Annotated in this window: 86 protein-coding genes, 1 tRNA gene and 5 pseudogenes (1 of these 92 running past the window's edge); 39 read left to right on the forward strand and 53 right to left on the reverse strand. The window is 58.8% G+C overall.

The window, feature by feature from the left end:
- A pseudogene (locus CKW15_RS28945) lies at nt 1–765 on the forward strand (RHS repeat-associated core domain-containing protein); the annotation flags it as partial.
- 3 nt (nt 766–768) lie between these two features.
- A complete protein-coding gene (locus CKW15_RS14800; RefSeq protein ID WP_095152338.1) occupies nt 769–1,167 on the forward strand; it encodes a hypothetical protein in 399 nt (132 codons plus the stop codon).
- Between the two features lie 139 nt (nt 1,168–1,306).
- Here the strand turns inward: CKW15_RS14800 and CKW15_RS14805 are convergent, their stop codons facing one another.
- The 3 genes from CKW15_RS14805 to CKW15_RS14815 all read right to left on the reverse strand — a co-directional run bounded on the left by CKW15_RS14805 (nt 1,307) and on the right by CKW15_RS14815 (nt 2,666).
- The gene (locus CKW15_RS14805; RefSeq protein ID WP_095152339.1) at nt 1,307–1,519 is read right to left on the reverse strand and encodes a hypothetical protein; all 213 of its coding nucleotides are present in this window, start codon (nt 1,517–1,519) and stop codon (nt 1,307–1,309) included.
- Between the two features lie 199 nt (nt 1,520–1,718).
- Nucleotides 1,719–2,186, reverse strand: a complete 468-nt coding sequence (locus CKW15_RS14810; protein WP_095152340.1) for a glycine zipper domain-containing protein — start codon at nt 2,184–2,186, stop codon at nt 1,719–1,721.
- Between the two features lie 111 nt (nt 2,187–2,297).
- Nucleotides 2,298–2,666, reverse strand: a complete 369-nt coding sequence (locus CKW15_RS14815) for a bacteriocin (RefSeq protein ID WP_095059132.1) — start codon at nt 2,664–2,666, stop codon at nt 2,298–2,300.
- 490 nt (nt 2,667–3,156) lie between these two features.
- On the opposite strand from CKW15_RS14815, the pseudogene CKW15_RS14820 reads away from it, so the two are divergent.
- Nucleotides 3,157–3,375: pseudogene (locus tag CKW15_RS14820) on the forward strand (IS4 family transposase); the annotation flags it as partial.
- Nucleotides 3,376–3,415: 40 nt separating this feature from the next.
- On the opposite strand, the gene CKW15_RS28765 reads toward CKW15_RS14820, so the two are convergent.
- The 6 genes and pseudogenes from CKW15_RS28765 to CKW15_RS14845 form a co-directional block, all read right to left on the reverse strand.
- On the reverse strand, nt 3,416–3,604 hold the full coding sequence (locus CKW15_RS28765) for a hypothetical protein (RefSeq protein WP_095152341.1): 189 nt from the start codon (nt 3,602–3,604) through the stop codon (nt 3,416–3,418).
- A 147-nt stretch (nt 3,605–3,751) separates the two neighbouring features.
- Nucleotides 3,752–4,072, reverse strand: a complete 321-nt coding sequence (locus CKW15_RS14830) for a YbjQ family protein (RefSeq protein WP_095059129.1) — start codon at nt 4,070–4,072, stop codon at nt 3,752–3,754.
- Between the two features lie 106 nt (nt 4,073–4,178).
- Complete coding sequence (locus tag CKW15_RS14835) at nt 4,179–4,361, reverse strand: hypothetical protein (RefSeq protein ID WP_095152358.1); 183 nt, start codon at nt 4,359–4,361, stop codon at nt 4,179–4,181.
- Between the two features lie 269 nt (nt 4,362–4,630).
- Entirely contained in the window at nt 4,631–18,547 is a 13,917-nt protein-coding gene (locus tag CKW15_RS14840) for an autotransporter-associated beta strand repeat-containing protein (protein ID WP_095152342.1), read from the reverse strand.
- A 156-nt stretch (nt 18,548–18,703) separates the two neighbouring features.
- Nucleotides 18,704–18,799 (reverse strand): annotated as a pseudogene (locus tag CKW15_RS29075) (universal stress protein); the annotation flags it as partial.
- Nucleotides 18,800–18,828: 29 nt separating this feature from the next.
- Complete coding sequence (locus tag CKW15_RS14845; RefSeq protein ID WP_095059127.1) at nt 18,829–21,513, reverse strand: EAL domain-containing protein; 2,685 nt, start codon at nt 21,511–21,513, stop codon at nt 18,829–18,831.
- Between the two features lie 294 nt (nt 21,514–21,807).
- Here CKW15_RS14845 and CKW15_RS28365 point away from each other — a divergent pair, with 294 nt between their 5' ends.
- From CKW15_RS28365 to CKW15_RS14865, 5 genes are all read left to right on the forward strand, one after another.
- The gene (locus CKW15_RS28365) at nt 21,808–21,945 is read left to right on the forward strand and encodes a hypothetical protein (RefSeq protein WP_159953401.1); all 138 of its coding nucleotides are present in this window, start codon (nt 21,808–21,810) and stop codon (nt 21,943–21,945) included.
- A 334-nt stretch (nt 21,946–22,279) separates the two neighbouring features.
- A complete protein-coding gene (locus CKW15_RS14850; protein WP_095152343.1) occupies nt 22,280–23,740 on the forward strand; it encodes a site-specific integrase in 1,461 nt (486 codons plus the stop codon).
- A 454-nt stretch (nt 23,741–24,194) separates the two neighbouring features.
- Nucleotides 24,195–24,824 carry a replication/maintenance protein RepL gene (locus CKW15_RS14855; protein WP_256583212.1) on the forward strand — a complete coding sequence of 210 codons (630 nt, stop codon included), beginning with the start codon at nt 24,195–24,197 and terminating at the stop codon, nt 24,822–24,824.
- 667 nt (nt 24,825–25,491) lie between these two features.
- A complete protein-coding gene (locus tag CKW15_RS14860) occupies nt 25,492–26,154 on the forward strand; it encodes a hypothetical protein (RefSeq protein WP_095152344.1) in 663 nt (220 codons plus the stop codon).
- 237 nt (nt 26,155–26,391) lie between these two features.
- Nucleotides 26,392–27,384 (forward strand): hypothetical protein, encoded by a 993-nt coding sequence (locus CKW15_RS14865; RefSeq protein ID WP_095152345.1) that lies wholly within the window; start codon nt 26,392–26,394, stop codon nt 27,382–27,384.
- A gap of 138 nt (nt 27,385–27,522) precedes the next feature.
- On the opposite strand, the gene CKW15_RS28095 is transcribed toward CKW15_RS14865, so the two are convergent.
- The gene (locus CKW15_RS28095; protein WP_143498443.1) at nt 27,523–27,942 is read right to left on the reverse strand and encodes a hypothetical protein; all 420 of its coding nucleotides are present in this window, start codon (nt 27,940–27,942) and stop codon (nt 27,523–27,525) included.
- Between the two features lie 237 nt (nt 27,943–28,179).
- Here CKW15_RS28095 and CKW15_RS14870 point away from each other — a divergent pair, with 237 nt between their 5' ends.
- From CKW15_RS14870 to CKW15_RS14890, 6 genes are all read left to right on the forward strand, one after another.
- Entirely contained in the window at nt 28,180–28,446 is a 267-nt protein-coding gene (locus tag CKW15_RS14870) for a helix-turn-helix domain-containing protein (RefSeq protein WP_095152346.1), read from the forward strand.
- A gap of 91 nt (nt 28,447–28,537) precedes the next feature.
- Entirely contained in the window at nt 28,538–29,359 is an 822-nt protein-coding gene (locus tag CKW15_RS14875) for a DUF4393 domain-containing protein (RefSeq protein ID WP_095152347.1), read from the forward strand.
- Between the two features lie 82 nt (nt 29,360–29,441).
- Nucleotides 29,442–29,657 (forward strand): hypothetical protein, encoded by a 216-nt coding sequence (locus tag CKW15_RS14880; RefSeq protein WP_095152348.1) that lies wholly within the window; start codon nt 29,442–29,444, stop codon nt 29,655–29,657.
- A 228-nt stretch (nt 29,658–29,885) separates the two neighbouring features.
- Nucleotides 29,886–31,025, forward strand: coding sequence for an AAA family ATPase (locus tag CKW15_RS14885; protein ID WP_095152349.1), 1,140 nt, complete (start codon nt 29,886–29,888; stop codon nt 31,023–31,025).
- Between the two features lie 3 nt (nt 31,026–31,028).
- On the forward strand, nt 31,029–31,778 hold the full coding sequence (locus CKW15_RS28100) for a hypothetical protein (RefSeq protein ID WP_143498445.1): 750 nt from the start codon (nt 31,029–31,031) through the stop codon (nt 31,776–31,778).
- A 464-nt stretch (nt 31,779–32,242) separates the two neighbouring features.
- Nucleotides 32,243–32,950: a recombinase family protein gene (locus tag CKW15_RS14890; protein WP_095152350.1), complete on the forward strand. Its 708-nt coding sequence runs from the start codon at nt 32,243–32,245 to the stop codon at nt 32,948–32,950.
- A gap of 316 nt (nt 32,951–33,266) precedes the next feature.
- On the opposite strand, the gene CKW15_RS14895 is transcribed toward CKW15_RS14890, so the two are convergent.
- The gene (locus CKW15_RS14895; RefSeq protein ID WP_095152351.1) at nt 33,267–34,061 is read right to left on the reverse strand and encodes a short-chain dehydrogenase; all 795 of its coding nucleotides are present in this window, start codon (nt 34,059–34,061) and stop codon (nt 33,267–33,269) included.
- A 309-nt stretch (nt 34,062–34,370) separates the two neighbouring features.
- Nucleotides 34,371–34,460, reverse strand: a tRNA-Ser gene (locus CKW15_RS14900).
- Between the two features lie 308 nt (nt 34,461–34,768).
- Between CKW15_RS14900 and CKW15_RS14905 the strand changes: the two genes are divergently transcribed.
- The 3 genes from CKW15_RS14905 to CKW15_RS14915 all read left to right on the forward strand — a co-directional run bounded on the left by CKW15_RS14905 (nt 34,769) and on the right by CKW15_RS14915 (nt 37,522).
- Nucleotides 34,769–35,458, forward strand: coding sequence for a crotonase/enoyl-CoA hydratase family protein (locus CKW15_RS14905; protein ID WP_095059126.1), 690 nt, complete (start codon nt 34,769–34,771; stop codon nt 35,456–35,458).
- 214 nt (nt 35,459–35,672) lie between these two features.
- Complete coding sequence (locus CKW15_RS14910; protein WP_095059125.1) at nt 35,673–36,395, forward strand: 1-acyl-sn-glycerol-3-phosphate acyltransferase; 723 nt, start codon at nt 35,673–35,675, stop codon at nt 36,393–36,395.
- Between the two features lie 155 nt (nt 36,396–36,550).
- Nucleotides 36,551–37,522 carry a magnesium and cobalt transport protein CorA gene (locus tag CKW15_RS14915; RefSeq protein ID WP_095059124.1) on the forward strand — a complete coding sequence of 324 codons (972 nt, stop codon included), beginning with the start codon at nt 36,551–36,553 and terminating at the stop codon, nt 37,520–37,522.
- A gap of 53 nt (nt 37,523–37,575) precedes the next feature.
- On the opposite strand, the gene CKW15_RS14920 is transcribed toward CKW15_RS14915, so the two are convergent.
- From CKW15_RS14920 to CKW15_RS14930, 3 genes are all read right to left on the reverse strand, one after another.
- Nucleotides 37,576–38,304: an amidotransferase gene (locus CKW15_RS14920; RefSeq protein WP_095059123.1), complete on the reverse strand. Its 729-nt coding sequence runs from the start codon at nt 38,302–38,304 to the stop codon at nt 37,576–37,578.
- A 96-nt stretch (nt 38,305–38,400) separates the two neighbouring features.
- Nucleotides 38,401–40,545 (reverse strand): 3-hydroxyacyl-CoA dehydrogenase NAD-binding domain-containing protein, encoded by a 2,145-nt coding sequence (locus tag CKW15_RS14925; RefSeq protein ID WP_095059122.1) that lies wholly within the window; start codon nt 40,543–40,545, stop codon nt 38,401–38,403.
- Nucleotides 40,546–40,570: 25 nt separating this feature from the next.
- The gene (locus tag CKW15_RS14930; RefSeq protein WP_095059121.1) at nt 40,571–41,776 is read right to left on the reverse strand and encodes an acetyl-CoA C-acetyltransferase; all 1,206 of its coding nucleotides are present in this window, start codon (nt 41,774–41,776) and stop codon (nt 40,571–40,573) included.
- Between the two features lie 617 nt (nt 41,777–42,393).
- On the opposite strand from CKW15_RS14930, the gene CKW15_RS14935 reads away from it, so the two are divergent.
- Nucleotides 42,394–43,200 (forward strand): cytochrome c, encoded by an 807-nt coding sequence (locus tag CKW15_RS14935; protein WP_256580350.1) that lies wholly within the window; start codon nt 42,394–42,396, stop codon nt 43,198–43,200.
- Nucleotides 43,201–43,288: 88 nt separating this feature from the next.
- Here the strand turns inward: CKW15_RS14935 and CKW15_RS14940 are convergent, their stop codons facing one another.
- The 10 genes from CKW15_RS14940 to CKW15_RS14985 all read right to left on the reverse strand — a co-directional run bounded on the left by CKW15_RS14940 (nt 43,289) and on the right by CKW15_RS14985 (nt 52,384).
- Complete coding sequence (locus CKW15_RS14940) at nt 43,289–44,098, reverse strand: transglutaminase family protein (RefSeq protein WP_095059119.1); 810 nt, start codon at nt 44,096–44,098, stop codon at nt 43,289–43,291.
- Nucleotides 44,095–45,045, reverse strand: a complete 951-nt coding sequence (locus tag CKW15_RS14945; RefSeq protein ID WP_095059118.1) for an alpha-E domain-containing protein — start codon at nt 45,043–45,045, stop codon at nt 44,095–44,097. The genes CKW15_RS14940 and CKW15_RS14945 overlap by 4 nt, the downstream gene beginning before the upstream one ends.
- A 12-nt stretch (nt 45,046–45,057) precedes the next feature.
- Entirely contained in the window at nt 45,058–46,467 is a 1,410-nt protein-coding gene (locus CKW15_RS14950) for a circularly permuted type 2 ATP-grasp protein (protein WP_095059117.1), read from the reverse strand.
- Between the two features lie 370 nt (nt 46,468–46,837).
- Entirely contained in the window at nt 46,838–47,182 is a 345-nt protein-coding gene (locus tag CKW15_RS14955; protein ID WP_053157306.1) for a ribonuclease E inhibitor RraB, read from the reverse strand.
- A gap of 210 nt (nt 47,183–47,392) precedes the next feature.
- Nucleotides 47,393–47,626, reverse strand: coding sequence for a hypothetical protein (locus CKW15_RS14960; RefSeq protein ID WP_095059116.1), 234 nt, complete (start codon nt 47,624–47,626; stop codon nt 47,393–47,395).
- Between the two features lie 215 nt (nt 47,627–47,841).
- Nucleotides 47,842–48,717, reverse strand: a complete 876-nt coding sequence (gene speE, locus CKW15_RS14965; protein ID WP_095059115.1) for a polyamine aminopropyltransferase — start codon at nt 48,715–48,717, stop codon at nt 47,842–47,844.
- 253 nt (nt 48,718–48,970) lie between these two features.
- Nucleotides 48,971–49,162: a PLDc N-terminal domain-containing protein gene (locus tag CKW15_RS14970; RefSeq protein ID WP_095059114.1), complete on the reverse strand. Its 192-nt coding sequence runs from the start codon at nt 49,160–49,162 to the stop codon at nt 48,971–48,973.
- An 82-nt stretch (nt 49,163–49,244) separates the two neighbouring features.
- Nucleotides 49,245–49,775, reverse strand: coding sequence for a hypothetical protein (locus tag CKW15_RS14975; RefSeq protein ID WP_095059113.1), 531 nt, complete (start codon nt 49,773–49,775; stop codon nt 49,245–49,247).
- Between the two features lie 154 nt (nt 49,776–49,929).
- On the reverse strand, nt 49,930–50,448 hold the full coding sequence (locus tag CKW15_RS14980; RefSeq protein ID WP_095059112.1) for an ankyrin repeat domain-containing protein: 519 nt from the start codon (nt 50,446–50,448) through the stop codon (nt 49,930–49,932).
- Nucleotides 50,449–50,545: 97 nt separating this feature from the next.
- Nucleotides 50,546–52,384 carry a long-chain-acyl-CoA synthetase gene (locus CKW15_RS14985; RefSeq protein ID WP_095059111.1) on the reverse strand — a complete coding sequence of 613 codons (1,839 nt, stop codon included), beginning with the start codon at nt 52,382–52,384 and terminating at the stop codon, nt 50,546–50,548.
- A gap of 378 nt (nt 52,385–52,762) precedes the next feature.
- Here CKW15_RS14985 and CKW15_RS14990 point away from each other — a divergent pair, with 378 nt between their 5' ends.
- On the forward strand, nt 52,763–53,038 hold the full coding sequence (locus CKW15_RS14990; RefSeq protein WP_095059110.1) for a DUF3509 domain-containing protein: 276 nt from the start codon (nt 52,763–52,765) through the stop codon (nt 53,036–53,038).
- Nucleotides 53,039–53,146: 108 nt separating this feature from the next.
- On the opposite strand, the gene mtnC is transcribed toward CKW15_RS14990, so the two are convergent.
- From mtnC to aroC, 5 genes are read right to left on the reverse strand one after another with little or no spacing between them, the layout of a single operon-like run.
- On the reverse strand, nt 53,147–53,830 hold the full coding sequence (gene mtnC / locus CKW15_RS14995; protein ID WP_095152352.1) for an acireductone synthase: 684 nt from the start codon (nt 53,828–53,830) through the stop codon (nt 53,147–53,149).
- A gap of 4 nt (nt 53,831–53,834) precedes the next feature.
- On the reverse strand, nt 53,835–54,380 hold the full coding sequence (locus tag CKW15_RS15000; RefSeq protein WP_095152353.1) for an acireductone dioxygenase: 546 nt from the start codon (nt 54,378–54,380) through the stop codon (nt 53,835–53,837).
- 20 nt (nt 54,381–54,400) lie between these two features.
- The gene (locus CKW15_RS15005) at nt 54,401–55,021 is read right to left on the reverse strand and encodes a methylthioribulose 1-phosphate dehydratase (RefSeq protein WP_095059107.1); all 621 of its coding nucleotides are present in this window, start codon (nt 55,019–55,021) and stop codon (nt 54,401–54,403) included.
- Nucleotides 55,018–56,169 carry an MFS transporter gene (locus tag CKW15_RS15010; protein WP_095059106.1) on the reverse strand — a complete coding sequence of 384 codons (1,152 nt, stop codon included), beginning with the start codon at nt 56,167–56,169 and terminating at the stop codon, nt 55,018–55,020. Before CKW15_RS15010 ends, CKW15_RS15005 begins: the two co-directional genes overlap by 4 nt.
- Before the next feature lie 28 nt (nt 56,170–56,197).
- Nucleotides 56,198–57,289 carry a chorismate synthase gene (gene aroC / locus CKW15_RS15015; protein ID WP_095059105.1) on the reverse strand — a complete coding sequence of 364 codons (1,092 nt, stop codon included), beginning with the start codon at nt 57,287–57,289 and terminating at the stop codon, nt 56,198–56,200.
- A gap of 83 nt (nt 57,290–57,372) precedes the next feature.
- Between aroC and CKW15_RS15020 the strand changes: the two genes are divergently transcribed.
- On the forward strand, nt 57,373–58,371 hold the full coding sequence (locus CKW15_RS15020) for an alpha/beta hydrolase (protein ID WP_095059104.1): 999 nt from the start codon (nt 57,373–57,375) through the stop codon (nt 58,369–58,371).
- A 98-nt stretch (nt 58,372–58,469) separates the two neighbouring features.
- On the forward strand, nt 58,470–59,261 hold the full coding sequence (locus CKW15_RS15025; RefSeq protein WP_095059103.1) for a hypothetical protein: 792 nt from the start codon (nt 58,470–58,472) through the stop codon (nt 59,259–59,261).
- Between the two features lie 20 nt (nt 59,262–59,281).
- Here CKW15_RS15025 and CKW15_RS15030 read toward each other — a convergent pair whose 3' ends face one another.
- Genes CKW15_RS15030 through CKW15_RS15040 form a run of 3 tightly spaced genes read right to left on the reverse strand, consistent with a single transcriptional unit; the run spans nt 59,282 to nt 62,751 of the window.
- Nucleotides 59,282–60,133, reverse strand: coding sequence for a helix-turn-helix transcriptional regulator (locus CKW15_RS15030; protein WP_095059102.1), 852 nt, complete (start codon nt 60,131–60,133; stop codon nt 59,282–59,284).
- A 53-nt stretch (nt 60,134–60,186) separates the two neighbouring features.
- Nucleotides 60,187–61,605 carry an aminotransferase gene (locus CKW15_RS15035; protein ID WP_095059101.1) on the reverse strand — a complete coding sequence of 473 codons (1,419 nt, stop codon included), beginning with the start codon at nt 61,603–61,605 and terminating at the stop codon, nt 60,187–60,189.
- 39 nt (nt 61,606–61,644) lie between these two features.
- Nucleotides 61,645–62,751: a polyamine ABC transporter substrate-binding protein gene (locus CKW15_RS15040; protein WP_095059100.1), complete on the reverse strand. Its 1,107-nt coding sequence runs from the start codon at nt 62,749–62,751 to the stop codon at nt 61,645–61,647.
- Nucleotides 62,752–62,968: 217 nt separating this feature from the next.
- On the opposite strand from CKW15_RS15040, the gene CKW15_RS15045 reads away from it, so the two are divergent.
- From CKW15_RS15045 to CKW15_RS15060, 4 genes are all read left to right on the forward strand, one after another.
- The gene (locus tag CKW15_RS15045; RefSeq protein WP_095059099.1) at nt 62,969–63,751 is read left to right on the forward strand and encodes an enoyl-CoA hydratase-related protein; all 783 of its coding nucleotides are present in this window, start codon (nt 62,969–62,971) and stop codon (nt 63,749–63,751) included.
- Nucleotides 63,748–64,929 (forward strand): acetyl-CoA C-acyltransferase family protein, encoded by a 1,182-nt coding sequence (locus CKW15_RS15050; RefSeq protein WP_095059098.1) that lies wholly within the window; start codon nt 63,748–63,750, stop codon nt 64,927–64,929. The genes CKW15_RS15045 and CKW15_RS15050 overlap by 4 nt, the downstream gene beginning before the upstream one ends.
- A 199-nt stretch (nt 64,930–65,128) precedes the next feature.
- Nucleotides 65,129–66,250 (forward strand): HlyD family secretion protein, encoded by a 1,122-nt coding sequence (locus CKW15_RS15055; RefSeq protein WP_095059097.1) that lies wholly within the window; start codon nt 65,129–65,131, stop codon nt 66,248–66,250.
- Nucleotides 66,247–67,839: a DHA2 family efflux MFS transporter permease subunit gene (locus tag CKW15_RS15060; protein ID WP_095059096.1), complete on the forward strand. Its 1,593-nt coding sequence runs from the start codon at nt 66,247–66,249 to the stop codon at nt 67,837–67,839. The genes CKW15_RS15055 and CKW15_RS15060 overlap by 4 nt, the downstream gene beginning before the upstream one ends.
- A gap of 21 nt (nt 67,840–67,860) precedes the next feature.
- Here CKW15_RS15060 and CKW15_RS15065 read toward each other — a convergent pair whose 3' ends face one another.
- From CKW15_RS15065 to CKW15_RS15085, 5 genes are all read right to left on the reverse strand, one after another.
- Entirely contained in the window at nt 67,861–68,301 is a 441-nt protein-coding gene (locus tag CKW15_RS15065) for a carboxymuconolactone decarboxylase family protein (protein WP_095059095.1), read from the reverse strand.
- Between the two features lie 179 nt (nt 68,302–68,480).
- Entirely contained in the window at nt 68,481–69,923 is a 1,443-nt protein-coding gene (locus CKW15_RS15070) for a mechanosensitive ion channel family protein (protein ID WP_095059094.1), read from the reverse strand.
- A 212-nt stretch (nt 69,924–70,135) separates the two neighbouring features.
- Nucleotides 70,136–70,762, reverse strand: coding sequence for an isochorismate family cysteine hydrolase YcaC (gene ycaC, locus CKW15_RS15075; protein WP_095059093.1), 627 nt, complete (start codon nt 70,760–70,762; stop codon nt 70,136–70,138).
- Between the two features lie 51 nt (nt 70,763–70,813).
- Entirely contained in the window at nt 70,814–71,497 is a 684-nt protein-coding gene (locus CKW15_RS15080) for an isochorismatase family protein (RefSeq protein ID WP_095059092.1), read from the reverse strand.
- A gap of 94 nt (nt 71,498–71,591) precedes the next feature.
- The gene (locus tag CKW15_RS15085; RefSeq protein WP_095059091.1) at nt 71,592–72,458 is read right to left on the reverse strand and encodes a pirin family protein; all 867 of its coding nucleotides are present in this window, start codon (nt 72,456–72,458) and stop codon (nt 71,592–71,594) included.
- Between the two features lie 104 nt (nt 72,459–72,562).
- Between CKW15_RS15085 and CKW15_RS15090 the strand changes: the two genes are divergently transcribed.
- Nucleotides 72,563–73,471, forward strand: coding sequence for a LysR substrate-binding domain-containing protein (locus CKW15_RS15090; protein ID WP_095059090.1), 909 nt, complete (start codon nt 72,563–72,565; stop codon nt 73,469–73,471).
- Nucleotides 73,472–73,688: 217 nt separating this feature from the next.
- Here CKW15_RS15090 and CKW15_RS15095 read toward each other — a convergent pair whose 3' ends face one another.
- The 7 genes and pseudogenes from CKW15_RS15095 to CKW15_RS15125 all read right to left on the reverse strand — a co-directional run bounded on the left by CKW15_RS15095 (nt 73,689) and on the right by CKW15_RS15125 (nt 83,839).
- Entirely contained in the window at nt 73,689–76,913 is a 3,225-nt protein-coding gene (locus CKW15_RS15095) for a transporter substrate-binding domain-containing protein (protein ID WP_095059089.1), read from the reverse strand.
- Nucleotides 76,914–77,540, reverse strand: coding sequence for a response regulator transcription factor (locus CKW15_RS15100; protein WP_095059088.1), 627 nt, complete (start codon nt 77,538–77,540; stop codon nt 76,914–76,916). It abuts the gene before it with no gap.
- Between the two features lie 99 nt (nt 77,541–77,639).
- On the reverse strand, nt 77,640–78,053 hold the full coding sequence (locus CKW15_RS28565; protein WP_095059087.1) for a response regulator: 414 nt from the start codon (nt 78,051–78,053) through the stop codon (nt 77,640–77,642).
- Nucleotides 78,054–78,147: 94 nt separating this feature from the next.
- A pseudogene (locus CKW15_RS15110) lies at nt 78,148–78,414 on the reverse strand (MgtC/SapB family protein); the annotation flags it as partial.
- Nucleotides 78,415–78,600: 186 nt separating this feature from the next.
- Nucleotides 78,601–81,303: a magnesium-translocating P-type ATPase gene (mgtA, locus tag CKW15_RS15115; RefSeq protein WP_095059086.1), complete on the reverse strand. Its 2,703-nt coding sequence runs from the start codon at nt 81,301–81,303 to the stop codon at nt 78,601–78,603.
- Between the two features lie 571 nt (nt 81,304–81,874).
- Nucleotides 81,875–83,212 carry a lysine N(6)-hydroxylase/L-ornithine N(5)-oxygenase family protein gene (locus CKW15_RS15120; RefSeq protein WP_095059085.1) on the reverse strand — a complete coding sequence of 446 codons (1,338 nt, stop codon included), beginning with the start codon at nt 83,210–83,212 and terminating at the stop codon, nt 81,875–81,877.
- 144 nt (nt 83,213–83,356) lie between these two features.
- The gene (locus tag CKW15_RS15125) at nt 83,357–83,839 is read right to left on the reverse strand and encodes a sigma-70 family RNA polymerase sigma factor (protein WP_095059084.1); all 483 of its coding nucleotides are present in this window, start codon (nt 83,837–83,839) and stop codon (nt 83,357–83,359) included.
- A gap of 297 nt (nt 83,840–84,136) precedes the next feature.
- Here CKW15_RS15125 and CKW15_RS15130 point away from each other — a divergent pair, with 297 nt between their 5' ends.
- From CKW15_RS15130 to CKW15_RS15140, 3 genes are read left to right on the forward strand one after another with little or no spacing between them, the layout of a single operon-like run.
- A complete protein-coding gene (locus CKW15_RS15130) occupies nt 84,137–85,309 on the forward strand; it encodes an efflux RND transporter periplasmic adaptor subunit (protein WP_095152354.1) in 1,173 nt (390 codons plus the stop codon).
- A complete protein-coding gene (locus tag CKW15_RS15135) occupies nt 85,310–87,283 on the forward strand; it encodes a MacB family efflux pump subunit (protein ID WP_095059082.1) in 1,974 nt (657 codons plus the stop codon).
- 22 nt (nt 87,284–87,305) lie between these two features.
- Nucleotides 87,306–88,700, forward strand: a complete 1,395-nt coding sequence (locus CKW15_RS15140) for an efflux transporter outer membrane subunit (RefSeq protein WP_095059136.1) — start codon at nt 87,306–87,308, stop codon at nt 88,698–88,700.
- Nucleotides 88,701–88,829: 129 nt separating this feature from the next.
- Here the strand turns inward: CKW15_RS15140 and CKW15_RS15145 are convergent, their stop codons facing one another.
- The gene (locus CKW15_RS15145; protein WP_095059081.1) at nt 88,830–90,449 is read right to left on the reverse strand and encodes a PvdJ/PvdD/PvdP-like protein; all 1,620 of its coding nucleotides are present in this window, start codon (nt 90,447–90,449) and stop codon (nt 88,830–88,832) included.
- 206 nt (nt 90,450–90,655) lie between these two features.
- Between CKW15_RS15145 and pvdM the strand changes: the two genes are divergently transcribed.
- The 6 genes from pvdM (at nt 90,656) to CKW15_RS15175 (ending at nt 100,832) form a co-directional block, all read left to right on the forward strand.
- Nucleotides 90,656–92,005: a pyoverdine-tailoring dipeptidase-like protein PvdM gene (gene pvdM / locus CKW15_RS15150; protein WP_095059080.1), complete on the forward strand. Its 1,350-nt coding sequence runs from the start codon at nt 90,656–90,658 to the stop codon at nt 92,003–92,005.
- A 30-nt stretch (nt 92,006–92,035) separates the two neighbouring features.
- A complete protein-coding gene (locus tag CKW15_RS15155; protein ID WP_095059079.1) occupies nt 92,036–93,316 on the forward strand; it encodes an aminotransferase class V-fold PLP-dependent enzyme in 1,281 nt (426 codons plus the stop codon).
- 16 nt (nt 93,317–93,332) lie between these two features.
- Nucleotides 93,333–94,205: a formylglycine-generating enzyme family protein gene (locus CKW15_RS15160; RefSeq protein ID WP_095059078.1), complete on the forward strand. Its 873-nt coding sequence runs from the start codon at nt 93,333–93,335 to the stop codon at nt 94,203–94,205.
- A 305-nt stretch (nt 94,206–94,510) separates the two neighbouring features.
- Nucleotides 94,511–96,160, forward strand: a complete 1,650-nt coding sequence (locus CKW15_RS15165) for a cyclic peptide export ABC transporter (RefSeq protein ID WP_095059077.1) — start codon at nt 94,511–94,513, stop codon at nt 96,158–96,160.
- Between the two features lie 127 nt (nt 96,161–96,287).
- Nucleotides 96,288–98,705, forward strand: coding sequence for a TonB-dependent siderophore receptor (locus CKW15_RS15170; protein ID WP_095059076.1), 2,418 nt, complete (start codon nt 96,288–96,290; stop codon nt 98,703–98,705).
- Nucleotides 98,706–98,912: 207 nt separating this feature from the next.
- Nucleotides 98,913–100,832 (forward strand): tyrosine-protein phosphatase, encoded by a 1,920-nt coding sequence (locus CKW15_RS15175; protein WP_095059075.1) that lies wholly within the window; start codon nt 98,913–98,915, stop codon nt 100,830–100,832.
- 51 nt (nt 100,833–100,883) lie between these two features.
- Here CKW15_RS15175 and CKW15_RS15180 read toward each other — a convergent pair whose 3' ends face one another.
- Entirely contained in the window at nt 100,884–101,825 is a 942-nt protein-coding gene (locus tag CKW15_RS15180; protein WP_371856298.1) for a helix-turn-helix domain-containing protein, read from the reverse strand.
- Nucleotides 101,826–101,984: 159 nt separating this feature from the next.
- Between CKW15_RS15180 and CKW15_RS15185 the strand changes: the two genes are divergently transcribed.
- Entirely contained in the window at nt 101,985–102,380 is a 396-nt protein-coding gene (locus CKW15_RS15185) for a GFA family protein (protein WP_095059073.1), read from the forward strand.
- On the opposite strand, the pseudogene CKW15_RS15190 reads toward CKW15_RS15185, so the two are convergent.
- A pseudogene (locus CKW15_RS15190) lies at nt 102,377–102,490 on the reverse strand (VOC family protein); the annotation flags it as partial. The gene CKW15_RS15185 and the pseudogene CKW15_RS15190 overlap by 4 nt on opposite strands.
- Before the next feature lie 122 nt (nt 102,491–102,612).
- Nucleotides 102,613–103,065 (reverse strand): hypothetical protein, encoded by a 453-nt coding sequence (locus tag CKW15_RS15195; RefSeq protein ID WP_095059072.1) that lies wholly within the window; start codon nt 103,063–103,065, stop codon nt 102,613–102,615.
- Between the two features lie 203 nt (nt 103,066–103,268).
- Here CKW15_RS15195 and CKW15_RS15200 point away from each other — a divergent pair, with 203 nt between their 5' ends.
- Nucleotides 103,269–105,467, forward strand: a complete 2,199-nt coding sequence (locus tag CKW15_RS15200) for an OsmC domain/YcaO domain-containing protein (RefSeq protein WP_095152355.1) — start codon at nt 103,269–103,271, stop codon at nt 105,465–105,467.
- A gap of 117 nt (nt 105,468–105,584) precedes the next feature.
- Here CKW15_RS15200 and CKW15_RS15205 read toward each other — a convergent pair whose 3' ends face one another.
- The gene (locus CKW15_RS15205) at nt 105,585–109,436 is read right to left on the reverse strand and encodes an autotransporter outer membrane beta-barrel domain-containing protein (RefSeq protein ID WP_095059070.1); all 3,852 of its coding nucleotides are present in this window, start codon (nt 109,434–109,436) and stop codon (nt 105,585–105,587) included.
- Between the two features lie 339 nt (nt 109,437–109,775).
- Between CKW15_RS15205 and CKW15_RS15210 the strand changes: the two genes are divergently transcribed.
- Nucleotides 109,776–110,519, forward strand: a complete 744-nt coding sequence (locus CKW15_RS15210; protein ID WP_095059069.1) for a tRNA (adenine(22)-N(1))-methyltransferase TrmK — start codon at nt 109,776–109,778, stop codon at nt 110,517–110,519.
- Nucleotides 110,520–110,637: 118 nt separating this feature from the next.
- Nucleotides 110,638–110,937: a hypothetical protein gene (locus CKW15_RS15215; RefSeq protein ID WP_095059068.1), complete on the forward strand. Its 300-nt coding sequence runs from the start codon at nt 110,638–110,640 to the stop codon at nt 110,935–110,937.
- A gap of 67 nt (nt 110,938–111,004) precedes the next feature.
- Here CKW15_RS15215 and CKW15_RS15220 read toward each other — a convergent pair whose 3' ends face one another.
- The 3 genes from CKW15_RS15220 to CKW15_RS15230 form a co-directional block, all read right to left on the reverse strand.
- Entirely contained in the window at nt 111,005–111,223 is a 219-nt protein-coding gene (locus CKW15_RS15220; RefSeq protein ID WP_095059067.1) for a DUF4287 domain-containing protein, read from the reverse strand.
- Between the two features lie 240 nt (nt 111,224–111,463).
- Complete coding sequence (locus CKW15_RS15225) at nt 111,464–112,426, reverse strand: alpha/beta hydrolase (RefSeq protein WP_095059066.1); 963 nt, start codon at nt 112,424–112,426, stop codon at nt 111,464–111,466.
- Nucleotides 112,427–112,688: 262 nt separating this feature from the next.
- Nucleotides 112,689–115,343: the final stretch of an amino acid adenylation domain-containing protein gene (locus CKW15_RS15230; protein WP_095059065.1), read on the reverse strand. The gene runs 9,150 nt beyond the window's last position; the window shows 2,655 of its 11,805 coding nt (coding positions 9,151–11,805); its start codon lies off the right edge, out of view — the gene reads right to left on this strand; the stop codon is at nt 112,689–112,691.

Consider the following 115,343-nt stretch of genomic DNA (forward strand, 5'->3'; position numbering starts at 1 on the left):
AAATCGTCTGGTCGGCGCAGTACAGCGCCTACGGCAAAGTCAGCCAACTGACTCATGGCGGCGGCGAGCAACTGGAACAACCGCTGCGTTTTCAGGGGCAGTACTTCGACGCGGAAAGCGGCCTGCACTACAACCGGCATCGGTATTACCACCCGGACATCGGACGCTATCTGACGCCGGATCCGCTGAAGCTGGCGGGTGGGTTGAATTCGTATCAGTACACGCGGAACCCGACGGGGTGGGTGGATCCGTTGGGGTTGGCTGAATGTCCGGGGGGGGATGGGTGCAAAAAGCCGTCGATTGGGGAGCATGATCCGGCGAAGGGGGTGGGGGTTGATGATGGAGAGGCTACGCTTCCTTCATCAAAGAAAGAGAACGAATATTTATACCGCGGTGATCTTCGTCGCCCGGATGAGGTCTTCGAGGCTGGATTTGTGAGCAAGGGAAAAAGTAAAGATCTATTCCTCCACCTATGGGATAACAAAAACCCTCCAAGCAATTTTGTAAGCGCATCAACTGATATTGAAATAGCAATTGACTTTGGAACAGAGTATCGAACAAAAAAAAGGCTTCGTATATACACTGAAAAAAATATGGGGCCATGATATTAATAAAGAGTTCCACCCCAATGACATCCCATACAGCTATGAAGACGAAATAGCTATTCCCGATCGAGTAAAAAGTGAAGACATCATGGGCGCCACCCCCCTGAAAAAAGATGGGAGTTATATTGGATACTCCATACCAAATCCTCGAAGGAAGTGATAAATGACTGTTAGGAAAATTCCCATAATAGTAGATGGTAAATTAGAGACAGCGCGCCTGGATTGCGATGAGAAAAAAATTTCAATTCAGATAACGCTGGAGAGCGGCTGGACAAAAAAATTTGGTGGACTCGACTTCTATGAATGCCTTGGAAACATGATAAAGGAGCTCTCACATATAAAATTTTTATGTAAGGGCGCAAAGGTAAACGTCCGGCCATCCAGCATGTCTTCACAGATGAGCGCGGGGATCATGGCTTATGAGCACAAACTATGTACCCGTGCTACGAGAAAAGACCTTGTCAATATTTTCGATTACGACGACCAAGATATTGTCAGCGACCCACAATTGCAGGAGGAGTATTTTTTCAAATGGCTAAAGTCACTCAAAACCAATAAATAAAATTTATTTATAATCAATACAACAATGCGCCACATAAGCTTTTAGATTCTTTACAGACATTAAAAATCCCAGCAACCTTGGTTTGAAAATAAAAAATCAACCCCCTGCATCATCCTTAGCATTATCCGTTTCCTTTGAATCACCTACCCAAGCCGTCCTCATCGGCAATATCTGGATCATCAGGATTCGCCTCAACATCACCATCACCACGCTTTACACCCTCGTTCGGCACTTGCTCGACACCTGCCTCGTCATCAGGCGGACGCTGATCGCGGCTTAAGGAATCAGTAGGGGACGGCAGTGGATACTCCGGTGTTTCGTCGATATCGGAGTCTTTCGGATCAGTGTTCATCTGGCACCTCTCATGGGGCCTGAAATACAGGCTCTGATGTTTTGAGGGCCAGGGCGATGACCGCGTTCGATCCAGAAGACAACCGGTCATTCGACTGCAAGACTCAATCAATCGGCCTACAGGTCACTGCTACGAAGTCCGAGCGACAGAAACAAGAAACCCGGCACCGGGCCGGGTTTCTGCTGTTGAGCCCTGTGGCTCAATGATTTTTATTCTTGTATTTGTTCTTATGTTTATGACCCCCACCGGAATGGGAGTGGTCATTATCGGTGCCCAGGTTGTTGCCGACGGCACCACCCACTGCGCCACCCACGCCAGCGCCGATGGCCGACCCGGTCGAGCCACCGAGGCTGTTACCGATCACCGAACCACCCGCCGAGCCCAAACCGCCGCCAACCGCCGCTTCTGTGCGACTGCCCTTGGGCGCCGCGACCGCGCTGCCCGCCGCCCCGCCCACGCCAGCGCCAATGGCTGCACCGGTGCTGCCGCCCATTTGCCCACCGACGACGTTACCCAACACCCCGCCAAGACCGCCGCCTACCGCCGCATCACCATCACCTGCAACCAGCGCAACCGGGGCAATCAACAAGCCAAAAACAAACGCAGGCAACGACAAACGTCGAACATTCAGACTCGTAGAATTATTGCCTTGGGCTTTCGGGTTCATGGCACGCCTCACGATCTTCCAGGGTATGGAGTATTTGAGGCGTTAAAGCGCGAAACGTTCATAAACGAAAAAGCCCGGCATCAAGCCGGGCTTCTCGAGAGTCGATCAGGATCAGTGACCCTTTTTACCGTGGGCCAGGTTGCTGCCCACGCCGCCGCCCAACGCACCGCCCAGACCTGCACCGATGGTCGAACCGGTTTTGCCGCCCAGGCTATTGCCGATCACCGAACCACCCGCGGCGCCAACACCACCACCGATCGCTGCGCTGGTGCGATGACCTTTTTTGGCGGCCGCTGCACTGCCTGCCGCGCCAGCCACGCCAGCACCAATCGCAGCACCGGTGCTGCCGCCCATGCTCTGACCCACGACGTTACCCAGTGCGCCGCCCAAACCACCGCCGATTGCGGCGGTGCCGTCGCCAGCCATTGCACCTTGAGTAACCAAAAGCCCCAGAATCACAGCAGGCAGTGTTAAACGCATCACGAAAACCTCAAAAATAGAGCTAAATAAAGAAGGGGCGAGATTGAATGCTTTCGTGCAGACGATGTCCAGCACGCCGGTTCAACATCGCGTTTTGCGAGCGTTGGACAGCGTTTTGGGGAAAGGTTTTATTGCGGACAAAAAAAAGCCCGCTGGGGAAACGGGCCAGGTGTTGCTTTCTAACGGATGAGCTGAGACTACGAGGGTGTCTGTGAAAACTTTGTGAAAAATCTCTGGCAGATGATTGCTGGTTACAAATCTTTCCGGCAAGAAAAACCCCGCTCATTGGCGTAATGCTGTTCACTTAAGCATTTGAGCTCACGCGGGGCTTCCTAGAAAATCCGAGACCAGACTTCTGGTATCGGATTTTTTATGTCTGTTCAACAAGACCTGCTCGACCTCGGCGACCTTTTCAACTTCTCTGATCTAAGTACCTTCACTCAAACATTCCTGTTGAATGGGTAGCCTCAGCGCTGGATCTTTCTATGCAGGCATCCGTTTCAAGTCAGCCTGCCAATACATCGCCGTTCAACTGATCGTGATGGCTGCGGCAAATCCGATTTCAGCAACGGGAAGGCGGTTGGCAGAGCTAAGGGCGGGTGTAGGAGGGATGTTTCTGGATCACCGTCCGAGGCCTTTGAGGCCAAGGACGGTGAAGATCTCAAAGACCCGGTTTCCGGTGGACCGTAAGGCTGCTCCGCTTAAGTGAACAGCATTACGCTCATTGGCGGGGTCTGCTTTCGGGTCAATTACTTCCTGACAGGGGCAGGAACCTTGGGTAGGAATTTGCCCTTCTGGACTCGGCAAGCTCGGGTTTTGATTCTGTCGACCTCCGTCTGGTCTTCACCAAAGCTGGCTACATACTCGGTCTGCCCACACTGTACATAGTTGTTGATCGGAAACTCTGCACCGTCGTCCTCGATATACGGATCAGCCATCTCTTCACCCCTCTCCAAACGGAATCGATACCGGCAAGTCCGGATTTGCCTGAAAAATACCGACCACCAAGGGTTTCAGACTAGCCGGTCACAACCAGACCTGTCATCCAGCTCATTGCGTGCCCGACGAATGACTTACTCCCTGTTTCATCCAAGCTTGACCGCCGTCCCGGTCACAAACACCACCACCATTCCACCCTTGCCGGCTGGCATGCTGATCTCAAAATCCAGCCCCACCACCGCATCCGCATGAAGGGCGCGCGCCCGCTCCTTGATTTCGTCGGTGGCCTGCATCCGCGCTTCCTGCAACGCGCGCTCCAACGTCTGGGAACGCCCGCCAAAGATATCCCGCATCCCGGCGAAGACGTCGCGGACAACGTTGATCCCCTGCACAGACTCGGCGCTGACAATGTCCAGGTAAGCCGTGATTTGTCGGCCTTCAATGGTTTGGGTCGTGGTGGTGATCATGGAGCTTCCTTTGGTCGATTTCTGGGGTTTCACGCAAGGCGTTTAACAGGACACGCCACTGCAGAAGCCATTGATAACGCTTTCTTACAGGCTTCGGTAAATGGAGTTACAGAAGTTTGATCAACACTGTAGTGACAGTCGCTACAGTCCCAATCAGGCCTGTGGCAACGGCCACCGGATACCAAAAAGTCTCGCGGGTCATCTTTCCAGCCTCAGCGTTCAACTTGCGCTGCTCGGCCATGAGCTTGACGATCTCCACATGAATCTTTTCCAGCTCCGCCTGTTCCATGGTGAGGTCCTGCATGACGAGTGTGTATCCACCCCGGTAGAGGCACGTGCCCGTCACGTCGCCGTTTGATCCATTTTGTACCAGAAAGCGAAAAAACGACCACCCCTACCGAATTGGCGTCCTGCAAAAATATTACGGCCCCAAACGCACAAAACCCCTGGCTTCTTTCGAAACCAGGGGTTTTGTTTACATCGAATTTGGCGGTGAACAAGTCCGCCAAATCAATATCCAGCTACAGCCACGACAATCCTATAAGCCATCAGCCCCCCTTACCAAGTCCAGCGTACTCCGAGGCTAACCTGCTGCTGACTCACATCGCTGCCACCCAGGTTCGCGCCTATCACCGAAGCCGTGCCAAATACCCTCAGATCCTGAGTGACCTGGGCCTCCAGCCCCACATCCAGGGTTGCGTTCAATCCCAAGTCATGTCCGGAGAAGTCCTGCCGTGTCCCGCCCGGCAGTGTCACTTCCAGGTTTGTTGAGTTTTCCCCCAGGGTGTCCTGCAACCCTACGGTCAGCCAAGGCTTCAGGGTCGCGCCGCCATCCGTCACGACGGTCTTTTCGAGGCGCACCGCAGTCCTCACTAACCCCAGTACATCGTCCTTTATATTCAGTTGCTTGCCGCTTGAGTCGGTCTTGTCATCCCAGCGCATGTGGATGGCACTCGCCTGGAACTGCGGCTCTACTACCCACCCGTTGCTCAGGGGAAACCTGTGCCCTACTTGTCCACTGAGACTCAAGATGTCGCCGTGCACCTGCTCGCTGAAGCCATCGGACGAACGGACCTGCGCATCGGGCAGCAGAGCCGTCAGGCTCAGGTCGGCATAGGTGCCGCTCTGCCAATCCAGGCTTCCATAGGCGCCAAACGCCAGTGCGTCCATGTCCACGTCGGATCTGCCCACACTCACCGGACCGGTCGAACTCTCGCCTGTGGTCGAGTAATTGCCCCGCTGCTGGCCGATGAACAGACCGCCACGCATGCGGGAAGCCTGTTCGTCCACGAACAGGTGGTCGTAGCCGGCATAGAGCCCCGTGCTGTTGCCATCGAACTCGAACCCCGGATTCGATTCCATCGACAAGTGACTGCCGATGGCGGCCAGCCATAACCCTTCGCAGGTGCCGAACCACTCCAGACCAATGCGCGTGCGCTCTTCCTCGCTGCGGTTGCAGTAGGGGTTATCCCCACGGCCGCCGGCCATGCGGTCAAACAGCAGTCGGTTGTTATCCAGAGTCATGCTATAGCCGATATCCGGCACCACCGTATAGCCGGGAATCTCCGGCAACAGCAATTTGTCGGCCGAACTCAAATACCAGTCCGAGTCATTCTCGCCCTGAGCGAAATTCCAGGCCAGGACACTACCGTTCAAACGCACGGTCTTGTCCGACACAAAGCCTCCGGCGGTCGACGGATTGTCATTGGGGCTGCTGATGACTCGGATCGTTGTCCCCGGCTTGGCCTCAGTGCCATCGTTGGCGAAATTGACACGCGTCGAACCGACCACATCACCGCCTATGTCCAACCCACCAGACGTACCGGCGGAGGCCGCGACCTGCACGTCGAGGGTGCCGTTACCGCCGTAGTCGCCGCTGATCGCCAGACGGTGCGATCCGACATCAATCAGGCCGTCGTTATGAACGCTTCCTCCAATGCTTGCACCGGAGCGGGCGAGCAGTCGCGAAGTGCTGTCGAGGGTCAGTAGACCAGCGTTCAGGTCGAGTGGACTGGCCAGCGCGAAAACGCTGCCGTCGAGTAATTCGACCCGCTCCCAATTGTTCAGCGCCGGAGCACCGGTACCGAGGTCCAGACCGCTGAAACTGAGGTGATCATCGCCTTCCCCCCCACCCAGACTGCGCAGACCGCTCAAATCACCGCCGATGAAGCTGACCGAGTCATTACCGGTACCGAAGTCCAGCATGCCGCGCACGGTGCCTCTCGAGGTGAAGCTGTCATCTGCGGCGGTACCCGCATAGCTGCCCTGCACGTCGAGCGTGGCACCGGCGGCGACCGTCGTGTTTTGCGCCTTGACGCTGCCGTTGGCGCCCACGTTCAAGGTGCCGGCGAGCACATTGACCGTGGTGAATTCCGACCCCAACGGGCCGTTGATGTTGAGCACGCCGACATTGGTCTTGCTCAGGGTCTCGAAGCCCTGCACGGCGCCCAGGTCGGCGCTCGCCGCGATGTCGGCATTGAAGACGTCGTTGCCTGCTCCTGCTGCCACCGTGCCCAGGATTTTAGTGCCATCGTGGATGGTCAGCGTGTCGTCGCCATCACCCAGTGCAAAGATCCCGCCCCCGGTGTCGAGTGTGCCGGCGACATCCAGCACGTCGTTGCCCGCACCCAGGTCGCCACTGGCCAGCAGCGTGCCGCCCGCACCGATCGACACCGTATTGGTGCCGGCGTTGCCGGTGATCGTCGCCGCCGTACCGCCGACCGCCTGCAACCTGCCGTCGACATTCAGCGTGGTGTTGTCACCCAGCGCGACGGTCGGCGTATTCAACGTGCCATCCACGTCCAGGGTGCCGGCATTGAGCGCGGTACCACCGGAGAAGGTACTGGTGCCGACCAGGGTCGCGACGCCTATGTTGTCCTTGGTGAGGAATTCGAAGTTGGTCGTGTGGAGGCCGTCGAGTGTCATCGCCGCGACATTGTTCAACACGACGGTGTCGCCTGCGCCGTTCGCGCCACCGTCGATGACGTTGTTCAGCACCGCGCCATCGTTGAGGGTCAACGTATCGTCGCCGCCACACAGATCGATGGCGCCGCTACCACTGACGGTGCCCGACACGCTCATCGTGTCGTTGCCGGCGCCGCAGCCGTAGCTGCCGTCCACATTCAACGTCGCACCGCTGCTCACCACAGTGGCGAGCGTGCTGCCAGCGGTCGCCACCACGCTGGCGTTGGGGCCGACATTCAGGGTACCGCCCAGCACGTTGACTTCCTGAAGATCGGTCGCGCCCGGCCCGTTGATGTTGAGCACGCCGGCCCCGGTCTTGGTCACACCCTCGAAGTTCAGCAATTCGCCCAGGTTGGTGGTCAGGTTGATGTCGTAGACGCGGGTATCCTGCCCGGCGCCGCCGTCGATCGTGCCCAGCACCACAGTGGCGTCGTGCACCACAAAGTTGTCGTCGCCATCACCCAGTGCAAAGATCCCGCCCCCGGTGTCGAGTGTGCCGGCGACATCCAGCACGTCGTTGCCCGCGCCCAGGTCGCCAATGGCCAGCAGCGTGCCGCCCACGCCGATCGACACCGTATTGGTGCCGGCGTTGCCGGTGATCGTCGCCGCCGTGCCGCCGACCGCCTGCAACCTGCCGTCGACATTCAGCGTGGTGTTATCACCCAGCGCGACGCTCGGCGTATTCAACGTGCCATCCACGTCCAGGGTGCCGGCATTGAGCGCGGTACCACCGGAGAAGGTACTGGTGCCGGCCAGGGTCGCGACGCCAACGTTGTCCTTGGTGAGGAATTCGAAGTTGGTCGTATTGCTGCTATCGAACGTCATCGCCGCTGCATTGTTCAATACGACGGTGTCGCCTGCGCCGTTTGCGCCGCCGTCGATGACGTTGTTCAGCACCGCGCCATCATTGAGGGTCAGCGTATCGTCGCCGGCAGCCAGGTCGATGGTGCCACTGCCGCTGACCGTACCGGACAGGTTGAAGCTGTCGTTGCCCGCGCTGCCCGTGTAGACGCCATCGACATTCAACGTCGTGCCGCTCGCCACCGTCGTGGTGACCACGCCGTTGATCGCACCGCCGGCACCGATGTCCAGCGTGCCACCCGCCACATTGACGGCAGTGAAGCTCGAGCTCGCCGGCCCATCGACGTGGAGTGTGCCGATGTTGCTCTTGGTCAGGGTCTCGAAATTGATCGCGCCGCCCAGCGTGGCGTTGCCTGCAATGTCCGCCAGGAAGGTATCGGTACCCACCCCACCGTCTACGGCATTCGCCAGGCCCGAAAGATCGGCGCCGTCCTGGACAGTGAAGGTGTCGTCGCCGTCGAGCAGATCAACGGGGCCCGTGCCTGTCAGCCTGCCGGCTACGGTCATTGTGTCGTTACCGCTCGTGCCGGTGAAGCTGCCGTCCACGTTCAACGTCGCGCCGTTGGCGACCGTGGTGTCCTGTGCCGATACCGTGGCGCTTGGCCCGATGTTCAGCGTGCCGCCGAGTACATCGACTTGCAGCAGGTTGGTCGCGGCGGGGCCGTTGATGTTGAGGGTGCCGACACCGGTCTTGGTCACACCTTCGAAGTTGACCAGCGTGCCCAGGTCGGCGGTCAGGTTGATGTCGTAGATGCGGGTGTCCAGGCCGGCGCCACCGTCGATGGTGCCGATGATATTGGTGCCGTCGTGCACGGTGAAGGTATCGTCGCCATCGCCCAGAGTGAAGATTGCGCCCTGCGTGTCAACCGTGCCGAGTACATCGAGCACATCGTTGCCGGCGCCCAGGTCGCCGCTGGCGAGCAACGTTCCGCCCGCCCCCACAGTGACGGTGTTAATGCCCGCACTGCCGGTGATCGTCGCGGCCGTGCCGCCCGTGTCTTGCAGCGAACCATCGACATTGAGCGTCGTGTTGTCGGCAAGCGCCACTGTCGGCGTACTCAGCACACCGTCCACATCCAGCGTGCCGCTATTGATGGTGGTGCCGCCAATGAAGCTCTGTGTGCCGGTCAGTGTCGCCGTGCCGGTGTTGTCCTTCTGAAGGAGTTCGAAGTTGATCGTGTTGCCGGCGTTGAAGCTCAGCGCGTTGGCGTTGTTCAGCACGACAGTGTCGCCTGCGCCATGTGCGCCGCCGTCGATGACGTTGTTCAGCGCCGCACCGTCGTTGAGGGTCAGCGTGTCGTCGCCGGCAGCCAGGTCGATGGTGCCACTGCCGCTGACCGTGCCGGACACGTCGACGCTGTCGTTACCCGCGCTGCCTGTGTAGACGCCATCGACATTCAAGGTCGCGCCGCTTGCCACCGTCGTGGTGACCACGCCGTTGATCGCGCCGGCGGCACCGACATCCAGTGTGCCGCCGAGGACATTGACCGTGGTGAACGACGAAGACGCCGGGCCATCGACATTGAGCGTGCCGATGTTGGTCTTGGTCAGCGTCTCGAAGTTGACTACACCACCCAGGATCGCACTGCCGGCGATGTCGGCCAACACCGTATCCGTTCCGTTTCCGCCACTCAGCGCATTGACCAGACCCGACAGATTCGCGCCGTCGTTCAGGATCAGCGTGTCGTCGCCGTCACACAGGTCGATGGTGCCGCTGCCCGTCACCGTGCCGCCCACGGTCATCGTGTCGTTGCCGGTGCCGCAGCCATAGCTGCCGTCCACATTGAGGGTGGCGCCACTCGTAACGAGCGTATTGAGCGGACTCCCGTCGGCGGGCCCCTCCACGATGCCATCCGGCCCGATGTTCAACGTGCCCTCCAGCACGTTGATGTTCTGGATGGTGGACGGGAACAACACGTCAACGGTATCGCCATTGATGTTCAGGATGCCGGTGCCGGTCTTGGTCAGGACCTCAAACTGAACCAGTGCGCCGAGATCGGCAGTCAGGTTGATATCGGCGATGGCGGTGTCGGTGCCATCGCTGCCGTAGACGACGCCATCCACCACCGCCCCGTCGTGCAGGGTGAACAGATCGTCGCCGGCGCCCAGCGAAAGCACGCCGCTGAAGCCGCTGCCATTCGTGTCGAGTTCACCGAACACGTCCAGCACGTCGTTGCCGCCCGCCAAGTCGCCTGCCGCAAACAGTAAGCCGCCGGCCCCGACCGTTACCGTGTTGACGTCATCATCACCGCCGAGAAACACTTCGGCGCCATTGAAGCCTCGCACCACGCCGTCAACGTTGAGTGCCGTGCCGCCAAACAGAACCAAAGTCGACGTCTCCAGCGTGCCGTCCACATCCAGCGTGCCTGCCATCACATCGACGCTGTTGAAACCCTGGGTTCCGATCAGGGTCGCAATTCCCGTGTTTTCCTTCTGCAGGAACTCGAAGTTGGTCGTGTTGCCAGCGTCGAACGTAAAGGCGTTGGCGTTGTTCAGCACGACGGTATCGCTGGCGTTGCCGCCGCTGACGACGTTGCTCAGTACTGCGCCATCGTTGAGGGTCAGCGTGTCATCGCCGTCACACAGGTCGATGGTGCCGGAACCCGACACCGTGCCGGACACCGTCATGGCATCGTTGCCGTCGCCGCAACCGTAGCTGCCGTCGACGTTCAAGGTCGCACCACTGCCCACTACCGTGGTGAGCGTGCTGCCCAGGGTCGCCACCACGCTGCCGGCGGATCCGATGTTCAACGTACCGCCCAGCACGCTGACTTCCTGCAGATCGGTCGCGCCGGGGCCGTTGAGGTTGAGAGTGCCGGTACCGGTCTTGGTCACACCTTCGAAGTTGACCAGTTGGCCCAGGTCGGCGGTTAGATTGATGTCGTAGACGCGAGTATCCACGCCGGCACCCCCGTCGATAGTGCCGATGACATTGGTGCCGTCGTGCACGGTAAAGGTGTCGTCGCCATCGCCCAGCGCGAAGCTCCCGCCCTGCGTGTCGAGCGTACCGACCACGTCGAGCACATCGTCGCTGGCCCCAAGGTCGCCGGTCGCGACCAGCGTGCCATCGACCGTCACCGTATTGATGCCGGCGCTGCCAGTGATCGTCGTGGCCGTACCACCCGCGCCCTGCAATGAACCATTGACATTAAGCGTCGTGTTGTCGGCAAGCGTCATGGTCAGCGTAGTCAGCGCTCCGTCCACATCCAGCGTGCCGCCATTGATCGCCGTGCCGCCGCTGAAGCTCTGTGTCCCGGTCAGCGTCGCCGTGCCGGTGTTGTCCTTCTGCAGGAATTCGAAGTTGACGATGTTGCCGCCGTTGAGGGCAAATGCGCCGGCGTTGTTCAACACCACCGTGTCGCCTGCGCCATGCGCGTCACCGTCGAGTGGATTGGCCAGCCCGCTCAGGTCAGCGCCGTCGTTCAAGGTCAGTATGTCGTCGCCGTCGAGCAGGTTGATCGTGCCCGTGCCATTGACCGTGCCCGACACCGTGAAGGTGTCGTTGCCCGTGGTGCCTTGGTACGTCCCGTCCACGGTCATTGTCGCGCCCGAGGACACCACGGTGGTCTGCGGATCGACGACGGTACCCGCAGCGATGTACAGCGTCCCGCCCTGCACCAGCACCGTATCGAACTGCGAAGTCACCGGCCCGTTGATGTTGAGCGTGCCGACATTGGATTTGATCAGGGTTTCGAAATTGACCGCGCCCCCCAGGGCCGCGGTGGTGGCGATGTCGGCCGTCAGCGTATCGATGCCGAGGCCACCGTCGATCGAGGTCGTCAGACCGCTTAGATCCGCGCCATCCTGTAGCGTTAACTGATCGTCGCCATCGAGCAAGTCGACGGTGCCTGTCCCCGCAACATCGCCTGCAACGGTGAAGCTGTCAGAACCTGTGGTGAAACCCAGGCTGCCGTTCACGTTCAGCGCCGCGCCGCTGGCGACCGTCGCCTCGGATACCCCGGTAAAGCTGGCCGCGGCATTGATGTTCAAGATGCCGGCCAGCACGTTGACGGTCGTGAAGTCCGAACCCGTCGGGCCATTGAAGTTGAGTGCGCCGACGCCGGTCTTGGTCAGGGTTTCAAACCCTTGCACGGCGCCCACGTCTGCACTGGTATTGATATCAGTGGCGAAAGTATCGGTGCCCGCACCCGCCGTCACGGCGCCGATGATGTGAGTGCCGTCGTGGATGCTCAGCGTGTCATCGCCGTCGCCGAGTGCGAAAGTACCGCCATCGGTATCGAGCGTGCCGGCCACGTCCAGGACATCGTCGCCGCCACCCAGATCGCCACTGGCGACCAGGTTGCCGCCAGCCCCCACCGTCAAGGTATTCGCGCCGGCACTGCCGGTGATCGTGGCCGCTGCTCCGCCAACACTCTGCAGTGAGCCATTGACATTGAGCGTCGTGTCGTCCGCCAGTGCCACGGTGGGCGTTTCCAGCGCACCCACCACATCCAGTGCGCCGCCGTTGATCGTGGTTCCGGCACTGAAGCTCTGACTGCCGGTCATGGTGGTGACGCCGCTGTTCTGCTTGAGCAGGCTTTCGAAGCCCGCAGTCGCACCGCCGTTGAAGGTCAGTGCCAGGGCATTGTCGAGCACCAACTGGTCATTGCCGGCTCCGGCATCGATACCCACGCCGCTGATCACGGCGCCGTCATGCAGGGTCAAGGTTTCGTCCCCCGCTCCCAGGTCGAGGGCGGCGCCATCGGTGTTGAGCGTACCTGCGAGGGTGACGTTGTCGGTACCGTCGCCCAGGCTGCCGTTTGCTTGCAGCGTCGCCCCGACGTTGATGTTGAGGGTGTTGGCGCCGGCGCTGCCGGTGAGGGTTGTAATCGTCCCGCCCATGCCCTGCACTGTGCCATCCACGTTCAAGGTGGTGGCGTCCGCCATCGAGACGGTCGAGGTATCGAACGTACCGCTCACATCCAGCGTACCGCCGTTGATCGCGGTACCGGCGCTGTAGCTCTGGTTGCCGGTCAGCGTCAGCGTGCCCGTGTTCTGCTTGGTCAGTTGCTCGAAGCCACTGAAACCACCGAAGGTCTTCGCCAGGGCGTTGTTGATCACCAGGCTGTCGGCGGTGCCGGCACCCGCGTCGACGCCGGCGCCGTTGATCACTCCGTCATTGATGGTCAGGGTGTCGTTGCCTGCTCCCAGGTTCAACACCGCAGCACCCGTGTCCAGCGTGCCGGTCACCGTGAGGGCATCACTGCCATCGCCCAAGTCGCCGTTGGTGTGCAGGGTCGCACCGGTGTTGACGTTGATCGTGTTAGCGCCTGCGTCGCCGGTGATCGCGGCAGTCGTTGCGCCCGCCACCTGCACGGTGCCGTCCACGTTCAGGGTGGAGGTACCGCTCATGGCGATGGAACCGGTGTTCAGCACGCCATTCACGTCCAGCGTGCCCGCGCTCACCGTGGTGGCGCCGATACTGTTGCCCGCGGTCAGCGTGGTGGTGCCGGTACCGACCTGCGCAAAGGTGCCCGGACCGCTCATGGTGGCGTTGAAGATGACCGTATCACTGCGATTCATCGACAACGTCGAGGTCGCCGAATCGACGATCACGTTGCCGGTGCCGAGATTGCCCGACGTGTTGCCGTCGCCGATCGTCAGGTTGCCGTCGTTGATGACGGTGTTGCCGGTGTACGTGTTGTTGCCAGTCAGGACCCAAGTGCCGCTGCCGTTTTTGGCCAGCGTGGTAATGCCGGTGCCGCTGTTGCCGATCACGCCGGCCACGGTGTTGTTACCGGTGTTGGTGCCGCCCAGGGCGACGGTGCGCGCCACGTTCGGATTCGATAGCCCGATCGTGCCGGGATTGGTGAGGTTGATCGCGCCCGTACCGGACGATTCGAGGAACGAAACGCCGCCCGCCAGCGTGAACAGTCGATCACTGCTGTCGCCCGCGCCGGTGTAGCGCAAGGTCGAGCCGTTGCCAATCACCAGGTTGGCGGCCGCACTGGACGCCGCGCCGATACCGCTGGCCGTGCCGCCATTGCTGAGTTTGCTGACCCCGAGCACGCCGCCGTTGATGGTGGTGACACCGGTGTAGTTGCTGGTGTTGTTGGTCAGGATCCAGGTGCCGGTGCCGGTCTTGGTCAGCGAGCTGACGCCCGCACCGTTGTTGTCGAGCTGCGCCGACAGCGTGTTGTTGCCGGTGTTGGTACCGTTGAGCGTCAACGTGCGCGCGACGCCGGTGCCGGTCAACGCAATAGCGCCGACGTTGGTCAGGTTCAATGCTCCTGTGCCCGAGGAATCCAGCGAGCCACCGCCCGTGCCGAGCGTGAACAGGCGATCGCTGCTTTGGCCCGCGCCGCTGTACGACAGGGTGGCGCCATTGTTGATGAGCAGGTTGCTTGCGGCCGCACTGCTGGCGCCGGTGCCACTGTTGCTGCCGCCGTCGGCCAGGCAGTCGACGGCCAGGGTGCCGCCATTGATGGTAGTGGTGCCGGTGTAGCTGTTGTTGCATCCGGTCATTCGCTGGACCTGCGCGCCACTCTTGACCAGGTTACCGGCGCCAATGATGTTGCCTGCATAGGCAACGCCAGCCGTATTGTTACCCTGACTGATTGTCAGTGTCTGTCCGCCCAGGTTGATGTTGCCGCCCGTGGTGCCCCCCCCTTGCAACCACGTGAACGACTGATTGAAACCGTTGGCATCCAGCGTGGCGCCGGCCACGTTGCCCATGCTCAGGTAGCCATTGCCAAAGGCCGTGGCTGAGCCGGCCCGCAGGATGCCGGTCTGATCGACCACTGTGCCGCCGGTGTACGTATTGTTACCGGACAGCACCAGCGTGCCGGGCCCTCTCTTGTACAGGGTGCCGGCGCCGCCCACCGCTCCGCTGATGCCCAGGGTGGTCGCCGCATTGGTGACATTAAGCACGCCAAACCCGCTCTGCATCGTCAGCCCGCGATCGATGCTGACGTTGCCACCGGTGTAATTGAGAGTACCGCTGTTGAACAGAACGTTGGAAGCAGCGCTGGTCGATGCGCCGATACCGCTTGCCTGCCCGCCATTGGCCAGACAATCAACGCTAATCCCACCGTTGTTCATGGCGGTGGCGCCGGTGTACGTATTGTTGCAACCGGACATGGTCTGGGTGCCGCCGCCCTGCGTAAAGCCGCCACTACCGCTGATGACCCCGCCGAAGGTCCCGCTGAGAAGCGACGTTAGCGTGGCGGAGCCCAGGTTCACATTGCCGAGGCCCTGTAGCGCCCCGACCGAGATATTGAAACCGTTGAGATCCGCCGTGGCTCCGCTCGCCACGCTCAGGCCGTTGTTTGAAGTGCCAAAAGCCTGGGTGGACCCAGCGCGCAGCGTGCCGGCAGCGACCGTGGTACCGCCCGAGTAGGTATTGGTGCCGGAGAGCACCAGAGTGCCCGGCCCGTCCTTGCGAAAACCGTCATCACCCACTGCCGTACCACTGATGGTCAGGGTCGTGGCAGCGTTGCTCACGCCAATGGCACCCACGCTGCCGCCAGCACCGGGCGTGCCGAGGGTGAAACCACGGTCAGTGCTGGTCGTACCACCGAGGTAACCGAGCGTGCCGCCATTAAGGACGAGACTGCCAGAAGCATTGCCGGACGCACCGATGCCGCTGACCAGACCGCCATTGGCCAGGGTGTTGACCGCCAGTGTGCCGCCGGAGACAGTGGTGATGCCGGTGTAGTCGTTGCCCGCGTTGCCCAGCGTCAGCGTGCCGGCGCCGGTCTTGGTGAACGTGGCGCCATCGGCGCTGGTGACCGGACCGTTGAACGTCAGGTTGCTGGTGGCACTGGTGACATCGACGATACTGCCCAGGATCGAGCCGGATTTGGCAAGGGTGAAACCGCGGTCGCTGGTCGTCGTGGCACCGGTGTAGCGCAGCGTGCTGCCTTCCAGCAACAGATTGGACGATGCCGAGGACGAGGCGCCGATGCCGCTCGCGGTGCCGCCGTTGGTAATGTTGCCGACCGAGAGGATCCCCTGCGACACGGTGGTGGCGCCGGTGTAGGTGTTGTTGGCGTTGGTCAGTGTGACCAGCCCGGTACCGGCCTTGGTGAAGCCGATCCCGGTGCCGTTGTCGACGATCTGGGACCCTATGCTGAAGTTGCCGGTGCCGTTCTGCTGGATGCCCAACACACCACCGCCGGAGGTACCGGTGAGCGAACCGCCCGTGATCGTCTGATTGCTGGCCCCGACCGACGGCGCAACGATGATGGTGCCATCCACACCCAGGGTATTACCGGCGCCCACGGTCACGGTGGAGTTGGCTGCCGCGGTGTACTGCAAGCCGCCGATTTGCTTGCTGCCGCTCACCGTGCCGAAAAAGGGCGAGTTCGCAGTGCCACCGGCATCGCTGAGGATCTCGTTGTTCAGCCAGGCGGAAGCATCGTCCTTGTTGACATAGTCCGTCGTGGTGAAGGCAAGGATGTTGCCACCGACCACCTTGGCATAATTGGTGCCGTTGACCGTGGCCCAACCGCCCAGGGTGGTATTGGTGGTGGTGATGTTGCCACTGCCCGGCAAGTTGAAGTTAACCAGTCCGTCGGTGCGGGTGATCGCTCCCAGGTTAAGCGTCATGCTGCCACCGGTGCCGGATGTCGCGCCAATCGTGTTGTTGCCTGCGGTGACGAGGAGACCGTTGAACGTCTGTGTATTGGCCTCGCCAGCGGCACCGATCACATTGAGCACCCCGCCGCCCATGTTCAGGGTCGAGGCGCTGGAAATGATGTTGCTGGTGGGCGCGGTGGCTGCACCGTAGTCCAACCGCAGCGTGCCGCCGTTGATCGTGGTCGCACCCGTATAGGTGTTGGTCCCGGTGAGGGTTTGCGTGCTGGCCCCGGTCTTGACGAGGCCACCGCTGCCGGTGATGTTGCCGGCGTAGGCGGTACTGATACCCGCAGCATCGCTCAGGTTCAGCGTCCCCGATCCCAGGTCGACGGTGCCGCCCGTACCAGTCAACGAGCGCACCGTGATGTCCAGATCGTTGAGATCCAGCGTACCGCCGCTGTTCACGGCAACCCCACTGGTTGCTCCAAAGGCCGTGGTGCTGCCGGCGCGAAGCGTGCCGCTATTGACCGTGGTGCTACCGGTGTAGGTATTGGCGCCACTGACCAGCCACGTGGAGGCGCCGCTCTTGGCCAGGCCGCCCGTACCCGAGATGACGCCCGAGAGGAGGTTGTCGGCCCCCGTGTAGCTTCCGCCGAGCGTGCCGGTGTTGGTGAGTGCCAGGGTGCCGCTGAGCGCAAGCGCGCCGGTGCCGTCATTGTTGATCGCGCCGCCGTTGAGCCCCCATGTCCGATTGCTGTTATCGCCAGCGCCAGTGTAAGACAAGGCGCCATTGGTGATACCGATGCCACCACCCGTGCCGGTGCCAAAGGAACTGGCGGTGCCAGTGTCCTTGAGCGAGCCGGCCCGTACGGTTACGCCGCTGATGCCGGTGGCGGTCGTATACGTATTGACGTTGCCAAGCGTGATGGTTCTTCCGGCGCCACCGGTATAGGAGACCGACCCATTGCCTGAAATGATGCCCAGCAATGACATGTCGGCGTTATTGGCACTGAAGCTGGTGCCAAAGTTACTGCCACCGGACACGACCATGTTGCCGGTCAGTGTCAACGTGCCTGTCCCTATGTTGCGGAAGGTGAGCGGCGCTACGGTGCCCGCGGCGCTGAGTTGCCAGTTGCGGTTGGAACTGCTGCCGGCACCGAAATAGCTCAGAGTTGCACCAACACCACCGCCGGACCCAAGTGTGATGGTGCCATTGGCCACCGTCGTTGGCGCCCCCAGGGAACTGGCCACGCCCAGATCGGCGATGGAGTTGAACGAAAAGCTGCCGCCATTCCCGTTACCGAAAATGGTCGCCCCGGTATAGTTGCTGGCGGCGTTGGTGAGGCTGACACCGCCATTGAGTCTGAGCCCGCCGGCGCCGGTGAAGCGGGCCGAGCCGACTCCTGCGCCGCTCAGCAAGAGAGTCCCGCTGGTGAGGGTGATGTTCCGGCTCGCTGCGAGGGCACCGGTGCTGCTCAAGCTTGTGCCGCCGGCCATAGTGACACCGTTGCCCGCCGCACCCAGCGCAGAATCGCCGTTGAGGGCCAGGCCGCCGGTATTGACCACGACACCACCGCTAAAGGTGTTGGCGCCGTTGAGGGTGAGGGTACCGGCCCCCGCCTTGGTCAGACCCGCGCTGCCCGCCAGGATCGAGTTGATGGTGGCGCCGCCAGTAACGTTGATGGTGGGCGTGATTCCCCCCAGGGTCAGGGTGCTGCCGCTGAGCGTGTAACCGGTGGTTTGAAAGGTGAGGTTGTGCACGGTGATCGGTGTGCCCAAGGTCACGGTGCCGGCGGTACCACCGAAGAAGGCGTCGTCCAGTGCGACGTTGTTCCAGACGCTGTAGGGGCCGCTGACGCCGTCGTTGTTGGGGCTCCAAAAAGCGCTGGAGAGATTCCAGGTGCCGGTCCCCCCCGAGCCCAGTGTCGTGCCGCTGGTATCCCAATACCGATCGGCCGCCTGCAGTATGGGGCTGAACGCCATGCCCGCCGACAACAACAAGGCCAGCGTCCGGAGCCTGCGAACCCGCCGCCCACCGCGGCGACCTTTACCATGGGACTTCGCATGCTCGCTGACGGCTACGAAAGTACCTGAACGTGCACTCCAGACAAGGCGAAATACATGATTCATGATCTTTCCCTTTTTTTCTTATTGGGTTGTGCCCTGTCGAGTTGCCCGCTCAACACGTACGTGCTGACAACCACACGCACCCAGTGCACGCCGATACGTCAAATCCAGGCAGATATATCACTAAGAAAATTCTGAAAATGTGCGAATAGCCCGTACACCCACCCATTTTCCCAGCCCCTTGCGATGCGCATTTCTCATCACGATTACATCGGTTCGGTGATGCCCGGCAAAGTCGGCCAGCGCTTTGTCGGGTCAAAACCCGCTACAGGACTATGGGGGCCTCACTTACGCTGATACCCCGAGCGATCTGTAAGGACGAGGTCCATTCCGCTTTCGATGTAATCCTCTAATGCATCTACTGCCATGGGGTGACCAAATAAATACCCCTGATAGTTACGGCAACCCAAATCCGCCAACATGTCGCGCTGAGCTTGCGTTTCCACCCCCTCAGCAATGACCGACAAGCTCATACTGCGTGCTAATGCGACCACCGTCTTGGCGATTGCAGCGTCGTTTGGGTCCACCAGGATATCGCGGACAAATTCCTGGTCGATCTTGAGCTGGTCCAGCGGCAGGCGCTTGAGATACGCCAGGGAGGAATAACCGGTGCCAAAGTCGTCCAGCGAAAATCCAACGCCGATGGACTTCAACGCATTCATCTTGGCAATCACATCCTCGACGTTGGAGACCAGCATACTTTCAGTAATCTCCAGCTTGAGACGATGAGGATTGGCACCGCAGCGCTTGAGCACAGACCGTATTTGTTCGACAAAGTCATCCTGATTAAACTGCCGAGTACTGACGTTGACGGCGATGCTCAGGTGCGAGAATTCGGTTCTATCTGCCCATACCGCCAACTGCTGACAGGCCATCTTCAACACCTGCTGGCCTAGCGGAATAATCAAGCCGCTCGCCTCTGCCAGTGGAATGAAATCTGCCGGAAAAATCATACCGCCGCGCGGGTCTTCCCAGCGCACCAACGCTTCCACCCCTGTAATGCGACCTTGGTCCGTGATCTGCGGTTGATAGTGCAGCAGGATTTGGTGTTGTTTGATCGCCTCGCGCAAGCCATCCTCAAGTGCGATTCGAGCGCTGACGATCGCCTGCATCTGTGGGTCAAAAAAGCGCAAGACGTTGCGTCCGCAGGCTTTGGCCTGGTACATAGCCAACTCGGCGCGCTTCAAGGGCTCGCTTGCATCCTCATGCTGTTCGCCGAACAGAGTGATACCTATGCTGCCCGTTCGGTGCAGGATGGATGTGCACAGTTCATAAGGATGCTCGATCTTCCGCAAAGCTATTTCGCCAATGCTTTCAGCATGGCTCGCCGCCTCCTGAGTATTGGCGCTCTGGCTTTCCAGAATAAGAGCGAATTTGTCGCCTCCAAGGCGGGCGACGGTATCGCCCTCCCGCACACAACGCCTCAATCGGTGGGCGATTTCAATTAGAAACAAGTCACCCTGGCCATGCCCCATGGTTTCATTGATTGACTTGAAATCATCGAGATCGACGAACATCAATGCACCGATCCATTGATGGCGAGCACTCGAAATCAATGCTTGCTCCAGTCGATCCATAAAGAGTCGGCGATTGGGCAATCCCGTGAGCTGGTCAGAGAACGATAGCCGTTGGATCTGCTGCTCGGCAGCCTTTCGATCGCTAATGTCCCGGACGATCGCCTGAATGCACAAAGTGTCATCCAGGGTCATCACGTGCGCCGAAACCAGACCGGGCCACGTTCGGCCATCCTTGCTGACAAATTCAGCTTCACGATCAATGAAATATCCGTTTTGCTGCAAGAGACGAACCGACGTGTGACGCTCTTCCGGGTAGCGCCAGATATCGATATCAAAAACCGTTTTGCCAATAGTATCTTCCCGTGTCCAGCCAAATACGGGTGTAAATCCGTCATTGACCTCAAGTAGTCGCCCATCCTCAAGGCGGGTGATGACTTGACTATCCGGGCTGGTGCGGAACACGGTACGAAAGACCTCCATTTTTTTCGCCTTACGCGATTCAGTTTCACGTCGATAGCTGGTACGCGTGAAAACAAGAATGGCCAGGGTGAAAACTGCCACCAGCAAAAGTGTGATAACCACTTCCTTTCGCCAGGGAGCAAGAAAGTCGTCGGTGCTTTTTGCGACAAAAACATACAGAGGGTAATTAGCAATTTTTCGATAGCTGTAGAGTCGCTCGATGCCATCTACTGGAGCCACGGCGGTGTAACTCCCGGCCTCCGGGGACGATCGAGTCGCTTCTGTAGCCTCGGCTGAAACCAGCCTGGCGCCAACTTGCCCGCTATCATTGGCTACTTTCGGAAACCGGACGATGAGCGCCATCTCCTCATCACGAATAGCGATGACCCCTTGTTTCCCAACATCAATAGTGGAAAACATGTCGGTGAAATACTCCATCATTCGCAACGAGCCCAGCGCCACACCTGCAAAGGAGCCATCAGCGTGGTTGATGCGTCTGGACAGGAGGACCGACCAGGCTTTTGTGGTGCGTCCTATCACAGGCTTGGATACGACCATTCCCAGATGCGAATTCTCACGCAGGCGTTGGAAATACTCTCGGTCGGTTATATTCGTTATCTTGCCGGCGGTCATTAACGTACCCCAAGGGACATTACCTTTCTCGTCCGCCACCCACAGCCCTTCGCAATCCCGAATATGCGCCTGCTGCTGTGTCAGATACCCGTTGAGCAACGGCCCATCAATGCCTCCGGCAGCCATTTGCCGCTCGATTTCGCTGGTGACCGCGAACAGGGCGACATCAACTTTATCAAGGATGCCAGAGACGTTGATTGACAAGGACCGCGCCAGGTTCTCTGTTGTGATGATCGCTTGAAGTTCATGCTGTTGTTTGCTCTGGTAAAGCGCCAGGCCAGCCAGCGCGTAGACGAACAAAATGATGGAAACAATACCTGCCGTAAGACGGACCGCTAAGGAATGTGAACGCCACTGCATGAGAAAGCCTCGACAAATCCAATTGGGGGCATTGCAGGTCTGTTCTTAGATTAGTCGGTCAGAAAATACTTGGCGTCAAAAAAATGAAGTACTCAACAGTTTTTTGCGTAGCGACGCGCAAATTGATCTTTTCCATGATTCGCACGGGTAGACAGACTCGTCGCAAAAGTGGTCAAAGCGCAGTCTCAATCGGAGCAAGGACAGCGGAGAAAACACCGATGTCTGGGTGCGTGCGACCGTCTGCTTCCGCAAGATCGGCGTCACGTGGAGCTGCTAGTGATGTGGGAATCGTCGATGGAAATCAATCACACCCCTTTCAATGGCGACGAGGCTGATGCACGTCGAGAGATCGAAAAGCGGATGACGGGGGTGCAGAGGTCGCTCAACTTCATTGCGTTTGAGCATGACGTTGTCAGCGAAAGGTTGATTTGAGCGCAAACAGAGACGCGTGCGGAAAAACTACCTGCCAATTGAGCCACGGAAGAAAATCCCACACGCCGCAATAATGGGTGACGCCTCCGGCGGAAAGCAGGACAGAGTTCACAGAGCGAAAATCAACGAAATCCAGATGGGGAACAAAATACAGCGAGCACAAAAAAGCCCCGTAAAACGGGGCCTTTAGGTTTAAATTTGGCGGTGAAGGAGAGATTCTAATTTAACGACCCTTTCGACCAACAACCGCCGTACTACGGGGCTTTCAGCGTGCATAGTAGTACAATTGAGTAGTACAATCCGCTGTACCACTCCCCCACCTTACGGCCCTCCAATGCCAGACAACCTGATCCAGAAGAAAGGCGAATCCACGTGGTACGTGCGACTGGCAGTGCCTGTTGATGTGCGAAAAGCCATGGGTGGGAAATCCGTTCTGATTCAGTCACTGAAGACTGGGTTACGGTCTGAAGCCATGACTCGACGCCTGAGCATTCTGGCCGGCTGGAAAGCAGCGATTACAGCAGCACGCGAGAAACGAGCCTTACCGGAAGACTGGCAAGAAGGCGTCATTTCCCAGTTAGAGCAGCTCGACCAGATTGCACTTGAACAGAAACGTAAACTGATTGGGGAGACAGTGCCGGACCTTCCACCGCATGACCCTGAGATGTTGGCGAAGATGGAGGCTGATCCCAAAATGGTCGCGTTCGCCACCAAACTGGTTACCGACAAAATGAAAAATGGTCTGGCGGGCCAAATCCAATTCGAGGATAACCTTGCTCACCTGTTCAAACGGATGGTTCCTGCCCAGCTCGTAAGGAACTATCAGTTGACTGCAACGCAGCGAACAGAACTGGACGCCTTGACAGGCAGCCCTTCCAGTTTCAAGCCTGCATCCCCCATTACCAAAGCTCGCCTGAAGACCTACCGAGAGTTCAGAGAGAGTCGTGGTGGCGCGGCAAAGCACGTCGATCAGCAAGTGGGGAAGATGGAGCGGCTGTCAGACTTTCTCAAGAAAGAGGAACTGCCTCTCAACTTCGACACTGTGGATAACTGGCTCAAATCGCTGGACCGGGCACCCAAGACTCTTAGCCAATACCTCATGGCTGGTACTGCGTTCTGGAAGTGGGCCATGAAGTACGACGCTGCTTGGCGTGAAGAATACAAGGACAAGGTAAATCCGTTCATAGGCCATGAACTGCCACAGGGCGGAGGCTCTGAGACAGCAGGCCAAGACAGGGAAATCTACACCCGTGCTGATACCCTCAAGCTGCATCAAGCCGCACTGGATAATGGGGATAAACCGCTTGCGGACCTCATCGCACTGGGCTGGTACACCGGGGCCAGGATCGAAGAGCTTTGCCGACTCAACAAAGACAACGTGGTCACTATTGACGGCATCCCGTGCTTCGACTTCCCGAAAAGCAAGAGCAAAGCGAGCAAACGTGTAGTGCCGATTCATCCAAGCTTGTTGCTCACCATTGATCGTCTGAGTGAAGACTCCACCGATACCTTCCTCATCCCCACCAATTCACACGATCACTATGGCAAACGCTCACACGCGATATCCAAGGCGTTTGGCAGATTGCGTACAACAGCAGGCTTCAGCAAGCTCCACGTCTTCCACGGCTTCCGTCATACCGTAGTTACTGAGCTGATCAGGGCTGACGTACCAGACGCTTTGGCGAAAGAACTGGTTGGGCATGAAACGGGCTCAGTGACGCACGACGTATATTCAAAAGGTGCAAGCGCGGTACAGAAGCTGGCAGCAATCTCCAAACTTCCCACTCTTGCTTGAGGCCAAGCATCAACGGAAGGAGTTTCGAGGCTGCTTTTTAACAGTTACAAAACCATCGAAAACCCTCGATAAACTCCGGTAAAACCTACAGCACTTTCGTCATGCTCTAAGCACCCACTTCCGTTCCGCCCAGTGTTTACGGACTTACATGGCTGCTTTAACTAAGCAGGACGCTTTCTCTCCGCTAGAAATTGGTTTTACACGCATTGGATGCTCTAAGCGGCAAAAATATCGTGCAGCGGCCTCCCCTACACTATCTGGTTGACACACACAACTACTTTGCGTAAAATCCCCGACTTCTGCGACGAGCAGACCGACATCACGAAGAAGCCTCCACGCGACCACTGTTAACGCAGTGCCTTGCACGGGGGCTTTTCTGTGTCCGTCGTTTACCAACACTAACCGGCAATACCGAGGTAACGCCTATTGAACAGAACTGAACAGGAGAACCATTATGAGCAACATGACCCCCGCTATCACCTCGAAAAACCTGATCACCGTTGAAGGTCTTGTAGTAGACACGCTCACGGGAGAGGTTCATAAACTATCAGTCTTTTCCACCCCTGCTGACTATCAGCCGAGTCTTCGCGACTGCCGAAGCGTGGACGATTTTGAACGCTACTTGACGTTTGTTGACAGACGCAAACTACCTGCACATACCTTGCACCCACTACACGATGAAGTGGACTATGCCCGTGGTGTCTGGTGCCGCAGTGGGATCGACTGTCGCATCACGCTGCCCCAGCAACGACTTCTGGAAGCACTGCGTCAGCTCGTGGTGTACCGCAATGTCATCTTCATCACACAAGCCAGCTTGGCAAAGGCGTTAGGCACTGCTGAGTCAAATCTGATGAAGAAGTTGAAGGTCTTGGAAGAGGTGAATCTGTTGCGTGTGACCACCTCGCGACATGGCAACATACGTTCGGGTGAAATCAAGCTCGTAATCAACCCTCGACTCGTTTTCAGGGGCTCTGACTCTACGCGTGAAGCTTACCTCAAAGACTGGTATCGCCCTGTGGACGGGCTGTCTTCAAGACTGGAAGACGCGAATGAGCGGGGGCGATGCATCAATTTGGCTGCGTAGCGAATACGTAGATTTTTTGAAAAAATTACGCAAGAAACCGCCTGTAAGCCACGTAACTAAAGGGTTTTACAAAAGTCCTATTATATAAAAGCAGTTTCTTCGGAGACTCACGACGAAGGAACTCTGCGGTAAGCGACAGCTTACAGCGCTGGACACGATCAAGCGAAGCTTGGCAAGCTACAAACCTATTGGGACGGAACGTCCACAGTTACGCACCTGCCTGCATCATCACGATGCTGGATCAGCACACCATTCAATCAATGAATCAACACACATCAAAGCTTGTTGATCTTGATCTTGATCTTGATCTTGATGTACTGCTATGCGCAGCATGATGGATGCTCCATGTAAGCGTCGCTTACAGGCTGACTTAATCAACATGGCTAGTGGATGATGATATATAAATATCATCCCCTAACTTCCAAGGCTTGCCGCCTTGACGTGCAACCATCCAAGCAAGGCTTGAACGGGATACTATTGTTAACTGTCACTAACTACTTTGCACCTACCAAAAATAAGATCAAAGGCAAGAGCCTGGACTTGTGTAGATGTTGTGTTGGTGCAACGCCCGACCGATAGGTCGAAGGTGATCCGCCTTTACGGAATTAACGAACTGCACAATCAAGGGCGATGCTTGTGACTGAGTTTTACTCAGGAAAACGAATTCATGTTACGCTACTGGCTGACACCAAACACCAACAAAAGAGTCATTATAGTGAACACACTAACACCAGCTATTGATCGCCTATTTCGGACTTACTATGGATACTGCGAAAGCTGGACAATGGACTCTTTATTCAACCTACTGACAAGCTTACATAGTCTGGATGACAAGCTAAATTCCAAGTTTGGGCGAGTCATGTTTGATTTACCAGAATACATCGCACTAAAAGCGCTGAGGAATTATTTTCACCATCAAAGCGAAGTACAAAACGTGCTACGAATTAAGCACTTGGATGGCTTGGCAGTTCCGACAGACTTGCTGTATGCGTGCCTAGTATCCGAGGACTCATGCAGGGAAGCATTGCAGGGTGTAGCATCAAAATACAGGGACAAAACAGAAGAGGCATTTTGCGAGGTCTTCAAAGTTTGGGGGCGAGTTATTGATATTAACCCTTGTGTTTTTAACTGCGTTACAAAGGTATTTATCCTTCTTGCTGACAGGGGTTTAAAGGGCACCTCGAAAGAGTATAACGAGTTTGTTGAGAGTTTTGTTTTTGAGACTGAAAATGGCTATTCTCACTTTGTCACGGGAGGCTTTTCTGTGCATCCAGCGAACATCAACCAACTAATCAGCTCTATGGAACTATTATATAGTGAGCAGATTTGACTTTCAAACAGCCGTATGAACTTTATCAATACCGAAATTTAAATTTTGTCGAACGACATAGAAGGCGGAGCGAAAGAGGCGTGTGCATATCATCAGCTGGCCAGCATATAGAGAACCCCAAGATACGAGCAGGCTTTCTTTCGCAATATTCTGCCTGATATGATGGGTGCATCAAGGTGATCGCTCACAAACAGAAAGACCAAGCACATTGACTTTCTCACCGAAGGGATTTTATTGATGGATCGCGTATTTTGCATCAGCCTAGACAGGGAAGTGTCTGCCTTGGAGGCGGAGAAGTATTACAAACAAGGCGTCATCACCCATAAGAATGACTTCGCATGCCTGGATGAAAAGTGCAGAGCAGAATATACCTTCGTAAACATTGAAAATAAAAAACCTAAAGTCCCGCCTTACTTCAGAACAGCTAAAAAATCATCCAAGCCTCACATCAAAGGATGCAAGCATAATATTGAAGAAAAGAAGGTAGGGGTAATCCCTACAGATAAGCCAAGACAATCTAGGAATATATTGTCAGACGAAAGCAATTACATATTCAACACAAGTAGGTCGTCCGGATTTTTTACTCGCACCATCGAGACACCTTTATCTCCATCAGACTTCGACGAAGCCACGGATATTCGAAAATTAAAACCCACAAGCACTGATCAAGTCAGCAACAAGCCAACAAACAACAATATTTATTCTATTAGTGATCTGCTCCATAGGGTGCGAAGCAAGTACAAAGAACTATTCATCAACGGGCGAGCGGTCACTCTCAATACATTCCTCAGAATCATTGACAACAACCTTCCAGAGAAGAAAGACGGTCTAATATATTGTGGACTAGGAGAAGTTATTGGCTCCACCGACAACTTGCTGATCAGATTTTGCAGAGGCTTTCGGATTGGTGGCGACATTTATAGAGTGCTGATCGACATAGATAATGCTCTGCTTCTTAAAGACCAACGCAAGCTACTCTATTACAACCAAATGCTAGAAAACACAAATATTGAGTTAGCAAAAACCTATAAATCAAGTAGCAAAACTGCATTTATTTATGTTTATGGTATCCCCGAAAAAATAAAAGGTACAAAAAATTACATTATCAAGGCCACTAGTCTGGATATGTGTTTGATTGAGCATAAATGTTCAAATACTCATTTATTCCCCCGACACATTTACGACATTGAAGAAAATAAGCACCTTTTAAGTCAGCCACAGGTCTCATAGCAGTACAAATTTTAATTCAATGAGCGCTGCATTCATTATCACGCTACAAGATATTGTTATCACTTCAGGAAGTCTTATCGCGAAACCCCCTAATAACCCATGCCACAAGCCAGCCGATGGCGTTCAGGCCGGTGGGAGTTACGAGCACTTTAGTACATGCTTCATGATTTCTGGAGCAACCGCTTCAATCGAAGTATTCATCAGCGCGTCATTACTCTGGAAGCTATCTCCTTTTAGGTAGTCAATTAAGGTACGTTGATAGGCATCATAATCAGGATGACGAGAAATAACGCACATTTTGTTATGGTCTCTAATAATATCTACGGCTCTAATGATTTGCTTACGACATCCGCTGTCGCGAAGATACTTAGTTAGATCATCACCGCGACGCTCAATGAATGGAAGAGCTTGAGAGTTATCATACACTTCTTGGTAGTCTGGGTTGTAATTTGCACACGTTCGGTAATAGCCAATAGTAGTCTGAGCCTGAGCAACTGAAACTCCAGCAACACCAAAGAAAGTTACAGTAGAGAAAATTAATGTTTTTATTGACTGCATATTATGCATCCCATGTTTCGGTTAGTGGTTCTGTCATCTCCAGCCAGAGTTTTCAGAGCTCCGTTGTGAAGAGTAAATGGTGCTCACTGGTATATCGGTTCTGATATCGCATAACTGCTTGGCAGTGCTGATCAGGCAGCGGCTTGGACTGAATTCTGATTGAGCAGCATATCCCAAATTCAGATATCTGAAAACCGGATATAAGTTTGTAGGCTGCCCAACCACAGCCAGCCGACCATGCCCAAGACGATCTATCGACGCGAACACGCGGTGCTTTTGGCGCTGTTGAAGAAGTACCGGAACGCAGCTGGCTTGACTCAAGCCCAGTGCTCAAAGGCTCTGGAGCGTCCACAGTCCTTCATGAGTGATGTTGAAAGTGGAACACGTCGCTTGGACATCGTGCAGCTTCGCGACTTGTGTGAAGTCCTGGGGATTGGTTTGCAAGACCTTATCGAAGAGTTTGAGAGGTCATTGTCAGCAGATGACAGTACGGAAGCTCACTGATTTTATTGATGGGGCGGCAATTCCTTTGTCTGGCCAGCCGTGGTCATGGCATTCTGGACTACAAAGTCATTACAGGGATCAGGGGTGAGCAATGGGCGAAGAGTCGGGTGGTGACAACAAGGTCAAAGAGACAATCGACGCGGTAACCGGCTTGGTTAAGGCAGTTCCGGTATACGAGGACATGGTTCAACCTGTGGCGAAGCAGCTTGGTAAATCGTTGGAGACAGTGGGTAAGGCTATTAACATGGCTCTTTCCCCTGTCAGTGGCTTGGTTTGGGGATTCGAAAATATCCAAGTGTTTCTGTCTACCAAGCTTGCTGACCGCTTGAAGAACGTCCCGCCTGAAGACATCATCACTCCAAAGCCAAATGTGGCTGGACCTGCTATCGAAGCCTTGCGATTTACAGGGCATGAAGAGTCGCTGAGTGACATGTACGCGAACCTTCTCGCCGCTGCAATGGATAAGAGTACCGCATCCGGGGCTCACCCTGCTTTCGTAGAAATCATCAAGCAACTCACTCCCGATGAGGCAAAGCTTATCGCCCTTATTCTACAGCCAATGCCGTTTCCGCTCGTTACGATTAGGGCCAACCACAAAGAAGTAGCACGAGGCGGATACGAGGTGGCGGTTAACGTCTCGTTGCTTGGAGGTATGGCGAAGCTAGAGCTTCCCGATTCGGTGCCGTCATACCTTGATAACCTATGCCGGCTCGGCCTAGCAGAAATCCCAACCGGCTATACCTATTCTGATACCACGCTATACGCAGAGCTGGAGAACTCACCACAGGTGAAAGCACACCAGCAAAAAATAAATCAGTCACCCGATTTGGTATGGAAATTAAATAGAGGCGCAGTAAAAGTTACGAGCTTGGGAAGGCAATTTGGAAGTGCCTGCGTAATAACTCGCGTGTAATAACTATTTGGGGGCCAATGGTAATTGTGTCGGCAGTCCCGAGTTGGTCTACGATTTGAGCTGCCCCTCAAGGACGACAGCCATGCCAAACAACATAGATGCCAACATCGCCACAGCCGACGTGCTAACCCTTCTACTGCACAACCAGCACGCCTTAGCCGCAGCAATCGAAGAAGTAGCCCTATGGGCTAAAGCTTGTGGTTCAAGCGAAACCCATGAAAACGCCGTCACCGCATTGGAAACTCTCGATGCGAACGCGTCCGCCATCACCGCTGGAATTATGAAACTGAGGCAATAGACTATGGCCTTTATCAACTCTATGGATCGAGGGTATCGCAACCTTCTGGAGATGCGCATGGAAGGCATCACCGCCACCATAGAATCGCTGCATCTAAAGTCAATGCGACCAACAATATCATTACAATTGTTATTCCCAAATTTTTTGTGGCCCGTAGGACAACGAGCGACTCAAACCAAAACACCAAAACTGAATATTTTTCTCTACAGCACCATTTAAGGATATATTGTGAAACTACAAAAGGTTATTGTTCACGGCTTGCTAGGCCAAGAGGGTGAATTAGAGATAAACTTCAACTCAGACTTAAACATCATCACAGGAAGGAATGGCGCAGGTAAAACAACACTAATGAAGTTAATTTGGTACATAATTAGCGGCAATACACTACTCGCACTAAAGGAAGTAAAATTTACCAGAATACTCCTCCAAACCGATTTGTATTCATGCGTAGTTCATCGCATTTCAAAAGCCACGTGCAAAATTGAGTTTGAGCAGGATGGCCAGTCATATCTGTTTGAAGACGACTCAGATGATGATGATGGAAATACTTTTTCTAGTTTTGCAGAGGACAAGTTAGACGAAAAACTTAAAGCATTAGGATCGTCTGTTTTCTTGCCGACTTTCAGACGCATTGAGGGCGGATTCACTCTTAACGCCTCACACCGAAGCAATCGCCTCTCGGCAAAAAACGAAGTCGAAGAAGCTTTAGTCGCACTATCAAAAAAACTTACAAACGAGCCTCATGTTTTTGTTTCAGCAATCTCTACCGTTGATATCGTGTCGCTACTTTTACGGCAATATACAGATTTATCTGAAGAGTCCAACATTTTCCAACAAGAAATTTCGCAAAAAATCATACAAATTATAAAAAGCTATAAAACAGATCAAGTTGAAAAACAGGAAAACTCTAATACCAGCGAACTTCAAGGAGCTTTGAAGGAGAACGAAGGAATCCTTGAAAATATCAAGCAACTAGTTGAAAGCATTGAAGTTAGCCGGGAAGAGATCATGTCCCCTTTAGCCGCGATCACCTCTCTGGTTGAGCGACTATTTAAGCACGCAGGAATCAAATTTGGACAACGACTTAACTTTGGCGATGCTGCAAACGCTATAAGTTCAGACGACCTCTCAGCAGGCGAAAAGCAGATGCTGAGCTTTATTTGCTATAACGCCTTCTACAAAAACAGCGTATTTATCATCGACGAACCAGAACTAAGCTTACACGTAGACTGGCAAAGACAACTATTCACACTGCTTCAAAGCCAGCAAACAGGCAATCAATTCATCATTGCCACTCACTCCCCCTTTATCTATGCAAAATACCCAGACAAAGAGATACTATTAAATGGTGACAGAGGAGAGGAATAAGCAGTGGCTAACTCTTCAAAAATAACAATGTCCTCAGATGAAATATTGGCAACCCTGAAACGCACCTCGCTTCCCACCGTTCTTATTGAGGGGAGCGATGATATTCTAGTATTTAGGCACTTAGAGTACGCACACTCATCCCTTGGATTATCAATCCTCCCCGTAGGTGGAAGAACAACCATCCTGGAACTATTTAATAGACGAAGTGAACTTCCACCCAACGCTGCCGTCGCATTCATCGCAGACAAAGATATATGGGTGATCACAGGAGTCCCGCCACAATATCAACATCACAGCTTGATATTTACTACTGGCTACTCCATTGAGAACGACGTATTTGTGGATGGAAATTTATTAACTTACCTTCTACCTGATGAATCCAACATATTTAATTCAGAGATAGAGCGATATATTAGATGGTATGCCTTAGCGGTTACACGCCATACGACGAACCCATCTACAAATGTCTCGCTGCATCCAGAACACTTGTTGGATAACCAGGTCGAAATGGCAGCACAGTTATCACTTGAAGCGGGAGAGACTTACCCCGATCAAATGAGAGTAAGAATCCTCTCGGATTACCACAAGTTATTGAGAGGCAAGACTTTAATGAAAATACTTTGTAGGCGCTTAGGGCATAAAAAACGAACTGCACGACACAATGAAAAATCTCTAATCGAAGTTGTCGGGCTAAATCGAGGAGCCGCGATAAATGAAATTTTCTCAAACGTCGCCCGTGCATTTGAAAAATAGATGACCTCTAACAGCTCGCTAGGGACCCTCCTTAGCGAGCTTCGCCATCAAGCCAAAGCCAAAGCCAACAAAACTTATGCAGCACCATTAATAACAATTTTGCAGGAAGCCGATCCCTCTAAACTTACAAGCCTAGCCACATTACATCTACGCCTACAGGCGAACTGACCTTTCTGGCACAGAGCAGCCCTCACTAGTATTGCTGACGGCGCTGTCAGTGACTGCTGTGAAAACGAAGAAGGCAACTTCGGCTTCCTTACGGGAGGGGTTACATCGATGGCGTGAGAGTGGGACTAAACCGATTCCAGCTTGATGACAGTGCACCAGTACCTTGCATCCCTTCTTATTCCAAAATGACGGCTTTTTTGATATTTATCATTTGCAAGAATGGTCGTTCTGCCAATTGACAAATGCGGGGTTCAGCCTGACAATGAACCCACAGTCAGCTCACTAGGATCAGCAAAATGAAAGTCGTCGCTTACATCCGAGTGTCAACGAAGGGCCAAGGAGATTCAGGTCTAGGCTTGGATGCTCAACGCGATTACATCACTCGTGCCGCTGACCAGAATGGCTGGGAGATTGTTGGCGAGTTCATCGACGTTGTATCGGGAAAGCTGGCAATTGAGGATCGCCCTGAAGGAGCCAAGGCACTGGCTCTGTGCAAGGAGCTGAAAGCACAACTGGTAGTTGCCAAGCTTGACCGTCTGAGTCGCGATGTTCACCACATTGCAGGCTTGATGAAGACTACCAAGTTTAAGGTGGCAACCATGCCCCAAGCCCAGACGTTTGAACTGCACCTGTACGCAGCCTTGGCCCAGCAAGAGCGAGAGTTCATTGCAAGCCGTACCCGTGAGGCTCTGGCGTCCCTTCAGAAGCGTGCTGACGATGGTGATGCAGTTGCGGTGCAGAAGGTTCAGAACAGGTCTGACGCACTCGCCAAAGGCCGTGCAGTTGCTGATATCACGGTTGCCAATGATCAACGAATGAAGAACGTGAACGCGCATCAAGCGGCCATCAAACCCCACCTTGAATCCTGCCTTTACAACAAGGTTAATACGCTTCAGTCAGTAGCCGATTGCCTCAACTCCAAAGGCTTGCGTACCGCTCGTGGCAGCAAGTTCACACCTACGGCAGTACGTCGTCTGATGCTGGCTTTCAACGTCTCATTCTGAGGCTGTGAGAGCTTCCAGCGGCCTAGGGTTATTTGTCAAAAGCACAGCTTTCTGGTGACCCAATCCGTGTAGTGTTAAGCGATACTGAGTGAGCGACCGTTTCCAGAATGACCCCACCCCCCTCTTCCTGAAAAGCGCCCATAAAATTCTGGGCGGCGGGGTAGTTCGCACAGGAACGCCCGGTCTTATTTTTCTGGCTGAGAGTCAGAGCAACATCGAAGTTGCTCACTTCTCGCGGCGCGGGGGATGGGTTTTCGTGCAGGGAACACTCTGAAGAAAAGAAATCAGCGATCTACCTGCCTGTACCGGAGCGAGCCTAAGCGCCTGCTTTGCTGACTAGGCCGTGAATTGCCTTCGTGGCTTGCTCTAGCTTTCGTTGTTTCGCCGCCGCGACCAGCTTCTCATCAAGGACTAGCTCGATCCCCATCTTTACGACTGGGAACGCCGCTAAGCACTCATCCTCGGTCAACTCATGTACGCCCTTACTAAGAATTTTGTACATCGAGCGATTTTCCACAAGAAACTCGGGAAGGTGACCCTCCAACAGTTGTATCCGCTCTGCCATCCGCCCACTTTGATATGCCGCTTCATCCCAACCGCTATCGGATTTTGCGATCTGGTATGCAGCATTTACAAGGTTCTCAAAAATCCGCCTTAGATAGACAAACGAGCCAACCCCAACACCATGTGCAGCCAAACCGATAGCTTTGGTTAATTCCTTGAAGTCCGCTTTAGAGAGCACAGCAGAGTACTGACGCACATCGTAAGTATTGAGTTCCGCAAGCGACGGGTGCTGACCAATTTTCTGCATCGTCCTGCCCTCAATGTCGAACAGGAAATACAGTTGATGGTCCGTATCCCGAGAGCATCTGAGCAAGACGCCCAAACGCCTGCTTCCCACCCATGAGGAAGCGGAAGTAAGGATACTCCCGGTAATATGCTGATGGAAAATGCTGTGTGCATTACATTCCGGGCAGTACGTGTCGATTGGCTCTTGGGAGAACAAAACGTTCCAGCCTGCCTGAAGGTGCTCTTCAGCAAAGGTATATTGCTCGTACAAGGGATAGTCGATACAGAACTCTTTTTTCGTGGGTGGCGTCTGTGCGGTCATGCAGGCTGGCTCTAAATGGCAAGATGGAAAGCGTATCCCATCGACATTATCGGCTTGCACGAATCCTGTCCATCTAGGGCAGGGACGCCAGAGCTGGTGACACGATTATTGATCGCTCGTGACTTTCAATTTACGAACTGACCGACGGTGGCTATCGAGGGGATTGGCGAGAAGGACGAAGAAAACGCGGACGACGAAGGAGTCCATCACGCTGATGGAGGACGGAAGATGATGAGTAGTACAATTGAGTAGTACAATTGAAAAAGAAAAACCCCCGTAACTCATTGAATTACAGGGGTTTTCTGAATTTGGCGGTGAAGGAGAGATTCGAACTCTCGATACAGTTTCCTGTATACACACTTTCCAGGCGTGCTCCTTAAGCCACTCGGACACTTCACCGTATCTCTTCAAACATGTTCTGTCTGTCGAGGCGCGCTAATGTAGTCGAAAGCATTTCCGATGGCAAACATTTTTTTCAGAATTTTCATGTGGTTAACGCAATCTGGTGTTTCCCCCTGCTTGGGCCCATGGCAAACCGGCCAATCTCCGGCTTCGCGCCTTCTTCTATATAGAGGGAAATCGGCAGCCAGCACGGCGGACTACGCTCGGCGGGCGGGAAAAGGGTGACTGGCGGGTCAGTCACGGCGCTTTACCTGGCCTGCGACGGTGGGTAACGTCTGCGCAACTTTACTAAAAGGATTAGCGTCATGAGTGAGTTGATTTCTTACCATCTCGAAGACGGTATCGCGACCCTGACCTTGAGCAATGGCAAGGTCAATGCCATCTCCCCGGACGTGATTGCTGCGTTTAACGCTGCGCTGGATCAGGCTGTGGCTGATCGTGCGGTGGTGATCATTACCGGTCAGCCAGGCATTCTGTCCGGCGGTTATGACCTGAAGGTGATGACGTCCGGGCCAAAGGAAGCGGTGACCCTGGTGACCTCCGGCTCGACGCTGGCCCGCCGCCTGCTCTCGCACCCGTTCCCGGTGATCGTCGCATGCCCTGGGCATGCCGTGGCCAAGGGCGCGTTTTTGCTGTTGTCGGCCGACTACCGCATCGGTGTCGACGGCGCCTTCAGCATTGGCCTGAACGAAGTGCAGATCGGCATGACCATGCACCACGCCGGTATTGAGTTGGCCCGTGATCGCCTGCGCAAGTCGGCATTCCATCGCTCGGTGATCAACGGTGAGATGTTCAATCCGCAGAGCGCCGTGGATGCTGGATTCCTCGACGTCGTGGTGTCGGCCGAGGAGCTTCAGGGGGCTGCGTTGGCGGCAGCTCGTCAGTTGAAGAAAATCAACATGACTGCCCATAAAAATACCAAGTTGAAAGTGCGCAAAGCGCTGCTGGAGACCCTGGATAGCGCAATCATTCAGGACCAGGAGCATTTGGGCTGAGTCCTTTGCTGCGATAACGAAAAGCCCGACCGTCGTGTCGGGCTTTTTCGTACATAACGCAGTTAAATGTCTGTAACCGCTCTAGGCTGCATCTGACCAACAAGTCGGAAACATACGCACAAACATCGGCCATCTCCTACATCTGTAACGGCAATTGCCGAAAACAGTGCACATCCGTACACTGCGCCACCTTTTGTCCCGGTGGGGCCTGCAAATGCTGTTTGTTTTGCGTATGTCATTGATGGGTCTGCACTTTATTGTGGCGGGTGTACTGGGCGTGATGCTCGGCCTGTGCCGACCGTTCAATCCGGACAATAGCCGCCTGTGCGCGCGCCTCTATGCATGGCCGGCCATGTGCATTTTGCGCCTGCGGGTGAAAGCTGAAGTCGGGCCGTTGCTGGATAAGCCCGAGAGCTGCGTGATCATCGCCAACCATCAGTCCAACTATGACTTGTTTGTGTTCGGCAACGTGGTGCCCCGCCGTACCGTGTGCATCGGCAAAAAGAGCCTGAAATGGGTTCCACTGTTCGGCCAATTGTTCTGGCTGGCCGGCAACGTACTGATCGACCGTGGCAATGCGCAAAAAGCTCGCCAGTCGATGTTGACCACCACCCACACCCTGCAAAACGAAGACACCTCGATCTGGGTGTTCCCGGAAGGCACGCGCAATCTGGGTGAGGAGTTGCTGCCGTTCAAGAAAGGCGCCTTCCAGATGGCCATCGCTGCCGGAGTGCCGATCGTGCCGGTGTGTGTCAGCAGTTACGTCAAGCACATGCGACTGAACCGCTGGCACAGTGGGAAAATTCTGATTCGCTCGCTGCCGGCTATTCCTACCGCTGGATTGAGCCTGGACGACATGCCGACGTTGATCGCCCAGTGCCGTGAACAGATGCGCGAATGCATCGAATCGATGGACCGGCAACTGCAAGCCGCCTGAAAACAAAACCCGCCCAGTGCGGGTTTTCTTTTGCCTGCAAACTTATGCTGGCGAACTCGGCAGAATTCACTGACTCTCAAGGAGCAGAAGGCTAAGCTGAGCGCCTTTAGAAATAAACAATAACCATAAGAGCTACCAATAAGTGAATCAAAACCATGGGTAGAGTTGTTGCTGCTGCCGTTTACAGCGCGGGTAAGAAAGTCACTGATATCACCCTCGACGAAGGCGCGGCCTGGGCTGCAAAGCCGGGGCACTTCGTCTGGATCGGCCTCGAAGAGCCGAATGCAGAGGAGCTGTTCAATCTGCAACGCCAGTTCAACCTGCATGAACTGGCCATCGAAGACGCTCTGGAAAAACACAGTCGACCAAAACTCGAAACCTTTGGTGATGCGCTGTTCATCGTCACGTATTCACCAATACGGGAGGACGGCAAACTCAAGTTCATCGAGACGCATATCTTTGCCGGCAATGGATACATCATTACTGCGCGCAACGGTCATTCGGCGTCCTACGCGTCTGTCCGACAGCGTTGTGAGGCGCGTCCGATATTGCTCGAACACGGGGAAGATTTCGTTCTCTATGCCATCCTCGATTTCGTGATTGAAAACTACCAGCCGATGGGCGAAGCGATCCATGGGGAAATCGACGAGCTGGAACGCAATGTCATGAGCAGTTCCCTGAACGAGCACGACATTCAAAAACTCCACAGCCTGCGCCGCGATGTGTTGCGCTTGCGCCGATTTGCAGCGCCGATGGTGGAGATCGGCGAGGAATTGCAAAAGCTGAGCTTTCCGTTCATCGACAAGAACATGCGCCCGTATTTTCGTGATGTGCAGATTCATGTCACGCGGCAGATGGAAGACCTTACGACGCTCGCGGACATTGCCAGCCAGACCATCGAGGTCGGCGTTTTGCTAGAGGCGTCACGTCAGAGCGTGGTGCAACGCAAGTTTGCCGCATGGGCGGCGATTCTGGCGTTCCCGACAGCGGTGGCGGGGATTTACGGGATGAACTTCCAGAACATGCCGGAGTTGACCTGGCACTACGGATATTTCGCCGTGTTGGGATTTATTGCCGTGGGGTGTGTGAGTTTGTGGGCGAGCTTCAAGAAGTCAGGGTGGCTCTGACAGACTTTGTGGTGAGGGAGCAAGCTCCCTCACCACAGGTGAGGTTGCGCCTGTTAAATAGCTTGGTTTGCCGGCTTGTGCGCCACAAACCGCATCATCCATTCGGCAACCGTTGTGCCGTGGTGTTCCTGCTCCAGGCTGGCGATGCCTTTCGAGTAAACCTGCTCGCCCAGCGCCTGCTGGCGAATTTCCAGCAATGCCCGGGAGTAGTCATGAATGAACTCCGGATGGCCCTGGAAGCACAGCACCTGATCGTTGATGTGGTACGCGGCAAACGGGCAAAAATCGCTGGAGGCGATCACCGTGGCGTTTTCCGGCAGTGAGGTCACTTGGTCCTGGTGGCTGATCAACAAGGTCAGCTCTTCACGCACCGGGTTCATCCACGGCGCCTTGGCAGCCAGTTTGTAGTTGTGCGTGCCGACGCCCCAGCCCTGGGTCGCGCGTTCGCTCTTGCCACCCAACAGCAGCGCCAGCAATTGATGGCCAAAGCACACGCCCAACAGTTTGTCGCCACGCTCGTAGCGGGTCAGCAGGTAGGCCTTGAGGGTTTCGATCCACGGGTCGGTGCCGAAGGAGTCGGCCTTGCTGCCCGTCACCAGATAGGCGTCGAAGGTCTGCTCATCATCGGGATAGTCGCCCTGAACCACGTTGTAGGTCGTGAATTCAGCAGCAATGGGTTGCTGCGAAAACAGGTGTTTGAACATCTGCCCGTAGCCCTGATATTGGTCGACCAATTCCGGACGCAGGTTGTCGGTTTCCAGAATGCAGATGCGTAACGACATAAAAAATACCTGACACGTGATGGGAATAATGCACACCCCAGAGCCTGCCTCGAAACACGGTGCCAAGGCAAGCCCCGAAATGCACCATCACACCCTTTAGAACGGCTCTCCTTTTGCGGCTTTTTCGAGCAACAGCGCAGGCGGCGCGAAGCGCTCGCCGTATTGCCTGGCCAGATACTGCGCTCGGGCAACGAAGTCCTGCACGCCGTACTGGTTGATAAACTGCAATGCACCGCCCGTCCATGCGGCAAAACCGATGCCGAAGATCGAGCCGACGTTGGCGTCCGCCGTCGAAGTCAGCACGCCCTCCTCCACGCAGCGCACGGTTTCGATGGCCTGCACGAACAACAGGCGATCACGTACATCCTTTGGCGAAATCTGCCCATCGGCTTTTTCGAAGCGGGTTTTCAGCTCCGGCCACAGATGCTTTTGCCCGCTCGCCGGATACTCGTAAAAACCGCCTCCAGCGGCCTTGCCCGGACGCTTGTATTCATTGAGCAGCAAGTCAATCACGGCGAACGCCGGATGCTCTATCAGCGGTTTCCCTTCTGCCTGCAGGTCTTTGGCGGTTTGCGCGCGGATATGGCTCATGAGGCTGAGGGAAACTTCGTCGGAGATCGCCAGAGGCCCGACAGGCATGCCGGCCTTGCGGGCCTCAGTCTCGATCATCGGCGCACTGACGCCTTCGCCGAGCATGGCGATGCCTTCGTTGGTGAAAGTGCCAAACACCCGTGAAGTGAAGAAGCCGCGACTGTCGTTGACCACAATCGGGGTCTTCTTGATTTGCAGGACGAAATCGAAGCCTCGGGCCAGGGTTTCATCGCTGGTGTTGGCGCCTTTGATGATCTCCACCAATGGCATTTTTTCCACGGGACTGAAGAAATGCAGGCCGATGAATTTGCTTGGGTCCGGCACGGCCGTGGCAAGGCCGCTGATCGGCAGGGTCGAGGTATTCGAAGCGATCACGGCGTCCGCACCGACAACTTTCTGCGCCGCCAATGAAACCCTGGCCTTCAGCTCACGATCCTCGAACACGGCTTCGATGACCAGATCGCAGCCACTCAGGTCAGCATCGCTTTCGCTGGGCTGGATACGGCCAAGCACGGCGTCTCGTTGTTCGGTGGTCATCTGTCCGCGAGCGACTTTTTTATCCAGCAACGCCGCCGAGTGCGCCTTGCCCTTCTCGGCCGCTGCCAGGTTGATGTCCTTGAGCACCACGTCGATACCGGCCGAGGCACTGACAAACGCGATACCGGCGCCCATCATTCCGGCGCCGAGCACGCCGACTTTACGGGTGACATAAGGGGCATGCCCCTGAGGCCGCGAACCGCCCGCGTTGATTTCGTTGAGCTGGAACCAGAAGGTGCCGATCAGGTTTTTCGACACCTGGCCGGTGGTCAACTCGGTGAAGTAACGGGTTTCGATCAAGTGTGCGGTGTCGAAATCCACTTGGGCGCCCTCGACCGCCGCGCAGAGAATTTTCTCCGGTGCGGGCAGCGTGCCCTGGGTTTTGCTGCGCAAGATGGACGGCGCGATAGCCAGCATTTGCGCCACTTTCGGGTTCGACGGCGTACCGCCGGGAATCTGATAGCCCTTCACATCCCAACGTTGCACGACCGCAGGATTGGCGAGAATCCAGGCCCGTGCCTTGGCCAGCAACTCTTCGCCATCTGCCGCGAGTTCATCGATCAATCCCGCCTGCAGCGCTTGCTGCGGCCGTACTTTCTTGCCTTCGAGCAAATACGGCAGCGCTTTTTCGAGGCCCAACATGCGCACCATGCGCACCACCCCGCCGCCGCCCGGCAACAGGCCAAGGGTCACTTCCGGCAGGCCGAGCTGCACTGACGAATTGTCCACTGCGACCCGGTGATGACAGGCGAGGCAGATTTCCCAGCCTCCGCCGAGCGCCGCGCCGTTGATGGCCGCGACCACTGGTTTGCCGAGGGTTTCCAGGGTGCGTAACTGACCTTTGAGGGTCAACACCCTGCCGTAGAAGGCTTTGGCTTCGGGTTTGCCAATCTTGATCAGTTCATTGAGGTCGCCGCCGGCAAAAAAGGTTTTCTTGGCCGAGGTGATGATCACGCCGGCGATGTTTTCCTTGTCGGCCACAAGGCGGGCGACACAGTCAGCCATGGCCTCGCGATACACCGCGTTCATGGTGTTGGCGCTCTGGCCCGGCATGTCGATGGTCAGGGTGACGATCCCGTCCTGGCCCTTTTCGTAACGAATGGCTTCGGTCATGTATGCGTTTCCTTGGATTCGGGGCTCAGAGGCGTTCGATGATGGTGGCAATGCCCATGCCGCCGCCGACACACAACGTCGCGAGGCCATAGCGCAGGCGCCGGGTTTCCAGCTCATCGAGCAACGTACCGAGGATGGCGCAACCGGTGGCGCCCAGCGGGTGGCCCATGGCGATGGAACCACCGTTGACGTTGACCTTGTCCGGGTCGACCGCCATGTCCTTGATGAACTTCAGCACCACCGAGGCGAAGGCCTCGTTGACTTCGAACAGGTCGATGTCTTCGACCCGCAGCCTGGCCTTGGCCAGTGCCTTGCGCGTGGCCGGTGCAGGACCGGTGAGCATGATGGTCGGATCGGTGCTGGTGACCGCCGTGGCGACGATTCGCGCCCGTGGCTGCAAGCCCAGCGCCCGGCCCTTGGCCTCGGAGCCGATCAGCATCAGTGCCGCGCCGTCGACGATCCCGGAGCTGTTGCCGGGGGTGTGGACGTGGTTGATCCGCTCGACATGGCTGTAGACCCGCAGCGCGGTGGCATCGAAGCCCATTTGCCCCATTATTTCAAAGCTCGGCTTGAGTTTGCCCAGGCCTTCGAGCGTCGAGTCGTCGCGGATGAATTCATCATGATCGAGCAGGATGATGCCGTTCTGGTCCTGCACCGGCACCAGTGATTTTTTGAACGAGCCATCAGCCCGTGCCCGCGCGGCCTTTTGCTGGGAATGCAGCGCGTAGGCATCGACGTCATGGCGACTGAAGCCTTCAAGCGTGGCAATCAGGTCGGCGCCCACCCCTTGTGGGGTGAAATGGCTGTGCAGGTTGGTGGCCGGGTCCAGCGCCCACGCCCCGCCATCGCTGCCCATCGGCACCCGCGACATGGATTCGACGCCACCGACCACCACCAGGTCTTCGAAGCCGGAACGCACTTTCATCGCCCCCAGATTCACCGCTTCCAGGCCCGACGCGCAGAACCGGTTGATCTGCACCCCCGCCACGCTGACGTCCCAATCAGCCACCAGGGCCGCGGTCTTGGCAATGTCGGAACCCTGATCGCCGATCGGCGTCACGCAGCCGAGCACCACGTCATCGACCTGGCTGGTATCGAGGGCGGTCCGCTGTTGCAGGGCAGTGAGCAAACCGGCGACCAGGTTCACCGGTTTGACGCTGTGCAAGGCGCCGTCAGCCTTGCCTTTGCCACGGGGCGTGCGTAACGCGTCGAATATCAAAGCTTGGGTCATGACGTCCTCGAACCGCAGTGCAGGTGAGTAAATTCAGAATGCTCACTCTTGGCCCGAGCCGGGTTTGATTCAATGACCGCAGCGCTCACAGACGTTGACGCTCACGCTCAGACGAACGGTAGTCGGCTATCGGATTAACCGTTTCAGGACGCCAAGCTGTCTAGCCAACGGGCGGCAAAGGAGCTGGCAATAGGCCTCATACCTTTTTTAGAGCAAATTCTGCGAACACCATATGAAATGGATCTAAACCAAGCGCGCCGCGGACTCTAAGGTGAACTTGTACGAAGTTGTCGTCGGGTTTTGCCGAGGCGCTCGTCGTTACAGGAAGTGCATCGTCCTGCCAATACGGAGCAATGCAGGCAGGCATCAGGAAATAACAATAAAGGCGGTCAAGCCATGTTCAAACAATCAAAAGTACGTCAAGCCGGGCTCATTCTTTTCGCCACTACGTTGTTGTTGATTCTGCCGAACCTGACCAAGGTGATCGGCTAGTCGTTCGTAACATTCGGCGCCACGGTTTTTTATATCGCCAAGATAAAAATGTAACTGGCTCGCTACCCGGGCCAGCATGGCTGTGCCAATCTTTGCGGCACTTCCATGACAGGGATGGCGATCCATTGAAAAAGCTTATTGCGTTGGGGGCCTTGCTGTTCGGCACGCCCCTGCTGGCCGCACAGCTGAATCTGGAGCTGGGCGCGAACAGTCGCACCTGGCAAACCGAGGCGCTGCTCAAGCATCCTCAAGTTCAAACCATCAACATCAGCAACGACGTTTCCTATAAACGGAACATGAGCTATCGCGCCGTGCCGGTGGCGGCGTTGCTGACTGGCATCAAGCCTGACGATCATCTGCAAGCGGTGGCGCTGGATGGCTTTGCCGCCGAGATGGCCGCCGCGCCGCTGCTCAATACCCAGGGTGCCCGGGCCTGGCTGGCGATTGAAGACCCGAAACAACCGTGGCCACCCATGGCCGAAGGCAAACACAGCGCCGGGCCGTTTTACCTGGTGTGGACCGATCCGCAGGCCGGCAACATCAGCCCGGAGCAATGGCCGTTCGAAGTCGCCAGCATCAAGCGCATGGCCCCGGTGGCGGAGCGCTTCCCTGCCCTGCTGCCCGATCCGGCGTTGAAGGCGGACGATCCGGTGAACAAGGGCTTTGCGCTGTTTCAGAAAAACTGCCTGGCCTGTCATCGATTGAACGGTGCCGGGGATGCGCAGTTCGGGCCGGACCTGAACATTCCGTACAACCCGACCGAGTATTTCGGCGCGGACTTCCTCAAGCGCTACATCCGTGATCCGCAGAGTCTGCGTCAGTGGCCGCAGGCGAAGATGCCCGGGTTCTCGACGCAGGTGTTGCCGGATGAGGACCTGGGGATGTTGGTGGGGTATTTGAAACACATGGCGGGGCGCAAAATCCAACCCTGACCAACCTCCCCCGCAGGCTGCGATCTTTTGATCTTTAGTATCAAAAGATCGCAGTCAGCGGCAGCGCCTACGAGGGTGACCTGTCAGGTTATTGCTGTTGCACGGAAATCACCGGCGCGGGCGTCGGTGACACCAGTACCTTGGCGTGCATCTGTTCGCAGCCACCGCCACGGCGCATGCCGCGGACCGGGCAGGCATCGAGGTAATCCAGGCCCACAGCGAGTTTCAGGTGACGTTCCGGCCGGGCCAGTTCGTTGGTCACGTCGAAGCTGTACCACGCGTCATCCAGCCAGGCTTCAGCCCAGGCGTGACTGGCCAGATGCTCGCAGTTCTCGCTGTACAAATACCCCGACACATAACGCGCCGGAATGCCCAGGCTGCGGGTGCAGGCCAGGAACGCATGGGTGTGGTCCTGACACACGCCCGAGCGCCCGGCGAAGGCCTGGGCCGCGCTGGTGTCGACCTCGGTGGAGCCCGGCGTATAGGTCATGTGCTGATTGAGCCCATGCATCAAATCGATCAGTGCCGTGCGATCGCGACGTTGCTTGCACTCCTTCTCGGCGAATGCGCGCAGGGCAGCATCGGCTTCGGTCAATCGGGTGAATCGCAGGAACGGCAGCGCGGACTGGCTCTCATGCTCGGCCTCGCTCAATTCATCGATATCAACCTGGCCCCGGGCCCCGATGATGATCGCCTCATGGGGTTCATCCATGGTCAGCACGTGCAGGATGTTGCCGAACGGATCGAGTTGCGCACGCACCGGGCGCGGCAAATCGAGCTGCCAGCTGAGCACATGCTGGCGCTCGCTGTCGTGGGGTGTCAGTCGCAGGTACTGGATGCTCGCCCGCACCTGATCCTCGTAGTGATAGGTGGTTTCGTGGCTAATGGAAAGTCTCATGCAGCCTCCAGGTAAGAACTGTGAATGGCGTTGCCCAACTGGCGCACCAGCGGGATGAACTCGGTCAGCCAGGCGTGCAGGCCTTCGTCAAGAATTTCGTTGATGCCGGTGTAGCGCAGCCGTGCGTCCATTTCCGCGGCCAGCCGTTGTGCGGGACGGCCATTGGCCCCTGGCAACTGGGCGAGGATCTGGTCGATTTCTTCAGTGCAGGCGCGCAGGGAGCGCGGCACGTCGGCCCGCAGCAACAGCAATTCGGCGACATGCCGAGCGCCTGGCGCGTCACGGTAAATTTCGGTGTATGCCTCGAATGACGACAAGGCCCGCAGCAGAGCGCTCCACTGGTAATACGCGTGAGCCGTGCCATCGCTGACCGCTTCCGCTTGATCACCGGCCATTTCGTAGCGGGCATCGAGCAGTCGCAGCGTGTTGTCGGCCCTTTCGATAAACGTCCCCAGGCGAATGAAACGGAACGCGTCGTTACGCATGATGGTGCCGTAGGACGCACCTCGGAACAGGTGGGAACGTTCCTTGATCCACTCGCAGAAACGGCTCATGCCGTAGCGGCTCAGCCCCTGTTGGGCGATGCCGCGAATCTCCAGCCAGGTCGCGTTGATGTTTTCCCACATGTCGGCAGTAATTCGCCCACGCACCGCATGGGCACTGGCCCGCGCCGCGCCGAGACAACTGTAGATGCTCGCCGGGTTGGCCGCATCCAGGGCGAAAAAATGCAGCAGCCGTTCGGCATGCAGTTCGCCGTGGCGTTCGAGGTAATCCTCCAGGGTGCCGGTAATCAGCAGCGGCATCGCCAGTTCGTGCAGACCGTTGCCACGGCCATCCTGTGGCATCAGCGACAGCGAATAACTGATATCGAGCATCCGTGCGAGGTTTTCCGCCCGCTCCAGGTAACGCGACATCCAATACAAATCCGAGGCAGTTCTACTTAACATGTCAGGCTTCCTTCATTCCTCGACCACCCAGGTGTCCTTGGTTCCGCCACCCTGGGATGAATTCACCACCAGGGAGCCTTCACGCAGCGCGACACGGGTCAAACCGCCGGGCACGACCCGGGTTTCACGGCCAGACAAGACAAACGGACGCAGGTCGATATGGCGCGGTGCGATGCCGTTTTCGACAAACGTCGGACAGGTCGACAACGACAACGTCGGTTGCGCGATATAGGCATGGGGTTTGGCGATGATGCGCGCACGGAACGCTTCGATTTCCGCCGCCGTCGCCGCAGGCCCCACCAACATTCCGTAACCGCCGGAGCCCTGGGTTTCCTTGACCACCAGTTCTGGCAGATTGGCCAGCACGTGGGAAAGCTCAGAGGGATTACGACACTGCCACGTGGGCACGTTCTTCAGGATCGGTTCTTCATCCAGATAGAAGCGGATCATGTCGGTGACGAACGGATACACCGATTTGTCGTCCGCCACGCCGGTGCCGATGGCATTGGCCAATACGACATTGCCGGAGCGGTAGGACGACAGCAGTCCCGGCACGCCGAGCATCGATTCCGGGTTGAACGCCAGTGGGTCGAGAAATGCATCGTCGAGGCGCCGGTAGATCACGTCGACAGCTTTCGGCCCGTCGGTGGTGCGCATGTAGACCTTGTCATCGCGCACGAACAAGTCCGCGCCTTCCACCAGTTCCACGCCCATTTCCCGCGCCAGAAACGCGTGCTCGAAGAACGCGCTGTTGAAGCGCCCCGGCGTCAGCACCACCACGTTCGGATTGTCGATAGGGCTGGAGCTTTTCAGGGTGTCGAGCAACAGATTCGGGTAGTGATCGATAGGGGCAATGCGTTGCGCCGCGAACAGCTCGGGGAACAGACGCATCATCATCTTGCGGTCTTCGAGCATGTAGCTGACGCCGCTGGGCGTGCGCAGATTGTCTTCGAGCACGTAATACGTGCCGTCGCCGTCACGGACCAGATCGACGCCGGAAATGTGCGAGTAAATATCGCGGTGCAGATCCAGCCCCTGCATCGCCAATTGATACTGCTCGTTGGCCAGCACTTGCTCGGCCGGAATGATGCCGGCCTTGATGATGCGTTGCTCGTGGTAGAGGTCGGCGAGGAACATGTTCAACGCCTTGACCCGTTGAATGCAGCCACGTTCGACCACCCGCCATTCGCTGGCGGGAATGCTGCGGGGGATGGTGTCGAAGGGAATCAGGCGCTCTGTCCCCTGCTCGTCCCCATAGAGCGTGAATGTAATCCCGGCGCGATGAAATAACAGATCGGCCTCGCGTCGCCGTTGTGCCAGAAGCTCGTCAGGCGTCTCGGCAAGCCAACGGGCAAACTCCCGATAATGCGGGCGGACCTGGCCGCCGGCATCGTACATCTCATCAAAATAGGTGCGGATCATGCCGTACTCCTTGTCACCCGGACATGCAGGCCTTCGCAAGGCCCGTGCCATCGGCAGAAACGCTTTGATATCAATCGGTTGGATAATCACAACGCATGCACCGCACCAATCCTGTGCGGTAATTACCCCAACCCGATCGCCCCCGCTCCATTACAAGGCGTGATGAACGCCTACGACCAGCATAGTCGGTAGGAGCCGGCTTGCTGGCGATGGGGGCCTATGAGTCATGTGCTGCACTTCAAAGACGCCTTCGCTGGCAAGCCAGCTCCTACGAAAAGCCGGAGAGTCGTGGCCTCATGATCGACGGCAAAAACGAAAACGGCCAACCCGAAGGTCAGCCGTCATTTGCTGGTTGTCACTGTTCATAATTTTATGCGAGTCGCCCTCGTACCTCCTGTTTCACACCCCAGCCTTCAATAATGCCCCCTAATGGCTCGACCACCGCTTCGAAACCCTGTTCGAAATCGCCGATGTCGTCGTAAGTGGCATACATGACTTTACTCAACTCCAACGCCCAGGCACCGTCGTCACGCACGCTGATCTGCGCATTCAGGGATTCACCACGATGAAAATGACCTGCCGCCCTGCGCGCCCGCTCCTCGTCCGGGAAAATGGCGTAGAACTCGATGGGATGAAACCGTGAAAAATCAAAACCGCCTTCTTTCATGCGGCGCAACACGCTGCTGCTGATGTCTTCTTGATAGGCTGTGCTCATGAAACGTCCTCCTCAAACGATGGATAGACTTTCCGTACTCCCAGCGCCCGCAACCGAACAGCGCGAGCGACGGCAACCGATGTGCCGACGGGAAACAAGCATGGAGCTGACAAGACCAGACCTTAGCGATCCGTTCGCTGATCTCGATTGCAGAGTAGCTTCAAGATAGAGCTGCTGCCAAGGTCTGGATGAGAATGCGACAGGAGATGTTCAGATTGGCGTAATGCCGAGGATTTGAATGCTGTTCTGGCTTTTGAGGCTTTTGACGCCTGCATCGGCGGTACGCCCTTCCAGATCGTTCAGATCCAGTTCGGCGGCGACAGGAAGGAAGCGTTCCTTGATGAGTTTGGCGGCCTGCTCGTTGTTCGGGCATTCCGCGCTCTCGAATACTTCGTCAACTTGTTCGCCGTGATCATCTACGAAGGTGACTTTCCACTTTTGCATTGGTGCCTCCTCGATAAAACCCATGGACGGGCTTACACCTATCTCGACCTTGTCAGCTGTCTAATGTTCCGCCGGATCTGCACCCATCGCAGATCTCTGTAGGAGCGAGCCTGCTCGCGAAAAACTTGAGAACGCCGCGTTAAATCAGACATCCCGCGTCATCGTTCACGTCCATCGCGAGCAGGCTCGCTCCTACAGGTCTACGTTTCAATCCATCAGTCGTTGCTTGGCTTGTTCACCGCTTGCAGCACGTACTGCGGCAGGGCGAAGGCGCCGATGTGGATTTCCGGGTTGTAGTAGCGGGTGACGATGCCGCTGCCGGCGAAGCGTTGTTGCAGGGTGTCGCGCGACAGTTTGCGATAAGCCGTGTCGGTTGCGCCCCAGGCGAAGGTCATCGCGCCGCCGATGTAGGTCGGTATGGCGGCCTGGTAGAAGTGCCAGTCGGGGAACAGGCTGCGCAGGCGACCGGCGGTAGTCTTCACTTCTTCGATCTGCATGAACGGTGTGCCGTTCTGCGTCACCAGGATGCCGCCCTCATTCAGGCAGCGGTGGCAGGCCTGGTAGAAATTTTCCGAGAACAACACTTCACCCGGGCCGATCGGGTCGGTGGAGTCGGAAATGATCACGTCGAATTTTTCGGTGGTGGTGGCGACGAAACGCATGCCGTCGTCGATCACCAGGTTCAGGCGTGGATCATCGAACGCACCCTTGGAATGGTTCGGCAGGAATTCCTTGCACATGTCGACCACGGTACCGTCGATCTCGACCATGGTGATGTGTTCGACGCTGCGGTGCTTGGCCACTTCGCGCAACATGCCGCCGTCACCGCCGCCGATGATCAGCACGCGTTTGGCTGCGCCATGGGCCAGGATCGGCACGTGGGTGAGCATTTCGTGGTAGATGAATTCGTCGGCTTCGGTGGTCTGGATCACGCCGTCCAGTGCCATCACGCGGCCCATGCGCGGGTTTTCGAAGATCACCAGGTGCTGGTGTTCGGTGCGCACTTCGTGCAGCAGTTTTTCCATGCGAAAACGCTGGCCGTAGCCTTCGTAGAGGGTTTCCAGGTAGTCGCTGGCGGGGATGTTGCTCATGGGAAGTGCTCCGATGAATGCGGGTGGCAACGGACGGTTACCCGCCCATGATGGCCAATCGATCGGCTCGATTGACCGGGAAAGGCGCGCATTCTACGTTGCGGAACATGACAGGTCGAACCTCTGTTGATCGGCTCGCCACAATCCTGTGGGAGCGAGGCTTGCCCGCGATAGGATCGCCTCGCTCTATCGGGCAGACCGCGTCGTGTGCATCGCGGGCAAGCCACGTTCCTACCGGTTCAGTGTCGCTTGTTCAGATTTTGACATTGCCCCGCGGTCCGGCAATGGCCCAGATGATCAACCCCAGCACCGGCAACAGCGCGATCAACAACACCCAGACGACTTTCATGCCGGTCCCGGTGCTGCTTTTGACCACATTGATGATGGCCCAGATGTCCAGGACGAAAATGATCAAGGCAACCAGATTGTTGAACGTTGAACCCATGGTGATGCTCCGAAAGAGTGATAAGCCCGCTTAGGATAGTCCGTCGTCGCGCAGGCATCCTTAATTTGACTTTGTTTTGCGATCAGACGTGGATGGCCACTTTCAGGGCTTCCAGCGACGGCGCGGCGGCGATGCCGACTTCGGCGCACAATTCCAGCACTCGCGGCACGTCGTTGCCGAAGACCAGCACCACTTGCAACTCGTCGTCCAGCAGCTGGCTGAAGTTCATCAGCGTGTAACCGCCGTTTTCCTTGTTCAGGCTGCTCATCTGCACCTGGATGCGATTGAGCGCGGTCAAGGCTTCGGTCTTGGCCAATTGCTTGGGTTTGATGTTGAAATCGATGCCAGGGCCGAACGAGGCAACGATCTGGGCGAACAGGTCCATGTAGGTGTCCGCCTGGAACAGCACGGTCTCCGGCAGGCTGCCGACGACGACCCATTCACCCAGCGGGATCGGGAAAGTCTCGTCGTAGTTGATGTCCGGATTGGCCGTCAGAAACGCCGCTGGATCGGCGTAGGCCTGAGCCGCTTCGTCGGCGACCTTGAGGATTTCGTCTTCGCCCATGCACCCGGAGCTGATTTTGCTGATGAGTTCGACGAGTGCGGTTTTCATGGGCGGATCCTGTAGCGAAGGGAATTTTGAGGGCGCGAAGGATACCGCAAGGATAGGTTCAAATGACCAAAAAGATCGCAGCCTGCGGCAGCTCCTACAGAGGGACACCCTCCCAATGTAGGAGCTGCCGCAGGCTGCGATCTTTTGAAACCAATCAACCCAGCAATTTTTCCAACTGAGCAACAGCATCGGAAGCACCCATGGTTCTGGCCGCGTCCAGTGCCGTGATGCCATTGGCATCCTTGGCTTTCGGGTCGGCGCCTTTGCTGATCAGGTAGTCGACCACTTCAACGCGGTTGAACATCGCTGCCATCATCAGCGCCGTGCGGCCATCGAAAGACGAACCTTCAACCTGCGCACCACCTTCGACCAAGGCCTTGATCACCGCGAGATCGCCCTTGAAGGCAGCACCGGCAATCGGGCTCTGGCCGTTGTCGTTGCGGATCTCCGGGTCGGCCTTGTGCTCCAGCAGGACTTTCACCGTGTCCACGTGGCCGTGGTAGGCGGCCAGCATCAGCAGGGTGTCACCCTTGTGATTGCGCAGGTTCGGCGGCAACCCCTTGCTCAGCAGCGCGGCCATCATTGCCGCATCACCTTCCCGTGCCTTGTTGAATACCTGTTCGGCAAATTCGGCAGCTTCTTCGGGGGTCATCTGGCGGCTTTTGTCTGACATCGGGCACTCCGTTTTCTGTCATTCGTAAAAGCCGACAGTTTCCCGAGCGCGTCCGACACTGTCACTTGTTTTTTCTCATGGGTCGCCATAGCCAGATTCAATAGCGGTACTTGCCGCTGTGAATGTCAGACAGCAACTGCTCGGTCACCTGCACGTAAGTCTGCGTCCCGGGCAGCCAGGCGTAGATCGGATCATCACCAGTCTTGCCCGGGTCGAAAGCTTCGTCCTTGAGACGGGTCTTCTGGTACTTGAAGGTTCCGGTGGTTTCCATTTTCACTTTCACCCGCAGGAACAGCGGCACGGCATAAGACGGCATTTGCTGTTGGGCGAAGGCCAGCAGTTCACTGAAATCCAGGGTCGCCAGGGATTCGGCGGGCGTGATCGCCGCCATGCCGGCCCGGCCATTGGTGTTGTGGATTTCCACGCCGTAAGCCACGGCCTCGGAAATATGCGGATGTTGCAGGAGGATGTTCTCGACCTCGGTGGTCGAGACGTTTTCGCCCTTCCAGCGATAGGTATCGCCCAGGCGATCGACAAACTGCGCGTGACCGAAACCGATGTTACGCAGCAAGTCACCGGTATTGAAGTAACGGTCACCCTTCTCGAACACATCATCAAGCACCACCTTGGCGGTCTTCTGCGGATCGGTGTAACCATCCAGCGGGGCCTTGTCGTCGATTTTCGCCAGCAACAAACCCTGCTCGCCCTTGGCGACTTTGCGCATCAGGCCCTTGGCATCACGGATTGGCGCCCCGCTGTCGTGGTCATACGCCACCAGTTCCCAGGACATCAGGGAAAAACCGATGGTGTTATCGAAATTCAGAATGTTGGTGAAGCCGATGTTGCCATCGCTGGCCGCGTAGAGCTCGCAAATGTGATTGACCGCAAACCGGGTCTTGAACGCGTTCCAGGCCCCGGGACGCAGGCCGTTGCCGATCATTTTCTTTACGCCGTGCCGGTTGTCCTCGGCGCTGGGTGGCTGGTCCACCAGATACCGGCACAATTCACCGACGTAGCCGATGGTGGTGGCCCGGTACTGACGCACGTCATTCCAGAACTGACTGGCGCTGAATTTTCGGCGGATGGCAAAACCGGAAGCGCCGCTGATGGCCGAACCCCAGCACACACACAGCCCAGTGGCGTGATACAGCGGCAAGGTGCAGTAGACGATGTCGTCCGGCTGCATATCCAGGGCGATCATCCCGAAGCTCGCGGAGCTGCGCATCCAGCGGCCATGCTTGAACACGCCGGCCTTGGGCAAGCCCGTGGTGCCCGAGGTGTAGATATAGAAACAAGGGTCGTCGAAGAAAATCTGCCGGCTGCTGAGCGGATTGTCGCTGGACGCGTCGAGGCTGGCGGTCATTAGATTGATGAAGCCTTCGGGGGCAATACCCGGTTGGCGAGAGGTATCCTTGTCGGCGACAAACCAGGTGCGTCTGGCTTCGATCGCCACCCGCTCACGGACCGCCGAATAGGCTGGGACCAATTCCTCGCCGATCACCATCGCCTTCGGCGCCACCAGGTTCAGACTGTGCACCAGGGTGTCGCGGGTCTGCGAGGTGTTGACCAGCGCACTGACCGCCCCGACCTTGGCCACGGCCAGAATGGTCACCAGCAGTTCCGGACGGTTTTCGATGAACACCGCCACCACATCGCCCTTGCCGATGCCTTGGCTGATCAGGTGATGGGCGATGCGATTGGCCCACTGGTTGACGTCGGTGTAGCTCAGCGTCACCGGGCCCTGCAGCAGGGCCGGGCCATCGGGGTTGCGCAACGTGGCCTGCTCGAAACTCCAGCCCAGACCGCACGACTGGGTCGGGTCCGTGACGTTTGCGACCTTCATGCCTTTCACCACCCGTGGGATGGCTTTGGCAATGGAAGGCAGCTTGCGGAGCATCATGCTCCAGGTAATCGTGTCCTTCGATGTACGGCTCATGCTAGCTCCCGTTCGATCTTTTTATTGTCGGGCAACGGTGATTGAACCCGAAAATACGTCAACGGTTCTTGAGCTGTACACGCGGTTTTTGAAATGTTTTGTATCTGCGACCTTGGTCCGCGACCTTGGTCCGCAAGTTGTTCCGCAATCCGCCTCTCATCGCGAACCCGGGCTTGCGCAATGGTTCCATCGAGTCGCCGAGCGACCTCGCAAAATGCAGGATGCACGATGGCCATTCATGCAGAATGCACGAAAGCAAAAATCACCACAAAAACCAAGTCATCGTTTTTTATAGGATTTTCTAAAAAACAAATGCTGGCACAATCACTGCAACCCTCTCCGCATGCTTGCCATTAAAAGCCAACGGAGCCGAAAGACATGAACCTGATCCAGGAAAAATTTTCGTCATTGTTCTCCAACTTCGAAGTCACCACCCAGAATCGGCCTGACGGCGGAATCCTGCTGACCCTGAGTGCTGAGGGCAAAGTGTTCAAACGCTCGATTTCCTATCAGCAATTGCACAATGGTGACCAACTGTCGTGGGTCATCAGCGCCATACGCCGTGATCTCGCGGAACAGGCCAGTGAGCTGCCGCAGATTTGCATGCTGCAAAGTCAGCAACGGTTTGCGCTGCCGACTTATCACTCGCTGTAAAAAACTGTAGGAGCGAGCTTGCTCGCGATAGCGGGGTGTCAATCAACATTGATGTTGAATGACAGATCGCAATCGCGAGCAAGCTTGCTCCTACAGGTTTTGTAGTGTTTAGAAGACAGCAGGATCTATCCGCGCAAAGCTGTCCACGGTGACATGTCCTGTTAGTTCCCCGCCCTCACGGGCCAGGCCGCACGTGGCCATCCCGGCTTCACGTGCAGCGTCCAGCTCTTGAACGATATCTGACAGAAACAGAATCTGCCCCGCCTCGACGTTGATCGCCTGCGTGATGTTGGCGTAGGACTGCGCCTCGCGCTTGGGTCCTGACGTGGTGTCGAAGTAGCCACTGAACAGCGGCGTCAAATCCCCCGCCTCCGAGCAGCCGAAGATCAGGCGTTGAGCCTGGATCGAACCGGACGAGTACACAAACAGTTGATAGCCGTCCTGATGCCAGCGCTTGAGCGCTTCAACGGCGTCCGGGTACACGTGGCCCTTCAATTGCCCGGCCTGGTATCCCTGCTCCCAGACCATTCCCTGCAACGCCTTCAATGGCGTGGCCTTGCGGTCCTCGGCGATCCAGCCCAGCAGGATCTCGATGACGCGCTCGACGTCAGCGTTCGGCTCCTGGCTGTCGCTGCGCACGGCAGTGAGTTGCGCGGCCACATCGGCACGCGCGGCGTTCTGGCGGACAAAGTCCGGCAGGTGTTTGGCGGCGTAGGGAAACAGCACGTCGAACACAAAACTCACCGCGCTGGTGGTGCCTTCGATGTCGGTGAGGATCGCTTTGATCGGCATCGACTCAGTCCTCCAGACGCGGGAATTGGTTGGCGATGTCTTCGCCGGTGAAATTGGCGACCCAGCCTTCCGGGTTGTTGAACAGGCGAATCGCGATGAAATGCGGATGCTCACCCATGTCGAACCAGTGCTTGGTACCGGCCGGCACCGAAATCAGGTCGTTTTTCTCGCAGAGCACGGCGTAGACATAATCGTCGATGTGCAGGGTAAACAAGCCACGCCCGGCGACGAAAAAGCGCACTTCGTCCTCGCCATGGCGGTGTTCGTTGAGGAACTTGGCGCGCAGTTCGACTTTTTGCGGGTGATCGCTGTTGAGGCTGATCACATCGACGGTGATGTAGCCGCGTTCGCTCATCAACTGGTCGATTTGCGTCTGATAGGCGGCGATCACTTCTTCCTGGCTGGCGCCCGGCTGGAGTTTCGCAGCGGCCTGCCAACGGTCGAAACGCACGCCCTGCTCGGCCAGGGTCGAGGCGATGTCTTCGAAATGGGTCAGCACCTTGTTGGGGATTTCAGGGCTGGAGACGTGATAGACGGACAGGCTGCTCATCAGGGCAACTCCTTAACGGTTCAAGCTTTAAAGAGCGAGCGCATTTTCAACTCGCACTCGAACAAAAATTCAAAGGCCTCGATCTGCCGCAGGGCATCGCTCATGCGTGCGCCCCAGGTGTAGAGGCCATGACCGCGAATCAGGTAACCGACGCAATCGGGATGGGCGTCGAGCCAAGGCTGCACCTTGGCGGCCAGGCGTGCAATGTCCTGGTCGTTGTCGAAAATCGGCACCCGCACCCGGGATTCGTGGGTCGTCACACCGCTGAAGGCCTTTTGCAGTTCATAGTCTTCGAACTCGATGAAGTCTTGCGGCGTCAGGCGCGACAGCACCGTGGCGTTCACCGAATGGGTGTGCAGCACGGCACCGATTTCCGCCCGCCAGCTATAGAGCTGGGTGTGCAGCAGGGTTTCGGCGGACGGTTTCTTGCCCGGCTCCAGGCTGTTGCCCGAGAGGTCGGTGGCCAGCACATCGTCCTGGCCCAACTGGCCTTTGTGCTTGCCGGATACAGTCAGCAAGGCTTCGGTCGGTGACAGTCGGGTCGAATAATTGCTACTGGTGGCCGGCGACCAGCCGCGGCCATACAGAAAACGCCCGGCGTCGATGATTTCCTGGGCGAGGTGTTCACGGGTAAGGCTCATGGCCTGTCCTCTTGCATACATGTGGCAATGATAACGGCAGCCGCGACAGCGGCGAGGCTGGCAATACTAAAGGTCAATGCGGCGCCGAGCGTGTTCCAGCTATAGCCGGAATACAAAGCGCCCAATGCGCCGCCGGTGCCGGCCAATGCGGCGTACAACGCCTGGCCTTGCCCTTGCTGGCGCGCACCGAAGCTACGTTGCACGAATGAAATGGCAGCGGCGTGAAAGCTGCCGAAAGTCGCCGCGTGCAATACCTGGGCAAACAGCAACACCCACAAAAATTCAGCCAACGACCCGAGCAGCAACCAGCGCAGCGCCGCCAGCAGAAAACTCGCCATCAGCACCCGGCGCAGGGAGAACCGCGCGAGGATCTTGCTCATGGCCAAAAACATCAGGACTTCGGCGACCACGCCGACCGCCCAGAGCATGCCGATCACGCCACGGCTGTAACCCAATCGCTCAAGGTGCAGGGTCAAAAATGTGTAATACGGCCCGTGGCTCATCTGCATCAGCGCCACACAGCCGTAAAACGCCAACACGCCGGGGTTGCGCAATTGTCTGAGAAAGCCCTCCCCCGCCACCCGATTGCCCGGCGCCGGTTGCGCGTTCGGTACCCACAGGCTGCTGAGCACGATGCCAGCCATGATCAGCGCCAGCGCCGCCGGGTAGATGTCCAGGCTCAGCCATTCGAACAACCGGCCCAGCGCCACCACGGTGATGATGAAACCGATCGAGCCCCACAAGCGAATCTGGCTGTAGCGCGAGGTCTGGCCCTGCAAATGCGCCAGGGTAATGACTTCGAACTGCGGCAACACCGCGTGCCAGAAAAAGGCGTGCAAAGCCATGACCATCGCCAGCCAGGCGTAGGACTTGCTGACGAAAATCAGCGAGAACGTCAGCAGCGTGCACACCGCGCCGAAACGCACGATGGCCAGCCGCCGCCCGGTGTAGTCGCCCAGCCAGCCCCAGATGTTCGGCGCCACGCAGCGCATCAGCATCGGGATCGCCACCAGTTCGCCGATGCGCGCGGCGCTGAAACCCAGGTGATCGAAGTACAGCGCCAGAAACGGCGCCGTCGAACCGAGCAAGGCGAAATAGAACAGATAGAAACTGGAGAGCCGCCAGTACGGCAGCGCCGCTGTCGTCATCAGACAGCAGCGGCTTTGAGGTCAGCCATTAAAGCTGACCCAGCACCGGCGTGCTCACCCGCACATCGGCGTTCTGCCCACGGTGACGCAGCAGGTGGTCCATCAGCACGATGGCCATCATCGCTTCGGCAATCGGCGTGGCACGGATGCCGACACACGGGTCATGGCGACCCTTGGTGATGACCTCGACCGGGTTGCCATGGATGTCGATGGAGCGGCCCGGCGTGGTGATGCTCGAGGTTGGCTTCAACGCCAGGTGAGCGACGATTGGCTGACCGGAGGAAATACCGCCGAGAATGCCGCCAGCATTGTTGCTGAGGAAACCTTCCGGGGTCATTTCGTCACGATGTTCGGTGCCGCGCTGGGCGACGCTGGCGAAACCGGCGCCGATCTCAACGCCCTTGACCGCGTTGATGCTCATCAGCGCATGGGCCAGCTCCGCGTCGAGGCGGTCGAAAATCGGCTCGCCGAGGCCCGGCATCACACCTTCGGCCACCACGGTGATTTTCGCGCCGACCGAATCCTGGTCGCGACGCAGCTGGTCCATATAGGCCTCCAGCTCAGGCACTTTGTCCGGGTCCGGGCTGAAGAACGCGTTCTCTTCCACCGAATCCCAGGTCTTGAACGGGATTTCGATCGGTCCGAGCTGGCTCATGTAGCCGCGAATGACGATGCCCTGGCTGGCCAGGTACTTCTTCGCAATCGCACCGGCCGCCACGCGCATCGCGGTTTCACGGGCCGAACTGCGGCCGCCGCCGCGATAATCGCGCTCGCCGTATTTGTGATGGTAGGTGTAGTCGGCGTGGGCCGGGCGGAACAGATCCTTGATCGCCGAGTAGTCCTTGGACTTCTGGTCGGTGTTGCGGATCAGCAGGCCAATGGCGCAACCGGTGGTACGACCTTCGAACACACCCGAGAGGATTTCGACTTCGTCGGCTTCCTGGCGCTGGGTGGTGTGGCGGCTGGTGCCGGGCTTGCGGCGATCCAGGTCGCGCTGCAGATCCTCAAGGGAGATCTCCAGGCCCGGCGGACAGCCATCGACAATGGCGACCAACGCCGGACCATGGCTTTCGCCCGCGGTGGTGACAGTGAATAGCTTGCCGTAGGTATTGCCGGACATGCAGGACGCTCCGTGAAATGAACCTGAATACGTAATGCGCGCCAGTATACGCAGGCAACCCAAGTAGTTCATCCTCGAACCTTATGGGTGCCTGCGAGTCCAACCGGCACCTTGATCATGATGGCGTGATGATGCTGCGAGTTATAGCCTTGAGCCTTACCCTGATTTCCGGCTTCGCCCAGGCGACAGTCCTGCAACGACCGATCACATTGGATACCGGCGCAGGTGAGCTTTTCGGCTCGCTGTTGCTGCCCAAGTCCGACAACCCGGTACCGGTTGTCCTGCTGATTTCCGGCTCCGGTCCTACGGATCGCGACGGAAACAACACCGACGGCGGACGCAACGACAGTCTCAAACGGCTGGCCTGGGTGCTGGCCAAACACAACATTGCCAGCGTGCGTTATGACAAACGCGGCGTCGCGGCGAGCCTGGCGGCGACCCCGGACGAACGTAACCTGTCAATCGAAGCCTATGTGGCCGACGCCGAAGCCTGGGGGCGCAAGCTCAAATCCGATCCGCGCTTCGGCCAGTTGATTCTGCTCGGGCACAGCGAAGGGGCCTTGATCGCCAGCCTCGCTGCGCCGAGCGTCGATGCGGCGGGGGTGATTTCCTTGTCCGGCAGCGCCCGCCCCGTCGATGAGGTCATTCGTCAGCAGTTGAGCAATCGCCTGCCGCCCCCGCTGATGTTGCGCAGCAATGAATTGCTCGACAGCCTCAAAGCCGGGAAAACCGACCAAAACGTCCCGCCGCAGCTACAAGTGATTTTCCGTCCGAGCGTGCAGCCCTACCTGATTTCATTGTTCCGCCAGGACCCGGCCGCCGCGTTCTCCAAGCTGAAAATGCCGGCGCTGATCATTCAGGGCAGCAACGACATCCAGGTCGGCGTCAATGACGCACGGCTGCTCAAGGCGGCAAAAACGGATGCCGAACTGGTGGTGATCGAAGGCATGAACCACGTCCTGCGGATCGTACCCAACGACGTCAAACGTCAACTGGCCTCTTACAAAGATCCGAATTTGCCACTGGCGGCGGAGCTCGGCACCCGGATCATCGGATTTATTGACGGACTTCGCTCCAGTTAAGCGCTTTTTGCCCTCCAGTCCTGGGAAAAACGGCCGATAAGTCTTTGTCGCCAGCACACACGCTGGCGACAAGCAGAGCTTGGACAGGACTCGCCGCTATGACTGATACCCAGACCTCACCCGACACCCCCGCTGAAAAAGACGCACCGCCAGCGGTCGAGCTGCCCTGGGCGGATGTTCAGGCCGAGCACCACAAGATGCTCCGTCTCGCGCCCCTGCAGACCGATCGCAACACCGGCGGACGGCCTTTGCGCTTTGTCGAATTCGGCTACGCCGAGCGCAACGACAAGGAACGCAGCCTGATGCGCATGAGCATCAACCTGCCCGGCCAGCGTGTGCGCAAGGAACAGAATCATCTGGACGTCTGGGTCGATCACGTGGAAAAACGCGTGCATTTCGGGCCGGACACCGGTCTGCAGATTGAACCGATGAACCGCGGCATCGGCCGATTCATGGCGGCCCAAGGCATTGTTTGGGCGAAGAAGCGCTGGTCCGGCTACACCGTTGACGGCTCCGACCTGAACAACAAGGATGCGTTGAACGAAGACACGCGCCTGCGCCGCGATCACTTTTTGCGTGTGCACGGTTTCGACGTGGTCTACGCCGACGCCCAGCATTTGAAGGGCAGCGTCAAGGACGTGAAGGTCGGCGACCTGCTGACGGACTGGAACAGCGAAAAACTGCAGGTCGTGGAAATTCTCGAGGCGGCGCAGATGCTCCAGCAAGCCGAGCAGAACCTGGCCGAGCAGGAAGTCAAACTCAAGAAGCACGAAGAGAAAGTCAGCAAGTACAAGCGCGAAGACGCCGGACTGCGCTTCACCATTACCTGCCTGGTGGCGTTTGCGGTGTTTCAGGCCGGGTTGCTGATCTGGATCGCCACGCACCGATAACCGGTGTTGATCGTTCCCGCTCAGTGCTTGCGCAACCACTCGATGAACAGCGCAAACAGCTCCGACTGAGAGCCGACCTCCAGCTTCAGGTACAGGTTCTTGCGGTGCATGCGCACGGTTTCCGGCGAGATGTTCAATTGGCTCGCCGTGGACTTCACCGAGTGCCCGCGAAGGACCATGTGCGCCACTTCCCGCTCGCGCTCGGTCAGCAAATCACAACCAAACTGCTCGAACGCCGCCTGCACCCGGTGTTTGATATCGCCGCCCTCCCCGATTGCCTGTTGGCCTTGCAGCGCCTCGTTGCGCTGTAAGCCCCGACGCCCGAACTCGCTCACGAATTCGCGCACCAAGGGCTCGACCGCCCGCAGCAGATTCAATTGCTCGGCCCGCAGGATTTCCCCACCGAAGCCCTGGAACAGACTGACCGAGATCTGGCTGTCATGGCCGGTGTCGACCAGGTAGAAACTGTCTTCGGAGCTGCCGGCCTTCAGGTAGTAAGTCTTGTAGTACTCACTGTCGAAAAAGTTGTCCGGGGCGATTTCTTCCAGGTGGTAGAACCCTTGCGCCAGACCCTGCTCGACCGCCAGGCAGAACGGATCGAGCAAGTAGCCCCCGGTAAAATAACGGTCGATGATCGAGTCGCGGTACTGCTCGGCAATGCCGCGCTGATACAGCAATTGCGGCGGCCGATCCTTGTGCTCAAGGCTGATCATCACCGATTCGATGCCCACCAGATGCCCGAACGCCGACGCCAGGTGGCGCAGGGCGTCGGGTTCATCGATGTGGGCGAAGGCTTCGCGCATGTCGCCGTGCCAGCGGTGCAAGGCGCCAAAGGTCAGGGCTACCAACGTATCGTCTTGTGCTTTGCTCATGCCCCGCAGTCTAGCGGGTGAGCCGGCCCTTGGTAACCGTGCGCCGGGCAAAGTCATTGCCCGCCATACTGACCGCTGGCCTGAAGCTCGGCCGCCACTTCCAGGATGCACTGGCGCAGGGTCTCGACGATTTCATCGACCTGGACAAACGTCAAAATCAGCGGCGGCGACATCACGTTGAGGTGCAGAATCGGCCGCACCAGCAAGCCCCGGGCCTGCGCCCTCACGTGAATTTTCTCGCCGATGTTGATCTCGTCGGCAAACAGCGCCTTGGTGCGTTTATCGGCGACGAACTCTACGCAGGCCATGAGTTTCTTGCAGCGCACGTCACCCACCAGCGGCAGGTCCCGCAGGGTCGCCAGGCGTTCTTCGAGGTAGGCGCCAACGGTGTCGACATGGGCCAGCAGGTTTTCCCGCTCGATGATTTCAATGTTCTTCAGCGCCGCCGTGCAGCACACCGGATGGCCGCTGTAGGTGAAACCGTGGGTGAAGCAGCGGCCCTTGCCCGGTTCGGCGATGACTTTCCAGATGCGGTCGGAAAAGATGCAGGCGCCCAGCGGCAGGTAAGCCGAGGTCAGGCCCTTGGCCGTGGTGATGATGTCGGGCTGCACGTCGAACACATCATAAGAGGCAAAGAATTTGCCCAGGCGTCCGAACGAGGTCACCACTTCGTCGGCGACGAACAGAATGTCGTAGCGCTGGCAGACGTCCCACATGCGCTTGAGATAACCCTGGGGCGGAATGATCACCCCGCCCGAGCCCATGATCGGTTCGGCGAAGAAACCGGCGACCTTGTCCGCGCCAATCGAGAGGATCTTGTCTTCGAACTCCTTGACCAGGAATTCGAGAAACTGCGCCTCGTCCATGCCGTCCGGGGCGCGGTACGGATTCGGGTTGGAGACGTGGTGGATCAACGGGTTGGCGTAATCGAACTCCGGCACCCGGTCGGCGGCCTTGTTGCCGATCGACATGGTCAGCGTGGTCGAGCCGTGATAGGCGTTGAAGCGCGCGATGATGTGCTTCTTTTCCGGTTTGCCGCGGCAGTTCTGGTAGTACTGGATCAGCCGGTAGGCGGTGTCCACCGCGGTGGAGCCGCCGGTGGTGAGGAACACATGATCGAGGTCACCGGGGGCCAGGCTGGCGAGTTTCTCGCACAACTGGATCGCCACGTTGTTCGACATGTCGGAAAACGGATTCGAGTAGGCCAGTTGCCGCACCTGATCAGCGATGGCCTCGGCCATTTCCTCGCGGCCCAGCCCGATGTTGGTGCACCACATCCCGCCCACGGCATCGAGAAAGCGGTTGCCCTGGCTGTCATAGATGTAGGCGCCGTCGCCAGCGACGATGTTCAGCGAGCCTTGTTCGGCGTGCTCGTCGAACACGTGGTAGCCGTGCATGTGATGAGCCTTGTCGGCCTTGACCAGCCGGGACTCGTCCGCCGGCGAAAGAACGGTGCGTGTTGGCGTCGCCATAAGTAAACCTCTAACCGAATTGACTAACGATCGAACAAATCAGATCCCGCTTTTTACCGTGCTCCAGACCCGGGTCATGGCGCGCATGTCCTTGGCGTCCTGGGTTTTCTGCGGAAACAGGCGTTCGCGGGTTTGCGCATCGGGGTAAATGGCCGGGTTGTTGCGCACGTCGGCATTCAACAAGGGCGTGGCTGCCGCGTTGCTGTTGGCGTAATTGATGTAGTCACTGACGTCGGCCATCACCTGCGGCTGCATCAGGTATTCCAGAAACTTGTGAGCGTTGGCGACGTGGGGCGCGTCGGCCGGGATGTACAGGTTGTCGAACCAGATCAGCGAGCCTTCCTTGGGAATGAAGTACGCAAGGTCGATCTTTTTCTTCGCTTCTGCGGCGCGGGCCATGGCGGTGGCGTAGTCGCCGGACCAGGTCATGGCCATGCACACATCGCCATTGGGCAGGCTGGTCAGGTAATTGACCGAGTCGAATTTGCGGATGAACGGCCTGACCGACAGCAGCAGCGCCTGCGCGGCTTTGAGATCCGCCGGGGCGGCGCTGCCCGGATCACGTCCCAGATACTTCAGGGCCATGGGAATGACTTCGGTCGGCGCATCAAGCAAGGTCACGCCACAATCGGCGAAGCGCGAGATGATCTTCGGATCGAAAATCATCGCCAGCGAGCCGATCGGCGCGTCCGGCATGCGTTCCTTGATTTTGTCGACGTTGTAAGTGACGCCGTTACTGCCCCAGGTGTACGGCGCAGAGTACGTGGTGCCCGGATCGAACCCCTGCAAATCCTCCAGGACTTTCGGGTCCAGGTTGGTCCAGCCCGGCAGCTGTTTCTTGTCCAGCGGCTGGAACACCTTGGACTTGATTAACGGAGGCGCGAGGGACGCGTTCAACACAATCAAGTCATAGCCGGAGTGGCCGGTCAGCAACTTGGCCTGCACCGTTTCGTACGCATCAAAGGTGTCGTAGATGACTTTGATGCCGGTGGCCTTCTCAAAATCCGCCAGGGTATTTTCACCAATGTAATCCGCCCAGTTGTACAGCCGCAGCGTATTGGCGTCGTTCACCTCGGCGGCGTAGGCGTTGAGGGTCAGCGGTACAACAAACAGACTGGAAATCACCTTAAGCAGTGTCTTGCCCATAGCAAATGCACCTTATCAAGCGAGTTCGGCTCTGGATGAGCGGATGTGCTCACTATTGGTGGATTCGCTGGGCGGCACCATACCCCGAATGGGTGTGTGCACTGTTTTGTGCAGCGGCATGGCAAAAAGCGGCAGTGCAGTTGACCCGTTTAGCCATAGATCCCGGCTTTGCCGGGCGCTTAAAGTGGCGGCCTGATTCGACCACCCTGGGCATTCGATGACTGACCTGATCAAACACGAGCAATGTGACGGCGTTCTGACGCTGACGCTTGACCGTCCCGACAAGCTCAATGCGCTGAACAACGCCATGTACACGCAGCTGGCCGATCTGTTGCTGGCCGCTGACGAGGACGAGCTGACGGGTGTGATCATCCTCACCGGTGGCCCGAGCTGTTTTACCAGTGGCAATGACCTGGTGGATTTTCTCCAGCATCCGCCGACGCATCTGGACAGCCCGGCGTTCCGTCTGATGAAGGTGGTCACCCGTCTGCAAAAACCGCTGATTGCCGCGGTGTGCGGGGCGGCCGTCGGTATCGGCACTACACTGCTGCTGCATTGCGATCAGGTGTTGGTCACCCGTAACGCCAAACTGCGCATGCCATTCGTCAACCTGGGCCTGTGCCCTGAATTCGGCGCCAGCCTGCTGCTGCCCCGTCGACTCGGCCACGCCCGCGCCGCACGTCTGCTGTTGCTGGGCGATAGCCTTGATGGCAACGAAGCGGCGGCACTGGGCCTGGCCAATGAGGCCTTCGACGACGGCGTACAATGCCTGGCGGCGGCGACAAAAATTGCCCAACGCTTTCTGGCGATGCCCCAGCAAGCCTTGCGCCAATCGCGACAACTGATGAAACAGGCGTCCCTGGAAGAACTGGAAGCCACCCTGCGCGAAGAAAACCTGCTGTTTATCGCGCGCCTGAATACCGATGAGGCCAAAACGGCCTTGAACGCCTTGCTCAATCGCAGCACAGAAAAGCATTCACCGAGAGGAAACCAGCCATGAACACCCCGGAAATCTACGTCGTCAGCGCCGCCCGTACCGCCATCGGTACTTTCGGTGGTTCGCTCAAGGACGTGCCACTGGCCGACCTGGCAACCACGGCTGTAAAAGCCGCCCTGCAAAAGGCTGCCGTGGACCCGGCGCTCGTTGGCCATCTGGTGATGGGCAATGTGATCGCGACCGAAACCCGCGACGCCTACATATCCCGCGTTGCCGCGATGAACGCCGGCATCCCGAAAGAAACCCCGGCCTACAACGTCAACCGCCTCTGCGGTTCGGGCCTGCAAGCCATCATTAACGCCGCGCAGACGCTGATGCTCGGCGATGCCGACATCGTCGTCGGCGCCGGTGCCGAATCCATGAGCCGTGGCCCGTACCTGATGCCGGCCGCCCGTTGGGGTTCGCGCATGGGTAACGCCCAGGTCATCGACTACATGCTCGGCATCCTGCATGACCCGTTCCATGGCATCCACATGGGCATCACTGCCGAAAACGTCGCAGCACGCAACGGCATCACCCGCGAAATGCAGGACGCCCTGGCGTTTGAAGATCAGCAACGTGCGGCCCACGCGATTGCCAACGGCTACTTCAGCGAGCAGATCGCGACCGTGGAAATCCAGGATCGCAAAGGCGTCAAACTGTTCAACGTCGACGAGCACCCACGCGCCACGTCCCTGGAACAACTGGCGGGCATGAAGCCTGCGTTCAAGAAGGACGGCTCGGTCACCGCCGGCAACGCTTCGGGTCTGAACGACGGCGCCGCCGCGCTGGTCATGGCCACCGGTGCTGCGGTTCAGGGCAACAACCTGAAACCACTCGCTCGTCTGGTCAGCTACGCCCACGCGGGCGTTGAGCCTGAGCTGATGGGCCTGGGCCCGATCCCGGCCACCCGCCTGGCGCTCAAGCGCGCCGGTCTGACCGTCGCCGACCTGGACGTGATCGAAGCCAACATCGCCTTCGCCGCCCAGGCCTGCGCCGTCAGCCAGGAACTGGACCTCGACCCGGCCAAGGTCAACCCGAACGGTTCGGGCATCGCCCTGGGCCACCCGGTCGGCGCAACCGGCGCGATCATCGCCACCAAAGCCATCCACGAACTGCATCGCACTGGCGGCCGTTACGCGCTGGTGACCATGTGCATCGGTGGCGGCCAAGGCATCGCCGCGATTTTCGAACGCGTTTAACCCATCAGGTTAACGCGAACCTTGTGGTGAGGGAGCTTGCTCCCTCGCCACACTTGATCACCTAAAGAGTCCTGTTCCGGCAGTTCCCCCTCTTCTCTCGGCCCACACCTGACGACCGGCAACAAAAAACAATTGCCACTAAATATTACCTACATCATATTACAGTCGCAATCAAAACTGATTCCGACAGGTAATCCCCATGACCAGCATGCCCACCGTTGAACCTGACCTGGCCTCCCCGGTGAAGCCCGCAAAACCACCGCTGCACAAACGCCTGCTGCTGCCGACACTGGGTATCGCGGCATTGGTGCTGGCCGGTGTGTACGGCACGCACTGGTGGACGGCCGGGCGTTTCATCGAAGAAACCGACGATGCCTACATCGGTGGCGACGTGACGGTAATCGGGCCCAAAGTCGCGGGTTACATCGATGAAGTGCTGGTGAGCGACAACCAGAAGGTCAAGGCCGGTGACGTGTTGATCCGCCTCGATGCGCGAGACTATCGCGCACACCTCGCCAAGGCAGAAGGCGCCGTCGCGGCCGAAGAGGCGTTGCTCGCCAACCTCGACGCAACCGAACAACTGCAACAAGCCGTCATCGGCCAGGCCCGGGCCGGCATTGATGCCGCCGGGGCTGAAACCTCCCGTTCCCGGGACGACGATGCGCGTTACAAAAAACTGGTCACCACCAACGCCGTCTCGGTGGAAAGCGCGCAACGGGCCAACGCCACGTTCAAGACCGCACAGGCCCAAAGCAACCGCGCCCAAGCCGAACTGCTGGCTACGCAACGCCAGTTGAATGTGATCGCCACTCAAAAACAGCAGGCCCGCGCGGCGTTGACTCAAGCAAAAGCCGAACGCGATCTGGCGCAGTTGAATGTTGAATTCACCGAACTGCGGGCACCGGTCGATGGTGTGATCGGCAACCGTCGAGCGCGGGTTGGCGCCTATGCCCAGGCCGGGTCGCAATTGCTCTCGGTGGTGCCGGCCAGCGGTTTGTGGGTCGACGCCAACTTCAAGGAAGACCAACTGGCGCACATGATCCCGGGGCAACGGGTGGTGATTCATGCCGACGTGCTCTCGGGGCAGGAATTCCACGGTCATCTGGACAGCCTCGCCCCCGCCAGCGGTTCGCAATTCAGTGTGCTGCCGCCGGAAAACGCCACCGGCAACTTCACCAAGATCGTGCAACGGGTGCCGGTGCGCATTCACCTCGATCCGGCCGACAGCCTGCTCGGTCACCTGCGTCCCGGCCTGTCGGTGACCGCTGAAGTCGACACTCGCAAGGCACCTGAAACCCCTTCCGTGGCCAGCGCACCATGAACCGCGCCCTCGCCGTCCCGGCGCAGCCGTTCGATGCGGCGAGCATGGCGACCGGGACCAAAGTCTTTGCCTTCGCCACCATGTGCATCGGCATGTTCATTGCGCTGCTGGATATCCAGATTGTCTCGGCGTCATTGCGCGACATCGGCGGCGGGCTCTCTGCGGGCACTGATGAAACGGCCTGGGTGCAGACCAGCTACCTGATCGCCGAAATCATCGTGATTCCGCTGTCCGGTTGGCTGTCCCGGGTATTTTCCACACGCTGGCTGTTTTGCGCGTCGGCGGTGGGTTTCACCCTGACCAGCCTGTTGTGCGGCGCCGCCTGGAACATCCAGAGCATGATTGCCTTTCGCGCCCTGCAAGGCTTTCTCGGCGGCTCGATGATTCCGCTGGTGTTCACCACGGCATTCTTTTTCTTCACCGGCAAGCAACGGGTGATTGCTGCCGCCACCATCGGCGCCGTGGCATCGCTGGCCCCGACCCTCGGTCCGGTGATCGGCGGCTGGATCACTGACATCTCGTCCTGGCACTGGCTGTTCTACATCAACCTCGTCCCAGGGATTTTCGTCGCGGTGGCCGTGCCGATGCTGGTGAAAATCGATCAACCGGAGTTGTCACTGCTCAAAGGTGCGGACTACTTGAGCATGGTGTTTCTGGCGCTGTTCCTCGGCTGCCTGGAATACACCCTCGAAGAAGGCCCGCGCTGGAACTGGTTCAGTGACCACACGATTGTGACCACGGCGTGGATCAGCGGCCTCGCTGGGCTGGCGTTCATCGGCCGGACCTTGCACGTGGCCAACCCGATTGTCGATCTGCGGGCCTTGAAGGATCGCAACTTCGCCCTCGGTTGTTTCTTCTCGTTTGTCACCGGCATCGGCCTGTTCGCCACCATTTACCTGACGCCGCTGTTCCTCGGCCGGGTGCGTGGCTATGGCGCGCTGGACATTGGCCTGGCGGTTTTCTCCACCGGGGTGTTCCAGATCATGGCGATTCCGCTGTATGCCTTTCTGGCCAACCGCGTGGATCTGCGCTGGATCATGATGACCGGCCTTGGGTTGTTCGCGTTGTCGATGTGGGATTTCAGCCCGATCACCCATGACTGGGGGGCCAAAGAACTCATGCTGCCGCAAGCCTTGCGTGGCATTGCCCAGCAATTGGCGGTGCCGCCAGCGGTGACCTTGACCCTCGGTGGTTTGGCACCGGCGCGGCTCAAACATGCGTCGGGCTTGTTCAACCTGATGCGCAATCTGGGTGGCGCCATTGGCATCGCCGCGTGCGCGACCATTCTCAATGACCGCACCAACCTGCATTTCACGCGGCTGGCGGAAAACCTCAACAGCACCAACGAAGCACTCTACCAATGGCTGTCCCAGGTCGGCAACAACTTCGCCGCCCTCGGCCAGGGCGGCGACGTCGGCGTCACTGCCGCCCTGCATCAACTGTGGTTGCTGACTTATCGCGAAGCGCAGACACAAACCTACGGCGACGCGTTTCTGATGATCATGGTCTGCTTCATCATCGCCACGGCCATGGTGCCGCTGATGCGCAAGGTACAACCTCCAGCCGCGCCGAGTGCCGATGCTCATTGAACCTCGGCCCCCTTGTCGACATCAGGCCTGAGGGGTTTTGCGGAAACCGACGGCCAGACGGTTCCAGCTGTTGATGGTGCTGATCGCCACGCTCAGATCGACCATTTCCTTGGGCGTGAACTGGGCGCTGACCACTTCGTAGTCTTCGTCCGGCGCGTGGGTCAGGCTGAGCTGGGTCAGGGATTCGGTCCAGAGCAGCGCGGCACGTTCGCGGTCGCTGAAGAACGGCGCCTCGCGCCACGCCGTTACGGCGAACAGGCGACGCGGGGTTTCGCCACCCTTGATTGCGTCGCTGGTGTGCATGTCGATGCAGAAGGCGCAGCCGTTGATCTGCGAAGCCCGCAGCTTGACCAGTTCAATCAGGTTTTTTTCCAGCGGCAGCTTCGACACTGCGGTTTCCAACCCGATCATCGCTTTGAGGGCATCAGGGGACGCGGTGTAGAAATCGATACGCGGTTGCATGGTCTGCTCCAGGGCAAGTGGGTGTGTGACTACGTTAGCCCCCCGCCCCGGTTGCACAAATAGCCAATATTCCAGAAGTCGAGGAGGCCATTGGGTTTTGCTCACTGCCGTCATCGCGAGCACAGGAAAACGCGGTCAAATGTGGGAGCGATCCGCGCAGCGGCCATTCACCAGCAAATTCAGACCCGATTGCGCAGCCACTGCAAAAAGCCTTTTTTCTCCACCATCGCCGGCAAATCCTGAGTCAGGGTTTTCGCTTTGTGCAACCGGTAATCGAGCAAGGTTTTCATCGCATCGCCGATGTCGTGACGGGCATCCAGGCATGGCTTGAGGTACGACTTTTCGATGCGGTACAAGCCACAAAAGGTCTTGGCGGTAAACTGCGCGGGCACCGAACTGTCGTCCAGGATGCCGGCCTCGCCAATCACTTCACCCGGCCCCATGCGCCCGGATTCGAACGGTTCACCGTGCCGGGTCAGCGTCACCGTCACCACCCCCGACTCGATGATGAACAAGTGATCACTGACCTCCCCCGCCTCCAGGATCGTTTCGCCGGCACGAAAGGTTTGCAGCGACATGTTCTGGCTGAAGGTGTCTTTTTCTTCCTGGCGCAACGTAGAGAAAATCGGCGAACTGTCGAGCAGTGCCCGGGGCCGCGACAGGCTGCCCGACAGCGTGGGCTCGACGCTCGACAACAGGTTGACCCCGGAGGCCTGCAAGTGCCGGTACGCCAGGTCGAACAGCTGATTACGCACCGTGCGTTTCTCGCTCATGGACGCAACAAACCCGCTGATTTCGTATTCCACACCCGTGCTGCCGGAGCTTTTCAGCGCGACGTTCGGTGCGGGCGTATCCAACAGGAAACGGCAGCCTTGCATGGCGCGCTCAAGGGCATCGATCACCGTATTCGGCCGCGCATGGGGGCTCACTTGAAGGGTGATGGAAACACCAAACATATCGCTCGGGCGGCTGAAGTTGATGATTTTGGCCTTGGCGGCCAATGAGTTGGGAATCACCGCCAGGCTGCCTTGGGCGGTTTGCAGGCGCGTGGCCCGCCAGTCGATGTCGGTGACCCGGCCTTCGGTGCCGTCGATGGAGATCCAGTCATCCAGTTGATAGGGTTTGGTGGTGTTCAGGACGATCCCGGAGAACACGTCGCTGAGGGTGCTCTGCAAGGCCAGACCGACGATGATCGCCAATGCGCCGGAGGTCGCCAGCACGCCTTTGACCGGCAGTTCGAGCACGTAGGCCAGCGCGGCGATGACCGCAATCAGGAAAATTACCGCGCCAAGCAAATCCTGAAGCAGCCGCCCGGTGTGCCCGACCCGTTGCATCATCACGGCGCCGATCAACACGGTCAGGGTCCGCGCGCCGAACAGCCACCAACCGATCTGCAAACCGGTGGCCGCCAAATGCAGGGGCACGTTGTCAGGCCACGGCGCGGGCTCCAGCGGATTGAGGCCCTCGTTGAACAGCAGAAAACTGAACAGCGCAAAAATCACCACCCGCACCAACAGCCGCCAGGCACTGCCCGTCGCACTGAGCAAGCGCCACAAACCCAGGTCGATCAGGATCAGCAACATCGCGCAGATCAGCGGGTGTTCGGTGAGCAATGACAGCATCAAGCAACTCCAGCAAAGGCCAATGACGGGGAAATCGAACAGATTGGCCATAGTGTAGGAGCAATTGATTCGGCGGGATTCGGCAAGCATCACAAAAACAAATGTGGGAGCGAGCCTGCTCGCGAAGACGGCCTGACAGTCACTGCAACAGTGTCTGTTCTACCGTCATCGCGAGCAGGCTCACTCCCACAGGGGAACGTGTGTTGGCTGGATTACTTGTTGTTGGCCAGTGTGTTGTAGCTGGTCATCAGGTTGCGATAATCCGGGATGTGGTTGGAGAACAAGGTCCCCAGCCCTTCAACGTCGTTGCGCCAGTCGCGGTGCAGTTCACAGGCCAGGCCGAACCAGGTCATCAGTTGCGCGCCCTGAGCGGTCATGCGGCTCCACGCCGATTCCCGGGTCAGTTCGTTGAAGGTGCCTGACGCGTCGGTAACCACGAACACCTCAAAACCTTCGGCCAGGGCCGAGAGGGCCGGGAACGCCACGCACACCTCAGTTACCACACCGGCGATGATGAGTTGCTTCTTGCCGGTGGCCTTGATCGCCTTGACGAAATCTTCATTGTCCCAGGCGTTGATCTGGCCCGGGCGAGCGATGTACGGCGCGTCTGGAAAGAGTGCCTTTAGCTCCGGCACCAGCGGGCCGTTGGGGCCGGTTTCGAAACTGGTGGTGAGGATGGTCGGCAGCTTGAAGTACTTGGCCAGGTCGGCCAGGGCCAGCACGTTGTTCTTGAAACGATCCGGGTCGATGTCGCGCACCAGCGACAGCAGGCCCGCCTGATGATCAACCATCAAAACCGCGGCGTTATCCTTGTCGAGACGCTTGTAGGAAGTGGTCATTGCAGTAGTCCTCGCGTGTTATCGATGCCGAAGTCGGCGTGGGGATTTCGATCAGCGCTGCGAATCCAGCACTTCGTGTTCGTTCGCGACTTGCTGAGCCTTGAGGTAGCTTTCGATCAGCAATTGATAGTGCGGCATGGCCTGGGCGTAGACGGCGGCCCACTCTTCAGCATCCGGACGGTTCCAGGAACCTTGCAACTCGGAAAGCGTAGCCATGATATCGATCGGCACAACCCCGGCCTGAGCCAAACGCGCGATTGTCAGATCAGTGGCCAGTTTCGAGTGATTGCCCGAAGCGTCGACCACGGCAAACACTTTGTAGCCTTCGTGCACCGCCGCGATGGACGGGAATGCCAGGCAAACGCTGGTCAGGGTGCCGGCGATCACCAGGGTTTTCTTGCCGGTGGCTTTGACGGCGGCGTGAAACTCCGGGTTGTCCCAAGCGTTGATTTCACCTTTGCGCGCCACGTACTGCGCATGGGGCGCGGCTTCATGGATTTCCGGTATCAACGGCCCGTTCGGCCCTTGCGGTACGGAAGCAGTGGTGATCACCGGCATCTTGAGCAAGGTCGCAGCCTTGGCCAGGGCAATGGCGTTGGCGCGTAATTGCGGTACGTCCATGTCCTTGACGATCTGGAACAGTCCGCTCTGGTGATCGATCAACAGCATGGCGCTGTCGTTGGGGTCGATGGTCGGTTTCTGGCCGTTGAAGTTGGCCGCGTTGACGGTGTTCATGAGCGTTTCCTCTTTCGTTTGGGCAACAGCCATCCCTGGCCTGAAAACCGGCCTACTCATCCTGTGTAGCGTCGGGTTATGGAAGGGCTACGGATTAACCGTGCATCTGGCCGAAGCGGCCGGACTGAAAGTCGGCGAAGGCCTGGTGGATTTCCTGCTCGGTGTTCATCACGAACGGACCATGGCCGACGATTGGCTCGTCGATCGGTTCGCCGCTGAGCAGCAACACCACCGCGTCACCATTGGCTTCGAGGGTCAACTGACTGCCATCGCGTTCAAGCAGGGCCAACTGGCCCTCGCGCATCAGTTCCAGCCCATTGACCTGAACCGTGCCGCGCAGCACCACCAAGGCTGTGTTGCGACCTTCGTGCAGGTCCAGTGTCAGCAACTTGCCGCCGTTGAGGCGCAGATCCCAGACATCGATCGGCGTGAACGTGCGCGACGGGCCGGTATGGCCGTCGAACTCACCGGCGATCAGGCGCAGGCTGCCGGCGTTGTCTTTCAAGGCGATGTTCGGGATGTCGCCATCGAGGATCGTCTGGTAACCGGGCTCGGCCATTTTGTCCTTGGCCGGCAGGTTGACCCACAGTTGCACCATCTCCAGGGTGCCACCGCTTTTGGCGAAATTTTCGGAGTGGAACTCCTCATGCAGGATGCCCGACGCGGCGGTCATCCATTGCACGTCGCCGGGGCCGATCTTGCCGCCACTGCCAGTGGAGTCGCGATGTTCGACTTCACCCTTGTAAACGATAGTCACGGTTTCGAAGCCGCGGTGCGGATGCTGACCAACGCCACGTCGCTCGGTGGTCGGGGTGAATTCAGCGGGGCCGGCGTGATCGAGCAGCAGAAACGGGCTGATGTGCTTTCCCAGGTTGTCGTAGGAAAACAGCGTGCGGACCGGAAAACCGTCGCCTACCCAATGGGTCCGTGGGCTGGTGTAGATACCGATGATGTTTTTCATGGTGTCTCCTGATGAGGTGAGTGAAGCCATGGACAAAGCTTAAAACCGTGACCTTTGATGCGCTAGACTGCAAAAATCAGCTTTAGCGTTCTATCAGAGGAACGATGATGGAAGACCTCAACACCCTCTACTACTTCACCCAAGTGGTGGAACATCACGGTTTCGCGGCGGCCGGTCGGGCACTGGACATGCCCAAATCCAAGCTCAGCCGGCGCATCGCCGAACTCGAAGAGCGCCTCGGCGTGCGCCTGCTGCATCGCACCAGTCGTCATTGCTCGCTGACCGAAATCGGCCAGGCCTATTACCAGCGCTGCCTGGCCATGCGCGTGGAAGCGGAAAGCGCCGCCGAACTGATCGAACGCAACCGCTCCGAGCCCCAGGGCCTGGTGCGCGTCAGTTGCCCGACGGCGCTGCTCAACTCCTGGGTCGGGCCGATGCTGACCCGCTATCTGCTCAAGTACCCGTTGGTGGAGTTGTTCATCGAGAGCACCAATCGCCGGGTCGACCTGATTCACGAAGGCTTCGATCTGGCGCTGCGGGTGCGCTTCCCACCGCTGGAAAACACCGACATGGTGATGAAGGTCCTGGGCAACAGCACCCAAAGCGTCGTCGGCAGTCCGGCGTTCGCCGAGCGCCTGTCGACCCCACCGTCGCCAGCCGACCTCAGTGGTTTGCCGAGCCTGCACTGGGGCGCGGCGCAACGTGAATATCAGTGGGAATTGTTCGGTGCCGATGGCAGCACGGCGCTGATCCGGCATGCGCCGAGGATGGTCACCGATGACCTGTTGGCCTTGCGCCATGCGGCCATCGCCGGTATCGGCGTGGTGCACCTGCCGAACGTGGTGGTGCGCGATGAGATCGCCGCCGGGCGACTGGTGGAACTGGTGCCGGGCTGGGCGCCAAAAACCGGTATCATCCATGCGATCTTCCCGTCGCGACGGGGGTTGCTGCCGTCGGTGCGCACGTTGATCGATTTTCTCGGGGATGAATTCAGCCGCAGTGATATTGCATGAGGGCAGCTGCAAGCTTTGAGCTGACCGAGTCGCCACCATCGCTGGCAAGCCAGCTCCCACAGGTATTTCGGTTATACGCCAATGTCGAGTACATCCAATAACCCTGTGGGAGCAACTGTCTTCACCATGCCACTCGTCAGCGCCATTCAGTACCGTCCCGTAGCATGGCATTCAGTCTGACCAGCCCCAAAGGTATCGCGCCCGTTTTGGACTGAGTTCAATCCTGCTGAAGCCGCCGGTCGAGCCGGGTCATGGCGTGTTGCAACTGATCGACGGCCTCGTCGATCAGTGGCGCCTGATTGTCATTGAGTGCACGTTCCAGTTGCTCGCAGCACTCCACCAGAGCGAGCGCCCGGACCATCAGCGCACCGCCCTTGATCCGGTGCGCCAGCTCGCGCAAAGCGATGCGATTACCGCTGGTATGCAGGGCGAGCAGATGAACACGATCCTCGCGGTTGGTCAGTTCCAGGTCGTGCAGCAATTGATCCATGAGTTCACAGTCCGTATCGACAAAGCGATCCAGCCCACTCAAATCGAATACCTCCGGGTCGTCGGTCTGATTCGACGGTGCGCTGGAAAACTGCTGGGCCAACCATGCCTGCAGATCCATCAAGCGGATAGGTTTGAACAGGCAATCGTCCATGCCCGCCTCCTGGCAGCGGACCTTTTCCTCCCTTTGCGCATTGGCGGTAAACCCGAGGATCAGCGTCGGCGGCAAGCCCTGTCTGCGCTCTTCGTCGCGTATCGCACCTGCCAGTTCGTAACCGCTGAGCGCTGGCATGTTGCAGTCGGTAATCACCAGGTCGAACTGATGCTCAAGCCATAGTTCCAGCCCCTGCGCGCCATCTTCCGCCAACATCACGTGGTGCCCCAAATAGCTCAGCTGCCGTGAAAGCAACAAGCGATTGGCTGGATAATCGTCCACCACCAAAATCGTCAATGAGCCCGTCCAGAGCAGAGTTTCCCCTTGGGACAGCTCACTGGCGGGCAGTGTTGGCAAGGTCATCAAATCGAGACTGATGTGCACCTGAGTCCCGTAACCCAGAGCGCTGTCGAGCTGCAATCGCCCGCCCATCATCTCGCACAGGGTTCGGCTGATTACCAGCCCCAGACCGGAACCCTGCCGGACCGACTGCTGGTGGTTGCCCGCCTGCACGAACGGACTGAACAGGCGTTGCTGGTCGAAAGCACTGATACCGACACCGCTGTCGGCAATGCGCACGCTGACGGCCAGATGCGCCGAGGGTCTTGGCTCTACCCGCAAGGTCAGGCTCACCCCGCCTTCATCGGTGAACTTGATCGCGTTGCTCAACAGATTGGACAGCACCTGTTTGAGGCGGGTGGGATCGAGCATCACATCGCAGTCACTTTGCTCGTCGAGTTCGACCCGCCACTGCAGGTTTTTCTGCAACGCCAACCCTTCAAAAACCCGACAGACCGATGCCACCAGTTCACGCAAATTGACCCGTTCCGGTGTCAGCGACAATTGTCCGGATTCGACCCGGGCGATGTCCAGAATGTCGCCGATCAGGGCCAGCAGCTGCTGCCCCGCCTGGGACGCCACCTCGATGGCGGAACGATCCGTCACGCCTTTATCCGCTTGTTTCAGTGCCAGTTCGAGCATACCGATCAGCGCATTCATCGGGGTGCGGATTTCATGGCTCATGGTCGCCAGAAACGTGGTCTTGGCACGATTGGCATCGTCGGCAGCCTCCTTGGCCTCCTGTAATTGACTGAGCAATAGCTGACGCTGACGAATTTGCCGACGCTGCCAAAAAATCCCCACGAACGCGAGCAGGAGCATGACTCCCGCCACAGCAAACGCCTGAAAAATCGCCTGCCGATGACGCAGCCAATAGCTCTGCTCCACCATCGAGTCATAGCGCCAGGGATGGGTCAGTTCGTCGATTTCATCGGGGGGGATGCTTAACAGCGCCTTGTCCAGGATCGAGTGCAGCTCAGTCGCGTCCCGGCTGGTCGCCAACGTGCTGCGCGCGGGGTCGGTGCCCACCGTACTGGTCACCTGCAGACGATCACGAAACTGACGGGCAATCAGGTAACGCGCACTGATCAACGAATTGAGGCCGCCCTGTGCTTCACCTTGGGCGACCATCTCCATGGCATCAATCGTCAGGGGCGCGTCCACCAGCCGGATCAGAGGAAAGTGCTGGCGAATGAACTCACCGGAAATGTTGCCCTGGGTCAGCGCCAGCTCTTTTCCGGCCATGTCGTCCAGCGTCCTGGGGCTGTCCGGTGCCACCCGGGTCACCAGCACCGACGGGCTGTTCAGGAACGAGCGGGTAAACCGCAACTGACCTTCACGCTGGGAACTCAGGCCAATGCCCGCCAGCACATCGACCTGGCCATCCTGGATACCCGCCAACATGTCCGCCACGGACTTCATGCCCTGCAGATCGAATTGCAGCCCGGTGCGCTGGCTGATTTTCGTCAGCACATCAATCACGATCCCGCGAAACTGGCCTTCGCTATCGATGAATGAAATCGGTGGGATGTTGACATTGATCGCCACTTTCACACGCGGGTGTCGATCGAGCCAACGCTGCTCTGCCACGCTCAATTGCAGCGACTGATTACCCGGAATGGACGCTCCGTTCGCCCCCCAGCGGCGCAGGATATTCATTTGTTCATTGGTCGTGACCACCGCCAGCGCCTTGTTGACGATGTGCAACAACTGCGGGTTTTCGCGGCCCATCGCGAATGCAAAACGACCGGACTCCATCGGCGAAAAATCTGCCAGCTGTACATTGCCCAGATAGTTTTTGCTGATCAGGTAATGGGCACTGATGGCATCCCCCAGATAGACATCAGCCTGACCGAACGCCACCGCGCCCATGGCGGCCAGTGTCGATGGGAAGAGTTCCAGCTGCGCGCTGGAATAGAACTGCTGCACGCTGTATTGGGGCAAGTAGTGATAAAGCGTCACCAGCCGTTTGCCGGCCAGCGTCGGGTCCAGAGCCTCGGTTGAGTCTGTGCGGGTGACCAGTACCGGTTGATCGACCGCGTAAGCGCTGGACATCTGCAACTGCGGGTCTTCGGCTTCAAAACGATTGGCCGTTCCCAGCAGGTCAGCCTGCCCTTCCTTGATGGCCTGTACCGCTTCGGCTCGCGACGGGTAGCGTTGAACCTCGATCCTGACGCCCAGCAATTGCTCGAGCAGACCGGCGTAATCGGCGGTGATGCCCTCGAACACCTTGCCAGCGGTATTGAACTCGAAGGGTGGATAGTCCGGGGTAGAGACCGCCAGCACCAATCGTCCCTTTTGCTGCAACCAGCGTGATTCAGTGTCCGTCAGTTTGACGGAAACACCTTCGAGGCTGGAGCGTCCCAGCAGCGCCAGCGAATGCGGTTGCGCCCAGGCAGCCGATGACCACAGCAGAAGGCTCGCCAACACCATGACAGACAGTCGTCGGAATGCGTTCATTCAGATCAGGCCATTGCGCAAGGCAAAGTCCCTCAAATGCACCAGCGACTTCACGTTGATCTTTTCAATCAACCGCGTCTTGTAAGTGCTGACGGTCTTGAAACTCAGGTGCATGATCTCGGCGATTTGCTTGTTGCTCAAGCCTTTTGCCAGATATTGCAGAATGGTCAATTCACGGTTGGAAAGCAGGTCAATCAACTCTTTCTCACTGCGCTGCAACGCCCCCATCGAAACGAGACTCGATGATAGCTGGACGAAGCAGGTGTAACCGGCCAGCACGGTGTTGATCGCGGCTTTCAGATCATCCAGGTCCTTGCTCTTGGGGACAAATGCCGCCGCCCCGGCACGCATGCAACGTTCCTGATAAAACCGGGCATCAAGCGAAGTGAAAACCACCACTCGAGAATGAGTCTTTTCGGCCTTGATTCGGTCTAGTACATCCAGCCCGTCCACGCCAGGCAGGCTCAAATCCAGCAGCACGATATCCGGTCGATGCTCACGTAGCTTCGACATGACCTCATCGCCACGGGTTGCTTCATGGATCTGCTTGAACCCCAGCTCCCTGAGTACGAGTTTGATCATGGAGCAAACCACCGGATGGTCTTCCACAACCAGTGCTGATTTCATGAAAACTCCCTGTGCAAAAACACCACGACCGAAAAAATGACGGGCCGCGTAAAGACGCAACGGCTGCGCTGAAACTCTTGCATGAAAAGTTGGAAGGAACTACCTGACAGAAATGACAGTTCCGACGAATGGTCGACGCGGGTCGACTGTGGCCATCAACTGCGCGATGGACGCCAGGTCCGGCAGTACAGCATGGCTGACATTGACGTTGTGCCGGACATTGCCCGCCATCGGCGGCAACTGCGCCTGCCGACCATCGAAGATAAACGCGTGACGGGCCTGTGGGTTGTCGACAAAGAAGTCGAACAGATTCAACCGGCCATTGGCCAAGGCTCCATTGACAACCACCAGATCGAAGGGCTCGGTGCTGTACTCCATCAAGCTCAGCAGCTCTTCGACGCCTTGCACCGGAGCCACCCGAAAATAACCCAGCTGGTTAAACAGCCGCTCGATCCTCATACGGTGAAAGTGCTGCGTATCGGCAATCAGGATACGTAACGATTTACTCGGCAACGTGGCCTCCCTCGGTATGTCGGATTCATGAGGCCGCACAGGCTACGGAAGCAACAAGGATCAATCTGTAGGACTTTTCCCAAATGCATCCGGGTCAATCCGACGCTTGACCTAGTCGCGTCACCAGTGCATCGAGTTCATCACCATCGACCGAGGTCGTCGCCAGCGTCGCTTCGATTTCGATTTCGTCCGTGCCGAAGGCATGCACATCCACATCACTGGCCGGATAGTTGCTGCGCTCCAGTTCGGCCTCGAGCATTGCCAGCACGGCTTTCTGCTGGGGCCGCCGGGCGATGACGTAAATGATGTTGGTGACCTCCGCCGAAATCACATCCAGGGGCTGACGGTTGATGTTGTTGATGGCTTGCATGATGAAGCTCCTTGAAAAAAACACGATCCCCTTGTGGCGAGGGGGCTTGCCCCCGTACGACTGCGCAGCAGTCGCAAAGCCTGCCTACTTGATCTATCTGATCGTTCGCGTCGCTTTGTTTTGGGGCTGCTTCGCAGCCCAACGGGGGCAAGCCCCCTCGCCACAATGCTCGCGGTGTTACTGCCAGCCAAACCGGCGAATGTAGAACCCCTTCACCGCCTGGGTCAGCGCCATGTACGCCAGCAGAATCACCGGCAGAAACACGAAGTACAGCGACGGCAACGCCTGCAATTTGAAGTAATGGGCCAGCGGTCCCATCGGCAGGAAAATCCCCACAGCCATGATCAGTCCGGTCATCACCAGCAACGGCATGGCGGCGCGGCTTTGCAGGAACGGGATTTTCGGCGTGCGGATCATGTGCACGATCAGCGTCTGGGTCAGCAGCCCGACCACGAACCAGCCGGACTGGAACAGGGTCTGGTGATCCGGGGTGTTGGCATCAAACACGTACCACATCAAGGCGAACGTGGTGATGTCGAAGATTGAACTGATCGGCCCGAAAAACAGCATGAAGCGTCCGACGTCCCCCGGCTGCCAGCGCTGTGGTTGCTTGAGCATTTCCTCATCGACGTTATCGAACGGAATGGCGATCTGCGAAATGTCGTAGAGCAGGTTCTGCACCAGCAGGTGCATCGGCAACATCGGCAGGAACGGGATGAACGCACTGGCCACCAGCACCGAGAACACGTTACCGAAGTTCGAACTGGCGGTCATCTTGATGTACTTGAGCATGTTGGCGAAGGTCCGGCGCCCTTCCAGCACGCCCTCCTCCAGCACCATCAGGCTCTTTTCCAGCAGGATGATGTCGGCCGCTTCCTTGGCGATGTCCACGGCGCTGTCCACCGAAATACCGATGTCGGCGGTGCGCAGGGCCGGGGCATCGTTGATGCCGTCACCCATGAAACCGACCACATGGCCGTTGCCCTTGAGCAGGCGGACGATGCGTTCCTTGTGGGACGGCGTCAGTTTGGCGAAGACGTTGGTGGTCTCCACCGCTTGCGCCAACTCGGCATCGCTCATGCGCTCGACGTCGTTGCCCATCAGCAGGCCTTGCTGTTCCAGGCCGACTTCGCGGCAGATCTTCGCCGTCACCAGTTCGTTGTCGCCGGTCAGCACTTTCACCGCCACGCCATGGGCGGCCAGGGCCTTGAGGGCGGGCGCGGTGCTTTCTTTCGGCGGATCGAGAAACGCCACGTATCCAATCAGCGTCAGTGCCTGTTCATCGGCCAGGCTGTAGGTGTCGCGCCCTTCGACCATTGGCCGCGCCGCAACCGCCACCACCCGCAGACCTTCAGCATTGAACGCGGCCGTGACCTGACGGATGCGCGCCAGCAGTTCTTCGGTCAAGGCTTCATCGTCTTCGCCGTGACGCACCCGCGAGCAGACCGCCAGCACCTCTTCCACCGCGCCCTTGCAGATCAGCAGGTGCGGTTGATCACGCTCGGCGACCACCACCGACATGCGCCGGCGGGTGAAATCGAACGGGATTTCGTCGACCTTGCGAAACGCCGTGCCGACTTTCAGTTCACGGTGGATCTCGACGTGTTCGAGCACCGCCACATCCAGCAGGTTTTTCAGCCCAGTCTGGTAGTAGCTGTTGAGGTAAGCCATTTCCAGCACGTCATCGGAGTCGTTACCCCAGACGTCGACGTTGCGCGCCAGGAAGATTTTGTCCTGGGTCAGAGTGCCGGTCTTGTCGGTGCATAGCACATCCATGGCGCCGAAGTTCTGGATGGCGTCGAGGCGCTTGACGATGACTTTTTTGCGCGACAGGAACACCGCACCCTTGGCCAGGGTCGAGGTGACGATCATCGGCAGCATTTCCGGGGTCAGGCCCACGGCGATCGACAGCGCGAACAGCAGCGCTTCGGTCCAGTCGCCCTTGGTGAAACCGTTGATGAACAACACCAGCGGCGCCATCACGAACATGAAGCGGATCAATAGCCAGCTGACTTTGTTGACTCCGGTCTGGAACGACGTCGGCGCCCGGTCGGTGGCGCCGACGCGCTGGGCCAAGGCGCCGAAATAGGTGCTGTTGCCGGTGGTGAGAATCACCGCCATGGCCGTGCCGGAGACCACGTTGGTGCCCATGAACAGGATGTTGTCCAGGTCCAGGGGGTTGAGCGTATCGCGGTCCTGCTGGCGGGGAAATTTTTCCACCGGCATCGATTCGCCGGTCATGGCCGCCTGGCTGACGAACAGGTCCTTGGCGCTGAGCACCCGGCAATCGGCGGGAATCATGTCACCGGCCGACAGCACGATCAGGTCACCCGGCACCAGTTGTCTGATCGGCAGTTCGATACGCTGCGCGCCACGGTCTTCAAGGTCGCGGCGCATCACCGTGGCGGTGTTGCTGACCATCGCCTTTAGGGCATCGGCGGCTTGGTTGGATTTGGTTTCCTGCCAGAAACGCAACAGGGTCGATAGCACCACCATGGAGAAAATCACGACGGCGCCTTTCATGTCTTCGGTCAGCCAGGAGATGACCGCCAGCAATGTGAGCAGCAAGTTGAACGGATTTTTGTAGCAGTGCCACAGGTGCGTCCACCACGGCAGCGGCTGTTCGTGCTCGACTTCGTTGAGGCCGAATTGCTCGCGCAGGGCATCGGCTTCGAATTCGCTCAAGCCGTCGGTGTGACTACCCAGGGTATTGGTGTCGCTGCCGGCAGCGGCCACCAGGGTTTGCGCCAGGGTGGGCGGGACTTCACGGCTGACCGTGGTGTCGGTGAAGGTTTCCAGCAACGCCAGACGGCGGAAGTGCCGGGCGATGTGGCGGTTACGCAGGAAGCCTGCGAAGAGTTCCTTGAGGGTAAGTTTCATGGCTGGTGCCCCTTTGGTCAGCCGGGAAACCGTCGAGCAGGCAGGTCCACGCCGCTGTCGCCGGAACAACCGGCAAAGCAAGGCCTGGCGCGCCGGTCACGAATGACAGGCGTGTCGATAGAGCGGCGGCCACGACAAAAAGTCGAAACCACGCACTGTTCAGCGTCGATGAGAGGGACGTCGGGACATGGCCGGGACTGGCCATGATCGGGATGCCGCTGCTCGCTTGTCGGCGAGACAACGGCACAGGAGACTGCGCGTTATCTTGCCGAGAAAATGCCGGTTACCGAGACCGGCCGACAACTGTCACTCGAACAAGTACCCACTGTGGGTCTCCGTAATGGATGAAAACGCGCGAAGCTTACGCCCCGATGTTTGCAGCGTAAACCCGTTAACAGATCGGGTTGGGGGAATCGCGGGATTCTTCAGGAAGGGTTCAGGATTCGACATTTTTGCCGTTGTTGAGGGCCCTATCGCCGGCAAGCCGGCTCCTACAGGGATATGCATTGCGACGTAAACCTACTGTAGGAGCCGGCTTGCTGGCGATAGGGCCTCGTGGCCGCTACACATTTCAGCTGGCAGTAGCCAACAACAAATCCACCACTGAGCGACTGTGCCCGCGATGCTTGCCGTGCTCATACAACGAACCGGCGATCTCGTCGGCGCGGATCGGCAAGATCGACAACAAGGTGTCGCTCAGCCCGTGACTGGCCTGGCAGAAACCCTGCATGTAGAGCCCGGCCTTGCAGCGCTCGTCCGTGATCAGCTTGTAGTTGCGATCAACCTCGAAATCACCCAGATAGGCTTCCAGCGGCGCCAGCAGTTTGCGGTGCATCTGCCGCTCGTAACCGGTGGCCAACACCACCGCGTCGTAATGACGGACCGAAACTTCACCCGTGGCATTGTTGCGCAACACCAATTCGATACCCCGTTCATTGGCCGTGGCTTTCTCGATCGTGGTCAAGGTGTGGAACGCATGGCGGGCGATGCCCGAGACTTTCTGCCGGTAGAAGATGCCGTAGATGCGCTCGATCAGGTCAATATCCACCACCGAATAGTTGGTGTTGTGGTACTCATTCACCAGCCGCTCGCGTTCACTGTCCGGTTGCTGGAACACCAGGTCGGTGAACTCCGGCGAAAACACTTCGTTGACGAAGGGGCTGTCGTCGGCCGGTTTCAGTGCCGAGCCGCGCAGGATCATGTCCACCTGCACCGACGGGAAGCTGTCGTTCAAATCGATGAAGGCTTCCGCCGCGCTCTGCCCGCCACCGATGATTGCAATGCTCATCGGCCGGTTGTCCACGCACGGTTGCTTGGCCATTTGCGCCAGGTACTGGGAATGATGGAACACCCGGCCGTCATCCTTGAGCCCCTTGAACACCTCGGGAATGCGTGGCGTGCCACCGGCGCTGACCACCACCGAACGGGTGGTGCGCACATGTTGATGACCTAGGGCATCGCGGGAAATCACCCGCAGCGCCTCGACCTGCTGGTTGTGCAGCACCGGCTCGATGGTCAGCACTTCTTCGCCGTAACGGCTTTGCGCGGTGAACTGCCCGGCGACCCAGCGCAGGTAGTCGTTGTACTCCATGCGGCACGGATAGAAGGTGCCCAGGTTGATGAAGTCCACCAGGCGCCCGTGAGCCTTGAGGTAATTGACGAAGGAGTAAGGGCTGGTCGGGTTGCGCAAGGTCACGAGGTCCTTGAGGAAGGAAATCTGCAACTCGCTCTGGGCCACCAACGTGTTGCCGTGCCAGCGGTAATCAGCCTGCTTGTCGAGAAACAGCACATCCAGTTCGCCCTGCCTTGCCCCGCGCTCTTGCAGCGCGATGGCCAGTGCCAGGTTCGAAGGGCCGAAACCGACGCCGATCAGGTCGTGAACGATGGGCGATGCAATTGCCTGTGTCATTTCCAGTGTCCTCTGGATAAACCCCTCAACAATGGGGCATTGAACCTAAGTGACCTGACCGGCCAAGGGCAGCACAACAGGTCGTCTGTTGAGTAGGAACGAGGACACTGAAACAAAATTTAACGTGTTGGTGAATCCGTCAGCTCAATGGCCATCCCACTGTCGCATTCGTGTACGGCAATGCTTCATGGCGTTAACAATGTGCTTTTCGACCAGCGCACGGGAAATGCCAAGCTGTTCGGCAATCTCCGGATGGGACAGGCCTTCGATCTTGCGCAGCAGGAAACTTTCGCGGCACAACCGTGGTAATTCGGCCAAGGCACGCTGGAGCATTTCCAGGCGCTGGCCGTGATCGAGGGCAGTATGCGGTGACGGCGTGAAGTAGCGTTCTTCGGTATCGAGCACGTCCAGCGGCTCGATCTGACGCAAGGCATTGCGCCGATGATCGTCGATGACCAGGTTGAGTGCGGTGCGATACAGGAATGCCCGTGGTTGCTCGATCGGCGCGTCGCTGGTGCGCTCCAGCACCCGCAGATAGGCGTCATGCACCACATCTTCGGCGACCTGGCGGTTGCCGAGCCTGGCGTTCAGGAAACACACCAGCTCCCGATAGTAGTTTTCCAACATGACTCCCGTCCGCACGGGTGCGGTTTCTGTCCTTGAGCCCTTTGCGTGACCGTTAAAATAAACAGTGGCACGGTAGTGGCAATTCGAATCGCGTAATTTATAGTAATTCTCATATAGATTTAAAGTACTGAGTCAAATCGTGCGGTAAATAGTTGTATTCCCTGCTCGCGCCCATAGGGAATTGTGTCGCCGGCTAAATTGGCCGGTGCTTTGATCGTTTACAAGGACAGCTCCCCGTCTCCGCCCGGTCTCCCCGCTGCTGAACGACGGACCTACTTCCCAAGGCCGGAACCCTGCATGAAACGCCCTCGACAGACCCGACGTGCCCTGCTTGCCGCACTTTTTCTGATTCCCGCCATTGCCGTCGCCGCCTGGCAGTTCATTCCGCCGGGCCGAGACCAGTTCGCCACCGTGCAAGTCAGCCGCGCCGACATTGAAAGCAGTGTCACCGCGCTGGGAACTCTGCAACCGCGTCGTTATGTCGATGTCGGCGCCCAGGCGTCCGGGCAGATCCACAAGATCCACGTGGAAGTCGGTGACGTGGTCAAGGAAGGCCAGTTGCTGGTGGAGATCGATCCGTCTACGCAACAGGCCAAACTCGACGCGGGGCGTTTCTCCGTCGAAAACCTCAAGGCACAGTTGCAGGAACAACGGGCACAACACGATCTCGCCCGGCAGAAATTCCAGCGCCAGCAGAACCTCGCCGCTGGCGGCGCCACCCGTGAAGAAGACGTGCAGACCGCCCAGGCCGAACTGCGCGCCACGCAAGCACGGCTCGACATGTTCCAGGCGCAGATCCGCCAGGCCGAAGCCAGCCTGCGCAGCGATCAGGCCGAACTCGGCTACACGCGGATTTACGCACCGATGGCCGGCACCGTGGTGGCGCTGGACGCCCGGGAAGGCCAGACCCTCAACGCCCAGCAACAGACACCGCTGATTCTGCGCATCGCCAAACTGTCGCCGATGACGGTGTGGGCCGAGGTGTCGGAGGCCGACATCGGCCACGTCAAACCCGGCATGCACGCCTGGTTCACCACCCTCAGCGGCGGCACCCGGCGCTGGACCAGCACCGTGAGGCAAATCCTGCCGGTACCGCCCAAGCCGCTGGACCAGACCAGCCAGGGCGGCGGCAGCCCGGTCAGCACCAGCAAAAGCGGGAGCGCCCGTGTGGTGCTTTACACCGTGTTACTGGACGTCGACAACGCCGACAACGCGCTGATGGCGGAAATGACCACCCAGGTGTTTTTTGTCGCTGATCAGGCAAAAAACGTACTCACCGCGCCTGTCGCCGCCCTGCAAACCGGCACCCAGGCCAACCTGCAAACCGCCCAGGTCGTGGCCAAGAACGGCAGCATCGAGCAGCGCGATGTGCGCACCGGCATCAGCGATCGCTTGCGCGTGCAGATCCTCGACGGCTTGCAGGAAGGCGATCACCTGTTGATCGGCCCTGTCGATGGGAGTGGCGGCTGAATGCAGACGCCCCTGATCGACCTTTCGGACATCCGCAAAGTCTACGGTGGCGGCGACGCGCCTGAAGTTCACGTGTTGCGCGGCATCGACCTGTCGATCCATGCCGGTGAATTCGTGGCCATCGTCGGCGCGTCCGGTTCCGGCAAGTCGACGCTGATGAACATCCTCGGCTGCCTCGACCGCCCGACCTCGGGCGAATACCGTTTTGCCGGAGAAAACGTTGCCGCCCTGGACAGCGATGAGCTGGCCTGGCTGCGTCGCGAAGCCTTCGGGTTCGTGTTCCAGGGCTACCACCTGATCCCGTCCGGTTCGGCCCAGGAAAATGTCGAGATGCCGGCGATCTACGCAGGCTTGCCGGCCGCCGAACGCCATGCCCGCGCCGCTGCCCTGCTCGACCGTCTCGGGCTGGCTTCGCGCACCGGCAACCGTCCGCATCAGTTATCCGGCGGGCAACAACAGCGTGTGTCGATTGCCCGTGCGTTGATGAACGGCGGCCACATCATCCTCGCCGACGAACCCACTGGCGCCCTCGACAGTCACAGCGGCGCCGAGGTCATGGCGCTGCTCGATGAACTCGCCAGCCAGGGCCACGTGGTCATCCTGATCACCCACGACCGCGAAGTCGCGGCCCGGGCCAAGCGCATCATCGAAATTCGCGACGGTGAGATCATCAGCGACAGCGCCCGGGACAATCCCGCCGCGCAACACTCGGCCAACCCCGGCGCCCTGCAAGCCGTGGATTTGCGCAAACGCCTGAGCGAAGGTGCCGAAGCCACCGGTGCCTGGAAAGGCGAACTGGTGGATGCGGTGCAAGCGGCGTGGCGGGTGATGTGGATCAACAAGTTCCGCACCGCACTGACGCTGCTCGGCATCATCATCGGCGTGGCCTCGGTGGTGGTGATGCTCGCCGTCGGCGAAGGCAGCAAGCGCCAGGTGATGGCACAGATGGGCGCGTTTGGCTCCAACATCATTTACCTCAGCGGCTCGGCGCCCAATCCGCGCACGCCACCGGGGATCGTCACCCTCGACGACGTCGCGGCCATCGCCAGCCTGCCGCAGGTGATGCGAATCATGCCGGTCAACGGCCAGGAAGCCGGGGTGCGTTTCGGCAACCTCGATCACTTGAGCTACGTCGGCGGCAACGACACCAACTTCCCGGCGATCTTCAACTGGCCTGTGGTGGAAGGCAGCTACTTCACCCATGCCGATGAACAGAACGCCGCCGCCGTCGCAGTGATCGGCCACAAGGTGCGCACCAAGTTGCTCAAGGACGTGGCCAACCCGATTGGCCAATACATCCTGATCGAAAACGTGCCATTCCAGGTGGTCGGCGTGCTCGCGGAAAAAGGCGCCAGCTCCGGCGACTCCGACAGCGACGACCGCATCGCCATCCCCTACTCCGCTGCGAGCGTGCGACTGTTCGGCACGCACAATCCCGAATACATCGCCATCGCCGCCGCCGATGCGCGCAAGGTCAAGGAGGCGGAACAGGCCATCGAACAGCTGATGCTGCGCCTGCACAACGGCAAGAAGGATTTCGAACTGACCAACAATGCGGCAATGATCCAGGCCGAGGCACATACGCAAAACACCCTGTCGCTGATGCTCGGTTCGATTGCCGCGATTTCGTTGCTGGTGGGCGGCATCGGCGTGATGAACATCATGCTTATGACCGTGCGCGAGCGCACCCGCGAGATCGGTATCCGCATGGCCACCGGCGCCCGGCAGCGGGACATCCTGCGCCAGTTCCTCACCGAAGCGGTGATGCTCTCGGTGGTGGGCGGACTCACCGGGATCGCCCTGGCGCTGATCGTCGGCGGCGCGCTGATTCTCAGTGAAGTCGCCGTCGCGTTTTCCTTGATAGCGGTGTTGGGCGCCTTCGGCTGCGCCCTGGTCACCGGTGTTGTCTTCGGCTTCATGCCGGCCCGCAAAGCTGCCCGACTCGACCCGGTCACGGCCCTTACCAGTGAATGATCTTTCCATGAAGCCGCTCTCGATCAAGCCGTCCCTCAGCCTGTTGACCGCGTGCCTGTTGCTCAGCGCCTGTGGCAGCCCAGCCCAACGCCCGGACAGCGGCATCCAGCCGCCCGCCGCCTGGCAATCGCCACACACGGCGGTTGCCGCTTACGACAACCAGCAATGGTGGAACCGCTTCGGCAGCCCGCAACTGGGACGCCTGATCGAACAGGCACGGCTTGGCAGTTACGACCTCGCCGCCGCTATCGCCCGGGTGCGCCAGGCGCGGGCCGACACGGTGATTGCCGGTGGCTCGCAACTGCCCGAGGTCAAGGCGGCGGTGAATGCCAATCGCGAGAAACTGCTGCGCGGCGATGGCTACAGCCAACTCGATGCCGATGACAGCAACAAGGCCGTGGATTACTTCGACGCCAGCCTCACGGCCAGTTATGAAATCGACTTTTGGGGCGGCCAGCGCGCCTCCCGGGACAGTGCGCAATTAGGCCTCAAAGCCAGCGAGTTCGATCAGGCAACGGTCGAATTGACGTTGCTCAGCGGTGTCGCCAACGGCTACGCGCAAGCCCTGTCGCTACAGGAACAAAGCCGCATCGCCGAGCTGAACCTGGCCAACGCCCAAAGCGTGTTGAAGCTGGTGCAGACCCGCTTCGACTCCGGCTCCGCCACAGCGCTGGAACTGGCGCAGCAAAAAAGCCTGGTGGCCGCGCAGCAACGGCAATTGCCGCTGGCGCAGCAACAGGCGCAGGACGCGCGAATCAGCCTCGCCCTGCTCCTTGGGCGCCCGGTTCAGGCGTTGTCATTGGATCAGGAACACTTTGATCAACTGACCTGGCCGGCCATCAATGCGGGCGTGCCCAGCCAGTTGCTCAGCCGTCGTCCCGACATCGCCCGGGCCGAAGCGCAACTGGCTGCCGCACAAGCCGATGTCAGCATCGCCCGCGCCGCGATGCTGCCGACCGTGACCCTGAGCGCCGAAATCGGCTCCGGCTCCGACAGTGCCAGCGACATTCTGCGCAGTCCGTTCTACAACCTGTCTGCCGGATTGCTCGCGCCGATTTTCAACAACGGCCGCCTCGGCGCCCAGCGCGACAAGGCCACGGCCCGGCAGGAGGAACTGCTGGAGATTTACCGTGGCGCGATCATCAACGGCTTCGCCGACGTCGAGAAAGCCCTCAACAGCATTCGCGGGCTCGACGAGCAGCGTCAGTGGCAGAGTGAAGAACTGAGCCAGGCGCAGACAGCGTTCAACATTGCGCAGAGTCGTTATCAGGCCGGCGCCGAGGATTTGCTGATCGTGCTGGAGACGCAACGCACATTGTATGCAGCGCAGGATTTGAATGTGCAACTGCGGCTGTCGCGGATGCAGGCGAGCATTGCGTTGTACAAGGCGTTAGGTGGCGGGTGGCAGACTCTATAGCTTTATTGCCTGACAGGACGCCATCGCGGGCAAGCCCGCTCCTACAAGGTTTTGTGGTTGCCGCCTGGTTCGGGCACGACACAAAACCTGTAGGAGCGGGCTTGCCAGCGATTGAACGATTACGCGGTATCAAACCGGAGTTTGCCTGGCCTTCAGATGGCGCGCATACCACGGCCGCTGTGGGACCTTGCGAAACAGATCCGCCAGTTTCTTTTCATCCTCGCCAAACGTAATCCGCAACGCCAGCTTCATGGTTTCCGGGTCCATTTCCACTGACTTTCCAGCCTGCAATCCCGGCGTGGTGCTACAACCATGAGTGACCGGCCCCAGCCACGGGTCATCGATTTCGACCCAGCGCCCCGGCGCGAACCATTGCACACCGTTGACCTGCAACCGACTGACCTGCCCCGGATGGAAGCGCTCGTGGGCGCGAAACCAGTCTTCCAGGCGATCGTCGATCCAGCCATGAAAGTGCCAGAACACCGGGCTGACATGGGAGGAAAACGGGTCGCCGAGAAAATCGTTTTCCGGCGCAAACCAGCGTGCGGAAAAGTCCGAGGGATCACGGGCGAACGGCACCGGTTGGCCGTTCGAGGGATCGCGCGGCACCGAGGCCCAGCGCATGTGCAGCCAGTCGTGCAGGCCCAGTTCGACCTCTGAACCGAACTGACCCAACGTCAGCGTCGACAGGTAACGCGGGTCGCGGTAGCGCGATTCCCATACCTGGAAGTTGCTGTGATAGGTCTCGCTGGTCTTGATGTCGCTGACCCACTGCGTGTACTCGTCATCGTCTTCGGCCAGCCAGGTCGGTGGCAGCGAGGTGCCGTCGTGGTTGTCGAAGTAGCGAGCGAAACCGAGCCGGTCCCGGGCCAGTTCCGGCTGCGGCAACGGGAAACGCGACCAGGACGGCAAGTCCTGCATCGTGCGCGCCGTGCCGAGCATATGCCGGTGCATGAAGAAAAAATCCACCCCCGAACCATTGCGATCCTTGCGCTCGCCCCGGGCATCGCGCTCCTGGTCCCGAGGGCCGGGCTGCCAGCCGAGGCCGCGCAAGGCGCCGCGCTGGTCTTCAGACAACTTGTGCCACTTGTCCCGGGAGGCATGCCAGAGCTGGTGAAACAGCCGATGCTCCGGGGACACCAGCCAGGCCAGCAAAGTCGGGTTGAGCCCGGTGCGTTCGCGTGCTTCGGGGAACACGCGTTTGACCGCGATGAAGCGATTGTCCTGAGCGGTCAGCATCAGCGGACGATCCAGATTCAGCACGCGGCCACTGAGGGTGCCGCTGCCAGCGTTACCGAAACCGGCCCAGACCTCGTCCAGGGTCATGTTGAACTCGTAGTCGCAGCTGCCGTTGGCATTGACCAGCCGCCAGCTCAACTGCGCCGGATTCGCCCCGGCCAGATCGCCGAGCACGCGGTAACGGGGCTCTTCGCTTGCGCGCAAACGCTCGGCGGTATCAAGGAAACCGCTGACACCGCGCCCCTTGTGACCGATGTCGAGAAACACTTCCAGGCCCTCCAGCGGCAAGCCCTCGATGCCGGCGTCACGCCCTTCGAAACGAATCTGCCAGACACCGCGCAGCGTATCCGCGAGGCGCTGACCGGCGACATCCGCCACCTCGAACGACGCTTCGCCGGGTGTGATCGTCGGGTCCGCTCTGGTCAACTCGCGATGCCCGTAATACACCGCGGGCAGGGCAGCACCGGTCAGCGCCACACCCGCGAGGAACCATCGTCGAGAAATCGTCATTGCCCTACCTGTGTCAGCCATGGAGCAGGCTTTATCCAAGCTAGAACGTTTGTTGCGCCGACAAATTTAACGGCTTCACTGTAGGAGCTGGCTTGCCAGCGAAGAGGCCGGCACAAACACCTAAATTCTCAGCCCGTCCACTCGTTCCCCCCAGATAGCAAAGGCCCCGCGCCTGCACCCTGACGGCGACCCCGACTGAGACGGCAATGACAAAACCACGTTCGAAAAAGGCTCTTTACATCGGCCTGCCGCTGGCCCTGGCGATCAGCGCGGGTGCCGGCTACGCGGCTTGGGATTATTGGTTCAAGGACAATCCCGGCTATCCGGTCAAGGTGATGAAACAGGCCGATGCCTTGCAGGAGCGCATCCTGTCGTTCGACAGCCACATCACCGTGCCGATTGATTTCGGTACCGCCGGCAACGAGGTGGACAAGGACGGCGAAGGCCAGTTCGACCTGGTCAAGACCGGGCGCGGTCGCCTGTCCGGCGCAGCGCTGACGATCTTCGGCTGGCCGGAAATCTGGAACGGCCCCAACGCCCCCCATCGCCCTACTGCCGGTTTCATCGACGAAGCCCGGCACGAGCAAGAGACCCGCTACAAGATCATCAGCACGATGGTCCGCGACTTTCCCAATCAAGTGGCCATCGCCTACACCCCCGACGATTTCCGTCGCCTGCACGGTGAAGGCAAGTTCGCGATTTTCATGAGCATGCTCAACGCCTACCCGCTGGGCAATGACCTCAATGTGCTGGACAAGTGGGCGGCCCGAGGCATGCGCATGTTCGGCTTCAGTTATGTGGGCAACAACGCCTGGGCCGACTCGTCGCGACCGCTGCCATTTTTCAACGATTCACGGGATGCCCTCGGCGGGCTCTCGGACATCGGCAAACAAGCGGTGCAGCGCCTTAACGACCTGGGCGTAATCATCGATGTGTCGCAGATGTCGACCAAGGCCCTGGAGCAAGTCGCGCAACTGAGCCGCACGCCGATGATCGCGTCCCACTCGGCTCCGCGAGCGTTGGTGGACATCCCGCGCAACCTCAGTGACCAGGAAATGCAGCTGATCAAACACAGCGGCGGCGTGGTGCAGATTGTCGGCTTCCCGACCTACATCCGCCCGCTGAGCCAGGCCACCCAAGACAAGCTCAACGCCCTGCGCGCCCGCTTCGACTTGCAACCGTTGCAAGGCCTGGAGATGGCGCTGATGCCCGGCGACCCGGTGATCACCGTCTGGCCGGAACAGCGTTTCGGCGAGTACGCCAGCCAGCTCTATTCGATCCTCGACGAAGAACCCAAGGCCACCCTCAAGGATTACGGCGACGCCATCGATTATGCCGTGAAGAAAATCGGCATCGACCACGTCGGCATCAGCTCTGACTTCAACGACGGAGGCGGCCTCGACGGCTGGAAAGACGTCAGCGAGGCCCGCAACGTGACCGCCGAACTGATCAGCCGCGGCTACGGTGAAGCCGACATCGCCAAGCTCTGGGGCGGCAATTTCCTGCGGGTTTGGGACCAGGTGCAGAAGTCCTCCCGGCCCGTCGTCCAGAACTGATTTTTACTTTTGCCAAAGCGAACCGAATCCATGACCAACCGTCGTTCATTCCTCAAGCAGGCCGGCATCCTGGCCGCCGGTATCCCCTTGGCCTCGGCCGTGAATCTGCCGGCACTGGCCGCCAGCCCCGCGCCGTTGCCCAAGGACAAATGGGACCAGTTGCGCCAGTTGTTCACCCAGGACCCGAACTACCTGCACTTCGCCAATTTCCTGGTGACCTCGCACCCGCGTCCCGTGCGCGAAGCCATCGAAATGCACCGCGCCAACCTCGACCGCAACCCGGGCCTGGCGATGGATTGGCATCGTGGCGAAACCGAGAAGCGCGAGGAAGAAGTGCGCGTCTGGGCCGGTCGCTACTTGAAAGCCAAGCCGTCGCAGATCGCCCTGACCGGCAGCACCACCGAAGGCCTGGCGATGATTTACGCGGGCATCCACGTGCGCTCGGATCAGGAAATTCTCACCAGCGAACACGAGCACTACGCCGCCAACAGCGTCTTCGAATACCGCACCCAGAAGGACGGCACCCAGGTCCGCAAAATCAAACTGTTCGAAGACCCGTCCAAGGTCTCGACCGCCGAAGTGCTGGCGGCGATTGAAAGCAACATTCGCCCCGAGACCCGTGTGCTGGGCATGACCTGGGTGCACTCCGGCAGCGGCGTGAAGCTACCCATCGGCGAGATCGGCAAACTGGTGGAAGAGAAAAACCGCGGCCGCGACGACAAGGACCGCATCCTCTACGTGGTCGATGGCGTGCACGGTTTCGGCGTGGAGAACGTCGATTTCCCGGACATGCATTGCGACTTTTTCATTGCCGGCACCCACAAATGGATGTTCGGCCCACGGGGCACCGGGATCATCTGCGCCCGCTCCGACGAGCTCAAGGACGTCACCCCGACCATCCCGACCTTCTCCGAAGCGACTCAGTTTTCGACGGTGATGACTTATGGCGGTTATCACTCGTTCGAGCACCGCTGGGCGCTGACCGAGGCGTTCAAGCTGCACTTGGAACTGGGCAAGGCCGACGTCGCTGCACGCATCCACGAGATCAACAGCTACCTGAAAAAGCGTCTGCAAGCGCACCCGTCGGTGGAGCTGGTCACGCCGCTGTCGCCTGAGTATTCGGCCGGTTTCACCTTTTTCCGCATCAAGAACCGGGACTGTGAGGAGGTCGCAAACTACCTGATGGACCAGCGCGTAGTGTGCGACGCCGTTGATCGCGATGTCGGGCCGATCATTCGTGTCTCGCCGGGCTTGCTCAACACCGAAGCGCACATCGACCGTCTGATGGAACTGTTGGCCAACCAGATCTGACTGAGCGAAAGCCACTATGAAAAGCACCCTGAAAAAACTCGGCGCGCTGACGCTGTTGGCCGTGCTCGGCAGCGCCTTGCCGGGCCTCGCCCAGGCCCATACCCCGCCACTGGCAGGCAAGGTTTTCAAGGATTGCCGCAATTGCCCGGAAATGGTGGTGCTGCCGGCAGGCACGTTCACCATGGGCACCCCGGAAGGCGAGCTCGGTCGCGAGCCCGACGAAGGTCCGCTGCATGAGGTGACGTTCGACAAACCCTTCGCCATGAGTCGCTACCAGATCACCGCTGGCGAGTGGAGCCAGTACCTCAAGGAAACCGGGACCACCCTGCCCGACGGCGACACCCGCCCCGGTCGCGAGTGCATCAACAGCAAGCCGCGCTACCCCCAGGGCCCGCGCCAGCCAGCGGTGTGCATGAACTTCGCCGAGGTCAGCGCCTATGTCGCGTGGCTGTCGATGAAAACCGGTCAGCACTACCACATCGTCAGCGAGGCCCAGCGTGAATACGCCGCCCGTGCAGGCTCAAGCGGACCGTTCCCCTTCCCGTTCGACCCGGGCACCGAATACAGCATCGCCACCCACGCCAACACCTACGGCCCGGTCGATGGCTACAGCTACAGCTCGCCGGTCGGCAGCTACCCGCCCAATGCGTTCGGCATGTACGACATGCACGGCAACGTCTACGAGTGGATCGCCGACTGCTACCACCCGGACTACGTTGGCGCGCCCACCGACGGCAGCTCCTGGACCGAACCGAACTGCGACACCCTGCGCATTCGCGGCAACGACTGGGGCGAAGCACCCGTGTTTTCCCGCTCGGGTAACCGCAACGACATCGACCCGCAAACCCGTGGCGACTGGATCGGTTTCCGCGTCGTGCGCACGCTCTGATTCCTCCCCAACCCTTATGGGAGCAGACTTGCTCGCGAAGAGGCCGTACATCCGACATCGTTGTTGACTGACAGGCCGCCATCGCTGGCAAGCCAGCTCCTACAGTTTTTGCGTCGAACTCAAAGTTCTCGAACGACACCCAACCTGTAGGAGCAAGCTTGCTCGCGATCAGGCCGGTACATCCGACATCGTTGTTGATTGACAGGCTCGCTCCCACAGGTTTTGCATCGTCCACCGTTTAAATTAAGCCCTCCATCAGACGTTCTACTGGGTATCTGCCTCAACACCCAAGGAACCCTCTGCTCATGACCCAGCCAACGCGTGGTGCAATTCATGAATTGTTCACCCTCCTGAAACCGTTCCGGCTGGTTGTCAGTCTGTCGATCCTTCTGGGTATGGTCGGCGGTCTGTGCGTGACGGTGCTGCTGGCCACGATCAACAACGCGCTGCACTCGGCGGATGGCCTGACCCAAGGCGTGGTCGCCCTGTTCGGTGGTCTGTGCCTGCTGGCGCTCGGCAGCTCGATCTGCTCGGACATCGGCACCAACTACGTCGGCCAGCACATCATCGCCAAGCTGCGCAAAGAGCTCGGGGAGAAGGTGCTTTCAGCGCCCATCGAACAGATCGAGCGCTACCGCAGCCATCGCTTGATCCCGGTGCTGACCCATGACGTCGACACCATCAGCGACTTCGCTTTCGCCTTCGCGCCCCTGGCCATTTCCCTGACCGTGACCCTCGGCTGCATGGGTTACCTGGCCATGTTGTCGTGGCCGATGTTCCTGATGATGGTGGTGGCGATTGCCATCGGCAGCGGTATTCAATTCTACGCACAGGGCAAGGGCATCCAGGGTTTCATGGCCGCCCGCGACGCCGAAGACGACTTGCAGAAGCACTACAACGCCATCGCCGGTGGCGCCAAGGAGCTGCGCATTCACCGTCCGCGTCGCCAGCGCATGTTCGAGTCGGGCATCCTGGGCACGGCCGATTTCATCTGCAACACCCAAGTGCGTTCGATCAACACCTTCGTGATCGCCAAGACCCTGGGCTCGATGTTGTTCTTCGTGGTGATCGGCCTGGCACTGGCCCTGCAATCGTTCTGGCCGAGCGCCGACAAAGCAGTCATGAGCGGCTTCGTGCTGGTGCTGCTGTACATGAAAGGCCCGATTGAACATCTGGTCAGCACCTTGCCGATCGTGAGCCGGGCACGCATTGCGTTCCGTCGCATCGCCGAGCTGTCGAGCCAGTTTTCCTCACCCGAGCCGCACCTGTTGCTCAACGACAAAGGCATCGCGCCGAGCGTGGTCAACCGCCTGCAACTGGACAATGTCAGCTATGCGTTCCCGGCCGCACCGGGCAGCGAAGCGTTTCGCCTGGGGCCGGTGAACCTGACCATCGAACAAGGCGAGATCATATTCATCGTCGGCGAAAACGGTTGTGGCAAGACCACGCTAATCAAACTGCTGCTGGGCCTCTACGCGCCGCAGCAGGGCGCCATCCTGCTCAACGGTCAAGGCATCGACGCGCAGAACCGTGACGATTATCGCCAGTTGTTCACCACAATTTTCGCCGACTACTACCTGTTCGATGACGTGGTGCAAGGCGATCAGCACATTCCGGAAGACGCCAATCAATACCTGCAACGGCTGGAGATTGCGCACAAGGTCAGCGTCAACGACGGTCGTTTCAGCACCACCGACCTGTCCACCGGACAGCGCAAGCGCCTGGCGCTGGTCAATGCCTGGCTCGAAGAACGCCCGGTGCTGGTGTTTGACGAATGGGCCGCCGACCAGGACCCGACCTTCCGCCGGATCTTCTACACCGAGCTGCTCCCGGACCTTAAGCGCCTGGGAAAAACCATCATCGTCATCTCCCACGACGACCGCTATTTCGACATGGCCGATCAACTGGTGCGCATGGCATCGGGGCGGGTCGTGACCGAGCGCACCGCCGCCTGACAGCGGCAGTCGACACGCAGGTCATTGTTTTTTGAAGTTTGTTTTCCGGTTTAGCCGAAGCGGCCCGTCTAATAATAATTATCATTAACAAAAAATCTGCACACCCCCTTCTGGAGCGATTCGAGCAATGCAAAGCCTTACTCTGTCCCGCGCACCGCTGGCACTCGCCATCGAACGGCAAAAGAAATTTCGAACGGTCTTGCCGGGCGCGCTGCTGACCCTGTTGCTGCTGGGCACCTCCCAGGTTGAAGCCGCGCCGGTGAATGTCAACGTGCCGTCTCAGTCGCTGGCCAGTGCATTGCGCCAACTGGGTCAACAGACCAACCTGCAGATTCTCTACAGCCAGGACATGGTCAACGGCCTCAAGTCGACTGCGGTGTCCGGAAACCTGGAGCCGGAGCAGGCACTGAAAACCTTGCTGCTGGGGAGCGGCATCGGTTTTCAACTGAATGGCAACACGGTTTCACTGGTACCGACGGCGGACAACTCCAGCACGCTGCAACTGGGTGCCACTTCGATCACGGGCCTGGCGCTTGGGCCGACCACCGAAGGCACGCACTCCTACACCAGCGATGAAGTCAGCATCGGCAAGGGCAATATCAAGGTCAAAGACATCCCGCAGTCCGTGTCCGTCGTTACGCGCCAGCGCATGGACGACCAGAACCTGAACAGCCTGCAAGACGCCATGCGCCAGGTCACCGGCGTGACGATCAAGACCTACAACGCCGGTTCCAGCCTCAACGACGTCTACATGCGTGGCTTCCTCGTCGACCAGGTGCAGGTCGACGGCGTGTCGCAACCGACCGGTCAGGGCGACCTGTCCACCAGCTTCGACCTGGCGATGTACGACCGCGTCGAAGTGCTGCGCGGTCCGTCGGGCCTGTATCAGGGCGCTGGCGAACCTGGCGGTACGATCAACGTGGTGCGCAAGCGCGCCCTGGACAAATTTGCCCTGAGTGGCGAAGTGGCGGGCGGTTCTTATGACCACTACCGGTCCTCGGTGGACGTCACCGGCCCGTTGAACGACCAGGGCACCTTTCGCGGGCGTTTCGTAACCGCCTACGAGAACAACAAATCCTACGTCGACTACGCCAAGAACGAACGCCCGATGGTTTACGGTCGTCTGGAGTTCGACCTCGACCCGGCCACCACCCTGTCGGTCGGCGGCGCCTTCCAGAAGAACAATTCCACCCCGGCATTCGGCCTCCCGGCTTACTCCGACGGCAGCATGCTGGACGTCCCCCGCTCGACCTTCGTCGATGCCAAGTGGAACACCCTCAACGAAAAAGTCTGGGAAACCTTTGCTGAAGTGGACCACGCGCTGGACAACGGCGGTCAGTTCAAGACCACCGTGACCTACCGCGATGCCGAAACCCCGGAGCGTAACTTCACCTGGGCCGACGGTCCGGTCGATCCCGAGACCGGCGACAGCTGGGCGGTGGCGTACGACTACTACACCCACATCAAGACCATCGGCGTCGACAGCTTCGTCACCACACCATTCGAATTTGCCGATCGCCAGCACGAGTTCACCCTGGGCGGCGAGTACCAGCATCTGGACAAGGACTTCACCTACGGCGGTGGCGAGTACTTTCCGATCAACGTGTACGATCCGGGCAGCATCGACATTCCACGCAACGACTACGAGCACGTCAACGGCAACTGGTCCAAGTCCGACCAGTACGGCCTCTACACTCGCGCCAAATTCAACGTCACCGATTGGCTCGATGTCATCGGCGGCAGCCGCGTAACCTGGTACGAAAGCGACGCGAAAAACGAGAACGCCTTCTTCAACAACTACGGCGAAGCGCACACCAGCATCACCCACAAAGTCGTGCCGTACGGCGCTATCATCGGCAAGATCACCCCGGAGCTGTCGACCTACTTCAGCTACACCGGCGTATTCAAGCCACAAAGCGAAATCGGCAGTGATGGCGAGCCGGTTGGCCCCCGCGAAGGCGAACAGTATGAGATCGGCCTCAAGCGCGAGTTCTTCGACGGTCGCCTGAACGCCAGCATCGCTGCATTCCGCATCTACGATGAAAACCGGGCCGAGTACGACGACTCCACCGGTGCCTACATGACCGAGGGCAAGGCACGCAGCCAGGGTTGGGAAACCGAGTTGAGCGGTAACCTGACCGACAACTGGAGCATCGTCACGGGTTACGCCTATACCAGCACCAAGTACCTGGAAGCCGCAGACGCCAACAAAGGCAAGACCTTCAGCACCATCACGCCCAAGCACAACTACAACCTGTGGACCAAGTACGACTTCACCGACGGACCGCTCAAGGACTTCAACATCGGCGGTGGCGTGCGTGCCGTCAGCGAAACGTACTACCAGCGTGACGTGAAATTCAAACAAGCTGGCTATGCCGTCACCACGGCCCAGATCGGCTACAAGTTCAACGATCATCTGTCGACGACACTGACTGCCAACAACCTGTTCGACCGCAAGTACTACGACCGCGTCGATGCGGCCTGGGGCACCAACTTCTACGGTGACCCGCGCACCTTTACCCTGAGCGTACGCGCCCAGTACTGATTGACGAAGGCTTCATCGCTGCACACCACCGGGCCCCTTGCGGTCCGGTTTTGTTTTTTGGACACCCCAAAAAACAGCTGACCAGACAGAAAACGAACCTTCTGGACAGATCGCGCAGGCATTTTCTGCCACCGAGAGTTTGTAACATTAAGCGTCATTTCGAATCAGATAGTAGCCAGCCCACCGCTTGATCAATGAGGCTGCATCGTGTTTCAACGTCTTGTGTGTTCGCTGTCCGTTCTGAGCCTGTCCATCGCCGCCGCCCAGGCTGCCGAGACCGCCCCGCTCAACACCCCGCGCCTGAAGGGCATGGACAATTTCCGGGATGTCGCCGGCACCACCACCGCCTATTCCACAGCCAACGACGGCACGATGCGCGCCGGGGTGTTCTATCGCTCCAATGCACTGACCCCGTCTGCGGCAGACCTGACCACCCTGAACAGCCTGGGCATCAAGTCGATCTACGACCTGCGCACGCCGAGCGAAATCGCCGCCACGCCCGACACCCTGATCAGCGGGGCGACCTACAGCAACATCGACATCATCGGCGCCACCGCATCGGGCTCGAACATCACCAACATCTCGTTCCACAGCGCCGCCGAAGCCCTCGCCATGATGCAAGACACCAACCGCGCCTTCGTCAGGGACGCCGGGATGCGCGGCCAGTTCACCCGGCTGTTCAATGAACTCGCCGCGGTTGACGGCGCCGCACTGTTCCATTGCACCGCTGGCAAGGACCGCACCGGCTGGACCGCCGCCGTGCTGCAAAGCATCGCCGGGGTCGACAGCGCAACCATCATGAGCGACTACCTGGCGACCAACGACTACACCGCTGCTCGCATGGCCGCGACCCTCAAAGCGTTGCCGCCGAGCATGGCGGCGATTTATGCGCCGTTGCTCGGCGTAGAGGCCAGCTACCTGCAAGCCGGCCTGGACGAAGTCACCGCGCAGTACGGCACGATGGACAACTACCTCAAGCAAGGCCTGGGTCTGTCGCAAGAGACGATCTACGTGCTGCGCGGCAAGATGGTCGAGTACAACAGCCTGCCGGGCCAGGCAGGTTTTGTCGGCAATGCCGCGGCCGGTGCGCAGCTGCTGCAACAATTGCAGAACACCCGCCTGTCCGGCACTTACAGCGACTACAACTACTACCTGCAATCGGCCATCGACGCCGGTGACCTTGGCGGTGTGCAGTCCACCGTCGGCGGCCAGGTGCATGCCGATGCCGCCAGCTATTTGCTGCGTCAAAACACGATGATCGATCAGGCCGCGGCGCCGTTCACCAGCGGCATTGACCTCAAGGCCGGGCAATACCGGTTGTGGAGCACCGCGCTGGCGGGCTATCTGGGCACTGACGGCTCGGCCCACGCCGAGAGCAGCAACGAGCACAGCCAGGGCCTGATGATCGGCCTGACACAGCGTTTCTCCGAGCAGTTCAGCGCCTACGGTGGCTTTGGCTACAGCAAGGGCAGCGTCGGCGGCGCAGGGGGCGAAGCGGACACCGACCTGACTTTCCTCAGCGCTGGTGCGCGGTTTGCACCGAACGGTCTGGAGCGCGGTCTGTTTATCGACGCCGACGCCAGCGCCGGCTACATCGACTACGACAGCAGCCGCGACCTCGGCGGCGGTCTGGGCACGGCCAAAGGCGACAGCCACGGCAACCTCACCGGTGCCACGTTGGCGTTGGGTTACCGCGTACCGGTCAGCGGCGTGACCCTGGAACCGAGCCTCGGCGTGCGCATCAGTCACCTGAACCTGGCGGGTTTCCAGGAAAAAGGCAGCGAGCTGGCCCTCGACGTCGACGACATCAACCAGACCCGCAAAAGCGCGGTGGCCAACCTCAACGCCTCGTTCAACGCCGTCAGCGTTGGCGCCTGGCAACTGGTGCCGGGTGTACAGGTCGGTTACGAACACGTATTGGGCGACAACGAAATCGACAGCGAAGGCCATCTGCTGGGTCTTGACGTCGAACAGCGCGCCGCTTTCGACAACCGCGACCAGTTCCTGGGTGGGGTGAATGTGATGGCAAATCTGGGCGCATTGAGCGTGGGTGCCGAGCTCGGTGCCATGGGCGGCGGTGACAGCCACGGCAGTTTTGGCAGCCTCAAGGCCAGTTATCTGTTCTAACGGAACTCCACCGGTTCAAACCGCCATCGCGGCGGTTTGAACCACGAACGATCAGGCCGGTTGCCGTACCCGCACCCCCTTCCTCACCTCTACCGGACTGACACCGTAGGCACTCTGAAAATACTGACTGAACCTGCCGACATTGCTGAAACCGAATTGCAACGCCACCTCCGTCACCGAAGGCGCGACGCCTTGCGTGAGCACGCCATAGGCACGTTCCAGACGCACTTGCCGCTGGTAAGCCACGATCGACATCCCGACGAAACGCTGAAAACCGTCCTGCAACGCACGCAGGCTGACGTTCGTCAGGCTCGCCAGTTCCGTACCGCTGACCAGGTTATCGGGATGCGCCTGAATGAATTCGAGCGCCAGCTTCACATGCCGCGGCGCGATGATCGGCGCCGGGCGACGCAGGGCTTCAGTGAAGTTGTGCGGCCAGGTCTCCAGCACGGCATCGACCAGCATTTCGCGCAGGCGCGACGGCATCAGCGAACCGGTATTCATCAGCAGATCAAACTCGGCGCCTGTGGCCAGGTCCACCAGCGCACGGATCCCCTGAAAGGCCGACACCTTCAGATCCACCACCGGCTCGAACACGACTTTTTCCAGGATCGGCTTGCCCAGCAAGGTCGACAGTCGCTCAGTGATCAGTGCGCGCCGTATCGAAATGCCATGCTGCGCGTGATTCTCAATAAAGCGCACCGAACGCACATCGGCCTTGTCGATGGCCAAGCCGATCTGACCAAAGCCGACCGACTCGGTGGCGTGATTGAAGATGATCTTGCCGGCCGTGGGAATGACGAAAGTGATCTCGTCCAGAGGCTCGGGAAAGTCGACCGAGAAATCCCCCCGGTAGTGCATGCGTCTGAAACTCACGCCTTCGTGCCGGCCGTATACCCCACCGATGATGATGTTACGCGGCGGCGGTGGAGAGTCGGCATACAGGTTGCCGAACATCCTTGAAAACACTGCACCAAAGTCGTCGCAGCGCATGTCGTCGGAGCGCAGGATAATTGGCTGGCGGGTTGTGCTTGAGTACACCTGAGAGTCGCCTTGAGTGGGCCGAAGCGGCGCGCAGAATCTATCAGGTGTAAATGACAGGCGCGTGACGGCCTATGCTTCATGAACGCTCGATTCGAGAGGAGGCGCAATATGGACCGATTCACCGGAAGTTGCCTGTGCGCAAACGTGCAGATCGTGGCGACGGGCCGCCCTTACCGGGTCGGCCTCTGCCATTGTCTGGACTGTCGCAAACACCATGGGGCGTTGTTTCACGCCTCCGCGATATTCCCTCAGGAGGCGGTGACCATTAAGGGCGAAACCCGCGACTACGCCGGACGGTTTTTCTGCCCCCGTTGCGGCTCGTCGGTGTTTGCGCGCAGCGGCGACGAAATCGAAGTGAATCTGGGGTCACTCGATGCACCCGACCAACTCAAACCCACTTACGAAAGCTGGACCGTGCGCCGCGAATCCTGGTTGCCGCCCTTCCCGCTCACCCGACACTACGCGGGTGATCGCGAAGGCATCGGGCGTTTCGAAGACGACTAACCTTTCAACGCCGCCTCAATGCCTGCAATGTCGATCTTGCCCATTTGCATCATCGCTTCGAAGGCGCGTTTGGCTGCGGCAGGATCCGGATCGGTGATCGCCGTCGACAGGGCATCACCGTCGTACCAGAGGCAAATCGTGTTTTTGCTAAACATGTGCGTTCTCCAGAATCGGACATTGGCCGGTTCATTCTAGCTCGACATCGTCAGCCAACATTCGCGCCCGGCGTTCGTTACTTCGCCACACTTTGTTCCTTGATATCGCCGCAAAAGATTTCGACGCTGCCATCGGTCGCCGCCGTGCGCACCACCACGGAGTAGTTACCGGCCAGCAAGGCTGACAGCTCGACCGGCGCGCTCCTCGAGAACGTCCAACCGCGTATCGGCTGACGCTCGGTGGTGACGGTATCGTTCATCGCGTAGGCCACCGGCCCCGGTTGCTGGCAGCTGCCTTTGTTGATGAAGCTGTAGAGACGCAGAGGCAAAACAGCACCACTGGGCGCACCGCTGATGAAGAAACTGAGCCCGGTTTGCTTGTCCCACTGGGACAGCGTGACATTGCCGATTTGACCGACGTTCTGCCGCGTGGCAACCAACGGAACATACACACTGTGGCCGGATGACGTGGTGCAGCCGTAGAGACTGCTGACGATCAATAGCGCTGCCAGCGAATGCCTGAGTTTCATGGCCAAACTCCTGCGAAAAGAACTGCAAAGGGAGATTAGCGGGTATAGCTCATTTATGGCGCTTCAGCCGCTGGCTGGCGGCCGGCTCATCAACAGGGCCAGGCAGGCGGACCGGCCAGCGGGCATTGCGCAAAAGCGCAAGACTTCCCGGTGAAAAGCCGGATAATGGCGGCCAATTTGAAGCTCGCAATCTGGTAACCCTCATGGAAATCAAGGTCAACTTTCTCGACAACCTTCGACTTGAAGCCAAGTTCGACGACTTCACGGTGATCGCCGATCAACCGATTCGCTACAAAGGCGATGGTTCGGCTCCGGGTCCGTTCGACTACTTTTTGGCTTCGTCGGCGTTGTGTGCGGCCTATTTTGTGAAGCTGTATTGCGAAACCCGCAATATCCCCACCGAAAACATCCGCCTGTCGCAGAACAACATTGTTGACCCGGAAAACCGCTACAACCAGATTTTCAAGATTCAGGTCGAGTTGCCGGCCGACATCTCCGACAAAGACCGCCAAGGCATTTTGCGTTCCATCGACCGTTGCACGGTGAAAAAGGTCGTGCAAGCCGGGCCTGAGTTCGTGATCGAGGAAGTGGAAAACCTCGATGCCGATGCCCAGGCGCTGCTGATGCCTGCTTCTACCTCAGAAGCAGGCACCTACATTGCGGGCAAGGATCTGCCGCTGGAGCAAACCATCGCCAACATGTCGGGCATTCTCGCCGGGCTGGGCATGAAGATTGAAATCGCTTCGTGGCGCAACATCGTTCCCAACGTCTGGTCGCTGCATATCCGCGATGCGAGCTCGCCGATGTGCTTTACCAACGGCAAGGGCGCGACCAAGGAAGGCGCGTTGGCGTCGGCGTTGGGCGAATTCATCGAGCGTCTCAACTGCAACTTCTTCTACAACGATCAGTTCTGGGGCGAAGAGCTCGCCAATGCGCCATTTGTGCATTACCCGGACGAACGCTGGTTCCAGCCTGGCCCTAAAGACGCACTGCCGACCGAGATTCTCGACCAATACTGCCTGAAGATTTACAACCGCGATGGCGAGCTGCGCGGCTCGCATTTGTACGACACCAACTCCGGCAATGAAGAGCGCGGTATCGTTTCGCTGCCGTTCGTGCGTCAGTCTGACGGCGAGGTGGTGTATTTCCCGTCCAACCTGATCGAAAACCTGTACCTGAGCAACGGCATGAGCGCCGGTAACACGCTGGCCGAAGCGCAGGTGCAGTGCCTGTCGGAAATCTTCGAGCGCGCGGTCAAACGCGAAATCATCGAAGGCGAAATGGCCCTGCCGGATGTGCCGCAGGAAGTGCTGGCGAAATACCCCGGCATTCTGGCCGGCATCCAGGGCCTGGAAGAGCAAGGCTTCCCGGTGCTGGTCAAGGATGCATCGCTGGGCGGCGAGTTCCCGGTGATGTGCGTCACCCTGATGAACCCGCGTACCGGCGGCGTGTTTGCTTCCTTCGGCGCGCACCCGAGCCTCGAAGTGGCGCTGGAACGCAGCCTGACCGAGTTGTTGCAGGGCCGCAGTTTCGAAGGCCTCAACGATCTGCCGCAGCCGACCTTTGAAGGCCATGCGGTGACGGAACCGAACAACTTCGTCGAGCACTTCATCGATTCCAGCGGCGTGGTCTCGTGGCGCTTCTTCAGTGCCCAGTCGGATTACGAATTTGTCGAGTGGGACTTCTCCGGCCAGGGTGAAAACTCCAACACCGAAGAAGCCGCGACACTGTTCGGCATTCTCGAAAACATGGGCAAGGAAAGCTACATGGCGGTGTACGAGCACATCGGCGCAACTGCCTGCCGCATCCTGGTGCCGGACTACTCGGAAATCTATCCGGTGGACGATCTGATCTGGGACAACACCAACAAAGCGCTGTTCTTCCGTGAAGACATCCTGAACCTGCACAGCCTGGACAAGGCCGGTCTGAAAGCACTGGTCAAGCGCCTGGAAGAAAGCGAGCTGGATGACTACACCGACATCACCACGTTGATCGGCATTGAATTTGACGACAACACCGCTTGGGGTCAGTTGACGATTCTGGAGCTGAAACTGCTGATCTATCTTGCCTTGCAGAAGTTCGACGAAGCGAAAGAAATGGTCGAGATGTTCCTGCAGTACAACGACAACACGGTCGAGCGCGGCTTGTTCTACCAAGCCGTGAATGCGGTGCTGGAGATGAAGCTGGACGAAGACCTGGAACTGGCCGATTACGAGGTCAACTTCCGTCGCATGTTTGGCAACGAGCGGATGGACGCCGTGATTGGCTCCGTGGACGGCAGCGTCCGCTTCTACGGCCTGACGCCGACGAGCATGAAGCTCGAAGGGCTCGACAAACACCTGCGCCTGATCGACAGCTACAAGAAGCTGCACACAGCGCGGGCCAACGTCACCACCAAATAGCCTTTCTGTTTTATGTAGGAGCGAGCCTGCTCGCGATGGACTCAAATGCGCTGCGTTTAACCAGTAAGCACGCGTTTCCGTTAACGACCATCGCGAGCAGGCTCGCTCCTACAACAGTTAAAAGTTGATCTTGAACCCCAGCATGGCGTCATAGCCATGACTGTCACCGTCGAACCCCTGCCGATAACCGGCCGAGGCCGTGAACGTGGTGCGCTGGTTGGCCTGGTAATCCACCCCCAGGTTGACCTCGCCCCATGTCCCCTGAATATCCGACTCAAACGGCACGTAACCCGACTGGGAACTGAACTCGGTTTTCGGCTGCCCTTTGAATTCATGCCAGACGCTCGGGCGAATCCAGCCGTTGGTGCGGCGTGCGGTCTTGTCCGTTCCTTCGGTTTCCCAGTCCCTGGCAATGCGCACGCCCAAACGCCCGACCAATGACTCCACGTCTTTGAACCGCACATTGGCCCCGGCGTCATCGCTGTCATCCAGGTCAACGGTACTGTAGATGGCCTGGAGTTGAGGTTCGACGTACCAGTTTTTGTCGACTGCGTAGGGGTAGCCGCTCTCCAGTGAAGCGGTGTAACCCCAGCCTCGGGATTCCAGTTCAGGCAACTCGCTGGGCTTGGCCTCGATATCGAAGCGGTTGACTTGCAGCACACCGTCCAGATACCAGCCCGAAGGTCCGAAATGGGTCCAATAGGCGCCCACCCCATACGCACGCAAGGTGTCCTGACCGGCCGCCAGGCCGTTGTAATGGCTGACGCCCGCATCGAGGGTGCCCGCCGACAGGGAAACACCCGCCTGATCATGGCTGCCATCTGTGTCGACCTTGCGATAGAGGTCGGTACCGACCTGGAACGCGGTCAGGTCATAGTTGTATTCCGGCGTGTTGCCCAAGGCATTTTTTCGATCCCCGTCCTGCTTGCCGCTGCGATAAATCACCCGTCCCCAACCCATCGACGGCGAATAGGTGGCCTGGTCCTCGGCGGGTAACGGGTCGCCAGGGTTGAGGCGCTCTTCGCCGACCCGTTCATGCAGGGTATCGACCATCGTCCGGCCGTAGACAAGGGCCAGCGCAGGCAGCGCACCATACAGCGAGACCTCGGGCCGGTAGTTTGGCACCGGGTCTGGTGTTGGATCCGGCGTTGGGTCCGGCGTTGGATCTGGATCAGGCCCTGGAGGATCATCCGGAATCAAGGCATCCGAGCGTAGATACCAAGTGTCCTTAGCGCTGCCATCCTCGGCGCCTTGTTGCAGACGATACTCATACGGCCCGGCGACGACCCGACGCGCGAGGCGGAAGGCATTCGGGTCGCTCGCCGTGGCAGACTTGTTGGTCAGCTCAACCACTGCAATCCCGTTGCCTTGGGTCACCTCCCCCAGGCCGCCAATGTTGCTGACGGAAACATTGGTAGCACCGCCGCTGCCTGTCGAGGTCGAGTCGACGACCAAAACGTCAGAACGGCTGTTTGCTCCCCCTTCGTTCAGTGTGCTGTTGAGCAGCAGACTGCCCCCGTTGGAAACGAACACCCCGCCCCCATCGGCACCGGCAGTGGTCGCGCCGCTGATAAGCAGCACGTTGCCCACGGTGCTGCTGCTCCCGGGCAGGTCAAGGGTGCCACTGTGGGTGAAACGACTCACGCCCAGCAATTGACCTTGCACCACACCGCCCGTTGAAGGCGTATTGGCCGATTGGCCCAGGGGTAAATAAGCCCCGCTGCTGTCGAAGTTGACGATACCGGAGGTGGGCTGGGACGCCAGGCGAATCAGACCGGTATTATCGATGCTATTGCCGGTCGCCGAACCCAGATTGCTGACCGCAACACCCCACGTATCTCGGGTCCCGCTGCCGGTGCTGTCGGCAAAATTGCGCAAGGTCCAGGTGCCTGAGTTGGCGACTTGGCTGACAGCGCTTGCCGCCGTGACCGAGCCAGTCATTTGCCCCGCATTATTGAGTGTGAACGTGCTACCGGTACCGCTCGCATCCGCATGGACGGCCGAATCGCTGAGCGCCGCAATGTTGCCCGTGTTGCTCAACACTTGCGTGGCACCGGCCAGGGTGACGCCGCTGCTGTCTGCCCATCCGCCCGAAATCGCCGCGCTGTTGCTGACGCTGACCGATCCGCCTTGCGCCTGCGCGTCGATCCCCGATGATCCGGTGCCCTTGGTGGTGATCGCCCCAGAATTGTTGACCGTCACATTGGCGGCGCCTGAAGCCTCGGCACGAATGCCCTGGCTGTTGCTGGCACCGAGCGTCTGGATCGCACCGGTGTTGGTGATCGTCTGCTGCCCGGTGGTTGAAAACGTGCGAATGCCCTGTTGTTGATTGCCCCGCGCAATGAGTTCGCCCTTGTTGCTGACATTGAGGCTGCCCAATCCGGTTCCCGAATCGAACGCGTTGCCGACCACGATGGCGGCGCCGGAACCGTTGACGTCGATACGCGGCCCGGTAAATGCCACATTCACATCGCCGCCCTGGGACAAGGCCTGCAGGCCGAACGAGCCGATGCCGGTGCCGTCGCCACCGCCGGTATTGGAGTGGGTGATGATCGTCCCGCCAGCATTGATGTCCACGGTTCCCGTGGCCGACTGGGTCGAGGCGTAGATGCCGTTCGCATTGCCGTTGAACGTCTCGATGCGATTGCCGGTGTAATCGACACGCACACTGCCCGCCCTCGCTTCGGCCCGAATGCCGCCTGCACCGGCGCCGCTGGCCGAGATGTCACCCGCGTAATCCACGGCGATGTTGCCACCTTCTGCACTGAGTATGATGCCGTAGGCGCGGGTGGTCGTCAGGCCACCGACGACATTGATATTGCCATTGCCCGTTACGTTCACGTCCCCGGTTCCGCGCTTGATCACGTAGATGGCGCGCGAACCGGTGATATCGGTGGTGCTGCCAACATTGAGCTGAGCATTGTTCTGGATGCTGATATTGCCCAGAGCCCCAACGTTATCGTTAACGTAGATACCGTGGCCGCCGCCACCGGTCGTGGTGATCGTGCCATCGTTGACCACGGCAATGCTGCCGGTAGTCGAGAGCGCGCGGATACCGAAGCCGTTCAACCCGTTGGTGGTGATCGAGCCGCTGTTGTGCAACGTGGTGTCGCCGGTGCCGCCTTCCGTAAAAATGCCAAAAGCGTTCATGCCGCGCCCTTCGACCGTGGCGGCATTATCGACCGTGGTGTTGCCGTTGATCGCACGGGTATGGACCCCGGCGTGATTGCCAACACCCGCGGTGGGCGACGAATCGTCGCCAATAGGCGGACCGCTGGACAGTTCGCTGGCGTTGTCGACGAGGAAACTGACGCCACTTGCGACGCTCACATTGACGTTACCGCTGCCCGTGCCTTTGGCCCAGATGCCGTTGCCGCCTGAGGTGGTGATCGAGCCGTTGCCGTTATGCGCCACATTGATCGCGCCACCGCCACTGGCATTCACATCGATGCCGTCGTGTTCGTTGCCTTCGACGGTATTGAGGATGGTCAGCGTAGTGCCGGACGTGACCGAGACGGTAGACAGTCCGGTATTGACGTTGGTGATCGCCAGCGCATCGAGTCCAGAGCCACCGAGGTTGACCGTGTTTACGCCACCATCAATCGTGAGCGTGGCATTCCCTGAACCACCCGCTCCTATCACGTTGGCGAAGACCGCGTTGGCGGCGGTGGGCGGCGTGCTGGTGATCGTGGTGCCGCTGAGGGTGATCGCCGAGTTGCCGTTATTGGCGCGACTGAGCACCGACGAGCCAATAGACGTGGTGATCGTCGTACCCGGTTGCGTGGTGATGGATGCATCAAATCCAGCCGCGGGCGTACAGGTTTGGGACAGGATATAGGCCCCGGGCGCCGCCGACCCGCACGCGGCTTGCGCATCCGGCAGCCAGAACGTGTTGATGATGACAAACAGCAAAGCACAGCGGCCGCCCAAGCTGTAATCGATGGATTCTGTCGCGGACGTGGATCGCATATTGACCTCCCAGTCTTGCTATACCGTTGGTTTGGTAACGTCGGTACTTCGTCTTCCCTGAAGTTCTGCTGCGCACCGTCATGAACGTTAGTTGATTTTCAATGCGGGCGACGAAAAAGCTGAAAAATCAGCACATCAGAACCGGGTGAGTCGCCGTTCGGCGTTATGACCCAGACCAAGCGTAGGTGCAGGCCCTTTTTCCATGTACCCTTCCGGCCGATTGCTTTCTGTCGCGAGGCTCTCACGCCAGATGGCACTCATCCCTATTTAAAGAATTGCCCCGGATTGTTTGTTCACGCATGAACGGCAACGTTTACCCGGGCGAGTAAGAGGCTGCAGTTGAACGAACAGACATTGTCCATGCGCCTGGAGCGCGTGGCGGCACATGTGCCGGCGGGTGCACGCCTGGCCGATATCGGCTCGGATCACGGCTACTTGCCGGTGGCATTGATGCGCCGTGGCGCCATTGCGATGGCGGTGGCCGGCGAGGTCGCATTGACACCGTTTGGTGCAGCACAACGCAGGGTGCGCGAGAGCGGCCAGGAACTGAATATCACCGTGCGCCTGGCCAACGGCCTGGCGGCGATCGAGCCGGCAGACGGGATTAGCGCGATCAGCATTTGCGGCATGGGCGGCGAAACCATCCGCGACATTCTCGACAGCGGCAAGGCGTGCCTGAGCGGCCAAGAGCGCCTGATCCTGCAACCCAACGGCGGCGAACAGCCTCTGCGCCAATGGCTGATGGACAATGGCTACCGCATCCTCAGCGAAGAAGTGCTGCGGGAGAACCGTTTCTACTATGAAGTCATCGTCGCCGAGCACGCCGGGCCGGTGATGTATTCCGCCAGAGAGCTGTACTTCGGCCCGCTTCAGATGCAGGCACGCAGCCCGGTGTTCCTGGCCAAGTGGCAGCGCTTGCTGCGTGAGAAGCAGCGGACCCTGAGCCACTTCGAGCGAGCGCGGCAGGTGCCCGAGGAAAAGGTACAAGACATCGCCCGGCAGGCTCGCTGGATCAGCGAAATGCTGGCGTTGAGCCCGGCCCAGGGGTCGTTCGACAGATCGTCGAGCGGCGAACAGGCTTGAGTCGAGTTACGCAAGGTATAAAGCCGTACGCATTCGTTTATACCGAGGCCTGCTATAGTCAGCCGTGAGTGTCTCAAGGCAATAGTTGCGCAAAAGCATTCTAATCAGGAGTTTTGTTATGCGAATCGTAGCGGCCGCTGTGTGTACCGCCCTGCTCTCCCTGGCCTTGCCATCGCTGTCCTATGCCGGTTCGGATTGTGATGATGCGGGCAGTGCCAGTGACGTCAGAAACTGTCTGAAAAACAACAGCGACAACAATCAAAAGGGTAAAGGCAATTGCAATGACAATGGCAATTGTGGAAAGGCCAAAGACAAGGCAAAAAACAAAGACTATGACGATGACGATTACTCGGTCAATTGCAAGGACATCAACAGCACGGTGCTACGCCGCCAATGTCTTGATAAACGCAGAGACTGATTGAATCGTCATTTTGAGTGAGCCAACACGCGACGCTGTTCGGTGTTGGCTCAATACAAAACCCAAGTCAGTCGCTCTTGGCGGTGGCCAGGTAATACGCAACCAAAGCGTTAGCGTGGCCATGCCCCATACCGTGTTCCGCCTTGAGCCAGGCCACCCTTTCCATATGCTTTTTGTCGTCTACTGTTTTAAGCAGGTTCAGCCAGTGGCTTATTGGTTGCCCGTACTTCTTTTCAATGGATGGGAAGTACGAGGCGGGGCCTTTGGTTTTTATCTCTTCAGTCACGATGCAAACTCCCTTTCGGCTCAACAGTCAGGCGACAAGTTATGTCGCGTTGCAAGTTGCGTGTGGAACGCTGTATTGAAGTGTTCAAATTAAAGCACAGGCTGATGCTTACGCGACCGGGGTCAAGTAGCGGACTTTTTTGGGAGCGAGCTTGCTCACGATGGCGGAGTGTCAGGCACAGGGATGTTGAATGGGCTGCCGCTATCGCGAGCAAGCTTGCTCCTACAGGGATTGCCCGTATCAACCCAGGCTTTCGCTGATCTGCGCCGCCAGTTGCGCCAGCATTCCCGGCACTTCCTGGACCATTTCGCCCATACGTGCAAAGTCGTGGGTCATGCCGGCTTTCACGTCCAGCACTAACGGCTGGCCCGCTGCGCGCAGTTTTTCGGCCCAGGCCAGACCTTCATCCAGTAATGGGTCGTACTCGGCCAGCCACAGCACGGTGGGCGTCAGTCGTTCCAGGCGTTCGGCGAACAGGGGTGAAAACCGCCAGTCGCTGCGGTCGGCCTCGCTGCGCTGATACTGCTGGTAGAACCACTCCAGCGTGGTGGCTTCCAGCAGATAGCCTTCGGCGAATCGCTCCAGGGACGGGCGTTTTTTCACGGCGTCGATCACCGGGTACAACAACACTTGCAGGCGTGGCGAAAGCGGCCAGGCCTGCGGGTCCTGAGCGATGGCAATCGATAGCGACGCCACCAGGCTGCCACCAACACTGTCCCCGGCCAGCGCCACCCGCTGCGCATCGAGCCGCAGCGCCGGCGCGCCGCTCGCCAGCCAGCGCGTCACGTCTTCGGCATCGTGGTAAGCGGTGGGAAAACGGTGCTCGGGCGCCAGGCGATAATCTGCCGACAACACGGCAAACTCCCCCGCTAGTGCCAAGCGTCGGCACAAGGTGTCGTGGGAATCGAGACTGCCCACCACGTAACCGCCACCATGGAAGTACAGCAACACCGGGAGCGGTTCGTTGTCCGACTGCGGTTTGGCGTAAAGACGTGCACTGAGCAAATGCCCATCGCGTGCAGGGATGCTCACAGCCGTCACCGTCAGTTCACCCACCGGCGCGGTATCGAGCAACTGTGAGGTCTGTTCGAATTGCTGGCGGGCCTCGTCCGGGGTCAACTCATGCATGGGCTGGCTCTTGCCGCTGAGGCGGCCGAACTCGGCCAGCTCAAGAAACCCTTCGATGTCCGGGTGCAGTGCCATGGGCGGTAGTCTCCAAAAAATAAACAGGCTTACCGTGGTAAACGAAGCGTGAGGGTTGTTCGTTAGGGCGAACTCGATAACCTCAGGCTGAATGAAAACCTGTGGCGAGGGAGCTTGCTCCCGCTCGGCTGCGCAGCAGCCGCAAATCCGCACAATGCGGTATGCATGAATAACCGCAGTGGCTGGTTTTAGGGCCGCTTCGCAGCCCAACGGGGGCAAGCCCCCTCGCCACAGGGAAGCCCACTCACCACAATTTATTGGCTCAGAGCTGGGGCACCACCTCCCGGCCTAACAACGCCACCACAGCCTCCAGACATTCATCCATTTGCAGAATATCGAAGTGGCTGGCCGTCACCGTTTGCACCTTGCGCAACCGCGGTTGCTGGCGTTCGAGGGTCCCGCGCTCCGCCGTCGGGTTGCCATCGGCCCACCAACAGCACAGCTCGGCTTGCGGTATCGGCAACGCATCGACCTGCCGCGACAGCGCCTTCAATCGCATGCTGACCATGAACGTCTGGGCCAACTCATCGGCACCAAGCAAGGCATACCCGCTGGCCTGCTCGCTTTGCGTGTCGATGACTGCACGAATGATCCGCGCCACAGCCTCGTGATCCCCCTCCGCTTCTGCATGCAACGCCCGTTCAACCACATCGGTATCAATGCCCAGCGTCGCGCCAAGAAATTCGGCCAGATCCACGCGCCACTCATCCGGGCTCGCTACGGCATTGGCTGGCGTCGGCACAAAGCTGTCCACCAGCCCGACGAACGCGGCGCGCTGCCCCTGCTGTTCAAGCAAATCAGCGACCATTAACGCCAACGCCCCGCCCAGCGACCAACCCAGCAAATGGTACGGCCCTTGCGGTTGCTTGCCTCGAATGGCTTCGACGTAATCCCCGGCCATTTGCGCCAGCGACGTGTCCTGCCACTGCCGATCGAGCAGCATCCGGCATTGCACGCCGTAAACTGTGCGCTCGCCCTCCAGGCGCCGGGCCAGCGGCTCGTAGTCGAACACCGTGCCGAAACCGGCGTGCAGGCAGAACAGCGCAGGCTGATCGCCCACCACCTGATTGAGCAGCAACAGCGGTAGCGGGCACTGCCGCACAGGTTGTTCATCGACACCGGACAACCCGGCAATCGTCGGTTTGGCCATCATGTCGCGCAGTTTCAGCTGGAAGTCCGGCAGATTCAGAGCGCGGACTTTCGAGATCACTTTAAGGGTGCGCAACGAATCACCGCCCAGTTCGAAGAAGTTGTCGGTGATGCCGACCTTCTCGATGCCCAACACCTGTTGCCAGATGTCCGCCAACGCCCATTCCAGCGGCGTGCGCGGGGCCACGTAGTCGCGGCCCGTGAAGGCTGGATCGGGCAATGCCTTGCGGTCGAGTTTGCCGTTGGGCGTCAGCGGGAAGCGCGGCAGCACCACGACCTGCGTCGGCACCATGTAGTCGGGCAGGCTCTCGCGCAATGCCGCCTGGCAACGCGGGCCGAGGCCATCGTCTTCAGCCGCCACCACATAGCCGATCAATTGCGGACCTTGCCCGTTTTCCCGCACTACCACCAATGCATCGTTGACTCCGGCCTGCTCGCGCAACCGCGCTTCGATTTCGCCGAGTTCGATGCGAAAACCGCGCACCTTGACCTGATGGTCGATGCGCCCGACGTAATCAAACACGCCATCCTCGCGACGGCGCACCAGATCACCCGTACGGTACAGGCGCCCGCCTTCACGGCTGAACGGATCGGCAACAAAGCGCTCGGCGCTCTGCCACGGATGACGGTGATAGCCGCGTGCGACACCGCGCCCGCCGATGTACAACTCACCGACCATGCCCACCGGCAACGGGTTGAGGTCCATGTCCAGCACATGCAGGCTGCGGGCGCCGACGCGTTGGCCAATCGGCGCATACATCGCCTGGCACTGGCCATCGGCAGCGATTTTCCACAGCAGCGGCGTGACCACGGTTTCCGTCGGGCCGTAGCCGTTGACCAGGTATTGCGGCCTGAGCGTGTGCTTGACCCGTTCGAACGTGGCGTCCGGCACCGCGTCGCCGCCGAAGCAATAGATGCGCACCGGCGGTGGGTTGCCACCCTGCAGTTCGGCGTGCTCGGCCAGTTGCAGCAGGTACGCCGGCGGGAAGCAGGCGACACTGATGCGCTGGCGGTGCAGCACCGCCAGGGTCTGCTCAGCGGTCCACAACGTGTTGTCGCGGATCACCAGGGTCGAGCCGCTGATCAGCGCGGTGATCCAGCGTTCATGGGCACCGTCGAAGGCGAACGACATGAAATGCAATTCGCGATTGCCCGGGTCCATTTCGTACAGGTCGGCGATGGCTTGCACATGCATGCTCAACGGTCCGTGAGCCACGGCGACGCTTTTCGGTTTGCCCGTGGAACCCGAGGTGTAGATCAGGTAGGCCAGTTGTTCGGCGTGCACGCCAGGTTTCGGTGTTGCCACGTCGACTTCGAGATCCAGACGATCCACGGCAATCATCACAGTGCCCGGATTGAGCTGCGCAACATCGCGCAAGCGCTCCTGAGTCAGCAGCAGACGCATGTCACTGTCGGCCATCATGTAGCGCAGGCGCTCCTGCGGGTATTGCGGATCGAGCGGCACGTACGCAGCGCCGCACTTCATCACCGCCAACAACGACACCACCAGTTCCAGCGAGCGCTCCATGAACACGCCGATCACGTCCTCGGCCTGCACGCTTTGTTCCAGCAGATGCACCGCAAGGGCATCGGAGCGACGGTCCAGTTCGGCGTAGCTCAAGTGCTCGGCATCGCGATCGGCATGGCTCAAGACCAGCGCCGTATGATCCGGTTGCCGGCGTGCACGCTGACGAATCAGCTCGTGCACCGGTGTTTCATCACCGTCAGCCACCACCGGCAGCTCGCCGTCCAGCGCCCGCCCTTCGTC

This window comes from Pseudomonas sp. Irchel s3b5 (genome assembly GCF_900187435.1).
Classification (GTDB): Bacteria; Pseudomonadota; Gammaproteobacteria; order Pseudomonadales; family Pseudomonadaceae; genus Aquipseudomonas.

Bases quoted from the DNA above. Each gene is read 5' to 3' on its own strand.
- CKW15_RS14800 (WP_095152338.1), top strand. From the start codon at position 769: ATGACTGTTAGGAAAATTCCCATAATAGTAGATGGTAAATTAGAGACA.
- CKW15_RS14805 (WP_095152339.1), bottom strand. From the start codon at position 1,519: ATGAACACTGATCCGAAAGACTCCGATATCGACGAAACACCGGAGTAT.
- CKW15_RS14810 (WP_095152340.1), bottom strand. From the start codon at position 2,186: ATGAACCCGAAAGCCCAAGGCAATAATTCTACGAGTCTGAATGTTCGA.
- CKW15_RS14815 (WP_095059132.1), bottom strand. From the start codon at position 2,666: ATGCGTTTAACACTGCCTGCTGTGATTCTGGGGCTTTTGGTTACTCAA.
- CKW15_RS28765 (WP_095152341.1), bottom strand. From the start codon at position 3,604: ATGGCTGATCCGTATATCGAGGACGACGGTGCAGAGTTTCCGATCAAC.
- CKW15_RS14830 (WP_095059129.1), bottom strand. From the start codon at position 4,072: ATGATCACCACCACGACCCAAACCATTGAAGGCCGACAAATCACGGCT.
- CKW15_RS14835 (WP_095152358.1), bottom strand. From the start codon at position 4,361: ATGGAACAGGCGGAGCTGGAAAAGATTCATGTGGAGATCGTCAAGCTC.
- CKW15_RS14840 (WP_095152342.1), bottom strand. From the start codon at position 18,547: ATGAATCATGTATTTCGCCTTGTCTGGAGTGCACGTTCAGGTACTTTC.
- CKW15_RS14845 (WP_095059127.1), bottom strand. From the start codon at position 21,513: ATGCAGTGGCGTTCACATTCCTTAGCGGTCCGTCTTACGGCAGGTATT.
- CKW15_RS28365 (WP_159953401.1), top strand. From the start codon at position 21,808: ATGGAAATCAATCACACCCCTTTCAATGGCGACGAGGCTGATGCACGT.
- CKW15_RS14850 (WP_095152343.1), top strand. From the start codon at position 22,280: ATGCCAGACAACCTGATCCAGAAGAAAGGCGAATCCACGTGGTACGTG.
- CKW15_RS14855 (WP_256583212.1), top strand. From the start codon at position 24,195: ATGAGCAACATGACCCCCGCTATCACCTCGAAAAACCTGATCACCGTT.
- CKW15_RS14860 (WP_095152344.1), top strand. From the start codon at position 25,492: ATGTTACGCTACTGGCTGACACCAAACACCAACAAAAGAGTCATTATA.
- CKW15_RS14865 (WP_095152345.1), top strand. From the start codon at position 26,392: ATGGATCGCGTATTTTGCATCAGCCTAGACAGGGAAGTGTCTGCCTTG.
- CKW15_RS28095 (WP_143498443.1), bottom strand. From the start codon at position 27,942: ATGCAGTCAATAAAAACATTAATTTTCTCTACTGTAACTTTCTTTGGT.
- CKW15_RS14870 (WP_095152346.1), top strand. From the start codon at position 28,180: ATGCCCAAGACGATCTATCGACGCGAACACGCGGTGCTTTTGGCGCTG.
- CKW15_RS14875 (WP_095152347.1), top strand. From the start codon at position 28,538: ATGGGCGAAGAGTCGGGTGGTGACAACAAGGTCAAAGAGACAATCGAC.
- CKW15_RS14880 (WP_095152348.1), top strand. From the start codon at position 29,442: ATGCCAAACAACATAGATGCCAACATCGCCACAGCCGACGTGCTAACC.
- CKW15_RS14890 (WP_095152350.1), top strand. From the start codon at position 32,243: ATGAAAGTCGTCGCTTACATCCGAGTGTCAACGAAGGGCCAAGGAGAT.
- CKW15_RS14895 (WP_095152351.1), bottom strand. From the start codon at position 34,061: ATGACCGCACAGACGCCACCCACGAAAAAAGAGTTCTGTATCGACTAT.
- CKW15_RS14905 (WP_095059126.1), top strand. From the start codon at position 34,769: ATGAGTGAGTTGATTTCTTACCATCTCGAAGACGGTATCGCGACCCTG.
- CKW15_RS14910 (WP_095059125.1), top strand. From the start codon at position 35,673: ATGCTGTTTGTTTTGCGTATGTCATTGATGGGTCTGCACTTTATTGTG.
- CKW15_RS14915 (WP_095059124.1), top strand. From the start codon at position 36,551: ATGGGTAGAGTTGTTGCTGCTGCCGTTTACAGCGCGGGTAAGAAAGTC.
- CKW15_RS14920 (WP_095059123.1), bottom strand. From the start codon at position 38,304: ATGTCGTTACGCATCTGCATTCTGGAAACCGACAACCTGCGTCCGGAA.
- CKW15_RS14925 (WP_095059122.1), bottom strand. From the start codon at position 40,545: ATGACCGAAGCCATTCGTTACGAAAAGGGCCAGGACGGGATCGTCACC.
- CKW15_RS14930 (WP_095059121.1), bottom strand. From the start codon at position 41,776: ATGACCCAAGCTTTGATATTCGACGCGTTACGCACGCCCCGTGGCAAA.
- CKW15_RS14940 (WP_095059119.1), bottom strand. From the start codon at position 44,098: ATGAGACTTTCCATTAGCCACGAAACCACCTATCACTACGAGGATCAG.
- CKW15_RS14945 (WP_095059118.1), bottom strand. From the start codon at position 45,045: ATGTTAAGTAGAACTGCCTCGGATTTGTATTGGATGTCGCGTTACCTG.
- CKW15_RS14950 (WP_095059117.1), bottom strand. From the start codon at position 46,467: ATGATCCGCACCTATTTTGATGAGATGTACGATGCCGGCGGCCAGGTC.
- CKW15_RS14955 (WP_053157306.1), bottom strand. From the start codon at position 47,182: ATGAGCACAGCCTATCAAGAAGACATCAGCAGCAGCGTGTTGCGCCGC.
- CKW15_RS14960 (WP_095059116.1), bottom strand. From the start codon at position 47,626: ATGCAAAAGTGGAAAGTCACCTTCGTAGATGATCACGGCGAACAAGTT.
- speE (WP_095059115.1), bottom strand. From the start codon at position 48,717: ATGAGCAACATCCCCGCCAGCGACTACCTGGAAACCCTCTACGAAGGC.
- CKW15_RS14970 (WP_095059114.1), bottom strand. From the start codon at position 49,162: ATGGGTTCAACGTTCAACAATCTGGTTGCCTTGATCATTTTCGTCCTG.
- CKW15_RS14975 (WP_095059113.1), bottom strand. From the start codon at position 49,775: ATGAAAACCGCACTCGTCGAACTCATCAGCAAAATCAGCTCCGGGTGC.
- CKW15_RS14980 (WP_095059112.1), bottom strand. From the start codon at position 50,448: ATGTCAGACAAAAGCCGCCAGATGACCCCCGAAGAAGCTGCCGAATTT.
- CKW15_RS14985 (WP_095059111.1), bottom strand. From the start codon at position 52,384: ATGAGCCGTACATCGAAGGACACGATTACCTGGAGCATGATGCTCCGC.
- CKW15_RS14990 (WP_095059110.1), top strand. From the start codon at position 52,763: ATGAACCTGATCCAGGAAAAATTTTCGTCATTGTTCTCCAACTTCGAA.
- mtnC (WP_095152352.1), bottom strand. From the start codon at position 53,830: ATGCCGATCAAAGCGATCCTCACCGACATCGAAGGCACCACCAGCGCG.
- CKW15_RS15000 (WP_095152353.1), bottom strand. From the start codon at position 54,380: ATGAGCAGCCTGTCCGTCTATCACGTCTCCAGCCCTGAAATCCCCAAC.
- CKW15_RS15005 (WP_095059107.1), bottom strand. From the start codon at position 55,021: ATGAGCCTTACCCGTGAACACCTCGCCCAGGAAATCATCGACGCCGGG.
- CKW15_RS15010 (WP_095059106.1), bottom strand. From the start codon at position 56,169: ATGACGACAGCGGCGCTGCCGTACTGGCGGCTCTCCAGTTTCTATCTG.
- aroC (WP_095059105.1), bottom strand. From the start codon at position 57,289: ATGTCCGGCAATACCTACGGCAAGCTATTCACTGTCACCACCGCGGGC.
- CKW15_RS15020 (WP_095059104.1), top strand. From the start codon at position 57,373: ATGGGTGCCTGCGAGTCCAACCGGCACCTTGATCATGATGGCGTGATG.
- CKW15_RS15025 (WP_095059103.1), top strand. From the start codon at position 58,470: ATGACTGATACCCAGACCTCACCCGACACCCCCGCTGAAAAAGACGCA.
- CKW15_RS15030 (WP_095059102.1), bottom strand. From the start codon at position 60,133: ATGAGCAAAGCACAAGACGATACGTTGGTAGCCCTGACCTTTGGCGCC.
- CKW15_RS15035 (WP_095059101.1), bottom strand. From the start codon at position 61,605: ATGGCGACGCCAACACGCACCGTTCTTTCGCCGGCGGACGAGTCCCGG.
- CKW15_RS15040 (WP_095059100.1), bottom strand. From the start codon at position 62,751: ATGGGCAAGACACTGCTTAAGGTGATTTCCAGTCTGTTTGTTGTACCG.
- CKW15_RS15045 (WP_095059099.1), top strand. From the start codon at position 62,969: ATGACTGACCTGATCAAACACGAGCAATGTGACGGCGTTCTGACGCTG.
- CKW15_RS15050 (WP_095059098.1), top strand. From the start codon at position 63,748: ATGAACACCCCGGAAATCTACGTCGTCAGCGCCGCCCGTACCGCCATC.
- CKW15_RS15055 (WP_095059097.1), top strand. From the start codon at position 65,129: ATGACCAGCATGCCCACCGTTGAACCTGACCTGGCCTCCCCGGTGAAG.
- CKW15_RS15060 (WP_095059096.1), top strand. From the start codon at position 66,247: ATGAACCGCGCCCTCGCCGTCCCGGCGCAGCCGTTCGATGCGGCGAGC.
- CKW15_RS15065 (WP_095059095.1), bottom strand. From the start codon at position 68,301: ATGCAACCGCGTATCGATTTCTACACCGCGTCCCCTGATGCCCTCAAA.
- CKW15_RS15070 (WP_095059094.1), bottom strand. From the start codon at position 69,923: ATGCTGTCATTGCTCACCGAACACCCGCTGATCTGCGCGATGTTGCTG.
- ycaC (WP_095059093.1), bottom strand. From the start codon at position 70,762: ATGACCACTTCCTACAAGCGTCTCGACAAGGATAACGCCGCGGTTTTG.
- CKW15_RS15080 (WP_095059092.1), bottom strand. From the start codon at position 71,497: ATGAACACCGTCAACGCGGCCAACTTCAACGGCCAGAAACCGACCATC.
- CKW15_RS15085 (WP_095059091.1), bottom strand. From the start codon at position 72,458: ATGAAAAACATCATCGGTATCTACACCAGCCCACGGACCCATTGGGTA.
- CKW15_RS15090 (WP_095059090.1), top strand. From the start codon at position 72,563: ATGATGGAAGACCTCAACACCCTCTACTACTTCACCCAAGTGGTGGAA.
- CKW15_RS15095 (WP_095059089.1), bottom strand. From the start codon at position 76,913: ATGAACGCATTCCGACGACTGTCTGTCATGGTGTTGGCGAGCCTTCTG.
- CKW15_RS15100 (WP_095059088.1), bottom strand. From the start codon at position 77,540: ATGAAATCAGCACTGGTTGTGGAAGACCATCCGGTGGTTTGCTCCATG.
- mgtA (WP_095059086.1), bottom strand. From the start codon at position 81,303: ATGAAACTTACCCTCAAGGAACTCTTCGCAGGCTTCCTGCGTAACCGC.
- CKW15_RS15120 (WP_095059085.1), bottom strand. From the start codon at position 83,212: ATGACACAGGCAATTGCATCGCCCATCGTTCACGACCTGATCGGCGTC.
- CKW15_RS15125 (WP_095059084.1), bottom strand. From the start codon at position 83,839: ATGTTGGAAAACTACTATCGGGAGCTGGTGTGTTTCCTGAACGCCAGG.
- CKW15_RS15130 (WP_095152354.1), top strand. From the start codon at position 84,137: ATGAAACGCCCTCGACAGACCCGACGTGCCCTGCTTGCCGCACTTTTT.
- CKW15_RS15135 (WP_095059082.1), top strand. From the start codon at position 85,310: ATGCAGACGCCCCTGATCGACCTTTCGGACATCCGCAAAGTCTACGGT.
- CKW15_RS15145 (WP_095059081.1), bottom strand. From the start codon at position 90,449: ATGACGATTTCTCGACGATGGTTCCTCGCGGGTGTGGCGCTGACCGGT.
- pvdM (WP_095059080.1), top strand. From the start codon at position 90,656: ATGACAAAACCACGTTCGAAAAAGGCTCTTTACATCGGCCTGCCGCTG.
- CKW15_RS15155 (WP_095059079.1), top strand. From the start codon at position 92,036: ATGACCAACCGTCGTTCATTCCTCAAGCAGGCCGGCATCCTGGCCGCC.
- CKW15_RS15160 (WP_095059078.1), top strand. From the start codon at position 93,333: ATGAAAAGCACCCTGAAAAAACTCGGCGCGCTGACGCTGTTGGCCGTG.
- CKW15_RS15165 (WP_095059077.1), top strand. From the start codon at position 94,511: ATGACCCAGCCAACGCGTGGTGCAATTCATGAATTGTTCACCCTCCTG.
- CKW15_RS15170 (WP_095059076.1), top strand. From the start codon at position 96,288: ATGCAAAGCCTTACTCTGTCCCGCGCACCGCTGGCACTCGCCATCGAA.
- CKW15_RS15180 (WP_371856298.1), bottom strand. From the start codon at position 101,825: ATGCGCTGCGACGACTTTGGTGCAGTGTTTTCAAGGATGTTCGGCAAC.
- CKW15_RS15185 (WP_095059073.1), top strand. From the start codon at position 101,985: ATGGACCGATTCACCGGAAGTTGCCTGTGCGCAAACGTGCAGATCGTG.
- CKW15_RS15195 (WP_095059072.1), bottom strand. From the start codon at position 103,065: ATGAAACTCAGGCATTCGCTGGCAGCGCTATTGATCGTCAGCAGTCTC.
- CKW15_RS15200 (WP_095152355.1), top strand. From the start codon at position 103,269: ATGGAAATCAAGGTCAACTTTCTCGACAACCTTCGACTTGAAGCCAAG.
- CKW15_RS15205 (WP_095059070.1), bottom strand. From the start codon at position 109,436: ATGCGATCCACGTCCGCGACAGAATCCATCGATTACAGCTTGGGCGGC.
- CKW15_RS15215 (WP_095059068.1), top strand. From the start codon at position 110,638: ATGCGAATCGTAGCGGCCGCTGTGTGTACCGCCCTGCTCTCCCTGGCC.
- CKW15_RS15225 (WP_095059066.1), bottom strand. From the start codon at position 112,426: ATGGCACTGCACCCGGACATCGAAGGGTTTCTTGAGCTGGCCGAGTTC.